We start from the raw sequence: 115343 nt of genomic DNA on the forward strand, positions 1-115343 counted from the left end.
GACCAGACCGGACGCGCCCGCAACCACGCCCAGCGTATAGGTCACCGCTCCCGCATCGGCCACGCCGTCATGATTCGCATCCAGTGGGCCGTCCGCGCCGAACACAGGCGTGAACGCGCCCGCAAAGCTCGCCGTCGCGTTGGTCGCCAGCACCGTCTCGTCGACCGTCAGCGTCGGTGCCTCTTCGCTCACCGAGATGCTCGGACCATCGTCCAGGAAGGTTACCTGCTTGCCGAGGTCGATGCTTGCGTTGGCCGAGTCGCCGTCATTGTCGGTGATCGTTGCCGTCAGCGTCACCACGCCGTCGGCGAGGCTGATGCCTTCGTTTGTGTCCGGATTGGTGCCGTCGGCTTCCTGCACCGAGCGGTTATCCGTGAATGTCACATTGCCGTCGCTGTCGACCTCCAGCGTGAACACCAGCAGGTTGCTCGACGCGGTATGGCCTTCCACCGTCGTGCCGCTCATCGTCAGCACGACATCTTCACCGGTCTGCGCGTCCACCAGGCCGGTCGACTTGGAGGTATCGATTGACAGGGCGTAGCTGATCGGATGCTGCGGATCTGGCACACCGTCCGCGCCGGTCTCCGCCAGGAAAATGCTGCTGAACGACGCGCTCGCCGTGTTGTTGCCATTGTGGATCGAGCCGTCGACGCCGTTGGTCGCAGCCGTCAGGTTGCTCTCGTCGACGATCAAGTTCGGAAGCGATCGTTCTTCGCCTTCCAGGACGACCTGGATGGACGGACCGTCATCCAGGAACGTTACCCGCGGGCCGAGGTCGATGCTCGCGGTTGCCGTGTCACCGTCATTGTCGGTGATCGTTCCCGTCAGCGTCACCGCGCCGCTGGCAAGGCTGATGCCTTCGTTGCCGTCCGGATTCGTGCCGTCGGCTTCCTTCACCGCGCGGTCGTCCGTGAACGTCACCACGCCATTGCTGTCGACCGACAGCGTGAACACCAGCAGATCGCTCGCCGCGGTGTGGCCCTCCACGGTCGTGCCGTTCATCACCAGCACGACAGCTTCGCTGGTCTGCGCGTCCACCAGGCCGCTCGTCCCGGAGGGATCGATCGACAGCGCAAAGCTGATCGGGTGCTGCGGATCCGGCACACCGTCCGCGCCGGTCACCGACTGGAAAAAGCCGCCGAACGACGCGCTCGCCGTGTTGTTGCCATTGTGAATCGAGCCGTCGATGCCGTTGGTCGCAGTCGTCAGGTTGCTCTCGTCGACGACCAAGTTCGGAAGCGCTCGCTCCTCACCCTCCAGGACGACCTGAATCGACGGACCATCGTCCTGCAATGTCAGATGCGGGCCAACATCAACGCTCGCGCTCGTGCTCTGATTGTTGTTGTCCGTCACCGTGGCCGTCAAGGAGATAAGGCCGGCGGGCACATGCGTGCCCTCGCTAATGTCGCCGTCCTCGCCCGTGCCTTCGTGCACCGAGCGCAGATCCGTCAGCGTCAGCTTGCCGGTGGCATCGACGGACACCGTGAAATCCTGCGGCCCATTGACCGCTGCAGCCGCATCCTTGCCTTCGCGGCCGACCACGACTCCGTTCTCCAGGAACAGAAACACGTGATTTCCGGTCTGGGAATCGATCAGTCCGGTATCCACACCCGGCGCACTGATCGACAGGCCAAAGGTCAGCGACTGCTGGCCGCCCGGCACATTGAGCGTGACGGGCAGAAGGCCCGAAACCGTCGTATTCGCCAGGTTAGGCGTGGAGCCGTCGATGACGTTGGTTCCCGCGGTCAGGAAGCTCTCGTCCACCACCAGTTCGGGCAGCGTGCCCAGCGCAATCGTCGGAGCCGGCGGAGTTGGCGTCTGCGGGATAAAGCCGGTGGGAAAATTAACCTGGAACCCCGGCAGATCCTCCTGGGGAGCCAAATCGTTGGTGGGCACGAGCGGCAGAGGATCGACCGTAAACGGGCTGAAGTTCGCACCGCTCGCCTGCGCGTTGTTCTGCCCCAACGAATCTCCGGCTGCGGGGAGAACGGCCGAAGCCGCGGAGGGGTCATTGATGATCGGGAAGGCGCTGGCGAATTCGGCAACGGTCAAGTCACGACCCGGCGCGACCTCGATGGTCAGATTGCCGAGTTGATCGTGCCGGGAGTCGAAGAACGGCTCGACCGTTACGGTAGAGTGATTGTCGAAAAGAATGATCAGCTTTTCGCCGATATGGACGAGCGTGATCTTCTCATTCGCAATTGCCGAAAAATCGACCTGGACTTTTTGATCATAGCCCAGGTTCAAAACCACAGCCTGATCGGCGAAGGGCTTGGTCAGTTTGAAGATGCGCGGCGGCGAGGCGTTGTTTGAATTTCCGGCGCCGGTAGCCTGGGCAACCTGAAACTGCGCATTCATGAAATCTCTCCGCCAAAAGGTCGTGAAGTGAAAAATTGAAGGCAAATTTACTTCGAAGTGTGTCTTTAAAGCTATTGTTAACCCCCTCGGGGGTCAAGAAAACTATTTGGTTAATCAATACTTTCGATCAGTATGTGGTAAAGAAACCGCGCGGCCGCGATATGTCGCAAAACGGGCCAGATGCCCGCCGTTTTCGCGCATGTCGCTCCAGGCCTGGAGGGCGGCAGCTGGAGCAAAAGATGAGGAAATTACTCGTAACCGCCTTGCTGGCCGGATCTTTCGGATTGCAGGCCGCCGCTGCTCAGAACCAGCCGGTACCGGATGCCCGGACGGTCGAACGCACGGTCAAGGCATTGCCAAACAAGGACACGCAGATCGGGCTTTACATTAACGTCAGACCCGATTGCAGCTCCGGCCCCCTGCCAACCATTCGATTGGCAACCTCCCCCGTGTCGGGAAAGGTCGTCGTGAAGCCCGGCAAGGTAAAGGCAACCAACTACAAGGCCTGCCTGGCGCTGGAAGTGCCGGCTTACGTGGCCTTCTACAAGTCCCCTCCGGACTTCGTAGGCGACGATACGCTGACCATTGAGGTCAAATATCCTGGCGGGCGGATCGAGCTGCAAAAAATTACAATCAATGTCGCCGGGCCGGGCGGTCAGAAGATCTAGCGGCGCGCCGGCGTCACGCGGCCGTCGTTGACCGCGCTGATATCTAGTCCACCCGCGTCACCTCGCACTCGTTGCGCGAGTTCTGTCCCACCACGCCGATATTGACGTTTCTGAACTGGGAGCTCGCATGCGAGGGAACAGGCTGGTTGGCCCATACCAGAACTTTCGTGGCGTGCTCTCGATCGTCATCCATCCAGCAAGTCAGCTCGACGGCGTCGATTGTCTTGTCGGTGCCGTTGGACAGCACAAAACTGGCAATGCCGTAATTGTCAGCCCGCCGTGTTGTCTGGAATGAGTCGATCTTGACGAGTTCCCCGAGGCTCGAGCGCGCGGCGGGCGGCTGAGTGTCTTGCGCCACCGCTGCGCCGGTCAAGGTGCACAGGCCCGCAAAGCAGATAATTCCGGTCAACGGACTCATAACGCGCCTCATGCCCCGACGCGTCGATCTTTCCCCGTCTCCGGGCTTGGCGCAAGTGCCTGCCGCGATTGCGGCACAGAAACTCCGCGGCCGCCTTCGGGCGGCGCAGCGTCAATGGGAGAGCGTCCTCGAGGCCTGCTCCGAGCCTGCACCACAATCGCCGATCCGATGCGCCACGACCAGCTCGACCCTGGGCGCCTGCCCCTCACTGAGCTCATTCTGCTCGGTGTAGGATTCGTCACTATGAACGGTAATGACCGTGCTGACGGGACCCATGAAGTCGCAACGATTGGCAAACGTGTATTGATTGTTCTTCTTTTCGGGTCTCGCAGAGACGCAGCTTCCGACGGAGGGGGACGAGAACGTCGCTTTCATTGCGACGGTGGGATCGACGCAGGCCGTCAGCTCCCGCTCGAGCAAGCGGTGCTTTGCCTTGCGATGAGCGACCATATCGAGCGTACGAACGAAGTGCCAAAGCCCCTTGCGAAAGGTCGGCCCCTCGAATTCATCGGCCTTCGCCATGGTCGTGATCGAAGTCATCAGAAGCGCCAGGGCGGCACAACGAACGAAAGAAGTCGCAAGGATTGAACGCCAGCCTGTGGTCATTGTCTGTATACCCGCTCGCTTGCTCCCGATAGGGGTAGCCGCACAGTCCAAATCATCGCCCACAGGTTCAGGCACTGTCGTAAAGTAAACATTAACAGTGCCGGGCGCCCCGTTAACTTACGGAAACCCGATTTACCTGACCGGCTGCGATTCGAATCGCGCGTCACCACCCCCGTTCCCCACGCGACGTCTTGTCACGGCGCCCGACGGACGGTCAATCACGTGCCGCTACGGATGATCAATGAACGGACTTAAAGAGCATCTGCGCAGCATTAATTTTGCTGCCCGCGGCATTTCGGTAACAGTAGATCCACGCTTTCCGGCAGTCGTAAAACGTGTGGCGGTATTTAAATAAAGCCGGGGCAATGCCCGAACCGGACGAGCTTGATCGACCTGACCAAGCTCGAGAGCGACGGGACGCGGAGGTCGTTTCAATCAATTCGTCGCCTGTAACCGGCCCCGGCGCCGTCACTACAGGCAACTTCGACGCGCCGACCGAGGTTTACTTCGCGCGAAAGCATCCGCGCTCTCGACTGCCGTCATCCTCCGCATCAGACTTCCGCGCGCGGGCCGTCTGCCCTTCTTGCCGTTCCGCGCGTGTTTCCAGCCTGCCATCAAAAGAGGCCGTCGCTGATTGACCTTTGATGCCAATTTTGCTCTTTTAGTCGAATATTTCTCGCTTTGGGGGCTGCGATGCAGAGCCGATTCAACGGATTTCTTTGGGGAGCGATTTTTCTGGCCCTCGCAAGCGGTGCAAGCGAAGCCGGCGCGGCCGATCTAGGTTTGATGACGTCAGGACCCGCGGCGGTCGGAAACTGCAGCGATCTGGTATTTGTCTGCGAGAATGGCAGACAATATCCCCTTTGCCCGATCGCGGTCTCGGTTGCTGGCGAGGTCGTCACGGCGTCTCTGCAGACCGGGCGGCATGGTGGTGCCCACGTGCGGATGGTTCCAATGGGCGTAGGTTATCGGTACGCCGGACGGGGCATCTGGCTCGACGGTTTCCGCGAAAATGCCCTGTTAAATTTCGGCAAGCACAGCCAAATCGCCTGCACCCTCGCCCACTAAGGCGAGGCGCGTTACGGCGAGTTGATTAGTTACCCCTTGGTGCGCAGCACAACTGCCTGCGAGCGAGGGTACATATAGGCCTTGGGCTGGATATAGACCGGGCAGTAATTATTCCATTGATATTGCTGCCAATTCCACTTCAAGCATCCAGCTTCGATCTGCGGATCGGAACGGAAATCCAGACGGTAGGGCTCGTCTCCAATGGGATAGGAACCGCTGTAAGCGGCGCTTGAAACGAACATAACCGTAAGTGAAATGGCGGTCGCGGCCAGTATTTTTGGCATATTGCCCTCGATCTTCATGCGCTAATGCGCAACAGTGCCAAAGCGGGAGTTTCCAATCAAGGCCATAATGGGCGAATAATTGAGCGCCGTCCGCTTGTTTGCTCATTTCGTCTGTCGTGGCGGCCTGCCTAATCATCGTGGTGGCCGTGCAAACCGATCTCGCCATCCTTACTGCGCTTGCCAATCGTCCGAATGGACGGATTGCGTTTGCCGAACTCGATCGGCAACTCAAAGCGCATGACGAAAACGGCGAAATCGAAGATCGAATCGAACAGCGGGTTTCCGCCGGTATCAAGCTGATAGAGGCCGGCCTCGCCGTCGTGGATGGCGACAGCTTGCAGATCACCGAGGCCGGCCGCTCGGTCACTGAGGCCCTCCCTGATCGCTCTCTACCCCGGACGAATTCGCTCGAGAGCATCGATGATCTGATCGGCGCTGAAGTACGTTCGAGGATTTTCAATCTTGAACTTCGCGAGGAAACCGAAGGCCTCGCGGGATGCCAAAGCGCGGACGCTCCTTGGACGGCCGGGGCCGACGACACATCGAGGCATTTGACCAAGCCAGGCCCCGTTGACATGGATGCGAGCACTGCGGCTCCTCAACCGGTGACCCCGCCAGCCTCAGCGCCTCCACCATCGACAACGGCCCAGCGCCTCATCTCCCGTGAGGCAGATCGGGCGCGAGACAGTGGGGCCACGAAAGCCCCGAGATTTGATGCAGTTGCGCGGCAATTCCGCCGCCTGGCCGCGCTATGGCGGCGGCACCTTGAGGAGGATCTACCGAACGCGCGCAGGGTCGGCCAGGGCGCAAGCATCAATGGAATCGTTGTCGCGCTCATCAGCTTATTGGTGATCGTCATCTGCGCCGGCGCCGCGATCGCCTTGACGCAGATCAGGTCTCTGCAGACGGAAATCTCCTCCCTTCAGCGAGAACTATCGCCGTTGAAGGAGAGGCTTTCCCGCTTCGATCAGGCAGAAAAAGCGAAGCAGGCAGAGGAAAAAGCGCGCGAAGAACGGAGCAAACGGACAGCTGACAATCCGCCGCAGCCAGCGCCTCTCACTCTGTCACGCGAAGAGATCCAGCTTATTCGCGACTATATCAAACCCGCACCTGGCACCGGCTCCTCCCCAGCCCCTCTGGTCGGCGATCCGATCGCCGGAGCGACCATACCCTTCCCTTCACCGGTAACAGAAAAGGTGCCGAAACTGCTCGGCGCGAGATTCGCGATCCGCAACGGCGCCATCCTCGTCGTCAGAAGGGACAGCCGTCAGATCGACGCTGTTCTTGGATCGAATTGATCGTCCGATCCGTCAGAGCGCATGCGTAAGAAAACGGCCTTCGGTCGCACCGGAATAGGTCTGCTCCCCTTACTGAAAAAGGTCGAGAGCGGCGAGCAGAGCATCGGCGCCAAAATCCCCCGACATCAGGTCAACGAGCAACCCTGTGCCAAGAGCGAGGGCAATCAACTTAACTGCAATCATGTCCGCCTCTCCTGTAAATCGTCCATGGATAGCAGCCTACCTCCAGCCTGTTTCCGCAGTGTTTCGGCGCCTCGAAAAATGGTTTTGGCATACCAGGCGCGCGCTGCTCTGCGCTACCGTCAGCACTGAAGAACGGGTAGGTTTATGTTCGTCTACTCCTGTTTCCGACATCTGATTTGAGATGAGGAACACGATGCGAGGCACTTCAAAAATCCTGACGGCTGCCGCGCTTCTTGGGATCGGCGCCCTCATGACATCCGGATCGGCCCTCGCTGGCGGACCTCGGAACGGCACGGGCGGTCTCCCCGACGTCGAAAACGCGTGGGGGTTTGGATACGGCCAGGGCCCTTCCTTTAACGGGCAAAATGGTCCGGTCGCGGACCACAGCTACGTCTTTAATTACGAGTATCCTGTCTTTGTTGGCCACGACGTGCGAGCGATCGCTGTCGACCTCACCGGTTCAGGCTTTCGGCACCGGCGGGTCGTGGGGCCGGGAATTGTCTATTACCGCGGCCAGCATCCCCGCCCGTACCGCATCAACCAATATTGGTGACAGATCGACGAATCTCGCGTTCTCGACCTCGCGCGACCGGACCGCCTCCCGGGCCGCGTACTCGATCGCGTTTACTGAGCGGAGCGACGAAGGCAAAGAACCGCACGTCGCCCCTCCCCCGTTTACGCGTCCCCGTCGGGTTCATACCGGGATGTTTTCGATTTAGGCACGCGCTTGCCGACGAAACCCCTGATCGCATCGAAAGCCTCGAGCAAAGGCGGCGTTAGCGAAAAGAATACGCCGAGCCCGATTGCGATAATGACATGTCGCAGCGAGATGCTCTCGTCCCGCGCGTCGGTCGGCCCGGAAGTCAACCCGGCGACGAGAGGCATGGCACCGTTCGGTTTGCCGACAACATTCGGCTTCGTTGGCTTGCGCGGGGGGATCATCACCACGACGAAGAGAACATTAATCAGCAGCCAAACGCCGAGAATGATCAAAAACGTTCTCATTGCCAAAATCCAGAAGACAAGAACTATTAAAATAATCCGCCTTCAGAGGCTAAAGCGTGCCGAGGCCTTGATCACAGTTGTCCAGCCTATTCCTTGATGCAAGCCTAAATCTTGGTCGGCCAAGATTAAACCTGCCGATAAACCCGTTAAACCTTCCGTTACGAACGCCGTCACGGCCATCGCTTTTCGGCACGGGCGCTATGCCTGCTCGGGTTCACGAAGCGACATGCCGCCCGTCGATGTCAGCGTGATCGCGCCGATCGCTAATCCAGGAATTCAACGCCGACACGATTTTCGCTGGACCAGACGAGCCGACAATCGCGAATGACGCGATCCTTCGCCATCATCAGCTTGAAACGAGGTCTGACATAGACCTTGTCTGCCAGCTCGACGGCGGCACCGTGATCGGAGAGGCTGACGACGCGGCACCGCATGCTCGACCCGTCGCCAGTGATGTATGCGACCTCGTCGACTACCGCGCGCTGCTGTCTACGACGCTCCTCCACGGATAGTTCACCCTTTGCTCAAGTTCTTGCCGCGCAGAAAGTGAACGCCAATGTTGTCACCATTGATCCAAGCCAACTCGCAGCGGCGGAAGGCGGCTCCGGTCGTCGAAAGGAGCAAGAAAAACTCCTTCAGCGCAAGCCCTTCGATCGAGCCCTCGATCTTGAGCTTGGCTCCGGCTTCAGCCACGTCGGTCATCTGACATTGACGGCTCCAAGTTCCGTCGATAGCCACCATGTGCACGTCGATGCCTCGCGAGAACTCGATACGTGCCGTTCCACGTTTTTCGGGTGGCAATGAATCAGACATACCAGGTCGAAACCTGCGTTTGAAAGAAGGCGCCGCTCGCCGGCTGCTTGCCGCCGCACGAGAAGCGCTTGGGAAATTGAATAGCCCTCGTCTCGGCGGAAGCAACGCGGCGTTAAAATTGCGCGTCTCCTCGATAGTGAGAGAGAAGAATTCAGAAAAGGCTAATGAGCGTGTCGGATTTCGGCAAATCCGCGCCCGGCCTGCCCATGAAGCCAAGAACAGGCACAGATCTGAGCTGTGCACAACATTTCACCCTTCACGGCTCGGGCCAGACGTCAATTTACGCATTAATCCGTAACAAAAACAGCATAAACTCATTTAATCTGGGATTTTGCATCGACCCTCCCGGGGCTGGCGCAGCGCCGCTCGCGATCATTTTGAGGCGAGCGGCGTTGTTGTTCGGTAGTCCTGCGGATTTCCGGCCGGGTTCCATAGTGCTACGGTTCCATCGCGAGCGACGGCATCCCTGCCAGCCCCGGGAAGAACGGCGCCGCAAAACGACCTTGGCCCGCCTCCACTGCTCTTTTTTTGCCGGAGGCGGGCTTTCTTTCCCGACAAACTGAAAGGGGCCGCTCGAAGAGCGGCCCCTTGCCGGTTGAAATTTGGGTCCGTGATGAAATGCCAGCCCCGGCATCGACACCCTAGCGGTACTGAGGTGGCAAGTGGATTCCGTTTAATTACGGTGAACCATACTGCCGCATTTTAGCCTGCCCTCCCGCGCCAACCGCGGACAGATGCCGCGGAAAGCGGTGACTTCCGCGGGGCCGCGGATGCCGGATCCGCATGCATCGTGAGCCACAACGGCCGGTCACGCCAAAAGGACTTGCAGGCGAATTAATCGAGCCCGTGAGCGATGCTGGAGCCTCCGCGCAACCACCGGACCAGAGCTCCGATTTCCTGATGGACGGCGCGGAAATAGAACAGATGGGTGATTGCGAAGGACAGCATGCAAGTGCCGAGAATGGTCGCCATCACGAACACGCCGCCCGACGGGACCGCGATCGTTCCCAGCGATGCCTGTCTGAGGGTTGGCGTACCAACCTGCCAGGATGCAACCAGAAACACGGCGTAGGCAGCGCTGAGATGCGTTGCGATCGTGAAGAGCGGCCGGGACTTGGTCGCAAGCCCAAGGCAGGCGAGCAAGAAGATGGGAAGCGCAAGTCCGAACAGCTGGAATCCGTCAACGTGAACGAAATAGCTCAAATAGGCATCGCTGCGCTGGAAGATGCCGAACAGCTTGAGATTGACGTACCAGAGAATTTCAGAGCTCGGCGCGTATTCAAGCGCGCGCGCAGCCAACTCGGCGCTCAGCGTCGCGGCAAAAAGTGCCAACGGCCCGAGAATCTGCAATTTAAAAAGCCGGTTCATGTGACAAGCCATACGTTAAAAACGTTGAGCTTGCCTTAACGGTTCCCCTTGGGCCGCTGCTGCCGCCGTAGACCGGATAGTGGCTAAAATCGCGGCTGATCGCTCAGGGCTGGTTGTTCGGCGGTCTTTCGATGAACCTGCGGCTGCCGTTCAGCAATTCGAGGTTGTTGGCGATGACCGGATTGCCCGGGTCCATCGAATAGGCCTTCATGAACTTCTTGCGCGCGGCGCTGAGATTGCCGCGCAGCATCAGCGAATAGCCCTGGTCGTTGAGGATCTGGACCGTCTCGCCGCCGAGCCTGATGGCCTCGGCATAAGCCTGGTCGGCAAGATCGAAGCGGCGCAGCCGGTCATAGCTCGCGGCAAGCCCGGTCCAGGCCGTCAGGTCCTTGGGCGCCTTCTCGACGCCGTCCTTGAAATAGCGCTGGGCAAGGCCGTAATTGCCGCGGTTGAAATGCTCCAGCCCCAGCCGCACGGGCTCGTCGGACGGATAGTATTTGACGTCGGTCGGCTCCTGCACGGGGTCGACGCCCGGCGGATCCCCGGGAGCGACGATTGCGGCCTCCCTCACGGTGTAGTCGCACGCCGCAAGGCCTGTCCCCAACAAGCAACAGGTCAGCATTAGAATGACACGGCGCATCAATCCTCGTCCCCCGCCGGCTTCCGGCAGATTCATCGAAACATCAAAATCCGGGCGCGGCCCCCGGCGCCAAGCAAAATTCCCGCAAAACAACCCCATGCACAGTAGGATCGACCTTGAAAACATTGGCCTTTTTTATTTGCTCCCAACCGGCACCGAGATGCCAGACGACGCACCGGCGCCCAGGCCCTGCACGTCGATTGTCTGGGTCGGTGCAGTCCTTACGCCCATTTGTTTCGTCGCGTCGCCAACGTCAGGAAGCTGATCCACCGGCTGTTTCGTGTTGCCATAGCGTGTGACGGCGGCGCCGACACGGCGCGCATCGGTGGCGATCCTGGTGTCCCCGACATAGCGCGGCCATGGCGTGATGGTGTGGGTGACCGCATTGACCTGCTTGGCATCGCCGGCACTCATGGTGATGGTGTCGGAGCGCTGGACGTAGCGATCCATCTCGTCATGACCGGCGAGGCCGTAACATCCCCCCAGCAGCAAGGGCGCGAGCAGGGCCAGATACCTCGCGGTCATCTTTCGCGTCCTCTAGTTGAGAGTCTTGATGGCCGGCTCGCTTGCAGCGGCGGCCGGCGGCGGAATCGGGGCGGTGAGCTGCGGCGCGATGATGTGGCCGTAGGGACCCTTCACCTCGCCGCCGGAATTGACGTAATCGTCGTAGCGCTTGCGGACTTCCATCTGGCCGTTGAGGAAGAAATCGACGTCATTGGGCGGCAGGCGGGAGTCGAGCGGCGACGCCAGTTGCTGGCCGGGGGCCGCCGGCGCAACCAGGCGCGGCGTCACGATGATGACGAGATCGGTCTCCTCCTGCTGGTAAGAGGCGGAGCGAAACAGCGTGCCGAGCACCGGCACCGAGCCGATCCAGGGCAACTGCGAGACGTCCTCGCGGTTGCGGGTTTGGAGCAGCCCGGCGATGGCAAAGCTCTGGCCGTCGCGCAATTCAACGGTGGTTCGCGCGTCGCGGCGGGTCAGCGCTGGAATGCGTGTCCCTTGAATCACCACCGCATTGGCGAAATCAAGCTCGCTGACGGACGGCTCGACCCGAAGATTGATCACGCCGCGCGAGAGAACGGTCGGCACGAATGCCAGTTCGACGCCGAACTTCTTGTAGTCGATGGTAATGGTGGGGAAACCGTTTGTGGTGGTGTTCGGAATTGGCACCGGAAATTCGCCGCCGGCGAGGAAGCGTGCCGCATCGCCCGACAACGCCATCAGATTGGGTTCGGCCAGACGACGTAATACCCCTTTGGTTTCCAGCGCCGTCACCAAGCTGTCGATCGACATGCCGTTGTTGAGCCTCAGCACACTCGTGAGCAATGCGCCGTACGGGACAGCTCCGCTCGCCAGCGTGGCTGCCGTGCCAAGCAGAGGAAGCGTGCTCGGAGGGGCCCCATTTCCGATGGGCGTGCGTCCGGCAGCGGTGACGTCTCCGAGACCGGTTTGTCCGATATTCGTGCCGTTTGCATTGGCGGCATAGAGATTGACGCCGAGGTCACGCCCGGCCTTCCTGAAAACCTCGAGGAAGCGGACTTCCAGCATCACCTGCTGCGGCGCCGCGACGGTCATCGCGTTGACCACCTTGGCCTTGTCGGACATCGAGGTCGTCGCGATCGACATCGCGCGTTCGGCGGCGACCGCGTCCGTTGCCGTGCCGCTAAGCACCACCTGCCCCTCGGTCGCGGACACACGAATGCCACCGCCGCCCGAGGTCGAACGAATGTTCTGCTGCAGGTTGCCGGTGTCGACCGCGACCTCGACATCGAGGATCCCGATCTGCTTCATCGCACCGTCGAGCAGGATGACGTTGGTGGTGCCGGTGTGCTTGCCCTGGATGTAGATCAGGTGATCGCTGAGCGACTTCACGTCGATGATCTCGGGCGAGCCCGCGACAATGGTGGCAAAGGCCGTGTCGACCCTGAAGGTCCGCGACTTGTTGACGATCACCTTGACCCGCTGGACGTCGCTCATCTCGCTGACGAAGACGCCGCCGGACGAGACCCGTCGATCCGCGGCCCCGGCGCGATCAGCCGGATTGAACAACGCAATCCCACACAGAGCCGTCAGCCCCAGGGCGGATAGCCTCGCTCCGGCCCTGCCCGACACGCGACCGCAAACCATTGCAATACCCCTTTGCCGCATTCTGCGGCGATCCCCACAACGTACGTGCCCGGCGCCCTGTTACTCTCCCTCGCCTGCCTCAACGTACAGTTTACTATCAGCAACACTACAAATCGTTACCAGTATTTCCCGCCGGGCTCATGAGCTGTGCACAAGCCAGCCTGGCTCCGTGCAAGCAGACCACGACTCCCGCGGGCCGCGAAATGCGACACCGCGATCATCATCAGTCAGGGGTCTCGTTGGCAAGGAGAGACAGTTGCCGCACTGCCGCAAAAGGAGAGAAAACTCCCCGATGTTGCCAGGGAGCACCACTTTTTCCCGCCTGTTTTCAGACAAGTGGGTTCCATCGATTTTCGGAAAATCTAAAAAAAAATGAGAGCTACCGCGTTACCGCTGCCGATCACGGCCTAAAATGGAACCGCGATGGACGCGCTCGGCGCATCCAGGGACGTGCCCCAGATCGGCATCAGCATTTTGAAACCCGGTTCAGACGCCGTGACTGTAACCGCACTGCCTCCCGTAGTGGCGTTCAATGTCGGCGTGAGACCGCCTGAATACAGGAACGGGGCAACGTTCTTCTTGGCCGTATCCGATGGCAGCGGGTCGCCACTGCATGTGGGAGCTTTTTTTGCAATCACGGCATCCGTATAGCAGGTGCTGCCCGAGTCCCCGACCGTGGTGGCCCGAGCACCGGCATTCGCGAGCGCCCGCAACGACTGCGTGGTGATCGCATAACGTCCGAGATCGAAAATGGTGAACACCAGCGTGAAAAATGCCACGGCAACGAGGCAAAATTCAAACGCCGCGACTCCACGCTGGTCAAGCTTTCTCATCATTGCACCAAACGAACAATCTGGCTTTGAATCGTCACGCTTGCCGGGCATCCTGAATTGTCAAAGTTGGAGTTGCCCGACAACGTGACGCCTTTTGCTATCACCTCGACGCAGGTGTAACTTTGGGTGCTACCCTGGTATACAACGTCGGCATTCGGCGCATACGCGATGCCATTGAAGTAGCTCGAGGAATTCCCTGATATCGTCACCGATTTGTTATTGGTAGTTATTTCCGGATCATAGATGAGCAATTTACTCATCAGGTTGAGAACCGACGTCGACGCCAAAGCGGCCGGCACTTGCGTAGAAGATACGGTGGAAAGTGCCGTAATCTGGATCTGTGGATTACCGGTGACGGTCAGGGTCGCTCCGGGCAGCAGTATCAAAGTGGCTGTTCCCGTTATGGTACTGCTCTGGATCGTGAGCTTGCCACTAAAGAAATAGACGCCGTTCAGCGGATAGTTGCCATTGCCGGTGGGACCGCCGTTATTCTTGAAAGTAAAGGCGTCGTTGACGCACTTCGTGGTGGGCCCATACGCAGTCGGCGCGGGGTTGCCCGCACTTGGGCACTTACCGGTGAAGCTGGCGAGGGTCAGGGTTGACATCGGCGCGTCCAATCCGCTCAGCGGATTGGGCACCGGCGGTGCAAAGGTGATTGCTTTGCTGCATTGCCCGCCGCCGTTGTCTTTACAGTCCCCCTGTCCCGAGATTGATCCGGCTTTGCTGACGTCGAGCCCATTACCTGTGAAGTTGAGGGAGTTGGGCTGCGTACTGTTCGACGACAGGCCGCACTTTTGCGCCTGTACGGTTGTGCTCCCCTGGAAGGCGAGCGGGTCCTTGAGACTGAGGACGCACGGGTGCGCCAGGATCTTGACTTGGGCGGTGGCTGTTGCGCCTATCGTCACAGAGGACAGTCCTAGCAGGTGTGCCAAGTATGCCGGCTGTGTCTGGGAGACAGTGGCCTTAACCGCATCCGTTCCCTGAAGGGCGATCGTGACGCTCTGGGTGACGTTACTCGCAAGGGTGACACACCGTCTACCGGGGTATGCGGTACCGTCGCCGGTGTTGCAGAAGGCACTCTGTGACGCAAACTGCTTGCCGCGATAGTCCATCGATTGCGCGTCGGCAGTACACGCTGCCGGAGAAAGGGAGCAAGCCAACCACAAGCCACCCGAATAGGCTGCCGCATCGGCGGCATTCTGCGCGTGCTGCTTGGTGACGTACCACGATCCCGCCTCGGCTCCGAGTGCGACGACTCCGATCAGCGGCACCAGGGCCACAACGGTTGCGAATGCCACTGAACCACGACGGCTACGAAGCAGGTTACGCATGGGACATCCTATTGAAACCGCTCAGAGTACGACAGCGTGAAGGTGCAAGAAGGGCTGCACAGCACCGACGTCAACACCAGCGGCGCCAGGGTAACAGTGGTCTGGTAGGAATAGTATTTGGGCGACTGCGTGTTGGTTGCGGAGCAGGCGCTGCCACCGTCGCCGCAAACAAGCTTGAAATTGGAAATGGGATGCTTGGAATCAACCTTGGCGAGTGCGCTTGACGTCCAGCTTGAACTATTCGCGAGATCCGTCGGCGGCGAGTACTGAATGGATTGCCCGAAGCCGCGCAACGCCCCCCACGCCGATATGAACTGGACGCCGGCAATGGCAACGTCGGCAAGCGGCAGCAGCAAGCCGAACATCAGCAAAATCGTGACGACCGGCATTTCGAGCGCGACGGCGCCGCGCCGATCCGCCAGGAAGAAATCCTTCCGGTTCCTGAAACTGCCGCGACAAATGCGAGCCGTGCTCATGGTTCTTATTCGTCCTAAATCTGCTTGAACGCGCGAATGAGATGCAGAAACGGGCTTCCACCCAGAATGACGAACATGGCCGGAAGCAGAAACAGCACCATCGGGATCGTCAGCTTGGCGCCGAGCTTGTGCGCTCTTTCCTCCAGCTTGGTGAGACGTTCCTGCCGCAGGTCCGCGGCGATCGTGCGCAGTGCCTGGCTCAGCGGCGAGCCGTATTGCAGGCTCTGGCTGACCATGGTGCCGAAGCGGCGAAGTCCATCCGAGCTGGACGCCAGTTTCTCGAAGGCCTCGGCGCGGTTCGGCAGTATCCGGAGATCGTCGAGCAGGCCGTACAGGACCTGGGCCATGGCCGGATTGGTCTCCTTCATTTCTTCCGCCACCCGCAGCAACCCGCTCTCCAGGCCCATGCCCGATTCGCTGCAAACGACCAGCAGATCAATCGTATCAGGCGTGCCCAGGCGAATGGCAGCATTGAAGCGCCGCTTGAGAATCGACAGAACCAATCGCGGCCCCATGATTCCGATCACGACGCCGGCAAGCGTGAAAAACAGCACATCGGCGAACGGTCTCTCGGAAAGCTGCGCAAGAAGGAAGGCAGCAGCCGGCAGCACGAACATGCTGACGACCTTGACACCGATCCAGATCGGCAAGGTCCGGTAGTGATTGAAACCCGCCGCCTGCACGACCGCACGCAGATGGTCGAGATCTTCTTCGGCGTAAAATCGCTTATAGCGCGTGCCGATCGATGAAAACCAGCCGATCATATCCCTGGAGCGGGTCGAGCGATCGGGGATGCCCAGCACGGCATTCGACACCCGCACGTTCAATGCGCGAACGTGTATTTCGCGGATGATCAACAGGAAGGTCGCAGTCGCGGCCGCGATGGCGAGCGCGACCAGTCCGAAACCCGCGGTCATAGTGCTGTCTCCCTTCGGATCAACCAGCGGATCACGAAGTGCCCGGTGACCACCGAGCCGATCGCGTAAGCCAGCAGCTTTTGTCCGACCGGATCATGAAACAGCATATCGATCGATTGCGGATTCAGCAGGTACAGCAACCCGCCTATGACGACGGGCGCAAGCGACAACGCGCGCGAGGAAAAGATCACCTCTCCCGCCAGAGCCTTGGCGCGTGCGGCCAGCGCAACGCGCTGTCTCACGGTCTCTCCCAGGGTCTGCAGGGTCTCGGCCAGACTGCCGCCCGACTTCAACTGGACGGCAAGCGTCACCGAAAACATCGCGTATTCCGGCACCCGCGTTCGCCGGTAGATGGCTTCCACGGCTTCCTCCGGAGGCCTTCCCATACTGATCTCGCTGCAGACGATCGCAAATTGCCCGGCGGTCGGTTGCGGCATCTCGCGCGCAATTGTGCGAAACGCCTCGTTCACGGGAAGGCCGGCTCGAACGGTGCTGGTCACCAGCTGGACCGTATCGGGGAGCTGCCGAAAGAGCTGATCGGCGAAACGATGCTGCTGCCATCCAAACAGCCCTCGCATCACCAGCATCGCCACGAATGCGGCCGCAATGGAGACGTAGAGGACGGGAAAGCCCAGCATGCCGTTGGCATAGAAGATGCCCGTTGCCGCGAAGGCAGCGGCAAGCAGCACATAGACCGGGCGCAGGGCGTAGGGGATCCCGGGCCTGTAATTGGCCAGGCGGTACAGAGACAGCGAGCGGGATCTGGTCACGGCGCGACGCACGGAGGGCAGGCTGGCCTCGGATGAGGGGCGCAGAGCGGTCGTCATCTGACGATCCATGCGCCTTTCTCGCGAGTCCAGCCACAACGACACGGCGATTGCGCACAACAGGAGGGCCAGAACGCCGACGATGACGGACTGCGGTATCATATCTGCCTCATGGCCTCGGCCCAGGCTTTCTCAAGCCCGAAATAGACGAGACGGCTCTTGAACTTCGGGACCGCGTGGGCGGACTTGTAGCTGCCTATTATCCGGCCGTGAGCATCCTCCTCCTTGTACTCGAAGACGGCGATGTCGTTGGTGGTGATCACGTCCCCTTCCAGGCCCATCACCTCGCTGACCTGGACGATGCGACGCTGTCCATCCCGCATGCGCTCGACCTGCACGATGAGATCCAGCGCGGCGACGATCTGCGACCGGATCGCCCGCGACGGCAGATTGACCTGCCCCATCTGCACCATGTTCTCGATACGGGTCAGGGCGTCGCGGGTGCTGTTGGCATGCACCGTGGAGATCGATCCGTCATGGCCGGTGTTCATCGCCTGCAGCATGTCGAAGGCTTCGGCTCCGCGCACCTCGCCGACCACGATCCGGTCGGGGCGCATGCGCAGGGCATTCCACAACAGGTCGCGCTGCGTCACCTGTCCGGTCCCTTCGAGGCTGGGGGGCCGGGTCTCCAGGCTGATCACGTGCGGCTGCTGCAGCTGCAGCTCCGCAGCATCCTCGATGGTGACGACGCGTTCGCTGTGATCGATGAACTGGCTCATGGCGTTCAGCAGCGTCGTCTTGCCGGAGCCGGTGCCGCCGGAGACCAGGACATTGAGCCGGGACCTCCCGGCGATCTCCAGCAATTGTCCGATGGCGGGGGTCATCGAGCCGTTCTCGATCATTCCGGCCATGCCCAGGCGGCGACTTGGAAACTTGCGGATGGAAATGCAGGGGCTGTGGATCGCGAGCGGAGGGAAAATGATATTGACCCGGCTGCCGTCCGGCAGGCGGCAATCCACCATCGGGCTGGATTCGTCGACGCGCCGGCCGACCTGGGCGGCGATCTTCTGCGCCACCGATGCGATATGATCGTTGTCGCGGAACCGTACCGCGATCCGCTCGAGCTTGCCGCTTCGCTCGACATAGACGTTGGCCGGGCCGTTGACCATGATGTCGCTGATCGACTGGTCCAGCAGAAGCGGCCGAAGCGGGCCATAGCCCGTCATGTCGTCCGCAATTTCCTCCGCGAGCCGAAGCTGCTCGCGACCCGAGAGCTCGAGCCTGTCGCGGTTGGCGATCCCGTGGATGATCTCCTCGATCTGCTGCCGGAGAACATCGCGCGGAACAACAGCGGCTGCCGATGGATCGATCTGCTCGATGACACTTTCGCGCAGCGAAGCCGGCATCACGAGATGGGGTATCGAGGGCTCGTCGCGCCTTGGCGCGGGGCGTGGCATCGAGGATGGCATCGACGCAGGCAAGCTTGCAGCCGACGCAGACACGCCTGCCGCCGGTGTGGGCGGGCCCGGTATCAATGAAGGTGAATCCGGCGTCGATCCAGGCGAGCGAGCCGGCGTGTCGTCTTCGCGCCTGCCAAATTTCTTGTTCATAGCCTGAGCAGCCTCCTCAACCGTCCCTTCCGCTCGGCGCCGACGCCGGTGATCTCCCGGACGATCGGGGCGAGGTGACGTCGCAATCCCTTGACGTGCCTGAGAGCCGGGATGCCGAGATTGACTGCCTGGGTCATGCCCTTCCCGAGATCGGGAATCACCATGTCCGGTTCCGAGCCGAGGGCCTTGACAATGGTTGCCCTGGGAAGGCCGCCGGCACGATTGGCACGGTTGAGCAGCGTGAAGACCCGATCCTTGCCGGCGATGTTGTTGACGGCGGAACGCAGTGCATGGGTATTGCGAAGTCCGGTCACCTCGGCTTCCAGCAGCACCAGCACGTGACGCGACAGATTGATCACCGGATGCATGGAGGGCGGAAACGGGACAGGCATATCGACCACGACGTAGTTGAAGCGCTGGCGCAGCAGACCCAGCACATGCCGCACCCCCTCTTCCGTGATGTCGAGTTGCGCATCCAGCTCCTCGTCGGCGGAAATCAGGAAAACCCGCTCATTGACCTCGATCGCCGCGCGCTCGAGGAACAATGTGTCCGCGCGCATCGGGTTTTCGAGGGCAATCCGCAGCCCAGGCCCGGGCCGCACACCCAGCATGACCGCGGTTTCGCCGCCCTGCAGATGAAGGTCGAGCAGCGCAACCTTGGCCTTGGTGGTTTCCGCCACCTGCAGCGCGAGATTGATGGCAATGCTCGTCGCGCCGGCGCCGCCCTGCGCGCCGCAAATCGAGATCACGTGGCCGCCACGGTCGGTGTTGGCATGCGCGGCCTCGCCAAGCAGCTTCGGCCGCAACTGGTCGAGCACCATGTCCCGCGTCAGCGGTGTGGGCAGGTACTCGGTCAGGCCGAGCTCCATCAGCTGGCGATAGAAGGTGATCTCCCTGTTCTCGCCGATCAGCGCCACCCGGACATCGGGAGGGCAGACCCCGGCCAGCGTCTCCAGTTCGGCAAAGGGATCGTCGATCCCGCTGATATCCGTCACCAGCGCGAACAGGTCGGTGTCGGTTTCGAGCATCCGTATCGCATTGCGGATCGTGCCGTGCCTGATCAAGACATTGCTGCCTTCGAGGCCCTTGGCGAGCGCCGCAGCACTGATCTCGTCATTGACGAAACAGACGATGCGATTGCGCGAGACGACGGATGTCGTTTCTTCGGGCGGAGTGACCACGGCGACGTTCATCAATGTTTCTCCGGCAGCTTGTAACCCATCGCCGTCGTCGTCTCGCGCGCGGATTCCGACGACGGACCATCGCAGCTCACGGCGACATCGCTGTCGTCCACGTCCTGCCTCCTGACCGTATATTGCTTGACCTCGCCGCCCGAATGAACGACGACCGCCGTTCGTTGGCTGGCAAGCGCATTCTGGCGAGCCAGTTCGGGCGACACATCGCAGCTCGACATGACGCCGGCGTCGCCCTTGTCCCACTCGTCAACCGCCGCGCGGACGGCGAGGAAGAGCGTTCCGAGCTGCTTTGCGACCGTGATCTTCTTGACCTGCTCCTGGGCCAGTTCCAGCGAGACGGTCTGCGCCATCTTGCCGAGCGCGGCGCCGACGGGTCGCCCGCCCTGCACGATCTCCTGGTCGATGGCGATGACGCGCACGTTGCGCAGGATGGTTTCGCTCAGGGCGCGCCGGGCGGGATCCGCCTTCTCGAACACCTGGGTCAGGACGACATCGACATGATCGCCCGGCCTGATCAGGCCCGAGACGCCGGATTCCTCGTCAACCTTGATGCTGATGGCGCGGCTGTCCGGCGCCAGCACGCTGGCGAGGAAACCCCGATCCCGCGGGCGCAGGATGTCCTGCAACGTAACCGGACTGCCGGCTTCGACGAACCTGCGAACCAGCGAACCGGGAAGCCCGATCTTGGTATCGGGCGTTTCGAGGATGGCACCTGCCGGAACACGCTCCGGCGGGGCCGAGCGAATGGTGAAATCCTCGTCGCGGGCCAGGGTCCCTCTGGGCAACGCACGTGCCGCCACGAAATACCCGACGGTCGCAGGCGCCGCCGGGCCCTTCTCGGCGATCTCCACCGGGAGCTGCCTCGGCAGGTTCATGTTGTAGGCGATGAGCCCGAGCGCCGTCGTTGCAAGCAATAACACCAGAATGATCGAAAGGCGCAAACCAGACGACATGTCAAAATCCTCGACTGAAAATGGTCCAGATACCACCGCACGCTATGGCGACGCCGTAAGGCAGCGGGGCCTGTCGCAAGTGACGCCAACGCTCGACCGCGTAGACGCGGCGCACCAGCGACGATCCGGCGGGCGCCAACCGGGGATAAGGCAGGTTGCGCATCATCAGATGCACCATGGCAAGACCGCCGCCGGCCAGAGCGGTGACGGTCATCAACTGGACGAGGCCCGTCAGTGGAAGACCGACCGCCAGGGCCACCAGCAACTTGACGTCGCCGCCGCCCATCCATCGCCGCGTGTAGACGACCAGCAGGAGCAAAAACAGGATCCCCGCCGACAGCAGCGACTGGGCAATCTGCATCGGGCTCGCCAATTGACCGGCGATGCCGAGCAGCGCCAGCGCCAGGCAAATTTCATTTCTGATCAATCGTGTCGCCACATCGAGCGTTGCGACATAAAGCAACAACAGGATTTCCAGAATCGAGGCGATGGAAACAATCCAATTCATAAAACGCGGCCTCAAACTCATTAAATGCGGTCGTAAAGGCGGTCGTCAAAAAAGTGGTCGCAACGTAAATGCTGCCTTGATGCGGCATTGGCCGAACCGCCCGCATCAACCTCCGACAGCCGGTAGTTGACACGAGGCCGATCACGTTCACCGCGGACGTCGGTGGGTCCCTGCTGCGACCGGCAGAGCACCGGTGCTCAAATCAACCCGATCGCGGCGACGACAGAAAACCGTGGTGTCGCGTTTTCGGCGCCCTTCCGAGCTTGCGCAAGCAACTCTGCTGCGTTGGCGATCTGAGCCGGCCGTTCTGGCCCAATTATATGATTTTCAGAAAACGAACCTGTCAGATATCCAGCGCATCAAATGAATGCGGAAGAAAGTGGGAGGGGGCGCGGTTCGGCGCCCCCCCGCCAGCGTCAGACGGTGATGGCGCTGATAGCGGCGGTGATCTTGCCGATCGCGCCGGACAGGGCCGTGAAGATCGTGCCGGTCGCGCCGGGACCGAACGCAGCAACCACGGCACCGACGATGCAGGCGGCGACGATCACGTATTCGAACGACACCACGCCGCGCTTGTCGGCGCGGAGCTGCTTCAGGGCTTCCGAGGTCTTGATGTAATGCTTCAACATGGGACAATCCTTTTACTGAGATAAAACTTGGAAAACCGCCGGCAAAGACAGACCCCCTGCCAACAAAAAAATTGTAGTATGTCTCTAAATGGTTGTCACCCGCTAATCGTTTTTTAACCTTACTTTGGCAGGCCACAACGCCCGGATGAGTCGGAATAGTTAAGGTTCCGCGACCGCAGCCTGACAAGCAGGCAAAAGCTGCCTGTAAACCAGCCGAACGGGTCAGCAGTTCATCAAGCGCGCAGCGGGGAACGGCGGGATTAAATTCAGGCCCCGTGGGAATACGGGCAATTAAATTCTGATAAATCCAGAATTTATGCCAGCGTGGCCATGAAAGCGCGCGGCAGCTTGTTCGGCGGGTTGCCGGTGCCGCACGCCTTAAATCCTGTTTAATGCGTCAGCTCGAACTTCCGCATCTCGGTCATTCGGGCCAGGCAGTAGTCGCGGTACAGGTCGTTGAAAATTGCCCACATGTCGCATCCCCATCATCTGGAACAGCGGTGATGCTGGCCCGCCGAGGTTTCGGCCTCACGTCGGCAGATCCGGAAAATGGTTTCAGGACGGCTTCGCCGGCGGGTTTACGTCAGCATGACTGCCGTTTACGGCCGGCCTGAGTTATTTATGGCCGACCCGAGAGATCGGCGAGATCGTCACCCCTCGTAAAGTTCGGGCGCGCGATCGCCTCGATTAAAGCTTCAATGTCCAGGCGCTTTTCCGGATGTCCGAAGCGCGGGCCGGCTGTCCGCGGCGGCAACCGCATTGCCGTGTGCCTGGCGCCCTGCTTTGCGATTGTATTTGCACGCGCATCCAATTAGCGTGCTGACATTGCACGTTCATCCTGAATTCCTTTGATCAGCGGGATAGAGCATATGCGCATTTTTCTTTTCGGCGCGATCAGTGCCGCGATCTTCGCCGGCACCATCGGCATGGCGAACGCTCAATCCGCGCCGCGGGAGGTGATCGGGGCGGACACCATCGAGATGCGCAACGGGCAGACGCGGACCTTTACGTTCGAGCAGCCCGTGACCAGGTTCTCCGTGTCGGCCGAAGGCATTGCGGAGATCAGGCCGGAGACCGACCGCACCTTCACCATCCGGGCGCTCAGCGCCGGCCAGGTCCTGATGACCGCCTATGCACAGGACGGTCATGTGGTCCACCGCTCCTACATCGCCGTCGCGGACGCCGGTCGCCTGGTGAGGGTCTATGGCTTCGACATGAAGTTGACGAAGGACTATGTCGGCTTCTACTGCACCGATGTCGGTTGCGGTCGCGCCGATCCGGACATCGGGCCGAAGCCTTACTCGACGGTGATATCGGAGACGCAAGGCAAGGGCGATGGCAACAGCGCCACCACGACGCGGGAGGTTCGCTGAAGCAAGCTGGACGCGCCCGGAATGCTAGTCGTCCTGGTCCTGGTGGCAGATCAGACGGCGGGGATGCTCCACCCCGACCTCGGACACGAGGTAGGACGGCGCGCGGGGTTGCCGGAAGACGCGCTCCGCCAGATCGCCATGGCAGCTCTTGATCTTGGTGACGTAGTCGCACCACTCGCCGGCTCGCGGCGGCCGCAGCGCGGGGTCCTGATCGGGGCACGGCCTTTCGTCCACCATGTAGGCGGATTCCGCGCGGGCGGCGCCGGCGGCAGAGCAAAGGAAAACAAGACTAACCGCCAGACAGAATCGCATTGCCGCCCCCATGGCTAAAGGCCCAGCATTTCTCAACCTCCCGGAGAGCGCAAGGGCCGGCGGTCATTCCCACCGGGTGCGGATCGCGCTCTAGGACGCGCCGAGCTTCGTCCAGATTGCATAGACCGCCACGAAGACCGACAGCGCCCCCAGAAGCCAGGCCGTCCCGCCCGTCTGGCGGTCTGCAAATTCAACGTTGGGGTCGCTCTCGCGGCCGAACGGGACCTCCGGTGCGGGCTTTCGTGGGCGCCGAACGCGTCCGACGGCGCGCCTCAGCAGGCGACGAACGAGCGTTTCCCTGTCGGCTATGCCGCCGCTGTCGAAATCGGCCGGCATCGCTATTCGCTGGTCTCGGCCGGCCTGCGGCGAGGCCTTCGCGGCATCACGGCCATGAGCCGCGCCAGCCGGCTCACTCGCCGCACGCTCTCGGCAAAGCGGGCGGCGGGCCTGCGGTGCCTAATGTTGAATACGAGCTTTCGAAGCCGACTAAGCACGATGTCCCCCGCAATCATGTCGGCCGCATGAGGCCGCTCCAACAGGCAAAACGTGAACACAATTGGCGACGCGTGTCCTGGCAATCCAGCAACTAGCGCGGCAAGCGTGACGATCTGAGATAGCGCGTCAGGACAGGCGCGGCGTGCGCATTGGCGAGAACCCTGACGCTGACGGCCTGCCGCTTGCCGGAGCGCTGATCGGGCGCCATGTTGTAGCTCACCCGGGCACCGGCCTCGGGAACGAGGCCGGGGGAACATGACTTGAGATGAAAGAAGATGTCGGTGCCGCCGCAATCCGGCCTGATGAAGCCGAATGCCCTGTCGCCGTGATATGTCTTGATCGTACCTTCCAGCATCTTGCAACCTTTCAGTTCAATAGACGCGTGGCTCCGGGAATTGCTGCGGACGGACTATCCGGATTTCCTCATGCGCTCGATCCTCGTGTCAGCCGACGCCGGGAAACCGGACGCGACATTTGAGCCCGGCAGGAATCGCGTAGTTCGGATTCGGCAGCTCGAGACGAACGCCGATCGTTCCGCTCGCCGCGTCGAACACCTGATCGACGACCGTCACGCGTGCGGCGTACCGGCCTCCTACCGGCTCCTCGGGATAAACCTCCGCCGACGCACCCACACGAATCTTTCCGAATTGGCTGAGCGGAACATAGACCTCAACCAACAGCGGATCGATTTGCGAAACCGTCAGGAGATGGGCCTGGTCGAACGCATACTCGCCCGGGCCGAGTTTGCGTTCGACCACCACGCCGTCGATGGGGCTCCGGATGGTTCGCAGCTTCAGGACTTCGTTGGCGCGAGCCACCTCCAGCCCCGCAAGGGCAAGATTGACCTTCGCTTCCTCGACATCCTGCTCGGCCACCCGCGCACTCGTCTCCGCCTCATCGGCGACCGCGGCCGAGACCGAGTCGTTCTTGCGCAACAACTTGGATCGCTCGTCCTTCCGCCGCTGAAACTCGAGTTTGGCCATGCTTGAGCGAACCGTTGCCTCGTTTTCGGCACGGGTCTTCGCCAGCGACACCGCCGCCTGCTCGACCCCCGACTCAAGCCGCGCGACAACCTCGCCCCTCTTTATGATGTCGCCACGGTCGACCAGCATCTCGCTCAACAGGCCCGGCACCGACGTTCCGAGCTTGAGGACCATTTTCGGCTGAATCAGGCAATCGAATTGCCCCTCCGGCTTTCTCTCCTGCGCATTGGCGCACCCTGCTCCCGCGGCGACCGAGACGGCCAGAATGGCGAGCACCCAGCGCCAGACACCCGATACGTCCGGACGCCCCGCGTCGTCGCTGTCTCGAGCTTGTTTCATTCTCCCCTCCCCGAAAACGCAAGCACCCGGTCGAGCCGGCGATCCAGCTTTACATTCTGGACGCGCACGTAGCCATGTCGTCGCTCCGCCTGGAATTGAGCCAGCCAGCGCAACGACTGGTAGATTCGCAGCGGAACAGGCATGCCGCTGCCGACGAGACGTGCGATCATGCGCGTCATCGATCCTGCATGGATCATGAACACGTCGTCCTGAAGTGAAACGATGGCCTCGCAGCTGCCGGGATCGCCCTGCCGTGCGCAGCGGCCGAACAGCTGGCGATCGACCCTCCGAGAATCGTGGTACTCGGTCAGGATTACGTGCAGGCCGCCTCGCGCGGCAACGCCTGGGTCAAGCCGGATATCGGTGCCGCGTCCCGCCATGTTCGTCGCGACCGTCACTCGCGCGGGCTCGCCGGCCTTCGCGACCACCTCCGCCTCATCCTGGTCCTGCTTCGCATTCAAAAGCGCGTGCGTGATGCCACGTGCATTCAAGGCGGCGCTGATCTCTTCGGACGCCCCTACCGAGCGCGTGCCGATCAACACCGCCCTGCCCTCGGCCACAGCCAGCCGCTCCACCCTGTCGGCAATCATCCGCAGCTTTTCAGCCGGAGTTGTGCATACCAGTGGACGGGCAACGCGGCGTTGCGAGGGCCGGTTCAGCGGGATGCGAACGACGTCAAGTCCGTACACGGACTTGATCTCCCGCGCGACCTCACGGGCGGTACCCGTCATTCCCGAAAGGCGAATGTAGCGACGAAACAGGCGTTGATAGGTGATGCGGGCGAGCGTCTCGCGTCGCTCTGTCAACTCGCAATCTTCCTTGATCTCGATGAGCTGATGCAGGCCGCGCTCCCAGGAGCGGTCGGGCATCACGCGTCCCGTCGACTCGTCCACGATCTGCACCTTGCCGTCGATGACGACATAGTGCTGATCGCGGTTGAACAGCAGCATCGCGGAGAGGGCCTGGGTCAAGAGCTCCTCGCGAGCACGATGCGAACTCCAGACGCCTTGCAGCCCCTCGGCGAGTCTGCCAATCTCCCGGCGACCTTCTTTGGTCAACGCCAGACTTCGCTCTGCGAGATCGATCTCATAGTGCTCTCCTGCAACAAGGCAGCTCGCGAACTGAAGGGCCTGATCGCATTGCAATCTTTCCTCGGCTGCCCCCGTCGACGACGACAGGATCAGCGGCGTGCGCGCTTCATCGATGAAAATGCTATCGGCTTCATCGACGATGCCGAAATAGAGCCCGCGCAGCACGAGATCCTCGTCACGCTGCAGGCTGCCGCGCAACCGTTCGAGCGAGAGGTGCAGACTGCTGCTTCGGTGCGCCAAAGCCACACGGTCGCGCAAGTAGTCGAATGCAAGCTCCTTGTTGGTGCAATATGTGACCGAGCACGCATAGGCTCGACGCCGCTCGGCTTTCGGCATGCCCTGCACCACCGCCCCGACACTCAGGCCCAGGAACTCATAAAGCGTCCTCATCTCGGCCGCGTCACGTTCGGCAAGATAGTCGTTGACGGTAATCAGATGAACGGGATAGCCGGCAAGCGCTACGGTGGCCGCAGGCAGCGTCGCGGCAATGGTCTTGCCTTCCCCGGTGGCCATCTCCACCAATCTGCCCTTCAGCAGCCCGAATCCCGCAATCAGCTGGACGTCATAGTGCCGCTGACCGATGGTCCGCGACCCCGCCTCCCGCACCAGCGCAAAGCATCGGCCGACGAGCGGCGGCGTAAAGCCCGAGTTTCGCAGTTTCGCACGGATAATGGGCACCTGCAGACGCAATTCTTCGTCGCTCATGATCCGCAGAGCGCTCTCATGTGCGGCGGCGTGCTCGACGATAGGCGTCAAGGCCCGAACGGGATCCCGCAGCCCTCTGAACGCGCGTTGGATCAGATCCTTCGCCAGGTATTCGGCCACCCGATCGTGCACTGCCGGCTCGCGATCCGCGCGCTCCGGATAGGGACGGCCAACCGCCAGTTCGCGATGATCTAGTTCCATAACGCTTTTAGACATGGAAGTTCGTCAACAATAGCAGTCTGACGCTGCGATACCATTGGACCGCAAGTGGCTCCATCCGATGCTCGAACCGAACGAAGACGTGCTGGCCGAAATGATCCACCGCCTCCAGGCCTGGGAGCTCGATGTCGAATTGAAAGGTCCGCTGCAGCGTCTTGGGTCCCTTCGCATCGCGCGGATCAACCGCGAAATCTCCACCACCCTCCACGCCAAGCGCCGCGCTGGGCAAGTATTCGCCACCAGCAGGCACCGCCCGCAATACACGTCCCTCCAAAATCAGGCGCGGCTGGTCCACCGGACGAACCTGGATGCGATCGGTCGTAAGGCGCACCCTATCAACCGCCTCCTGCGGCACGACAACACGCGCCAGCGGCGTCGCGTTTCCAACAACGTAACCCAGGAGCTCGCCCCGACGGTAATAGCGCCCGGGCATGTCGACCATTTGAGGCACCACGAACACGCCATCGCTGCGGGCACGAGCGATGAGGTCGGAAGCGCGCTCCCGAGCCAGCTTCAGATTGGCGCGCTCGAGCTGAAGTCTATCGCGAACAAGCTGCGCCTTGGCGCGATCCGATACAAATTGCGCAGCATACTCGGCCTGCAGCTCCTCCACTTTGGCCTCGTTCCTGCGCAATTGCGCAACGAGCGTCGGCTCGCGGCTCTCAATAAGCGGATCTCCCTGCGCGACTTGCGTTCCCGGCGTAACCAGAAGTTCATGGACGAAGCCATTCGAAGCGGCACGTACCATTGCTTCTTCAGGCAGCCATAGCACTCCTTCCACGTTGGAATGGTAGGGCATCGGCACGGCGAGCAGCAAGACAGCCGAGCCGAGCACGAGACCTGCCGCGATCGCGATAGAACGGGCGCGATGCTTGTGCAGGCGGGGATTTTCGACGAGATGCCGCACCGCCTTGACGACCGGCAGAATCGCCATCGCCCCCACCGCCCAGACGGCGAGAATAACGCCAATGAAGAAGAACTGTCCCGCGATGAACAACGCGATCATGATCGTTACCATGATGCGGTAGACGGTCGAAGCAAAACCGTAGAAGAAGAACCACGCCCGCTCCATGCCCGAAGCCTCAGGACGCTCCAGATCGGAGACGCCGAGCAGGTATCGCTCGATCAGATAACCCCAGTAGCGCGTCGACCGCGCCGCCAGATTTGGAATTTCGATGAGATCCACAAGGATGTAATAGGCGTCGTAGCGAAGCAGCGGATTGCCGTTGAACAGAAGCGTAGACACGCTCGCGATCAACATGACATTGAACAGGATCGCTCGCACCAAACCCGGCTCGACCAGAAGCCACATATAAAACGCGATCGCCGCGACAAAGAGTTCGACGCCCATCCCGGCGGCACCGACAAGAGCGCGTCGGTACTTGGACCTGAAAACCGTGGCGGCCGACGCATCGACGTAGGGAACCGGCAGCAAGACCAGCAGGATGATGCCGAGATCGTGGACCTCTCCACCTCCGGCTTTGGTGGCGGAGGCATGTCCGAGCTCGTGCAACGCCTTGATCGCCGGAAAGACCAGATAGATAATGAACAAATTGTCGATCGCCAATACGCGGTCGCTGAAATTGTGGCTGAGCTCCGGCCAATGCGGCCAGACCAGGATGAAGGCGGGAAGTACGATTGCGAGCCAGGCGATGGCCCCCCAGCCGCTCCAGACAAACCGTACAAGACCCGCCCACCGATTGAGCATCCGATCCGGATCGAACAGCGGGATGCGGATCGCCATCGGATTGCCATAAGAACGCAAATGGCGCGCCTTTTGCTCGCGCTCGCTGCGCGCAAAAAGCTCGGCGACGTCCGGGGTAACATCGCTCTCCAGCAGGTCAGCGGCATGCAGTTGACCGAGCAGTTGGATTAGCTCGTCCTGGCTGGGCGCCTCTTCACCCAGGTGCCTGTTCGCGAGTTCCCACAACTGTTCGACGGAATGTGCTCCGTCCATCAGCGAGACAATCAGCCGAGCCGAAGGGCTGAAGCGATGCACCCGCGACGAAGCGGGGTCCTGCAAGAGGTACCAGACCTCGCCACGATAGATGTGCCGATGCAATCGCGCGTGCGAGCGCAACTTTGGCTTTCGCGCTGCGACACGATACCACCAACTGCTGAGCAACGGCGCGTTCACCACAACCTCGCAATCAGAACAGCCATCTCCAGATCGACAGGCGGACCCAGTCCACGAAATTGTGCGTCCAGATCCAGATCAGCTTGCGTTCGCCGACATCGATCTTTCCAACGCCTTCCATACCTGGTCGCACGCGTTCGGATGCATTTTGGAGCCGCGCCTCCACCCGGAAGTAGTTGCGGCCCTCCTGGGCTGTCGACACCGGCGTCATTTGCTCGACCGAGAAGTCCATCCGCCGGTGCGGGATACCCGACAAGGTGAGTTCGCCCTGTTGACCAAGCTTCACGTAGGAAATGTCTCGCTCCTCGACCTGCAGGATAACGCGATAGCTGTCCAACGGCGCGACTGTGAAGAGCATCTTGCCCAATTCTACCGGCGTCCCGAGGAGTTGTTGCAGGTCGCCCGCGACGACGACGCCGTCGAAGGGAGCAAGCAGCGTGGCGCGAGAAAGCTTGTCAGTGACCAGCGACAGCATGGCGTCGACCTGCTCGATCTGCGCCTTGAGGATCGTCATGGTCGCACGCTCCTGTGCAGCCAGCGCCTGCCGATACTTGCGGTCGAGCTGCTCGCGCTCGGACGACAACCGCGTCTGTTCGAGCTTGAGGTCCCGGTCATCGAGCTTGCATAATACCTGCCCGGCACGCACGGTGTCGCCTGCGCGAACGAAGCTTTGTGCGATATATCCGTCGAACGGTGCCGCGGCGATCCGCTGCACCGCTCCTTCGATCACCGTCTTTGCCGCGACACGATACGTGCCCGCCGCGACACTGAAGAACAGGATGACGCCGACCAGCACAAGCGCGATGAGCTTCGCGCCGGGATGACGCGGTCCGAACAAGAGCTCCAGGCCACGGTACGACGAGGTCGCGGCATGCCTCAGGACGCCGCGTTCCGTCTCACGCTTGAGCTTCAATATCGGACCAAGCAGCGCGCCAACCGTCTTGCACAGCTCGATGGTTTCGGTGTCGAACGGCTCGCCCGCGGCCCGTTCCAGGGTCAACACGCCGGTTGCATGACCGCCGTCTGCGAGCGGCACCGAGCAGACCGCAATATCCCTGTACTCGCGCGCGAGATCGGCATGCGCGAGTGCCGCGCTCTCCACGTCGTCGCGCGGCGGAAACACGAGCGCGACGTCCAGGTCCAGCACCTCGTCCATGGCGTTGCCGATGCGCCGACCAAGATCCATCTTGGGGTCGAAGGTTGCAGTATGCGAGATCGCCTTGACTTCGACGCTGCCCGAGCGCTCGAGTCCCACGCTCACCCGATCGCACGCCAGGCGTCCAGCAAGTTCGTTGGCGACCGCTAGCGCCGCCGCGGAGAAATGGCGCTCCTGCATGGCGGTCGCCACGATATCCATGGCAAGGCCCATTCGCGCGAGCCGTGCGTCGCGTTCCTCCAGCGCGCCTTTGCGGAACTGGTCGATCAGCCAAGCGCTCGCCCAATGCAGCAGCCGCAAAGCCCGCTGTAGTGCAGCTTCCGGGCCGGGCCCGATATCGAGCACGACGACCCCGTGCAGGGTGCCGGATACTTCTATCGGATAGCCGATAAAGGCGTGGTGCTCACGCAACGCGCCATGCCCCTCCGAGGGCAGCACGATTCCGCGGCGCTCGGTCAGAGCCCGTTCGGCGGCCGGGCTGAGATATTGCATGTCCAGACCAGGGTGAGGCCACACCGCCGCCGGAACATAGGAGCCATCCTTGTCGGGCCCCAGCAACAACAGGCCTCCGCCAACCCGCTCAACCTGCATGCAAAGGATCGCGAGCCAGCTCGCGCAGAACTCCGCACTGTCCTTGGCTGCCGAGAATTTCGCCCAGGCTATCGATTCGGCGCGCGCTGCGTCCTCGGTGAAGGAATAGATCGGGGACGCAGTGGTCATGGCTACTCATCGCTCTCGGGACTATGCCCGCGATGCCGCAATGGCGGACGGCATCGCGGCGCGGGCGACGGAGGCGCCGGTGAGGCGTTGCAATCACACGGGGACACGGCGTGACCCGTTCTCTAGGCGGATGCTCTCGCCCCATTCAGGCGATCGCCTGTTTCCGCCCCTGCGGCATCGTCAGGCCCAATCGCCGGCTCAGTCGCTCCCTTCACGACCGCGAGGCGCGACGGAAGGGCCTGGAAGTTGCGCATCGACTGGAGGTGAAGATAGAGCAGCTCGAGCTCGTCGGTCTTGGCCAGCTCGGCAAGCTTTTCACCGGGCAGAGCCTTCAGTTTCTCCCGATTCACCGCCATGAACCCCGCGAGCGAAAGCTTTTCGCCAGAGGCGAGTTCGACCTGTGCCTGCATCGGCTCGAGCAGATCGAGCTCGCGCACCTTGCGGCAGAAGGCCTGGGTGCGATTGAACTGGGTCTGATATTCCTGCAGGAAGGTCAGGATGTTCTGGACATACTGGGTCGGCTTGTTGTCGTCATCGAACAACTTTTGTCCCCGACCGTCACGGTTAAATCCCGAATAGTCCTCGTCGATGCAGAGGACGAACCTTTCACCGTCGGAGCTGGTCGAGAACACGAACGGATAACGACGCAGGAAAGCGGGGACATACTTGGCGTCCCACTTGGAATCCTGCGAAAGGAACAGGTTCTCGCTGTCGCGCACGCCGAGGATAACGGCCGGCATGACGTTGTCCTTGGTGCCGGCAAACACAATGGCATATTCGGATGAGGCAGCGGGAAACTCGACAGCCATCAACGGCACCGAATTGGTCTTGCTGCTGAAGCCATAATTTCTCGCGATCTCGACTGCGCAACCCCGGTGACGCGCGGCGGACAACGGAATAACAGTTTCATAAATCAACAATTGCGCCGTCATTACTAAGCTCCTTCCCTTGCAATTTCGGGCTCAGGCATGGCCCGCATCATTAATCGACGATGGGCGTACGCGGAGATTTGCGTTCGGATTCCACTGGGCCTTGTTCTGCCCCACATGGTTCAGGAAGTCGTCGAGCCACTCCTGCGAACCATTTGAAGGTCCGGAGGCGAGATTCTCCACGGCATCAAGACTGTTATGCCAGTTTATGCTGGTTGCTTCCTTCGCGCTATTGATAATCCGCGAGGAGTGATGCTCCGGCGAAGATACTTCGTCTTGCGAGACTGCAGCGCTGCTCGGGGTACCACCCGTCAGGCTTGCCGACAGCGAGACGAAGGATTTGCCGGGATCCTCGGTTGCACCACGGAACTCCGCGATCTGGGATCTGGCGTTCGGGCTCAGGAGGATGTTCGAGATCAGCGTAATGCCGCTGGGCTCGTCCGCCTTGGCCACCGCCTGCACCGGCGGCGCGACCGTGAACGTCGACGCCGCAGTCGCAACCGGGATCAGCGTCATTTGCGGCGCCGTTGCCTGAACGACAGCTGCGCTCTGCAGCAGTGCCGCGGAAGCCGGCCCTGGATGCCCGGCGGGCTCCGGCAGCCGTCGCTCACCGGCGCGCAAGGTCATGCCGGCCACGTCGTCGCCGAGGTCTTCGGGCAATCCCATGGCATTGCCCATCTCGTGGACGACGGTCGTGAGGAGGTCCATGCGTCTGGCGGCCGGGCTCGACGATGCAGCTTCGGATACCTCGCCGGACAGCCTGATCGTGAACTCCCTGCTGTCGCCGGGCGTCGGGTCGATGAACCACCCCCAACCGGCGGCGTCGGGATCGAGAACGATCGTAGAGCCGGTCGTGGCGCCCAGCATCTGATCCGGCAGGTCGGCCATCAGGACCGTGACCTGATCGAGGATCGACAGGCGCGGGTCGGTCGGCCCGAGGGCAGCGGTCCACGCCTGCCTGGCGGTAGCGACAATCGCCGCCAGCTGGTCGGCCGTCACGACGGCGAGATCGGTCGCCGGAGGCGCCGCCAGTGCGGCGACCTGCGGCGTACCTCCGCCGGCATAGGCGATATCGTCACCGCGGATCAGCACGTTGTCGAAGGACGCGTTGCCGTTGCGCGCGTACAGTCCGAGGCTGCCGTCGTGCACCAGGATATTGTAGTTGAAGCTCAGGACGCTCTTGCCGTTGAGCACCACGTTGACGTTGTTCACGACGCCCTCGGACAGGGCAACGAGCAGATTGTAGTCGCTGCCGGCTGAGATGGTCGTGCTGGCGACGGCATCGACGTACCAAGTGCCGTTGCTGCGATGGCCCAGCACCACCTGGTTGGTTCCCGCGATGATGCCGGCATAGAGGAAGGCGTTGGTCGACGTGTAAGCGAAGGTGAGCCCCGCCGATGTGCCGGCCTTCGCAGCGTTCACCGTCGCCGAATATTCGACATAAGACAGCGGCGCCACCGCCAGCGACCGCGTGGTGAAGGCAGCGTTGTTCGATGGCGGAACCGCGGTATAGCGGCCATTCGTTCCACTGGTGGTGGTCCATGTCCCGGTCTGGGCGGCGAAGTTATTTGCGACGCCGTCCGAGAAGTCCTCCAGTACATTATAGGTGAAGCTGATCGGCAATCTCTGGACCGTGTACGACGTATAGGCAGCGATCGAGTTGTTCGTGCCAACGCCGACCATTCCTGTGTTCAGCGGAGCGTTGAACGTATACGACACCTTCAGCGCGCTCGCGGCCTTGCCTCCGTTTGCGCTCGTCACCGCGAGGCTTGCGGTGGTTCCGTTGACCGTGAGCAGCAGGGTGTTCTGCGAGTTCAAACCCAGTCCAGGCTTGCCCGCCGAAAGCGTTGCAAGGTCCGTCCAACCGCTGTCTGAACGTTGGCCGATCTTGATGGTGTTGTTGGTGACGTCGATACCCGCGTACTTGAAGTTTGTCGTTCCCTGGTAGTCGAAAATGATGAAGCCGTTCTGCAGGATGCCGCCACTCGAAACCTTCATCGTCGACTGGATTTCGAAGAAGTTGCCAGGCAGCCAGGCATCGAGGTCGAACAGGCTGATGTTGTCGCCGCTCACCTTCACGGTAGCGTTCTGGTAGGCACTGTTGGCCACGGACCAGCTGCCGCTATCGGCGAACATGCCGGTCACGGTATTGGGCGCGTAACTCGCGCTGCGCAGCACATCGCGCTGCGTGCCCGGCGTGTTACCAGCCTGCGGGTCAGTCGGTGCGCCGGTCTGGGCGTGCCAGGCCGCATCCTGTTGCAGCACCAGACCGAGCTCGCCGGCCGGCTCGCCGTTGCGGCTGGGGATCGGGTCGTTCGCCTTGGTCGGCGCCGGCGGCAGCGCACCATTGTTCAGGTCGGAGTAGCGCGTGGCGTCGACGCCGTCGCTCAGCGACTCCGCATACAGGAAGTGATGCAGGAACGGCTGCATGGTACGACTGACCGTCGCCATGCCGAACTCCGAGAACGGCACGAGATAGCTGTTGTACTCGCCGACCCAGTCGATGAGCCGATCGCCGCCCGTGTTGGCGATCAGAACGTCCTTGCCGGCACCGCCGTAGGCCCGATCCTCGTAGGTCGGCGCGGTCTCCGGGACGTTGTTCAACCCATTCGCGGTCGTCAGGTCGTCGTCCGCATTGAGCAGGTCGTTGCCCCAGCCGCCATAGGTGTGGTCGCGGCCCGTGCCACCGACGATCCAGTCGTTGCCGTTGTCACCGAAGATATCGTCGTTGCCGTCGTCGCGGACCGGCCCGTACGTCACGGACTGGTTCTGGTTGCCCGGCGTCGTACCGCCCGGCCGCAGGACACCCTCGGTCTGGTCGAAGTTCAGGAACCACTCGAGGCCGGACCCCGTGCTGCTGGCGGTCCCATCCGCTTTGAGGAGAATCTTCCGCATCGGATTGTTCTCATCGTACAGCGCGAACTCGCCCGTACGGTTCGCGATGTGCGGATGGGTGAACTTGCCGTCCGGATCCGTCGGATTGAAGCGCAGCGCGTCGCCGGGGTTGTACGGATGGTAGTAATCGGTCTCGGCGATGCCGTTCAGATCGAGGAAGCTGTCCTGCGTCTGCGTGTAGGAGAGCTTCAGCGCCTCGGCTCCCGACACCGAATCGTCGCCGGAGCCGCCGTGGATCCAGTCGCTGCCCAGGCCGCCAAAGATGATGTCGTCGTTGTGCCGATGCGTCTTTCCATCGCTTGCGGCCGCGTTGTTCTTGGTGCCGGCGACCGAGAACTCGTCGGCGGTCCCGTTGAAGGTCGGATCGGAGCTGAACGGCGTCAGATCGACGGTCTTCTTCAGGGCACCGCTCACATTGATAGTGTCGGTCTGCATGTTGCCCGGCGTGAAGATGTACTCGTTCAGCGCGTTGCCGTTGCTGTACTTCGGATCGGCGTCGCTGGAAAGCAGCGGCGCGATGCCGAATAGCGGTTCGCCCACGCTGACCAGATAGGTCGCATTAGCCGAATCGGCGCTCAGGCTGTTGCGGCTGGTGAAGATGCGGCCGTCGTCGCCGATGATCCCGTCCGAACCGGTACCACCGGAGATCCAGTCGTTACCATAGCCGCCGATCAGATCGTCGTCCTGGCCTTCGCCGTACAGCCAGTCGTCACCCTTGCCGGCATAGATGAAGTCATCGCCGGATTCGCCATGCAGCTCATCGGCTGCACCGATATCGGATGGCTGGTGCACGGGGTCGAAATCGACGCCGCCCGGCGTATAGTCGAGCAACCGGTCGACCCGCGGGATGATGCGCACGAAACCGACCGCGCTGTTGTAATTGTCGTAGTTGAACGACAGGAAGCCATTCAGCGTCTGGACCGGGTTGCCCGCCTGCGTGACCGTGCCGGCGATGACCAGCGCGCCGACCGGTGGCGCAACCTGGCCCTTGATGCCAACCAGGCGGATGACGTCGCCGTTGTCGCCGACGATCGAATCGGAGTCGTTGGCATGACCATTCGGCGTCGTTGCAATCAACGAGTTGCCGTCGATCGTCGCGTCGCCGATCGCGTTGCGCGCGATGGCGCGGCCGGAACCACCGAGGATCAGGTCAGAGCCGTCGGGCCGCTTGGCCGGCGAATTGAGATTGAACAGATCGGAACTGCCGCCGATCAGGTCATCCTGGTTCTGGTTGCCGAACAGGATATCGTTGCCGCCGCCGCCTTCGATGTAATCCTGGCCGTCGCCTGCTCCATCGAATGACGGACGCAGGAACAGGGCATTGTTGGCGTCACGGAACGGATTGCCGGCGATGTTTCCAGCGACGTTGAGGACGCCGACCCGCCCGCCGATCGCGGTGGAGTAGCCGGCGGTGCCGTCACCATTGTCGATCAGCGTGTGGGATACGTACTCGATCGAGCCGTCGCCCTGCGTCACGTCGTTACCCATCTCGCCGAAGATCATGTCGTCAGCCGCGCCGCCGGCGATGTAGTCGTTGCCGTACGAGCCCGCGGGAGCCAGAACGGTGTCGTTCCCGTGGTCGAACAGGGTGATCAGGTAGTCACCCCAGCTGCCATGGCCGCGCGGATCGGCTTGCGGCAGACCATTGGCGTAATCCAGGCCGGCAGCCAACGCGTCGGTGCTGAGGCCGGTGCTGTAGATCTGCGTACCTGAAAGCGTCTCGAACCGCCCGTTGCGGAAGTCGCCAAGATGTGTCGTCCGGTTGAGCGCGACGTTGTCGCCGAACACGAGGTCGCGGCCGTTCTCGCCGTCGATCGAGTCGTTGCCCATCCCGCCGATCAGGATGTCTTCGCCGCCGTTGCCGAAGATCGTATCGTTGCCGCCGTACTGCCGCGACTGGCTGACGATGGTGCGGGACAATAGCGTCGTCTCGATGCGCTGCGGCGTGAGCAAGACCGGCTTGGTGGTATCGCGCCAGCCGGAGGTGGCCTGGCCGATGTCGCCCAAGTCACCGAAGATCACGTCGTCATAGTCGCCGAATGCATCGGTTGCCGTCGATCCCGGCGCGTCGCCGTAGATCAAGTCATTGCCGCCGTCGGTAACGTTGTCGAGCACCGTGGTGCCGCTGTTGCCCGCCGTCTGGGCCACGTTGAGCACGCGCGTGATGACGTCGACGTTGAAGCCGGAGTCGCCGTAGATGTGGTCGACGCCGCGCTGGCCGATGATCGTGTCGTTGCCCGACCCGCCGGCGAGATGATCGCCGGCCTGGCTGCCGATGATCGTATCGTCACCCTTGCCGCCATAAGCCGTGATACCGACTGTCGGCAATTGCCCGGCCGGAACGTCGCCGAACAGGTTGTGTGCGTCGATCACGTCGTTGCCGGCGTACCTGTACTCGTTGGCCAGCGGGAACACGTAGAAATCGGCGTTCTGACCAAGCCTGTTGCGTTCGACGATGGTGCGCGTGAGCGTGGGCGTCGAATTGCCGTTGTTGGTCAGCGTCAGGAAGGCGGGCTTCAGGTCGAACATGAACAGCGTATCGACCTTGGTGCCCTGCCCGGAGATGATCGCCTGCTCCGGACCTTCTTCGACAACGCTGTTCAACGGATCCAGCGTCAGCACATTCGCCGTCACGCCGACGACCTTGAATACCTGCTTGTTACCGGGACCGGGATTCGCCGGCGAGAACGGCGAGTTGGTGTCGTCGGGCGTGCCGTACACGGCAATGTTCTTGCCGGCCGTAAAGCCATCGGCGATCCAGCTGCCGCCGTCATTCCGGGTGATAGTGTCGCCGCCAGCGTGCTTCGCGAACGTTACGCTATACTGCGAACCCGCAACCGCAACCGCGCCGACGTCAGCGGCGATACGCGCGCCTTCGGTAATCGTCGGCGCTCCCGGATCGGCCAGTGTCGTCGGAATGACGCTGTTCTTGACCTCCAGGGTCAATGTATTCGCAGTGACGTCCACGAGCGTGAAGTTGACATTGTTGTAGGTGGTCAGCGACACCGAGATCGTCTGGCCCTTTGCGAAGCCTTCAGTCAGCCAGCTGCCGCCGTCAAGCCGCGTAATGGTGTCGCCGCTATTGGCGCGGGCAAACGCGACCTGGTAGGACCCGCCGATGGCGATCAGGCCTTCCGGCACGAAGCCTGGGTCGAACACGCCCTGCCCGGGCTGCAGCTTGATCGTGCCGCTGTTCCACTCCTTGATCGTGTGGTTGCCATTCGCGAATGTCGTGAAGGCGGGCGTCAGATCGCTCAGGATCAGGGTGTTATAGACCAGCGGGTGGGCTGGGTCGGTCCTGGTGAGTGTCTTCACATTGCCAATCGGCGTGCCGTCGATCGTAATGAGGCCGTCGACCAGGAAGCGGGTCAGATCGGTGCTGCCGTTCCAATCGCCGGTCGTGCGCTTGATGACGCCGAACGTACCTTCCAGGGTCGTAAACGTCGAGAATTCGAGACCCAAGCCGGCGATCTCGGGGTTGGCCTGGCCCAGGGACGGCGTCCCCATGACGAATTGCACGTTGTCCATATGCGGCTGCGGCTTGTTGCTGAACTTGCCGAGCGAGGAGGCCTTGTCGGCCTTGCCGTTGTACCAGATACCATCCTGCGTCGTGTCGCCGTAGACGACCAGCGGCGCATCGACGTTGACCGTCATCGGGGCCGCAAAGATGGGCAGCCCGACGGCGCCCTTGACGAGCAGCGTGTCGCCGGCAACGCCGCCGGAGCTCTGGTCGAAGCCTGTCACCAGGAAATTGCCACTGATACCGATCGTCACGGGCTCGGTGCCGGCCGTAGGCACGACCGTGTTGACTGCCGTCAGGGTGAGGGTCGAGTCCGTCACGCTCCTGATCGTGAAGTTGCCGTTGTTGGTCAGATTGCCGTTGGTGCTGGTCGTACCCGAGAGCACGATCGTCTCGCCGGCCATGAAGCCGTCCGATATCCAGCTTCCGCTGCTGCGCGTGATCGTGTCACCGTTGGCATTGCGCGCAAATGCGACGCCGCCATACGTCCACTCACCGGTAATGGTGATCTGCTGGCCGACCGCAAACGCGCTGTCGCCTACATGGTCCGAAGCCCAACCGTGACCATCCGACCGGGTGATGCGGTTGGTCGTTCCTTGCGGATCGCCGGCGAGAGCCGCCGCGACGGTGTTGGTGCCGTTGATGTATTCAGTCGTGCCGTTGACATTGATCGCATCACCACCGATGCGGATGACCGCCACCTTCTGGATCGCAGGCAGCGCTGTCAAATCGCCGCCCGTGAGCTTCAGCTTCGTGCTGGTGGGATCGTCGGTCACGAACCACACGCCCGGCTGTCCGTCGATGGCGATCGCCTGGCCCTTGGCGAAGCCGTCGGCAATCCAGCTGCCGCTGCTGCGCGTCAGAGACTTCGCCGCGACAGTGAACGGACCGGACACCACGTTACGGCTGGTCACGGCCACGGTGCCGAGAAGACCAGTCGCGGGGGTCAGCGTCGTGCTGCCAAGAAGCAATGCACTGCCGTAGCCGGTGCCGGACGGCGTGCTGGCGTTGTCGAACCCAAGGACCGTGGCATTTCCGACACTGCCGTTGGACAGCGAGAACGACACTTGCTGCCCGGCCGCGAAGCCGAGATTGTCCCAAGACAGTCCGTCGCGACGGATGATGCGATCCGCCTGAACGTCGAAGGCGCTGGTCACCTGCAGCCAGTCGGTCACGGAAATCGTGCCGGTGGCATTGGTCCGAACCGTCAGTGCGGGGGCCCCATTGGCGCCGAGCAGAACCAGGATGCTGCCGGGCTTGAGGTCCTGATCGAGGATCGCAGTAATCGTGTAGGAACCGGTGACGGAGCCGCCAACCGTGTCGACGCTCAGCATGACCTGCTGGCCAACCGCGAAGCCGGCATCCACCCACGAGCGACCGTCCGTGCGCTCGAGCGTGCCGATCTTGCCGCCCAGGCTCGGCGTGATGTTGAAGGCGTTGCTGGGCGCAATGCCGGCCGTCATCTGGATCGGCGCGTTGCCGCCGCCATGCACGGTGGTGAGACCGCCGTGTTCGGAGACCAGCCCGATCGTGCCATCGGCGTTGTGATCCGGGCCCGGAATCAGCGTGCTGTTGATGTCCAGCCGGTCGTTGCCCGAGCCGAGGAAGATGTTCACCGACTCGATCGTCGAATGGCTTGCGTCGGTGCTGAATTGATGCGTGACCGGATCGACGACGATAGATCCGTAGCTGATGCCGCCGGGATACTTGACAGACTCGCCGAACGGCGCCGGTGCCCCCGCCAGCAACTTGCTGAAGTCGAGCGTCCCGCCCATCTCGAAGCCCGACAGGGCCGTCGAGGTCAGCGTGCCCGTATCGTTGGCGACTGTACCGTCGTTGTAGATGTTGAGGACGTCGATCGATTGCGTTTCCGGGGGCTGCGGCGGGATGTTGAAGAGCGGCCCATTGGCCTCGCCCGGCAACAGCACGGCCTGCACCAGCGAGCGGTCGGCCGCAGTGGTGCCGCCTTCAACCGCCAGCGGGCCGCGAATGCCATCGAGCCGGTGCGCAACCTTCGGGAAGGCGCGGAAGTTCTCGTGACCCGGCTGGATGTCGAACCACGGGTCTGCGATCAGCTGAACCGTGACCTGCTGATACCAATTGCCGGTGTCGGGATAGCTCGCATCGGGCTTGGGCGGGCTGGGCGGCGTATAGGTCACGCGCGCGGCCATCTGGATGACCGTGACCGGAACGTTGTTTCCGTTGCCGCCGAGCGATCCGCTGTAGAGGCCCGATGCCGGGTGGTCGGTCAGCACCAGCATATCGAGTTTGTCCGGCGTGGTGCCGGTGATGAGATCGATCTTCTCGATCTTGTCGCCGCCGATGCCCTTGATCTTGATCAGTTCGCCCTCGAAGAAGCCGCTGTCGAGCCAGCTTGTGCCGTCCTTGCGGACAAGCACGTCCAGCATCTTTCTGATGCTGACGTTCTGGTACGACGGGCCCGCGCCCGGGATGCCGCTGAGGGTCAGTTGCGAGTCGCTCACCCCGGTCACTGTAAATGCCGTCCCCAGGGGGCTCTGGTCCGCCTGGAGAATGGTTATCACCTGCCCAATGGCAAAGTTGTCGTTCTTGAAGCTGCCGACATCGTTGCGGGTGATGACGTTGCCCGACACGCTGATATTGCCGGTGAAGAGCTGGAACGGAACATTCGTGACGCTGTAGTCGACGTTTCCAGTGTAGCGACCGCGTTCGACGACCATATCGACCGCCACGGTCTTGTTGTCGTCGGTATTGTACGTGCCAAAGGCTGTCGGCAGCACAGCGCCGCCGGCATCCGATAGACGGATGGTGCTCGCGGTGACGGCGTCATTTGCCGAATCGATCGTATAGAAGCCGCTCGGCGAATTGATATCGCCGTTATCAAGTCCGACGATGCCGGTGCCTTCGATCCGGATGCGCTGGCCGGGCAGGAAGCCGTCGCCGATGAAGCTGCCAGTCTCGGAACCGCTGGCGCGCGTGATGATGACCGTGTGCGCATCGACGCTGGTCACCGTGATGTTGCCGGTGAAGAGCTGCACGGGCTGGAGTCCACCCGTTTCCTGCAGACTGACCCGTCCGCCCGTCACCAGGTCGGTCTGTCCATCCGTTACCACATCGACGTTGACGTCGGACTTCGGCGGGCTCTGCAGGCGCATCGTATAACTATCGCCCGGCCCCGGCCCGTCCGAGGTCGTGCCAGCAGTGACAAGCGTCCGGCCGGCGCTCTCCAGCAGGAACACACCGGCTGTCTCGTCGTCCAACACCTTGGCGTAGATCGGCGTATCGCTGCTGAACGCCGCGTTCCTGTATGCCGTGTTCGTTGTCGATGCGAGACCGTCCAGGTTGACCGTATTCAGGAACACGCCGCCCGTGAAGGTCGGGATGGTGTTCAACAGAGTCTTCAAGGTCAGCGTCGTCTCGGTTGCCGCGGTAATGAGATATGCGCCGGCGTTCGGACCACCGGAAATGGTGATCTTGTGGCCAACCGAGTAACCATCGGTCAGCCAATCGGCGCCGAGATCCGCCGCATCCAGACGGCTGACCGTGTTCCCCGCGAAGGTGAGGTTCAAAGACTGGTCGACATAGATCGAGTGCACGATCGTCGTGTTGTGCGGATCCTCGACCTGGCCATCGTTCACGGCGGAGGCTGTGATGATGACGGGGCTGTTCCAGTTGCCCGAACTGAACGTGAGGTAATAGACGCCCGAACGGACGCCGAACTGGTCCAGGCCCACTCCGAACCGCCCGTCGGACGAGCTCAGCGTCATCCGGCTGTCCTGCGGCTTCAGCGCAATGGTGACCGAGCCGCCGACCGGCTGGTTCTCGAGCTCGACGGCATAGAGGTCGGTGACCTGGGTGGTTGCGTCGCCCTCGAGCACGATCGTGTTGTTATCGCTCGGGTGGTTGAGATACTTCGCCGGATAAAGCGCCAGATTCGTCGTCGTCGGATCCAACTGCGTGATCAAGATGCCGGGCTGGTCGTTGTCGTGAATCGTTACTTCGACATTGCGCACGATCGCATGGTCGAAGGAGGCATCGTCGCTGAGGACGCTGTGGCTCGTCACCACCGTCCGCACGCCTTCCGGCCGGTTGTCATCAACCGCCATCAGGTGGACCAGATGCTCGTGTGCCTTGTCCCAGTTGGTGTCGTCGAACACCAGGACAATGGACCGCGCCGGGACGTGAATGAGTGTTCCGTTCAGGTAGATCTCGCGGTCGTAGTTCGCTGCCGCAATCGATCCGACGTTCGAATCGTCCTCCGCCAACAGCATGCTGTCGCCGGGCGGCAGGCCATTTGCGTCGAGAGGAGCCAGGCCATTGCCGAGCTCGTCCAGGATATCGCCCGAGTGGAGCAGCCCGTCCTTCACATGCTCTTCCTCGGGCGGCATCGCCGCCGACACGGTGACGTACACGTGTGTGCCGTGGACCGGCGCGTGTTGCAGGTAGACGCCGTAGACGTCTTGCGTGCCGCTCTCGCTGATGTCGGTGAAACCACGGCTGGCATCGCCAAGCACTTCCTCGTCGATGATCACCTGCCCCTGGTTGGGCCGGGCAACACTGAGGTCAATGCCGTCGGCGACCAGACCGTCATAGGTCGAGTCGTCCGACGTTGCGCGGTTGTTCACCATTCCGCTGGTGCCTTCGATGTCGCGCGACACCACCGGCCCGGTGACGTCACCCGCGACGTTCATCGTGTCGTTGCCGAGGCCGCCGATGACCCGTGTCGCCACACCCGGCTGCGTGCTCAGCACATCGATGATGTCATCACCCTCGAGCGCATCGACTTCGAGAACCTCGATGTTCTGGTAGGTAACAGTCAGACCGGCACCGAAGATGCCCTTTTCGGTAACGACGATGTGGTCGGCAAATTCAGTGCCGAGGATCACCAGCTTGTCGAAGCCGTTGCCGCCGTCGACCGAGACCGGCGCGTTGATGTTGTACTCGACCTGGTTGGCACCGGCGCCCGTCCGGATGGCCGTCTCGGCCGCCGTCGAGAAGCCCCTGGTGAGCTTGGGCTTCGCGATCTCCTGGACCGGATCGACCCAGACGATGTCGCCCGTGACTGGGTTGGTTTCGGCCAATGCAAAGGCCCGGACCGTGAAAAGATCGTTGCCGTCGTCGCCCTCAAGGCGCAGCGGCGACTGATTGCTGTAGACGGTGAATGTGTCATCCCCCGTGCCGCCCTCGGCCACCAGCGGCGAGGTCGCACCCGCAGAGAGCCAGCCGCGCGTCGTGGCGACCGTTCCATAGATGCTTTGCGGCGTGAGCGAATTGACCAGTTGCGGGAACTGATCGTAAGGCGTCACGACCGAGCCGCCGAGCGTGTTGCCGAGCGGCGCGGGCGAATGGATGCTGCCGTCGCGCTGATAGCCGTAGATCTGTCCGACCTGGAACGAGTCGTTGTCAGCCCCGCCATCGAGCGTCGTAATCGCGGCATTGTCATCCACGGCGAAGTAGTCATTGCCGCCCTGCCCGAACACCATCAAGCGACCGTTGATCGAGCTGTCATAATTGATGCGCTGAACGCTTTGCGACCGAATGTTCGGACCATTGTTCGGATCCGAGACTTGCGCCTGGCCGAGGTTGCTCACATGCAACAGCGCCACGAACGCCGAGTCGTCGGCATAGAGCACTGGCCGGTTCGCAGTCTCCTGGGCGATCCCGGTCGTACGGCGCAGCAGGAACACGTCGTCGAAGCCCTTGTTGGCCCCGCGATAGTCGGCGCTCGTATCATTGGCCGCGTTGTCGTCGCGGCCATACACGGACAGGCTGTCGACCCCGTCGGCGGCAGCACCGGTATCGAGCACGTTGACCACGTAATTGCGGACGTCGCCGTGCGTTCCGGTGGAGTTGATCACATAGGTATCGGAGGCCGATTGGCCGTCGAGCGTCAGCGTGTCGCCCGTTTCGACGCCGGTCTGCGTCTCCTGGGTGATGATCATCGACTGCAGCTGGTTGACGATGAAGAAGTCTTCGCTGTCGCCTCCCGGAGCCACCTTGTTGTTCTTGACCTTCGTGGTGACCGTCTCGGCCCTCACGAAATTCACCGCGGACAGCGTCAGAACTGTCGCCGTCACGTTCAGAACCGTAAAGCTGCGGTTGTTCGGATCGTCCGCCAGCCCGGTGTCGACCGTGACGATGTCGCCGATCGCGAAGCCGGCCCATGTCCCGGCCGCCGCACTAATCGTGTCGCCGCCGGCATTTTGCGCAAATGTCATCGATGCGGTGACATTGATGATCTGCGTTGGCGTGTTGCTGCCGAAGGCACGGGTCTTGCCGCCGGAATAATCCGACATCTTCCCGGCATTGCCGACGCCGAAATTCGTCGTAAAGCCGCCGTCGGGAATGACTTGGACGTTTCCACCACCCGGGATTGACGAGGTGGCGGTGCCGCTCTCGCCGCCAAGGAACGTTTCGTCGAAGTAGATCTGGTCGGTGTCGGCGTTGCCGAAGATGCGGGTCAGGTAACCACTTGCAGTCGGGCCGTGCGCGATGACGCCATGCAGGTGCATGACGGTGCCGTAGTTGAGATCGCCGAAATCGAGATTGGCACCGCTCGTCCGGGCGAAGTCGCCGTAGATGTCGACGTTATTGCTGGCCAGGATCTGCGAGTTGATATCCGTCGTAATGTTGTCGGCAATCCGGAGAAGGATCGAGCCGTTGGCTGCGTTGACGAGGCCATGAGCAACCTGCTCGGTCGCGCCCTCGAGGAAGAGTACCGGCCCTGACGCCAGCAGATTGAAGTCTTCGCCCTGCTGGGCGCTCTCGCGGACCGTAAAGCGGACATTGCCGACACCCGCGGTCCCGAGCGACTGCAGCAGCACGACCTGCGCATCGCGCGCGAAGAAGCTGCCCGTGGTCGGCAGGGTCTCGGTCAGATAGATACTGCCGGTAGCCCGCGCCCCGATCGTGCCGTAAGCGTAGGCCTGCGAATCGATTTCCAGGTCGTTATTTCCGTTGGCCTGCGGGTCGGTGATGTCGCCACCCGTGGTCTCGCCAATGTTGCCGCCGTTGGCGAACAGGTTGATCGTGTTCCCGATCACGTTCGCTGAATCATCGCCGCCGACGCCGCCACTGCGGTCCACGAGCGAGCCCGCAACCGACGTGAGTGCGACGTCACCCTTGGTCTGGATGATATCGATCTTCATGTCCCCAGCGGTTTCCGTCAGGAACACGCCATAAGTCCCGGCACCAGCCGGGTCGAACGGCGGTGACAAGTAACTGAACGGCGCCGTATCGGAGGCGATGTCGGTCGCATTGATCACGCCGAGCACGAGGCCGTCGGAATCGACGTTGACCTCGAGGAAATTGCCCGGCGTTCCGATGCCGCCACGGCCGGACTTGTCGTCGGTGTCGCCGATCAGATTATTGCCGGCCGTCATAGTGATGTTGTTTGCCGCGGTGACGTCCGCGGTAGCCAGGATCGGAGAGATGCCGTCATCGAGCGCGTCGATGATCGCCGCCGGCGAGTTCAGCGTCACATTCGCCAAAGTCGAGCGAATCTCGCCAACCCGCAGGTCGCCGGTCTTTTCGGCGATGGTGATATCGCCGTTCGTCAGCACATCGATATGGTGAACATCACCCGGATCGGCGGCCGCACCGCCAACGATCTCGGTGATGCCGTAGACGTTGATGATGTACGGGCTGGCCGAGTTCGCATCCGCCGCCGCGACGATGATGTTCCGCTCCGACGTGATGCCGGCGCGGTAGAGAGCTCCCACACCGTTGAGTGCTCGGATGTCGTAGGTGCTGTCGATATGCGTGGCCCCCGCACCTGCGTTCGCGAACAGGCCCATGTTGAGATCGCCACCGTCGGTGCCATCCGGCGTGTCGAAGAAGGTGTGGTGCAGCTCGCCCGGGAAGCCCGGTCCGCCTGGATAGATGACGTCGACACCGCCGATCTTCCCGGCCGGGGTGCCCGTGTAGGTCACGACGCTGACGTCGGTCTCCTGAACGCTGCCCCTGAGCAGAAGGTCCGCATTGCCCGACGTGTTCACCGCATCGACGATGACATTGTACGTCACGTCTGGATTGGACACGTCCTGTCGCACGTGGTTGGCCGTGTCGCGCAAGCGCGCCTTGACGTCGAGATAGGCGTTCCCCGCAGCGCTCGGAGTGCCGTCGGCAACGACGGTAAATCGCTGAGCCGGCGTGAGCGTATGCGAATTGGTCAGCGCGCCGACCGACGTGATGTCGACGACGGCGCCAGGCCCGTCCTTGAGGACCTGGGCGAGCTGCAGGCTCAGACCATCATCCGACACGATGGCGTAATAGTACTGGCCGCTGACCAGCCCACCGAGCGGGGTCGCCGACTCGTACTTCACCAGTTCTCCCGTAAAGAATTGGTGCTGGCCGAGCGTGATCGAGTTGTCGGCGACGCTGACGCGTGCGCTCAGGAACGCGGTTGGTGCCGGCACGGTCCCGCTGTCGACGACGTCGACATTGATGCGGTTCGCGGAGGTTCCGATATTCCCGTTGTGTGCCTCGAGGTCAAGGATATTGGTCCGGATCAGCGAGCCGGGGTCGCTGTCATTCACGCGATTGTTGGTCGAGAGAATGTCACCGTCAGCAACGGTCACTCGCGTCGTACCGATCGGATTTTCTATCACGCCGTTCAGCGTGATGCTCGGCGGGTCGTCATTGGTATTTTCGATATCGATGAAGGTGGGTGCCACGTCGCGCTTGATGTTGAAATCCAACGTCCGCGATTTCGTGTTCGAGACGTCGACGATCGGATCAACCGTGGTGTTGACCACCTTGATGCCGTTGACGATCAAGTTCTTCTTTGAATTGTTGATGATCTCGACCTTGCTGAAGGTATCGCGGAAGGTCCAGGTGCCGGGGCCGGCGCTGTTCAGGATTGCGCTGTTGTCAACGTTGCCCGTAGCCAGATAGGCCTGACCGGGATCATCGTTGACGATGTTGTCGACCGTGATGTTGTTGCTGCCGTCATAGGCCGGGTCGTCGATATTCTGAGACGCGATGTTCAGCAGATGAAGGTTGACGATCTTGGAGATATTGCCGTTTTCGTCGATCTCCAGCTGCGGCGACTTCCCGGACAGGATCAGCACGTTGGCGCTGAAGTCGATGACAGGTTCGACGTGCCTCTGATTGTCGGGAGAGTCGGACCCGTCGACTGCCAGCGAACGCAGGCTCGTATCGTTGGGTGTGTTGACGTGAATGTCGCCGTTTTCGGCGCTGACGAACAAGGCCAGGTGATTGTACTGGCCGCCGCCGACATCCTTGTCCTCCAGGGCCGGATCGTTCGACGGATCGCGCGGTCCAGCCGTGATCAGCGAGGCGGCCTCCGTCAGAATCTTCGAATTGAGCGTCGTGTGATTGACGGAATCCGCCGAGACGTAGCCGAACAGGCCGGTTGCCCGCGCGAAGGAATCCGCAGTGGTACTGATAACGTCAGGCGGGACAGTGCCGGGGGCGTAGCGCGTGACGAGATCGACGCCTTCGTAGCCGGTAATCGCACCATGATCCTTGAGCGTGACGTCCGCATTCTGGCTCGAATGGACCGTTGCATCGGCCGTTCCGATCGCGACAAGTCCGCCGCCCTCGCCGTCCGCCCGCGCATAGACGTCCAGCTGCGTGATCTTCGCCGCCACGGATACGGTACGCCCCGCAAGCGACGAGGCCACGTCGATGAGCGCCGTGGTATTGCCATTGTTCGTCACATCCGCATCGGCATTTCCGTCGCCGCCGATCCCGACGCCGGTCGCATCTGCGCTCGTATGCTGGAAGGACCGCGACTCCGCCTTCACCACCGCGTTGTTGCCGGCCAGGACGTCGGCACCGCCCTTGATGGATACGGTGGTGTTGTATCCGATGGTGGAGTCCACGCTGGAGACCGCTACGCCGACCAGCCCGCCCGTGATGGTGCGACCGCTGTTATCGGAATTGTTCTGGTCAAATGCAGACAGAATGAAGTTGCGCCCGGCGACCAAATGGCTGCCGGCATCCACATAGGCGTCGCTGGTGACGTTTTGCGTGCTCTTGGACGGGGCGATGCCGATACCGATCAATCCACCGCCCGCGTTCGTGCTGGCAGCGGTCGATGAGGTCGTCGACGAGCTGGTGATTGTGATGTCGTGACCGGCCCGCATCAGGTCAGAATGGACATAGCTTCTGACGGTCGGATCATTGTTGATGGTGGCATTGTTGAACTGGACGCTGACAGCTCCACCGCCGGAGCTGTTCGACTTCGCCGACGAGGTCCCATCGCCAGAAGGCGGCGAAGTCACGTTCAGAGGAACGCCGCCCGGCCCGGTCAATTTCTGACCGCCGCCGATATCGCCGGTCGACGTAATATCGAGTCTCAGGAACTGCGCACCTGCACCGGTGCCAAGGTCGATCGCTTCGTGGCCGATTTGATGATTGTTCGTTGCCAGCGGCTGCGCCGCCAGCGTCAATGCCGGCCCGCCCTGGGTGAGCGACAGTCCAAACGTAGTGGCGTCGTTTAATCCGTCCTTGATGACGAACAACGTCTTGCCGTCGAGGCTTACGCCATCTCCGGTCATCGGCAAGTCGTTGACCTTGATCAGGCTCTGGATCGTGCTGTTGCCAATCGTCTTGGTGAACGCGCCGTTGGTGACCTGATTTGACACGGTGAGCTTGAGCGTCGTTCCGCTGACCCCGCCCGCGGCAATCGTATAAGTGCCGTTGTTGTCGCCCGCCCCCCTGATCGTGATCTGCTGGCCTGCCAGGAATCCGTGGTCAGCCCAATTGTACCCAGCCGCCGTAATGGTATCCCCGCCGGCATTCTTGGCGAACGTGAGACCGAGGGTCGGATCGCCCGCAATTGCGATCTTGCTGCTGTTCACCGTCGTCGAGACGTTGGAGACGGCAGCAACGGTGTTGAACTCCGTCAGCGTCAGGGTGTTCGCGCTGACACCGTTGGCGGCGATATGATAGGTGTGAGAATTATTACCCCCGCCGCCGATAATCGTGATCGTCTGCCCGCCCTGGAACCCACGATCGAACCAGTTTTGCCCGGCGCCCGGCGCGGTATGGAATGTGATCGTGTCGCCGCCGCCATGCTGCGCGAAGTCGAGATTGGCAGTCGCGGTCGCGCCGAGCTGGATCGTATCGGTCCCGGTGCCACCGGGATTCAGTATGAGATAGGTCTGGCCGTTCTGCAGTCCCTCGATGACCTTCGCCGGTCCGTTTAAGGCCGTCGCGCTGTACCTGACGGAATTGTTGAGGCCGAAGTGCGGGTCGGCGACGACACCCGTCGACGGATCGACGAACTGTATGTTGTCCTTGCTCGTGTCGGCAGTGAGCGTGGCAACGTTGTTGATGTCGCCGAGCAATGGGTCGTGGTAGCTCGTCAGGCTGCCGTCGACATCGACCTGCCGGGTATTGAACGTGAGCGACGGCGGCGCGTGATAGGTGACGGCCTCGCCATTCGTGAAGCTGTTTGCCAACGAAATCTCGTTGCCAGTGATCGTGGGCGTGAACGTGGTGAGATGCAGCCCGCCGCTCGGATCGTAGTCAAGTAGCTTGATGCGGTTCGCATCGAGCGCCAGCACCCAATAGGTGCTGCCATCAGCCAATCCGTCGACGGACGTGGACGGATGGTCGGGATCCGTACCCTTGGTGTAGATGACCTTCTCGCCGGTCTTCAGGTTGTGCGGCGCATCGAACGTGATGATGTCCGTGGCGGGATCGATCGACGTCGCGCCGTTGAAGATGGCGCCGAGGGAAACATGGTCCTGGTCATCAACGATGACATTGTATTCACGGTACTCCTTGTCGTTCGGTGCCGGCAGCCCTGTGCCAACGGTACCCTGCAGGCCACCGACGGCTGCCTGGTTGTTGTTGTCGTAGGCAACGACGTCACCGTCGCTCAGGCCGTGGTTCGTGACCGTCAGCGAGTTGGATCCGTCATCACTGTGGGTGATGAGGTAATCCGGCACTTGACCGAAATTCGGCTCCGCAAGAGCGGTAACAGCGATATTTCCGAGTGGACCGGCTTCGGTCTTCGCCGACTGGATATAGGCCGTCACCGCAGGAACCACCGAGGTGTCCGACTGGGAGCCGCCAATCACGATACCGCCCACCGCGACACCCTTGGTCACGGCGTCGCCCTCCGGATGCTCGGTTGCGGAGACCGTGATGTTGGAACTCGCACTGATGACGCCGGTGGTATCGATATAGGCCTGCACGACCGGCTTGATCGTCGCGTTCGAGTAGTTGAAGCCGGCCGCGAAAAGACCGCCGGTGACGGACTGCGACTTCGCACTGGCGACATCGCTCGACTCGGCCGTGACGTCGAGCGTCGAGGCGCCCGCGGTCTCCGACGGCCCCTTCACTTCGCCGTCGAGATGAGCCTTGATCTTTCCTTCCGTATGCGCACCGGAGATCGTGATGCCGATACCGGCCACGCCGCCGGCAATACCCGCGGCGTCCGCCACGGCATTGCTGTTGCCATCCGCGGTCAGCTTGACGATTCCAGTGTTGTCGATGTCCATGCCGGAACCGACGGACGCCGTGATGGTCGGGCTATCCGTGGCGTCCGCGACGGCGCCTGATATTCCAATGCCGCCCAAGGCCGCAGTGAAGGAGGTCGCAGTTGCGCCGTAGCCATCCGGCCGCGTGACCTGGGCTTGAATGGTCAGGTTCTTCCCGACGAAGGTGCCGTCGTTGCCATTGCCGAGCGTGGCCGTCACGGTCGGCTCCAGGTCCGCGATCGCGAATGCCGCACCGCCGGCGAACGCGCCCGTAGCGTCGCCTTCGGCCGTCGCGTCGACATTGCCCTTGAAGGTGGCCGAAATCAGCGATTCACCCGTGACCTTGATGTCGGCGCTGCCGACGATCGCGCTGACATTCGGCTTAACGGTCATGAAGCCGAAGTTGATAGTGGCGCCAGCTGCGACGCCGCCCGCAACGCCGAGAGTGTGGACGGTGCCGATGACTTCGGAATCAGCCGACACGGTGAGATTACCGACGGTTTCCGACTGACCGATCTGGACGTCATCGCCGATCGAAGACGAGGTTGAACCATTCACGGTTCCCTGGGTGAAGCTGGCGCCCACACCGACCGCGCCAACCGAGATACCACCCACGTTGAGGACGAGATTCTGCTTGCTGTAGGACGTTACGGATACGGCGTCCGCCTTGACGATCGTGGAGCCGTCGCCGATCGAGGCGCTGCTCGTGCTGTCATCGTTGACGATTGAAACCGCTGCACCAATGCCGACGAGTCCACCCGAGAAGGCGAAAGCCGTTATCGGCAGATTTTCGTCCAGGTGGGAACGCACAGTGATGGCGCCGTCGGCCGAGAGCGTGCCGCCGGCCGATGCCGTGACGTTCGAGTGGACATTGCGAACGCTGACACCCGCACCGGCACCAACGACGCCAACGGCCACGCTGCCTGTTACCGTCGTCAAATGCAGTTCTTCCGTCGCCTGCACGTCAATGGCGCCGCCGGCGGTGACCGAGGTGCTGCCGCCCTCAATGATCGCGGACGTACCGCTGGGAGGCGGAGTTGTGAGCTTGGCCTGGGCCTTGTCGCTGAGCTTGCTGGACGTGATATTGCTTTGGGCGCTGTCGGTGGCGGTGCTGATGCGGCTCCCGGACTTACCCTGCTGGTTCACGTGACTGTTGTCCATGGTGTCCGAACCCATGGACGTGCTCTTGTCCGCGTTGTCCTGGGCATCCTGGTCCGCGGTGATCGTCTTGTCGCCAGCGTCCACCGTGCCGTCGTTGTTGGTGTCTTGCTGCTTCTCCAGAACATTCCGGCTCGTATCGGTCGCGCCGGCGTTGCTCCCATCGTCGATCCGGCTGTCCTTGTTCCGGCTGTCCTGGTTTTGGTAGGTCGAGTTCAGCGAGGAACCGATGTTCCACACCGAGACCGCGCCGGCGGCTCCCACGAATCCACCGGCCGCGCTGATGACCACGGAGTCAATGGACTTGTAGGCAACAGCGTTGACCTGGACGTCATGCAAAGCATGAACGTCGGCGCCCGAGGCGATGCTGGCGCTGGTGTCGTTGTTCAGGACACCGACGTCGATCGAGCCTGCCGCACCGACAAATCCGCCGGCCGCCGCAACGACGACCGCTTGCACCGTCGCCTTGTCGCTGGCGTCGACGAAGACGTCCTGCCGGAGGTCGGCGGGGTCGGACAAACCATCATAATTCTTATTGATGAAGCCATTCCCGATCCGGGCGTCGGTCTCCGCTTCGATGACGGTTACGGCCACCGTCACCGACACTCCGACGAAGCCGCCGGATCCGGCGATCGCCAGTTGGAATACGTCTTCGGTGGAACGCGCATCAAGAAGCACGCCGTGGGCTTCCACCGTGTTGAAATCGTGCAGGCCGTCGAGGTCACCGGACCGAATGTCGAATTCGCCGGTGCCGCCGCCAAGGGCCGTGACATCCGCGCCATCGGCGATGAAGGCTTCGGTGTCCTTCGAGATCACCATGACGCCGACACCCGCGCCGACGCCCACAAAGCCGGCGCCCAGGCCACCGCTGATGACGGTGACCTTGGTGTCGTCGTTGGCCCGCAGGACGACGTCGCCGCCGGCCCGCACCTTGCCTGCAACGGAAGCCGTCGTCTCGCCATTCAGCGACAGAACGTTCACGCCAGCCCCGACGCCGACGAATCCGCCCCCAAGGCCGACGCCGACCAGCAGCACTTTCTCGCTGGCATCCGCTATGACGTGCACATCGTCCTTCGCGGTGACGTCGGCCGCACCGATCCATGCCTTCGTTTTATTGTCGGTAACGGTGACATCGACGGCGGGAGAAACACCAACGGTTCCAACGGAGACGGCGGCGGCGGCGGCGGTATGACGGAAATCGTTGGCCGCCACAACGGTCACGGACTGACCGCCGGCCGGATCGACCGTGTCCTTGTTGATTTTCGCACCATCGGAAATAAAGGCGTTCGTGGTCGCGTTGATGACGTTCACCGAAACCGCGATGCCGATCGCAGCGGTCCCCGAGGCCGATACGCCGATCGAGTAGCTTTCGATGTCGTCGTTGTTCGTCGCGGCAACGATCACGCCGCCGGTAGCCTGTTTTGCGACGCTCAGATGGACATTCCGGCCCAAATCGTCGTCGCTGACCGCAACATTGCTGCCGTCGGTATTCTTGACGCTGGAGCCGCCATCGCCGCTGCCGATGGGGGTCGGCGGATTGATTTCGCCAGAATTCTTGAGATCGCTCTCGCTTGCGCCCGCGGAGTTCTTGGCTTCGATGCCAGGCGCGTTCGAATCATACTGAACGATCGTCTTGGTCAGGGTTCCCGTGAGCCCTTTGTTCGAGGTAAGGACGATGTGATCGTCGAACACGCTGTCGATCGTGAAGTCGCCGTTATTTCCGCCAGCACCCGAAATATTGATCGTCTGGCCCGCTGTAAAATGATCATGGGCCGCGAAGCTAACGCCGTCGCTACGCGTGATCGTATCGTGCGTGCCGTCATTACCGAAGGTGACGCTGATCTCGCCGGAATTGACGCTGTCGTATTTGGACTGTGCCGATGCGTTGGAAGCGTTGAGATCGAACCCGCCCGTCGGCGCATCCAGGAGGCTGTGGCCCTCGCCCGTCACTCTTGCGCCAGCCCCGATGAAGGCTTCCGTGGTCTTGTTGGAAACCGTCACGCCGGCTGCGGCCGTGATTGCGGCGGTGCCGGAGAAGGACGCAGCGCCGATCACCTTGTCGAGCTCGGACGTGTCGTTTGCCCACACGCGAACGGTGCCACGTGCATAGACATTGCCCTCACCTGCCGAGAGAGTGGCTTCGGTGGGATCGTCGCCGATGAAGGCGCGGGTATGATTGGTAATCACGTGCACGCTGACGTCCGCCGTCACCGCGACCGAGCCGGAAAGCGTCAGGCCTGCGGCCACCGAGGTGATATCTTCCGACACCAGCGCCGTCACATCGATGTCGCCATCGGCGGTCGCGGTGACGCCCGAATCGATATAGGCCGTTGTCGTCTTGTCCATCTTGGTCACGTCGACGCCAACGCCGACGCCGACCGATCCCGACATCGCAAGCGAACCGGCCACCGTGATGATGGTGGTATCATCGCTGGCGTGGACCCAAATGTCCGGCGTGCTGGCGCCCGGTGAGGTGGCGTCGATCACGGCGCCGCGGCCGATGCGCGCGGTGGTGGTCTCGTCCAGAACGTTGATCGTTGCCGCGCCCGAAACGGCAACGCTGCTGCCGCCGCTGCCGGCAGCCGTGATGCCGATCAGATCCTCGCTGGACAATGCGCTGATGCGCAAGCCATCGCCGCCGTGCGCGTGCACTACGACGTGGTTGCCGGCATAGGCCTCGACGACGTCGGTGTGAACCAGCGTTTCGTCGCCCGCACCTACGCCGACGCTGTTGCCGCCGCCGATCGCGGCCGCGATGATTTTGAGCGTGGCTGCGCCATGGGCCGAAATGGTGACGTTTCCGCCGGCGGTGACGATGGTGTTACCGTCCAGCGTGTCGTCCGCGATATATGCGCGCGTGCCGGTATTGACGATATGGATCCCGAACGTCGCCCCGATGCCGACTGATCCCGCGCCGATTCCCGCATTCGCCGCAACCGATATGATGTCTTCCGTCGATTCGGCGGTGATGGAGACATCGCCCGAAACGTTCACATCAGCGCCGACGCCGATATAGGCTCGCGTGTCCTTCGTGATAAACGAGAAATCAAGGCCCGCGCCGACGCCGACGCCATCGAGCGACACTGCGACGCTGCCGGCGATCGAAGTCCAATGATAGGTATCCGTCGCGCTTACGACGAGAGACCCCGCCGAGGCTCCGCTCCCGCTCTTTCCTGTAACCGAGCTGCCGTTTTCGACGCTTGCTTGCGTGGTGGTGGTGATCACTCCGATCGATACCGATCCCGCAACGGCAGCGCTGCCACCGCCGCCGGCAGCAGAGATGGCCGCCGCACCGAGACTGATGCCGGGGTCGTCGATCTGCTTGTTGACGCTGTCGGGAAGATCGATGACACCGATCATATTGATCGTATGGGTCGCCGAGACGCTCACCGCCCCGTCCGCATGGACGATCGCACCACTGGCATCGCCATCGGGCGTGCCGATGCTGGCGATCGTGTTCGAACCGCCAGCGCCGGTACCGATGATATCAAGCGCAATGGCGCCACCCACCACGTCGCCGCCGGTCGAGAATGCAACGGTAGCGGCGATCGCCTGCAGCCCCATGTTGTGCTCGGCGGTCACGGTCACGCCGCCGGTGGACTCCAGATCCGATCCGTCAAGCGCTTCCGCCCTGGTATCGACATCGATCACGTTCAGCGCGAATACGCCGGCGATCGACGGGTCGTTCGACTTGTTGCCGCTGGCTGCAAAGGCCGTCGCGACAAAATCGTTACGTTCGGCGTTCGTGGTGACCGCCTCGATAGTGATGCCATTGCCCGTGATGACGGAGCCTGTATCCACCGTTGCAGTATTGGCGAGAGACACGAAGTTGAGCGCCACCCCGGCCGAAACGCTGGTACCCGAACTGTCGCTGAGATTGACGGACAGACCATCGGCCTGGGCCTTGCTGTCGACGCTCGCGCGCGCCGCGATCGTCACCGCCCCGGCACCAGTCAGGTCGGCTCCGTTGGTGACGGTCGCGGCATTCGTCAATTTCACGATATTGATCGCAACGGCAGCCGCGACGCCGACACCGCCGCCCCCGGAACCGGACTCGGAACTCGCGGAAGAATTGCCGCTGTTGGTGTTGCCGCTGGCGGACTCCATGGACCGGTTGCCGCCGTTGTTCTGCGTATTCGAGTTGTTATTGGTGCTGCTGTTGGCTTGAGAATCCGCATCGTCGCCGGAGGAATCCCCACCGCCCGCGCTGGCATGCGCTTCCAGCGAATCGACGATGGTCAGATCCGCGATGAGCGAGACGGCACCGCCCGTTGAATGAAGACTGCGGGCCACATGCGCCTTGTTGTCATCGGTGACGTAATTTACACCGACCGAGGCGCCGACCGCGGCGTCGTCGCCTTCGGCCTTCGAGCTCACCTTGGTCTCGATGATGTTCGAGTGCGTTGCGGTAACGCTGTCGAGGCCTGCTGTGTTCAACGTGGCGCCGGTACCGATCTCAGCGGTCGTGTCCGCGTCGGAGATGGCCACCGCGATCGCCGCGCCGACGCCCGTGCTTCCCTTGGCACCATTGCTCGCCTCGGTCGAGGTGCGATGCCGGCCGGTGGCGGCGACATCGAGGCTATCGGCGGTTCCGCCGCTGATGTCGGCGCCATCGGTGATCTGGGCCGTGGTGTCGTTGAAGTTCATATTGAGCGCGAAGGATGCGCCTACGCCGACGCTGCCGCCGACGGCGCCATCACCCGCGGGGTCCGCCTTGGCCGTATTGTCGGAAGTCGATTGCGCGTGCACGATCACGGCGCCAACTGACGTGCCGCCGTCCAGGCCATCGGCGAGCACGACGTCACCCGTAACTTCCGCCAGGGTCACAACGGCGGCACGATTGATCGCCGCGGACCCTGCAACGCCGACGTCGTCGCTACCGGCGCCCGAGACCGAGCTCGCGTATATGCTATGCGTGGCTTCGGTCAGCGTGTCGTCGTGCGTGGCGTCGTCGTCGGACGTCAGCTTGATCGCCTTGCCGGCCAGGGCGTCGTCGCGCGAAGCGGCAAGCTGGACACGGGTGTCATCCAGCGCGATGACGTAATAGGTATGCCCGTCCGTCAGCCCACCGATCGGACTGCCGGCGCCCTTGTGATAAACGACTTCATCACCCGTCCTCAGCCCGTGCGCGTCGTTGGTCTGGATGACGCGCATGTTATTCGGGTCAGGGTCGAATCGAACCTTGCTGCTATCCAGGGGGTTCTCGATTTCGCCGACCAGCGGCACGTTGATATACGTGCCGAAGCTATGATCACTGCCCGCGCCAGGTCCGGTCAGATCGACGAGCCCCGTTGCACCACCCAGCTTCGCGTCAGCTTCATTGTCGTACAGCTTTATCTTGCCGCCGCCTGCGTCGAATACGAAATACTCCTTGCCGTCGACCAGGCCGCCGACCACGGTACCACCACTTCCCTTGTGATACTTGACCTTCTGGCCTGTGGTCAGGCCGTGGCCGGTTCCGAGGAAGATCGTATCGTCGGAATCGTCGACGATCTTGATCGTCCCCGTCTGGAGATCGATGGCGCGATCGAGCATCAGGGCCTCGACCACCAACCCGTCGGCGGCCGTCACTGTGCCTGCGACCCGCGCCGTGTTCTTGGCATCGACGGAGTTGACCGATACGGCGGCGCCGACTGCGGCCGAGCCGCCCTCGGCCGCCCTGCCGTCCGCCTCGGCAGAGCCGTTGATATTGCTTCCGGACCTGACCGTCAGCGCGCCGCCGGACGAAATCGTCACGCCGGCCGGGAGTTCGGATCGAGCTTCGCTATCCACGATGTTGATGGCGATCGCCGCCGCGACCGCGATGCTGTCGCCGCCGCTATCGCTGCTGGACGACGTCTTGGCCTCCGCCTTCTTGTCGGTGCCGGAACCTGTCGCACCGCTCTTGCTGGCACGATCGTTGGCGGCGCCGCGCTTGCTGTCGCCCTTGGCCTGCGCATCCTCGCCGTCATCGGAAGCGCCGCTGGCGCTCGCCTTGGCGAAGGTGCTCGTCCTTCCAATCGAACCGGAAATGAATGCTGCTGAGCCCGCGGCCGCGATATCCCGCAGCGTGGTCGCGATCACGGTGTCCTTCTCATAGGCAAACGCAAGTGACGCGCCTACCGCCGCGCTGCTGCCGGCCGCCTCGCCGTCCGCCAGCGTCGTGACTGAACCAATGTGCAAGGCGGTCGCCGATAGAGCGCCCGATAGGGTGAGTTGGGTACCCGTGCCAATACGCGCTTCGGTGTCGTAGGTCGCAACCGAGACCGCCGCGATCGGCGTTACGGCCGTGCCACCGGTGGCGCCGCCCTTGGCGTCCGTTTCCATCACATGCTTGGATTCCGCATCCAAGGTCAGATTATTGGCATTGTCCAGCGTCGCGCCGTCCGCCAGCAGGGCATTCGTATCATTATCGGCAATGTTGATCGCCACCGAAGCCCCGACGCCGGTTGCGTCACCGCTGCCGTCGACCGTCGCCTTCGCCGAGGCCGTGCTCGTTGTGCTCGATTCCGCAATGAGAATGACATTGGCGCCGTTGACCTGCACCGCGCCATCAACCTTGGCGTAAACGTTGAGCACCGCGACGTTGAGGGCCAGCGAGCCGGCTACGCCGAGACTGCTCCCTCCCCCGGCGCCGGAAGTCGCATCCGCCTCGACCTTGCTATCCGGTATCAGGGCGGTGACGTTAACATCCGTGCCATCGACGTTGGCCGTTCCGGCGAGCATTGCCGTTACCGTCGGCGTCACGACATTGATGGCGACGGCAGCACCCACCGCTGTCGCTCCCGAATCGGTTTTGCTCGAGCCGTCCGCAGTGGTGACGACATCGACCTTGCCGCTGGCGGTGAGATCAAGGTTCCCTGCCGAAGCCGCGACCGACCCGCCCGTGATACTGGCCGTGGTGTCCCCGGTAAGGACCGACACGGCAACTGCGGCCGCAAACGTCACGCTACCTTCGTCTGTACTCGCCTGATCGCTTGTATCTCCGTCGTCGTTGGGATCAGCGAGACGCTTCTCGGATTCGTTGTCGTCGCCCGCACTCTCCGTAGCGCCCCCCGCGGTCGCCCGGGCCAGCGTTGTGGCAGTACGGTCGCTGGTGGCGGAGATCGCGATGCTCGCCGCTTCGATGGTGCCGTTCGTGACACTTGCCGCGGTGTCGCCGGTGAACAAAGTAAAGGCAACCGTGGCCCCCGCATCGCCCAACGACCCATCAGCGGTTGTGGTCACGTTTATGGTGTTCGTCGCTTTCAACTCCACCGTTCCGACCGCGTCAATGTTGCCGCCGGAGACCGTCAAAGACGGGTCGCTGTGCAGTATGGTGGTGGCGATTGCCGCGTCGGAATCGGAGCTGGAGGAGCCGTTCGGGACGATGGTATTGCTCACCGTGATATCCGACTTTGCCTCCGCGGTCAGATTTCCCGTGAGGTTGATGTCGGCGGTATCGCCAATCTTGATCTCGGGCGTGTTGAACACGGTGACAACGACTGCCGCTACGGTGGCTCCAGGATCGCTGGCGGTCGCAGTGATGTCGGTGTGAATCTTGGCCTCGAGATTGGCATCCTTTGCCGTAATGGATGCTGTTCCCTTCACGTCGACGAGCGCGCCCGATATGCTGAGCACGGCGGTGCCGGAGAGGCTGCCACTGAAGTACGTGTCGCCATTCTCGACGAAGGTGGCGTCGGAGTGGGCCAGCAGCGCCACGGTACCGCCCGTCGCGGTGAGGCTCGAACTATCAAGCGTGACTTCGCTTTTCGCGTCGGCCAACAATCCCTGGAACAATCCCCCCGTGCTTTTGGCATCGGCCTTCAAAGTGATGTTGGTCGCGTTAATGGCCGAGTCATGATCGATCGTGATCTTCGAGTCCGAGACGAGTTCAAACGAGCCCCCTGCATCCGTGATCTGCAGGCCGCTTGCGTCGTTTACGATATCGGACGAGCTGTGGAGCGAAAAATCATGACCGGTAAATGTGCCGCCATTGCCGGTCATCACAACCTGGTCGTTGGCAAGCGGGATCGGAAGCGTAACGCCAATCAGCGAACCCAGGTCGATGTCCTTGCCGCCGGCAAAATCGATGTTGATCTTGTTGCCGGTAAACTTCGTGTTGAGCACGGAAAGGCTGTCGGTGTCGATCGTGACCTTGTCGCCGACGAAATCGATCAGGCTGAGTTTGTCATTGAACACGCCGAGATCGTCGCGCTTGATATTGACGGTCAGATCGTCGGCTGTCGTGATCTGCTTCGAAGCGGCAATCCCCGTGTCACCGGTCCCATCCAACCCGGTCCCATGGAGGTTCCAAAACACGTCGCCACTGCCGTTAGCCTCGGCCTTGAGCACAAAGGTCGTTGACGTCAGAGTTGCAACGTAATTGCTGATGTCACTTGCATTGGTGATGCCGCCCGGGATGCTGCCAGGAGCGCCATAAGTCAAATCGGCCGAGAGCAGCAGGCGCGGCTCTATCGCTTCCAGCGTGAAGTTCTGCCGCCGCGGCTTTGCGGCCGGCTTTGCCGCGCCGCCCCAGCGCCGCCGTTTACTGTCGCGCCCCGGGAGGATCTCGCGAATGACCTTGTCGAGAAGGGTTTCAAACGCGGAGCGTTTGTGAGCTTCCTTGTTCCAGCGCCGGGCTATACCCATCGTGGTGCTCCATCAAAAAATGGACCGAAACGGCTTGCCGCATTGACGAACGCAAAGACAGCTCAAGCAAATACGCGCTTGAGATAGGGACGCTAGCAGTGTCTGTCGGGGAGAACTCGACTGTCTGCGCCGGTAACGGCACGCGACAGAAGGGGAGCTGAATGCCAACCCTCTAAGGTGCTAAAGTCTTTGTTCATTGCAGCGCCTCCTTCGAACGACGAGTTGGCGGCGTAAATAAATTTTATGGTACCTTAAATCGACCTTAACTGCGAAATTATGACACGGCCGCAGACCGCCCACAAGCGTTTTGGCCCCTTCAGCGATCATCGGTTATTTGCGAGATCGGCTCCTATGAGTTTACTCCGCGGTCAGCGGGAGTGCGCTGCCCGCGCGTTGAAAATACGGCTCTTTTCCACTCAGTAATCGTGTGTTCTCAACAGCATGGACTCGTTCTAGCCGTGTTTAAAATCGTGAGCATCCGCGATTTAAAACGCGTTACTATTCGCAGCGGCACGATATCAATAGTTGTAAAACATGGCCGATACCACGAAACGAGTGCGTGCGTTATTTAGTGGCATTGTCGAATTGCCGCCTATTTTGCGATTGCTCGATCTCAAGCCCGGAACGGCGTTTGAAGCCCAATCGCGCAGCGAGACTACTGTGCCGAAGATCGCCCTGTCGCGAGCGGCGTCACCACCTCGTCATCGAAGATGGTTGCGTGTCTGTGCTTGGGCATACGGCAACCTGAAAGTGGGCCTCCCCAAACGCGGTATCCCCATCAGCATGGCCGGGACCGCCGCCAGAAGCGCGAGGCGCAAGAGAGGAACCCGCTATGATTGCATCCGCATTAGCGGCGCTGGTCTCGACACCCACGCAAGAGTTACGCGGTGCGGCCGCCCATGGTTCAACCCGCGCCGCTCGAGCGCCCGGTAGGATCGCGCAGTTCATCCCGAGGCTTGGGCAACGGTTGCTCGTCGATACGGGGTATTACGCCGACCCTATTCCGCGCTAGTTTCGCGATCTCCGGTCGAAGAGATCTGGACATGGAAACCTTTTGCCTCGATGGCGCGGATCAGTTTTTCGAGGCTCATCTGATCGATCCGCATCAAGGGACTGTCGGACGGGCCCTGATCCTGCTCACTCACGAGGTGGACACCGTTTTCAAGAAACTCAGAGCTGACGTTGAGCACCTTTGCCACAGCCTTTATCGTAGCGGGCTTCGGAACCCTGCCCCGCTTCTCCCAGTGCCAGATGGCGGGTGGCGTCACGTCGATCCGTCTGGCCAGCTCTGTGATGGTCATCGACCGATCTTCTCGCAGCTGTTTCAAGCGCGAACCAAAGCTGGCAACCAATTTGTTCTTGATTTTAGGCACGGGTAAATTCCATTTTTATGTGTAGGGGTCAGCGTTGGCGACCAGAAGTAGGCAAGATTAGGATTTTTATTCGATTCCCGTCAATAATCGACCCGGAAACCGGCGCAGCCCAGTGCAGCCCCTCACAGATTAGCCAACCAGCCGGACGAGCATGCAAGGCTCAAGCCAGCGACGTACACAACCAATATCGCTCAACGAAACGCGTTCCTAATTCCAGGGATCAACGTCGGTTCGACAGGGTAGTTAGCGATTAACGGGCCCCGCCGGATCTAACGGCAGCAGCCGGGCCGGTGCGGACCGCCGTAATGCATTGCCCGGACCAAGTAAACAGGCGAGGCAGCCTCGCCCGGCTCTATTGCGATTGATCGATGATCGCGAGAATGGCACCATGCGGGTGGGACAAGCAGGGTAAGAGCATGACCGGACGGGACTTTTCTCCCCTGCCGCTCTCGCCCCGGCAGCGGGGTTTGGGTTGAACAGTTTTTCGCGCTTTCTGCTCCGGTCGGGCGCCCGGCTGTTGCTGACCGGGGTATCGTCAGTGTTACTGACAGCTCCATGCCTCGCTCAGACTCCGGGGGACCGGCCAGCCGCCGAGCAGCGTTCTGACGCCCCCACCACCAGGCGCGTCGAGCGTCATCAGCCTATGATCGACATCCTTGCCCTCATGTCCGGCAAGTGCACCACCCTCAAGATCGCGGGTCGTGACTACGGCTGCAAGGCTGTTGCCTACGCACACAGTGAAGCCGGACGCGTCAGTTTCGCGGTAGCTCTCGAGGATTCAACGGACGACGCCCACGTCGTGTCCTTCTCCGGCGAGAACGGAAAGCGCTTCGACGACAACTCCTACGAGCTTCCGATCGACCGGATGCTTCTGAATTCCAAGGACCGGCCGAAAATCCATGGCCTCCCTGTGCCTTCGGAAGAGGTATCGACCGGTGTTTGCCGCCAGTTCGGCAACTTCGCCGCGCGGCGGGTCTCCAGCGTCAACTGCACCGCAACAGACTCTCGAGGACGGAATTATGAGCTGCAGTTCGTCTCGGACGGCTCGCCCGTCGGCGTCCGGCGCGTGAGGCAATCAAGCAAATCGATTGATGACCCTTTCAAATGAACCTTGCGGCGATGCGGAAAAGCATGATTTCGCGATCACGCCTTGCGCCGGGATCGTGGCAACGCCACACAACCTCCAGGCGACCTCAATAGCAATTCGGAGAATTACCCCCGAGCCCGGCGCACGCGTTCGAATTGGATCCCCGCCATTGCACGACGGCTATCGGGCTTTTCCCCTGCCCGTCCGACGGCGCTGCTTTCAGCCTCTCCGCTTCCTCCGAGACGATGGCCATGTGGGCCTTTGCAATCTGGTCATTTCGTTCAAGCAGCGAGACCTTGCCAGCCTGGACTTGAACGGCCAGCGCCTTGCGCAAGGCGTTTTCACGGTCGAGCAGTTCCGGAAACCGCAAGCCCGGCCGGACCGAAAGCTCCGTTGCTTTCACGATGCATTCGGCGCGCGGCACGGCCTGCGCAATCTGATCGGGAAAAGCGTTGCGGCAATCTGCAAGCGCCTCCGTCAGGTTGATTGACGCGTCTTCGCTTTCAGTTTCGAGCGCCTGTCGGGTTCCCCCGCAGCCTGCAAGCACATTCAAAAGAAGAGTAACGACCACATACTGCATCAGCAGAGCAATGCTGCCGGAGCCATTACCGCTCGGTGCATTGTTCATTGCCTCACAGCTGTCGGAGCACATGCGTTGAACAAGGCCGACGGCCTCTACTTCTGACGGAACGAGTGATTAAACGACATAATTAGCGGCCCGACCAGATATTCAAATGCGGTGCGCTGCACAGTCGGGATCATAACGGTCGCAGGCATGCCCGGATAAAGTCTTATGTTCGGCATGCTCGCAAGCTCATCCTGATCGATACGTACGAAGGCCGTATAATACGGGTTGTTGGTCTTGGGATCGGTCAGACGATCTGCCGAGATCTGAACGACGTCGCCGTGAATGATCGGCACGATGCGTTGCTTGTAGGCCGTAAGATGAACCTCGGCGCGCGCGTTTGGATGCACGTCGCTGATGTCCTCGACCGCCACCTGCGCCTCGATCGTCAACCCATCCAGTTCCGGGACGATGTCCAGGATCTTGTCGCCACGTTGAATGACGCCGCCGACGGAAAAGACGTTAAGTCCGACCACCTGCCCACTATAGGGAGCGCGGATCTCCATGCGGCCAAGAACCGCCTTTGCGTTCACGGCCTTTGGTATGACCTCCAAAATCTTTGCCTGTGTGTCGCGCAGGTCCTTTGTCACGTCGGTCATACGATCGTTGTCGAGCTGCGCCGTTTGCTGTTCTTGCTCGGCGATCGCCTGACGCGCCTTGGCCATGTTGGCGTTTGCATCTGCGATCTGACCTTCCAGGCCATAGGCGGAGCGCTCCAGTTGCATAATACGCGGGCGTGCAATCAGTCCACGTTCAACCAGAGGCGCGATATCTTTCGCCTCGCTGTGGACGGAGTTTATCTGATCCGTAAATGCCTTGACTTGCGCCCCGGCGCCGACGATCTGCGATCCGAGCTGATTGATTTTCTCCCGGATGACGCTGCGCTGCCCATCCAGGGCCGCCCGGCGGCTTTCGAACTGGCTGACCTGTCCGCTCCATACACTCTTGAGATAGGGGTCATCGGAGTGCGCCTTCAGATCTGACGGCATCTTGAGCTCGGAGCCATGGTCGAGTTCCGTCAGTAGACGAACCTCCGTCGCGCGGAGCACAACCCATTGCTGGGTCAGAACCTCGTATTCCGCGCGCGCCTGGGTCTCGTCCAGCACGATCAGGACATCGCCAGCGCGGACCTTGTCGCCCTCCCTGACACGCAATTCCTTGACTATACCGCCGTCGAGGTGCTGTACGCTCTTGCGATTGCCATCCACCTTGACAACTGCGTTCGCCACCACCGCACCGTTGAGCGGAGCCGTGACAGCCCATGCGCCGATTCCGCCAAAGAAGATTGCGATGATAACCCAGCCTGCGAGCGCGATGTTTTTGATGGAGTCGCTTGGCGGTCCGCCGGCGCGACCCGTCCGGCCGCGGACAGCTGCAAGACTCCTGGGCGTCTGTTCTAGAATGGCCATGCCTCGTGCCTAACCGCTGGAGCTTTGCACCGCGTGCACAGGCACGGGGCGAGTCAGGCGTGACATGATCTCTGCACGTGGCCCGAACATTTCGGCGACGCCCTCTCTGAGGACGAGGATCTTGTCCACGACGCCGATCGTCGCCGGACGATGCGAGACGATGACGACGGTCGTTCCGCGCTTTTTCAATTGCACAACGCAATCTGCAAGCGCGACGTCCCCTTCGGCGTCGAGGTTCGAACTGGGCTCATCGAGCACGACAAGGCTGGGACTGCCATAGACAGCGCGGGCCAGACCAATTCGCTGGCGGAAGCCGCCGGACAGAATGGCGCCGCCTTCTCCCACCTGGGTGTCATAACCGTTCGGAAGCCTCAGGATCATTTCATGTACGCCCGCGAGTTGCGCGGCGAGGATGACCTCCCTGTCGCTGCCTTCCTCGAAGCGTCCGATGTTCGCGGCGATCGTATCGGAAAACAGCTCGATATCCTGTGGCAGGTAGCCGACATGGTCTCCGATCGCCCGCTTGACCCAGGTGGAGACATCGGCGCCGTCCAGTCGCACGGCGCCGGCCGAAGGCATGGCGACGCCGACAAGGTGACGTGACAAGGTCGATTTTCCCGCTCCGGACGGCCCGATGACCCCGAGGACCTCTCCCGCTTCGATCGCAAAGGTGACGCCGCGCAAGATCGGCTTAGAGCCGCCGGGAGGGACAAAGGTGAGCGCCTCGACCGAAAGGCGTCCCTTCGGCTTCGGCAGTGTCAGACCGGTATCTGGAATGGGATGAGCCGCAAGCAGTTCGCGAATGCGCAAATACGCACCGCGCGCTGATACGAGGCCACGCCAGGAGCCGACGATCTGCTCGACCGGCTGTAGTGCACGACCGAGCAGAATACTGGCGGCAAACATCGAACCAACCGTCGCCATCCGCTCGATGACGAGATAGGCTCCCAGGCCGAGGATCAGCGATTGCATGGCGAGCCGTAGAAAACGGATCAGGCTCTGGATCACGGCGGCACGGTCGCTTGCTGCGACTTGACGCTCGAGCATCCGGTCGCGATCGCGGCTCCAGCGGCGTAACAGGCCTCCGGTCATGCCCATGGCGCGCACCACTTCCGTGTTGCGCAGGCTCATTTCGGTGAAGCCGTAGCTGCGTGCGGCCGCTTCGTTCGATTCCGTGAGCGGCAACTTCACCAGCCACTCACTGAGCAGCGCCATCAGCACCAGGATGACCGAACATGCCAGGGAAAACGCCCCCAGAAAAGGATGCAGCGCGAAGATCACCGCGATGTAGATGGGAGCCCACGGCAGATCGAAGACGGCGTGGATGCCCGTCCCGGTCACGAATTGACGGAATGTATCGAAATCGCGGAGCGCCTGGCTGCGGGCGCCGTTCGCGCCGGCCGACCGATCGATGATTGCCGTCATCACCCGCGAGGCGATCTTCTGGTCAAGGCGTATGCTGGCGCGGGTCAGGACCCGTGCACGAACCGCGTCCAGCCCGGCAAGCGCAAGGAACGCAAGGAGCAACGCTATCGTCAGCATCAACAACGTGATCTCGCTCGCACTCGAGATCACACGGTCATAAACCTGCAGCATGTAGAGCGGGCCGGCGAGATACAGCAGGTTAATCGCAAGGCTGAAGATGCCCGCCGTAAGGAAGTAACCCTGGCATGTCTGCAGCAAGCGCCGGAGTTCGTCCGGCCTTTTGAAAGGCGCACTCACACGATCCGGCGGATTTCCGCCCCTCTAATCAAAACTTATGCCGGCGCGACAACGCCCGGCCGAATTAACGACTTCTGGCAACAGCTACAATTCTTGCCTAATGCAAGACAATGTTTAGCACAGCTGTCACGCCCCGCGAAATCAATCCTCGCTGAAAGTTAAAGTCGCCCGTAGAGTTACGGCCTGCCGCTCATTTACGGTATTTAGCTCGACTGAGGCGCACTTAAATTCGCTCCCGGTCACATTAAAGCGGCAAGCGCTCGCGCAAGCCAAGCGGGCGCCCAAACGGCGGACATGGAGCAAACGGCGGACATGGGTTGGCATTCTCGCGGCGCACCATGCCCGAGATTGCCCCTAAACCCCGTCTCGGAAGAAAGGGTGCAGGGAAGGCCGGGTGCCGGCCGGCACCCGCGACCGCGCGTGCGCAGAAAGGAGGCCGGGGCGGGTTACAGGTGAAGCCGACGTCTCGGGCTCCGTCAGACGATTTTAGCGGCTTCCTTCGCGCGCTCCCCCGGGGAGACTGCGGCATGCCCGGGCGGCACCTCGGACCTCGCAGCCCACGCGCTCGATTGCCGGGATCATCGGATCGGTGCCCGCTCCACTTATCATCGGGTGTGGGGAAACGACGCTCCGTCAGAAGCGAAATCAAGTCAAATCCAGCACAGTTTTACCGCACAAAGGCGACGATCGTAACGGGCATAAATTCGATTTATGCGCCCTTAAAGAAATTGCGAAACTTGGACGACGGCGGTCAGCGCTCCGGAACCGATGATCCCAGTTTAACAGCTGAATTTACCCACCTTTAATTTGCTCCGTCGTCCGCTCTCCGCACCAACGCGCGACATGACGCGCGTTTTCTTCCGTCGCACATGCAAGGAGACTCAATGGCGAAGCGGGGCGTGAATGATCAGTACGGGAATTTCTCTGAAGCGAATGCAAATGCTCTGGAATGGGAATTCGTCGGACTGAACATCGCCTCGGCAAACGTCGGATCGATGGACACACCGGCGGCCCACGCAGGGGACCGCGGCGTCGAAATAGAGATTTCGACTTCAGACGCAGGCGCACCGGAGAGCTTCGCCGGGAAAAAGGGTGGCGGCACCACCGGCGGCGGAACGACGAATGGTGGCACCGCCGGCACCGGAACGACGGGCGGAAGCGGCACAACAGGCACCGGCACGACCGCCGGCCAGGGCACCACGACGACCAGCTTTGCGGCGGTAACGATGATGTCGCCGACCCTGAACCCACCCACCGGCAACAGCGCGCTGCCAAGCGACACATATTTCTACAAGGAATGGAATCTGACCAGCAGCACCGGCGGCATCAATGTCGCCAAGGCCTGGCAGAACTATACGGGTCTGGGCGTCAAGGTCGGCGTCATCGACGACGGCATCGACTACAACAACACCGATCTTAATCCGCACTATCTCTTCGCTCTGGACTACGACGCGACCAATGGCGGGAGCGATGCCTACGGCACGTCTACCGACAATCATGGAACGACAGTTGCCGGCGTGATCGGAGCCGCGCGCGACGGCAGCGGCACTGTCGGCGTGGCTTACAATGCCGGGATCGCCGGCTTCCGTATCAGCTACGGCACCGGCGGCGGCCCGGGCCAGATTACCGATGCCCTCAATCACACGCTCTCGAGCGGTATGGATGTCGTCAACGCGAGTTGGGGTTATTCGACCGCCTACTCGGACAATTTCTTCTCCTCTGCGTTCGCCTCGTCCAAGACGGCCATCCTCAACGTGGTCATGTACGGTCGCGGGGGTCTCGGCACCAGCGTCGTCTTCGCAGCCGGCAACGGCCGGGGATCGGGCGACAACGTCAACTATCACAACTACCAGAATGACCCCTATGTCATCGTGGTTGCCGGCGTCGATCCCACCGGACACGTCGCGACCTTCAGCACGCCGGGCGCGGCGCTTCTTGTTTCCGCCCCGGGCGGCGCGTACACCGATGACCGGGTCGGCAGCGCCGGCTACAACACCACTGGCGACTACATCTCGATCTCCGGCACGTCCTATTCGGCGCCGGCCGTCTCCGGCGTCATCGCCCTGATGCTGCAAGCCAATCCCAACCTGGGATTTCGCGACATTCAGGACATCCTGGCCTATTCCTCCAAAGAGACCGACCCGACCAACGCCAGCTGGCACGTCAACGGTGCCCACGACTGGAACGGCGGCGGCCTGCACTACAGCGAGGACTACGGTTTCGGGCTGGTCGACGCGACGGCGGCAGTTCGGCTCGCGGAAAGCTGGCGCTATCAGAAGACCTACGCCGACATGTCGACGGAATCGGCAACTCACGGCGACAACGCCGCGATTCCGGATGGCACCGGAAGCGTGAGCAGCCAGATCACCTTTGCCTCGTCGCTCGAGGTCGAGAAGATGGTGATCGATCTCAACATCACGCATGCGAGCCCCAGCGACCTCACGGTCACCCTGACCGGGCCCGACGGCATGAGCGCTAAACTCGTCTCGCATCCCACGGGCGGCACCGGCGGCGGGATCGTGTTCGAGACCACCGCGAACAGCTTCTGGGGCGACGATGCCAAGGGCACCTGGACCCTGACGGTCACCGACAGCGTATCCGGCAACAGCGGCACGCTGAACAGCTGGACGCTGACGGCACTGGGCGATGCACCGACCACCCCGACCACCTATGTCTACACCGACGAATTCGCGACCATGGCCGGAAGCAACCGTGTCGTGCTCACGGACTCCAGCGGCACCGCACAGATCAACACCGCGGCCGTGACCACCGGCTCCTATCTGGATCTCAATCCGGGAGCGACCGATACGATCGCAGGCAAGACGCTTCAGATCGCCTCCACCTCCATCATCAAGAACGTGTGGGCCGGCGTCGGCAACGACACGATCATCGCCAACGATTTCGGCGACACGATTCAGGCCGGCCTCGGCAACAACACGATCGTCACCGGCAAGGGGGCCGACATCCTCTACGCCGCGCAAGCCACCGGCAGCAGCGACAATTTCATATTCAATGCCCTCTCGAGCACGACCGACACCATCCTGAACTGGGTGTCGGGAAACAACAGCATCAACGTGGGGCAGCTGCTCAGCTCGATCGGTTATGCCGGCAGCAATCCCTTGAGCGACGGATGGTTGAGCTTCATCTCGGATGCAAAGGGCGGCACCAACGTCGTGCTCGACGCACACAACGGCGCGGCGCCGCAGGCGATCGTGGATGTCGTCGGCATCGCGCCGAGCCTGCTTCACGAGAGCACGATATCGTGGAGCTTGATCGTGTAACGAAGATAAAGGCCCGCGACGAACTCGCCGCGGGGCCTCCGTTGGACTCCGGCAACCCGTCACGCCTAGGCGTGATTGGCAATTCCCGCAATCGGGTGCAGGCCGATCAGGTTCTGGTCTTCCAGAATGCCCCAGAACGCGTCCGTCGTGTTCGCGTGAACGTCGTAGACGGTGCCGCCCAGGCTGTCCTGCCAGCCAATCAGGCTGCCATCGGTCGAGATCACGAAGCCTCCAGTCGACCCGTCCAGTCCGTGGTTGTAGGCGGCGAGAGCGTTCTTCAGCCCCTCGCCGTCCGCATACACGGTGGTGATCACATCGTTCAAGGAATTGCTGTCCGTGTTGGCGGCGATGTAATCTGATTTGTAGGAGAAGCCGGTCGAAGCAAGCTTCGACCACGAAGCGTCGCTTGAGGACATGGCCGTGCTCTTGAACGTGATCGCATTGCCGCTCAAGGTATAATCCACTCCGGCCGCATCGTTGATGATGGCCTGAACTGCGGGCGAACCCAGATCATTTCCGGCCGAGAAATTGATCTTGCTGTCGCCGTTGCTAAAGGGCCCCAACCCCTTCATCCACGCCACGGCCTCTTCGATCAGGCCGGTGGGCGATGCATCAAAGCCTGATGCAAGGCCGCCGTGCGCCTGATCGTAGATGTAGTCATTGTACTCGTTGAGCTGCGCCGCGACCGCCTGACTTGCCAGTATGATGCGGGCATCGCCAGAGACGGAGCTGTTGGCAAGTATCTGTGCGGAGGCGAGATCGAAGAACAGGTGATCTGACGATCCGTCACCGCCGACACAACCGTCATGGTTCAGGTCGCCCATCAGAAGCCCGGAGTCGCCACCTCCGTTATTTGCACCCTTAACGAGGCCAAGACTGCTCGCGGGGCCGCTCGTCGTAAGCGTGCTGAGATCGTTCAAGCCGATCTTTGTATCGTGGTCCCAATCGTACTTCGGAGTGACGTTGATCTCCGCGCCGGAGCCTTTTTCGTTGCCGGACGACGCATCCCACAACGTAAGATGTGTCGACCAATAGCCTTTGGTCAAGCCGGCCAAGGTCACACCGATCGGCGTATAGCTGCTGGTATCGGTTGCGGTGGGCGTCGTCGAATCCCCGCAATCGTCTGAGACCGCATCGGTCGTGGCGGTGCCGATGTTGGTGTAGGCAGTCGACCCCGCGATTCCGGTAGCCGTGAATTGCCAGGTCTCGCCGACATCGAGCACGTTGTCATTGTCGAGGTCGCCGATGTTGTGAGTGGTATCCGACCCAAGAAGATCCGAGCTGGATCCGAACAACGTGGCCGCTGCAAAATCGTCGGCTGTCGTGCCGGTCGTGCCGTTGTTGTCGGAAACTCCGACACCGGTCAGCCCAACGTTGCCGTCGTTTGTGACCGCGTAGGTCCAGGTGATCGCCTGCCCGACCAGGACGGTAGCGGAATCGGCACCGTTCGTCTTCTTGTCCAACGTGATGTGTGGATCGAGCCCGAAGTAGATGGCGGAATCGCTTTCATCCAGATTTGCGGTATTGCCGGCGCTGTCCGTGAAACTATCGGTGGCGTTAGCCGTGTTCGTGTTGGGTCCGCCAGCAAGCCATGCGGCTGTCACCGTGTAGGTCCAGGTCTCGCCCACCTCCAGTATCCCGTCGGCGGAGATCGACTCCGTCGGGCTACCCAACGTCAGCTTGGTGTCAGTCACTGTCGGCCCTGCCAGATCGACGTTACCGTTGTTGGTAACGACAATCTGGTACTCAACCATACCATCGCCGTCCTTGAGCAGGTTAACGACGCTGTCGGCCGACAGCACGCTATTGTCGTCCGCGCATATGATGTTCTTGTCGATCGTGATCGACGGCGCCGCGCCGAAGTAGTTGGCGTCGTCGGAGCCGGAAGCGGTTGCCTGATTTTCGCACGCGTCAGTGTAGGTTGCCGATACTGTCGCCGTGTTGGTCTGCTGCCCCTCGGCCCAGGCAGCCGTAATGGCATTGCCCCCGATAGTGTCCACGAGTTCGGAGCCACCGCCGCCCGCAACCGTGACAGTCAGATCAATCTGCAGCTCGGCGTCTGTCAGGTGGACGTCCAGCGCAACGTCGCTGCTGTTGGTGATCGTGAATCGATACTGCGGATCATCATGACCCGCGATCAGCGTCGGACCGGTCGGATCGTTCGCGTCGTACCAGGTCGCGCCGCCGTCGACCGACACTTCCTTCTTAACCGTGACCGAATCTTCCGCCACGGTTACGCCAGTATAACCGCTGACATCGAATGCGGTTGGATTCAGATCGGCGGGCGGATTGGCCGGGTCGTAACCCGTCGCGCTCGTTGTGACAGTCGCTATGTTCGAGTAGGTGCCGTGAACCGTCGTCCCTGTCGCAAAGTACTGCCAGGTCTCGGCTTCGTTGACATCCGTGGTGATGAGATTGTCGGCATCCAAGATGCCGTTATGATTCAGGTCACCAACGTTGTACTGCTGGCTGTTGAAAGTCACGCTGACACCGGTCGCCGCAAAATCATCGAGCGCGTTGCCGGGCGTCCCGCTGTCATCCGTGACAACGACGTTGTTCAGGCCCACCGTTCCGGTATTCGTGATTGCATAAGTCCACTTAACGTCTTCACCGGTGAGCAAGGTCTTGCCCGCGACGCTCTGCCCTTCCTCTGGACAGACAGTGTCCTTGGTGATGGAAACGGTCGCATGCGGGGTGGGCGGAGGCTCGACGTTGCCCGACGCCCGGTACGACCACTCCTCGAAAGTGCCGTCGACCCGCTCGCCGCTCACGCCACCGAAGACCGAATACAGGTAGATATAGGAGCTGTTGCTGAGGCCGACGAAGAAGGAGTTCGGGATGAGAAAGCTGTAGTCCGGATGACCATTGCCCGACGAGAGGTCGTTCAGCTTGAGCGAGACATCCCCTCCTGCACCTGCATCCATGTTCCAGATCAGCGTCGCCGCCGCACCAAAGCCGGTATCGGTGCCACCAAGAGCGCCTATCGGGTCATAGCTGGTGAGTGCCGGATTGTTTGAATCATAGAGCTTCAGAACATCCAGCGAGATCAGATTGTTGACGTTCTCGCCCAGATCCAGCCGGAACTCCCTGTAGTCCGTCCCGTCGACGGTGACGATCGCCATCGAGCCCAATTGGACCGAGTGCGTAAAATTGCCGGCAACCTGATCGAACTGAAAATTCTGCGCGCCAGTGCTCGGATTCGTGTCGCCGTCGGTGTTGTAGCCCTGTTCAGTGTGATCGTTGCCGGGATTGTGTATCCGCAAGAACGCCGGGAACTGGCCGGTGCCGGAAGAACCGGTTGAGCCGACCGGAATTTGTTCAATGGTTGCCTGATTGACCAGGGCAGTCGAGCCTACGGTCGAGAGGTCGACCTGGACCTGGTAGGAAATATTTGTCGTCGCGGTGCCGCTGGAATCGGTAAACGCGGTTGTGGCCATCAGACCCGCGGTCTGGTCGATCGCGCTGAGCACGAAGGACTCCCCGGCCGCGTCCAAGCCGACATTCCAGGCCGTCTGAACGACGCCGTTTGCAACGTTGTCAAGATCGCCGGCGCCGCCGTCTGTAATCGTCCACGGCATATTCGTGCCGGACACGGCGTTGCCACCCACGTCGGTAACTTCAAAGGTGACAGCGTCGCCGACGCCAACATTTGCGGTGAAATAAGCGGTCGAGCCCGGTGCGTAGTCGGCCTGGTCGGTGCTGATGGAAATGGCCGCAAGCGTCGGGTCGAAGATCAACTGAGAGTCATCGACAAGAATGTACGTCCCCGTCGCCGGATCGTATTTGAATGTTGCCATGACTTAAACTCTCCAAAAAAACTCGCAAAAAAATTCCAGGGCTTCGCAGGAAGAGGCCAAAATGCCACCTTTGGTTGCACAACAAAAAGGCCGGCTCACGCGCCACGCGTGCCGGCCTACGCAAACCTCCGGGTACAAGAATTAATCAAAACGGCCCCTGCCCTAAACGAGCCAAACAGGGAACTTTAAGCAATTATTTACAATTAATGCAATGTTTATAGAGAGCTTGCCTTCCGACCAAGAAGTCACGCGATCGGGAAAATCTGGCAAAAAGTCGCTTTCCGCAGGTGGATCAATGGCTTCGACCGTACGATGAGGATGTGAACGGTCCCGCTCTCAACTGCCGGCCGGGGACCGCGCAGGCTGTGGTGTCGCGGCCCGCAGTTGCGCCGCCCGGCCAAGCTCCCATGCTCTTTGCAACCGCTCCGGTTGCGTTTCCTGCAGCAGCCGTCCCCAAGCCGCGCTGAAGGCCCTGATCGCCGCATCCCTGTCGCGGGCAGCCCCGCTTGCCCATGCCGGCATGCCCATCGGGATCAGAATGAACCACTCCCACGCGTGATCAGGCCCGCCGGCATCGAGCGCGTGGCGGATCTTGCCGATCTCGCGGCCTTGCGACCAGACCGCATAGTGATCGGCGATCTCGGGCCATTTCGGGCGGACGCTGAGCGTGATGGCGTTATTTATCATCGTAAATTCTTGCAGTAATGGAGTTGGAGATGAGCGAAGCCAACGCTCCGCTGCTTGACGTTCAGTTTTTGGGTCTCGCCTGCTGCGCCAACAACGCCTCGGCGCTCTTGGTGAGCCCTCCGGCCAATTGCTTCGCCGCGTCCGGAGAGAACGCGTATCCGGCCTGCCGGTCCAGCCGGTGATTGAGGATGAACAGCACAAGGCCGCGACCGCCGGAGTCCGCGGAAATCGTGCAGTTCTGGGGGATTTCGAATCTCACCTCGTTTGGCTTGTTCTTGTCAGCTGCGCCAGGTTCGATCCGCGCCGCCGCGTCCGCACCGGGCGCGACTGCTTCGGCAGCGAAGGCCGACCCACCGCCATTCGGCATCGCGGGCTGTACGCCGCCCCGCGCGCGCGTCAGTGCTGCGATCAGATCATCGACACAGTCACTGGCGAATCTCAGCTCCAGCGCACCGGTGTATTTGCCCGTGGTCTGAACCACGAATTCCTTGCTGTCATCTGTCATGGTGGCGGAGCTCACCGCCGCAATCCTGATCGCCATTAGCCCAATGTCCCGAATTATGCGGTCGGGGTTCGTTCGCCCGGACCTTCGCCCAGCAATTCAGTGAGTATACCGCAGATGGCGGCTTGCGATAGCGTGCCCCCGCGACGCCGAAGATCAGGCGCCACCTTGATCTTGAGCGCTCCCGGTTTGCAGCGATGGCAGGAGCGACCTAGGATAAAGCTACGGCACGGTCAATTTGCATTGCACCACGATAAATAGCAGGCCCCGTTTCCCGGATCGTTACTGAGTTACAACCGAGCAAAAGATCAAGATCGACTTCGACGAGCGAGACTTCCTGCTTCCGGCCGCAAAGCCGGTCAGCCAGTTCCCGTTGCTGTCGGATTGCCACGCCATCCTCGTTGACGCCGTGCATCCGTTGATGCGGCGATCTATCCCTGAGCTGATGATTAAGAGCTGGACGCAATCAAGCGCTCGCATTGGTGCTTGATGCTCAGTCGCGACTGTGCGGACGGGCTGAACTACAACTGACTGAAACATTGGAGCGGGTGAAGGGAATCGAACCCTCGTATTCAGCTTGGAAGTCTCGAAAAGCTGTAATGTTTTCAGCGGCCGTTCTGACATTTTCGGCAGTTTTGGCCCATTGAGATCGTTACAGAATTTCTTGCTGTCAGAATGGCGGCAATGCCCCTGTGGCGTATCGACATGCGGTAGGTTTTGGAGGCCTTGTCTGCAATCCACAGACGCACGGCGGGTGTTGGTCGATGCCAAGCGTGCCTCGATCAGGACGGACTTGATCCCCCAATCAATTCATCAATGCAGCCCGGCTAAGGAGGCGGGTCAGCCGCGGGACCGTCCGGACCGGGAGCGTGCCGTGCCTCGGTAGAGCGTGGCTAGACAATCGTCGATCAGCACGTCGACGTCCACTGCCAGGATCTTCAGACGACCGGTCCTGTACATGAGCAGCAGGCCGAACATCCAGGACGCCCCGGCGACTGCCACCTCATTTTTTTTGGATGCGTCGACCAGACCGTCGGCCTCGAGCGCGTCCGCGACCGCAGCATAGACCCGCTTCAGACGGACGTTGAGTTCGCGGTTCAGGTCCTTGCCGACACCTGCGGGCTTGGCACCGCCGTACAGGTAGAACCCGAGATCGTACTCCGCGGGCCTCTCGCGGAAATACTCGAACCAAGCGCGCAAGGCGGCGTCACATTTCCGACCCACCCGGGCTGCTGCGGCCGCCTGCTCGACGGCTTCGGCCATGCTCGTCAGGGATTCACGCAGGATGTCGGCGTAGACCTCCTCCTTGCTTGCGTATTGGGCGTAGATCGCACCGGTCGTGTAGCCCGCCGCTTTGGCGATCTCCCGCACCGATGTTTTGTGCAGGCCGACTTCGACGAAAACGCGTTTGGCGGCCTCGCGGATCAGTTCGCGCTTGAAAGCGCTCACGGCGGCTTTGCGCTGTTCGATTTTCGGATCGGAAGCTTCCGCCATCGATAGTTTTCCGTTTCGCGAGGCCTTGGCGGGCGGCACTCATGCCCGACCTCAGCGCCATTGTCGCCGCTCAAGTGCCGGACCGGGCGGTGCGCAGAGACCTTTGCTATTGAAATATAACAGTGTTACTTAAATGACGTCAAGGAAGCCGCCCCGGCATCACTGGAGCTCGACTTTGTCAGCGAAAGACCCACATCCGCGAGCGAGGACGGCCTGGAGCGCCGAAGATAACGAGCAGGTTTTCGCCCTCCCCTCGTTCTACGCCGAGTTCGCGCCGCGCGACGATCAAGCCGGCTGCGTCGACTCGATCTACATCCTGAAGGACCGGGGACGGCTGACCGAAAGCCGCATGTCGTTCGCTTCCCCGCTCAAGGAGCTCACCTTCGTATTTCGGGAGGACGGTCCAGGCGGCAGAGTAGTTTTCAGCGAGCCCAGCCTCGATCACCGAAGAAAAGGCAGAGCGTTCGTAGGCTGGATCGTGGGCGTCAAGTTCAAGCCGAATTGGTCCGGTTCACCGAGCGTCGACGATCCGGCGATCGTCGCCTGTCGCGATGCGCTCGCGCGCCTCGTCCGGGAGGGTCCATCGTGCTTCGACATCCTCGACACCATGGATCGGACCCTGCTCGCACTTTCGCGGCAACCAAGGCACGGATCGATTGCGGGCGGCGCCCCCCTGGATACGCCGCACGGCCGCGTCAGGGACCTGGCGCACCGCGTAGGCAGATCGGTCCGGACGCTGCAGAGGCGAGTGAGAACATCGACGGGCTGCCCGCCGAAGCGTTTTCTCGCCATGCAGCGGTTCCGCCGATCGGTCTACGAAATCGCGGCGGGAGGCGACGGTCTGTCGGCGATCGCCTCCGATCTCGGATTCTCCGACCAGGCTCATCTGACCAGAGAGTTTCGGCGACACGCCGGCGTCACTCCCGGCGCGTTCCGGCAGGCCTGGTGCAGGCCCCGCGCGCAGGCTGTCCGATTTCTTCAAGACGCCGGCCGATCCACGCGCCTAATGATGGCGGTGTGGCCACTTGAGACCACGACCGAAGCCGGTTGAGCAGGTCCGCCTTTCGCGCTGACCGGTCGTAGGCCTCGACCTCGACACCGTCAGACGCGAGCTCCTTAGAATGATCATCGACGCCTGGATGCAGCACCCGAACGCCGCATGGATCGGGAATCCGAGGTTCGATCGTTGCGGCGCTGAAGACCAGCAAGACGGGCGGACGAGCGCATCGCCAGCCTCCACCTCGGCGTCGACGCCCGTTCGTCATTCCCCGACCGACAACGCGCGTCGCCAGTTCAAGGTGGCCTGATCTTCCGCAACCCGAGACCCCGAACCGAAGGATGACCGATGCCCTGGACCATTGAACGCAAGCACCCCCACGTAGCCGTGGTGACGATGAACACCAACAAGGTCAACGCGCAGAATCCGGCCTTCTTCGCCGAGCTCCACGCGGCGTTCGATCGTCTGGAATCCGAGTTCGCCGATTGCGCCGTCGTGCTGACCGGATCGGGCGCGGTGTTCACGGCGGGCCTCGACTTCGATCATCATTTTCCGATGTTCGCACGCCGGTCGATCAAGGAGATCGATGCCTGGTTTGACGCATACCGCGCGACGAACCTGCGCCTCTTCACGTATCCGAGGCCCACCGTGGCGGCGATCAACGGCCACGCCTACGCCGGCGGGTTCATCACCGCGATCGATTGCGATCACCGGATCGCCAGCGAAGGCCCGCTGCAGTTCGCGTTGAACGAGGTGCCAATTGGAATTCCGATGCCGGCCGTCTACTGCGAGATCATCAAGCATGCCATCGGTCCGCGATCGGCGTTCGAGATGACGCTGTTCGGTCAAATCTACGATCTCGCCGCCGCCAAGCGTCTCGGCGTCGTCCAGCAGACGGTCGCGCCGGAAAAGCTGCTGGAGACAGCCGTCGCCTGGGCGGCGCTGGTGCCGCCAGATTGCCATGCGGCGTACGCCTTCTCGAAGCGTGCGCTTCAGGCGACCACGATGGCCGCCATCGATGCCGCGGCCCGCCTCGACAAGGACCTGCTGTCGCGTGGCATGTCGGATCTCGGAAGCATCCGCGCCCACACGCGACGCTACAAGCAATTGAAGGGCAAGGACGTGACCTGGCCCTTGCCCGCCTAGGCGCCATCCGAAGGAGGACGTGAAGTAGAGGCCATCGAAAAGAACGAAAAACAGGAGGGACTGATGCACGGCGGCCAGGCAACCGACGGTTCGTCGATCACACCGAGCTACGTCAGCGGAGGGTCGATGACGCCCCTCCTGGGCATGACGATCGGCGACTGCTTCGATGCCACGGTCCGCGCCCACCCCGATCGCCTCGCTTTGGTGGTGCGGTCTCAAGGCGTCCGATGGACGTACCGCGAGCTTGCCGCGGTCGTCGATCGCTTCGCGAGCGGCCTGGCTTCGCTCGGTCTCGTCGCGGGCGAACGCGTTGGCATCTGGTCGCCCAACAACGCCGAATGGGTGGTCACGCAGTTCGCCACCGCAAAGCTCGGATTGATCCTCGTCACCATCAACCCCGCCTATCGTCCGCAGGAGTTGGAGTACGCGCTGCGAAAGGTCGGATGCGCGGCGCTAGTCACAGCGACCGCGTTCAAGACGAGCAACTACATCGGCATGCTCCGTCAGATCGCACCGGAGATCGCGACGGGCATTCCGGGACGATTGAACCTTCAGAAACTGCCGGACCTGCGCACGATCATTCAGATCGGCGAGACGACGACTCCAGGCCTGCTTTCATTCGAGGGCGTCTGCCGCCGCGGCTCGACTGCCTCTCCTCCGCGCGTGAAGCTACGTTTCGACGATCCGATCAACATCCAGTTCACCAGTGGCACGACCGGCGCTCCCAAAGGCGCGACGCTGACCCATCACAACATCCTCAACAACGGTTACTTCTGTGGGCAAGCCCTCGGCTTCGGTCCCGATGACAGGCTCTGCATTCCCGTTCCCTTTTATCACTGCTTCGGAATGGTCCTGTCCAACCTGACCTGCATCACGCATGGCGCGGCCATGATCGTCCCGGGCGAAGCCTTCGATCCGCTGGGCGTGCTCGAGGCCGTCCAAGCCGAGCGGTGCACGGCGCTGCACGGCGTCCCGACGATGTTCATCTCGATTCTGGAACACCCCACCTTCTCCAGTTTCGATCTGTCGTCGCTCCGCACCGGCGCCATGGCCGGCGCTCCCTGCCCGGTCGAGGTCATGCGTCGCGTGATCGGCGAGATGGGCATGGGCGAAATCACCATAGCGTACGGCATGACGGAGACGAGCCCGATCAGCTTTCAGAGCGATCGGGGCGATCCCCTGGAACGGCGCGTGTCAACGGTCGGCCGCATCCAGCCGTACGTGGAAGTGAAGGTGATCGACGAAGCCGGCGACATCGTCCCGCGCGGCATGCCGGGCGAACTCTGCACGCGCGGCTATTCGGTCATGCGAGGCTATTGGGACGACCCGGACAAGACCGCGCAGGCGATCGACGCAGCCGGCTGGATGCACACGGGCGATCTCGCCACCATCGACGCCGACGGCTATTGCAACATCACCGGTCGCATCAAGGATCTGGTGATCCGCGCCGGCGAGAACATCTATCCGCGCGAGATCGAGGAATTCCTGTATCAGCACCCGAAGGTGCAGGATGTCCAGGTATTCGGCGTTCCGGACCCAAAGTACGGCGAGGAGGTCTGCGTCTGGATCCGTCTCAAGGACGGGCAGACGTGCGACGAAGAAAGCATCCGATCCTTCTGTCGCGAGGCGATCGCCCACTACAAGATTCCGCGCTTCATCCGCTTCGTGGACGCCTACCCCATGACAGTGAGCGGCAAGGTTCAGAAATTCATCATGCGGGAAGCGATGGTGCGAGAACTCGCGCTGCAGGAAATCCGCACGGCGTGATCGCATCGCCTCAAATAGAAGGGCCCTTCAATGATCAACCTTTACACATGGCCGACCCCGAACGGTCACAAGGTCCAGATCATGCTCGAGGAAATCGGCCTGCCCTACACGGTGCATCCGATCGACATTACTCGCGGCGCGCAGTTCGATCCGGATTATCTGGCGCTCAATCCCAACAACAAGGTGCCGACGATCGTTGACGGCGACGGTCCGGACGGCGCCCCGATCACGGTGTTCGAGACGGGTGCGATCCTCATATATCTCGCGGAGAAGACGGGCCGCTTCATGCCTTCGGACGCGCGCGCGCGATGCGAGGTGATGCAATGGCTCATGTGGCAGATGGGAGGGCTCGGCCCGATGCTCGGCCAGGCACAACATTTCCATCGCTACGCCACCGAGAAGGTGCCGTACGCGATCGAACGGTACACCAACGAGGGCCGACGACTGCTGACCGTGATGGAGCGAAGGCTCGACGGGCGCGACTATCTGGCCGGAGAGTATTCGATCGCCGACATTGCCTGCTTCGCCTGGGTCCGCATCCACAAGATGGCCAACCAGAGCCTCGACGACCTGCCGCGGGTCTCGCGCTGGTATGCGGCCATCCGCGCCCGGCCGGCAGTGGAGCGGGGTATCAAACTGTTGCTGGATCAGTGGGTCGACGTGACGAAGAGCGAGCAAGCGCGGACGAATCTCTTCGGCGGTCCGCAGTACGCGTCGGGCGCCGCCAGATCGCCCGGAACCAACTAGCCATGTCCACAAAAGTCACCCTCTACGTCGATTACCGCAGCCCGTTCTCCTATCTCGTCAAGGAAGAAGCCTACGCGCTCGCACGAGATTTCGATGTGACACTGCTCTGGCAACCCTTCACGATTGACCTTCAGGGAGCTTACGGCGGCGAAGTCGAAGAGAGGACCGACCGAGACTGGCGCAAGGTTCGCTATGCCTACATGGACGCGCGGCGGCTTGCTGCGCGCCGCAATTGGATCATCCGCGGTACAACTAAAATCTTCGACCCTACGCTCGCGCATACGGGAATGCTGCTCGCGTCACAGACCGACGAATCTGTATTCCGTTGCTATCACGATACGCTCTGCGAGCGCTTTTGGCGCAGAGACCTCGACATCGAAGACACGGGAGCGATCAGGAGCCTCCTCATCGAAGCAGGCGCGGAAGGCCGCGCCTTCGACGAGTTGATTTTATCCGGCGAAGGGGTCCGCCGATGCCGGACGATCGCTACGGAAGCCGAAGAGCGGGGTGTCTTCGGTGTCCCGACATTCGTGCTGCAGGAAACCGGCGAGCTTTTCTGGGGCAGCGATCGGGTCTGGCTGCTGCGCGAGCGACTGTCGGGGACCGGCAGTCAGCCGCGTTGTCAGAATGGCTGTCAGAATGAAATCTGAGGGTTCGTGCTAAGCCATTGAAACACTGGAGCGGGTGAAGGGAATCGAACCCTCGTATTCAGCTTGGAAGGCTGCTGCTCTACCATTGAGCTACACCCGCATCTCGCGTTCACCTAACACGGTCGGGCGGCGGTCTCAACCGCCCCGGACCCTTCTTTCCCACCTCGTGGGCGGACTTGTTCCAGGCCCTCGGCCCTGCCCCTTAACGACGGCTGGATTTCGCCCTATATTGGGCGTCCCGAAACCAACGAAAGGAGGTGATCCAGTGTCTCTTACCAAGCGCTGTCACCTCGCTGGGATCGCCCGCTAAGCTCCAGATGGAGGTTGGCATCGGGGCGCTCTCAGCCCTGGACCAGCGAGCAAGAAATCGGGCGCGACGGGGCCTCCCCGCCGCGCCTTTTTCTTTGGAAATTGCCTTGATGGGGAGGTCGGCCCGATGGCGGCCGGTTCAGTTCGCGCGAAGTCGCTCGCGCAGTGCAACGGCGGCGATCAGCGTACCGACGCACCAGGCCAAGGCGGCGCGGTGAGGTTCGCCGCCGAGCAGCACCGTGAAGATGCTGGTCAGCAGGCATGGGACGATTGCCTTGCCGGTCCGGCTCGCGAGCGAGAGCAGGAATGGCAGCGCGGCCATCGAAACTTGCAGGACACTCATTGTCGCGCGTCACTTCGGCCGGAAGGTTCTAGAAGCCACTGACACCCGGTGCACGCGGCTGCTTGCCGCGGCGGCTTTCGACGATCCGCTCGCCGCCGTTCTCGGCCGAGCTGCCGTAGTAGCGATGGTGGCCGGACTGGTCGTGCAGATCCGCTGCGTCGGACTTTCCCGCCCGACGCGCGTCGCAGATGATCTTGATGGTCGACATGGCCGCCTCCGAAGTGTTCTTGGTGGCCATCAGTCGCGCCAGTTTCGGGCGCCGTTCACACCTTTGGGCCGCAATCGGGTTTCCGGAAGGTTTCGTCGCCGGGCCCGGGACGCAATATTTTCCGCAGCCCATTGTCGGCCGCGACGGTGGTGATACGTCCTTTGGACGCGCGCAGCAAAAATCAACGAGGTGACGATGCTTTACGCCATCCTGGCCTATCACGTGGAAGACGAGATCCTGTCCTGGACGCCCGAGACGGACGCCGCGGTCGTGGCCAAGGTCATCGAGGTTCAGGCTCCCTTGCGGGCAAGCGGACATTTGGGGCCGGCCGCCCGCCTGGATGAGACCCGAAAGGCCCGCACCTTGCGCGGCCCCGGCGCAGGCATGGTGCTGGACGGCCCGTTTGCCGAGACCAAGGAGCAGCTTCTGGGCTTCCACCTCGTCGAATACGATACGGATGAAGAGGCGCTCGCCGCGGCGCGGACGCTGCGCCAGGTCAATCCGACTGCGGTCTACGAAATCCGACCGGTCAAGCTTTACGTGCCGGCCGACGGGTTCGGTGCGACGACATCGAAGGAATGACCGTCTGGCCTACGAGTCCGCTCCGGTCGGCGCCGCGTAGAAGCGCTGGATCAGGAGCCCGCCGAAGGCGATGAACCACACGAAGGGTGCGATGTGCGGGGCAAACGCCGCCGCGATCGTGCCCGGGATGAACACCAGCAGCGGAAACAGCGATGCCATGAGTTCCTGGCGCCAGCTCCCCAGGATCACCCACCACAGCCAGGCGTTGAGGCCGGCGATCGCGGTCAGGTTCAGGCCGTAGAGCACGGCGACCGAGCTGCTCATGGCGTAGTTGGTGTAGAGGCCGTTGGTCACAGGCAGCAGCACGATCGACAGCAGGAAAAACAGATTGAGCATCACCGCACCGCGGCTGCCCACCGGCTGGCGCGCCAGCCGCCGGTGATGGCTGATCCAGAACACGCCGGCGATGATGAAGCTGAGCGCAAAGCCCGCGAGCTTGCCCGAATAGACCCGGGCAAGATCGTTCCAGTCGGGCGCGCCGGTGAACACAGCCGCCTTCGGCAGGTCGTAGGCGAGCAGCGTCATGGCAACGCCAAAGATGGTGTTGCTGAGCGACTCCAGCCGCCGCATCTCGAACTGCTCGGGCCGGGGGTCGGTCATGCCGGGTGTGCGCTTTTCGGGCTGGAACTTCGGGCCGTCTTGTCCCTAGGTCTTAACACCGGTTCGGTCCAGCCGCATTGCGATTCGCACCGCGATAGCCGACTCTCACCCTTTCACCCGGGGCGATTCGTGGCGACATATCTGGAGACGCTCAATGCGGAGCAGCGCCGCGCCGTGGAGCATGGCGTGGCCGATGGTGCGACCGTGGGCGCGCCCCTGCTCGTCATCGCCGGCGCCGGCTCCGGCAAGACCAACACGCTGGCCCACCGCGTCGCGCATCTGATCGTCGCGGGTGCCGACCCGCGCCGCATCCTGCTGATGACGTTCTCGCGCCGCGCCGCCGCCGAGATGGCCGGCCGGGTCGAGCGCATCGCCCGGAAGGTGCTAGGGGAGAACAATGCCGCGATCATGCGCGACGCCTTGAGCTGGGCCGGCACCTTCCACGGCATCGGCGCGCGGCTGCTGCGCGAATATGCCGAGCGGATCGGCGTCGATACCGCCTTCACCATCCACGACCGCGAGGATTCCGCCGACCTGATGAATCTGGTCCGGCACGAGCGCGGCCTGTCGAAGACAGAGAGCCGCTTCCCCGCCAAGGGCACCTGCCTGTCGATCTACTCGCGCTGCGTCAATGCCGAGATGGAGATCGAGAAGGTGCTGGGGGTGCACTATCCCTGGTGCGCCGGCTGGGCCGCCGAGCTGAAGGGCCTGTTCGCGGCCTATGTCGAGGCCAAGCAGGCCCAGCACGTGCTCGATTACGACGACCTGCTGCTCTACTGGTCGCAGATGATGAGCGATGCGCTGATTGCCGATGAGATCGGCGGCCGCTTCGATCACGTGCTGGTCGACGAATATCAGGACACCAACCGCCTGCAGTCCTCGATCCTGCTGGCGCTGAAGCCTGACGGGCGCGGCCTTACCGTGGTCGGCGACGACGCGCAATCGATCTACTCGTTCCGCGCCGCCACCGTGCGCAACATCCTGGATTTTCCGCAAAGCTTCTCGCCCCGCGCGGAAATGATCACGCTCGACCGCAACTACCGCTCGACGCAACCCGTGCTGGCGGCGGCCAACGGCGTCATTGGGCTGGCGCGCGAGCGCTTCACAAAAAACCTCTGGACCGACCGCACCTCGTCGCACAAGCCGCAGCTCGTCACCGTGCACGACGAGGCCGACCAGGCGCGCTACATCGTCGAGGAGGTGCTGGCCAACCGCGAGCAGGGCGCGCTGCTCAAGCACCAGGCGGTGCTGTTCCGGACGTCCTCGCATTCGGGCCCGCTGGAGATCGAGCTGACCCGCCGCAACATCCCGTTCGTGAAATTCGGCGGCCTGAAATTCCTCGACGCCGCCCACGTCAAGGACGTGCTGGCGCTGTTGCGCTTCGCCGAGAATCCCCGCGACCGCGTCGCCGGTTTCCGCATCCTGCATCTGTTGCCGGGCATCGGGCCTGCGACCGCGCAGCGCGTGCTCGACCAGATGGCGGAGAGCACCGATCCGCTCGCTGCGCTCGGCCAGCTCCCGGTGCCGCCGCGCACGGGCGCGGACTGGACCGACTTCGTGCGCACGGTCGAAAATCTGCGCTATTCGGAATGGCCGGTCGATCTCGAACGCGTGCGGCTCTGGTACGGGCCCCATCTCGACCGCATCCACGAGGATTCCGAGACGCGCCGCGCCGACCTGATGCAGCTCGAGCAGATCGCCAGCGGCTATGCCTCGCGCGAGAAATTTTTGACCGAGCTCACGCTCGACCCGCCCGATGCAACCAGCGACAAGTCCGGGCCTCCCTTGCGCGACGAAGACTATCTGATCCTCTCGACCATCCACTCCGCCAAAGGCCAGGAGTGGAAGTCGGTGTTCGTGCTCAACGTCGTCGACGGCTGCATGCCGTCCGATCTCGGCGCCGGCACTTCCGCCGAGCTCGAAGAGGAGCGCCGCCTGCTCTATGTCGCGATGACGCGCGCCAAGGACGACCTGCACCTCGTCGTGCCGCAGCGCTTCTTCACTCACGGCCAGGCCGCCAAGGGCGACCGCCACGTCTACGCCTCGCGCACCCGCTTCATCCCGGAATCCCTGGTCCATCTGTTCGAGCGCACTGCCTGGCCGAAGGCCGCAGCGGGCGCGGGCCGCACCGCGGCGCAAGGACCGAAGATCGACATCGGCGCGCGGATGCGGGGGATGTGGCGGTAGCGCCGGGGCTAGGCGTTCAGCCTGTCGAACTGGACCTTGCCTGCCTTCATCACCAGCGGAATGCGCTCGCCCTGGCCGAGCAGGCAGGCCACATCGCGCAGCGGATTACCGTCGACCACGAGCAGGTCCGCAATGGCTTCCGGCGCGATGCGGCCAAGCTTGCCCTCCATGCCGAGCACCTCGGCACCGATCAATGTCGCGCTGGCGATGACGGCGCGCGGCCCGAGAATCTCGGCGCGAATGCGGAATTCGTCGCTCTGGAGCCGCTGGGAAGGTCCAAGCAGGTCGCTGCCAAATCCCATTTTGACACCGGCATCGCGGTAGATCGCGAGCGAACGCAGGCCGGCGTCGCGGACATCGGCGATCTTGGCCACGCTCTCCGGCGGCAGGCCATATTGGGCGCCCTCGTTGGCCAGCGCCTCGTAGGTGACGAGCGTCGGCACCACATAGGCGCCCTTCTCTGCCATCAGGCGCGCAGTCGGTTCATCGACCAGATTGCCGTGCTCGATGGTGCGCACGCCGCAGCGAACCGCGCGTTCGATGGCGGCAGCGGTGTAGGCATGGGCCAGCACATAGGTCTGGCGTCCGCGTGCCTCTTCGACGATGGCGCGAATTTCGTCCTCGGAGTAGCCGAAGGCGCCGACCGGGTCGGTCGGCGAAGCGACGCCGCCGGAGGCCATGATCTTGATCTGGTCGGCCCCCATCTGGAGCTCTTCCCGCGCCGCCCTGCGCACGCCATCGACACCGTCGGCGACGCGCGCCAGGGCGCCGACGCGCACGCAGCACGGACATGGTGCATCGCTCGCCAGATAATCCGACCGCGCCCGCATGTCACCGTGGCCGCCGGTCTGACTGAGCGCACGGCCGGAGACGAACAGCCGCGGGCCGTCGGTCAGGCCGGTCTCGATCGCCTGCTTCAGCGCATGGCCGGCGCCGCCGGCATCGCGGACCGTGGTGAAACCACGCCGCAGCATGCCGCGCAGCAGCAGCGTCGAGCGCAGCGTCACCAGCACGTTCGGCATGTGCACCTGCTGCGCCAGGTTGAGCTCGACCGCCACCGCATGCACATGCAGGTCGATCAGGCCGGGCATCAGCGTCTTGCCCTTCAGATCGATGGTGCGATCGGCGGTGACCTGGAGCGGCCGGTCCGAGATCTCCTTGATCGAATTGTCCTCGACCAGCACGTGATATCCCTCCAGCAGGTCCGGCTGAAGCGGATCGAGCAGAGCGGCGTTCTTGAAGAGGGTACTGGGCATGGTCGTTTCCTGTCTGGTCAGGACCTGTCGGTCGTCAGCAACGCGGGCAGCGCGAGCTGGGCGAATGGGAGACACGCGGCGACGTCGTCCTCGCCGTACCAGCCCGCCTCGTGGAGCAGGTTGAGCGAGCCGAGCGTACGCCCGCGCCAGCGCACGGGCATGTTGAGCACGCTCTCGCAGCCGAGCGTGGCGATCAGCTCGTGGTCGGAGAACACCATGCGCAGATCGTCCTGGGTGCGGCCGATATAGGCCTCGCCGCGCTCGAGCACGGCCTCGGTCCACGGGCCCGGCACGAGGCGCTTGCGTCCGCCGGTCGGATACGGGCCCGGGAGATTGGAATAGACCCGCGCCGCATCACCGCTGTCACCGTCATAGGTCAGGATCGTGAACAGCTTGTGCCCGATCGCCGACTTCACGGCCTGGTCCAGCGCCGCGAACAGCGCACCTGGTTGATCCGCCCTGCCCTGCGCCGCCGCGACGGCACAGAGCAACGGATCGGCCTGGCGTTTCACCTGCGTCATGCAACCTCACCCGCCGCAATCTCCTCCAGCGAACGGCCGCGCGTGCGAACGCCCATGAGCACGACGGTCACCGCCCCGAGCAGCAGCACGGTGGTGGTGACGCCGAACACGCCGGCGAAGCCGAAATTGGGATAGAGATAGCCGACCAAGATCGGCGAGACGATCGCCCCGATCCGGCCGATCGCGGAAGCGAGCCCGGCACCGGTGGTCCTGACCGGCGTCGGAAACACCTCCGCGGTATAGGCATAGACGCCCGCATAGGTGCCGTTCATGAACAGGGACAGGAAGATTCCCGCCAGCATGATGTGCTGGTCGCTCTGCGCAAAGGCGAGCCCGAGCGCGCTGGCGCCGCCGAGCACCATGTAGGACGCGATCGTCGCTTGCCGGCCGATGCGCTCGTTGAAATACGCGGCGCTGAAATAGCCGGGAATCTGAGCGCAATAGATCGCGATCGAATAGGCGAAGCTCTTGGTGATGCTCATTCCGTTCTGGACCAGCAGGCCGGGTATCCAGACGAAGAAGGAATAATAGCTGAAGGTGATCGTCAGCCACATGATCCAGGTCATGATGGTGATGCGCGCCTGCCGGCCTGCGAGGAGCGCGGCGAAATTGGCGAGCAACGTTCCGGTCGCACCCTGCGGCACGACGGCTTCGACCACCGGCTGCGGCAGGACATAGCCCTGGCGTGCAAAGCCCGCCTCGATCCCGTCCAGCAAGGCTTCGGCTTCCTTCTCCCTGCCCCGGCTTTCCAGCCAGCGCGGCGATTCCGGCAGCGCCCTGCGCCACCACAACAGCATGATGACCGGCACCGCGGTGATGACCAGCACGATGCGCCAGCCGTTCTCATAAGCGGGAACGATGAAATAGCCGAGCAAGGCCGCCGCGACGAAACCGAAGGAGAAGAAGCCCGCCAGGGCACCGGTGAAACTGCCGCGGTAGCGCCGCGCCACGAACTCGGCAAGATACGGCGCGATGATCGCGCTCTCCGCGCCGGTGCCCATGCCTGCGACGACGCGGGCGGCGAAGAAGGACGGCCATGCATCGACCATGGCGCTCGCGATGGACGCCGCGCAATAGAGCGCAAGTGCAGACATCATCACCGCGCGGCGGCCGATCAGGTCGCCCAGCGTCCCCGCCAGCAACGCGCCGAACAGGAAACCGATATAGGTGCTGCTGCCGAGCACGCCGATCTGCACGCTCGACAGATTCCACGCCGTGCGCAGCACCGGCAGGATGAAGGCCAGCACCGCCGCGTCCATCGCGTCGAACATGTAGCCGAGCCCGCCCATCAGCAGCAGATGCTTGTGGAAGCGTGCGAACGGAAGGCGCTCGATGCGCGCCGATATCATCGACATGAAAGTCCCCTCAGTCTGGCGGCCCGGCGCACCGCGTGTTCCTTGGGAACCATAGACAAGGTGACATTATCGTCATAATTTATAATCATGATCTAATATATCACCATGGTGAATGTTCATGTCGTTCCGCGCGCTCGACCTCAACCTCCTGAAAGTCTTCGAGGCGCTGATGACCGAGGGCAGCGTCACGCGCGCGGCTAGTGCGCTGACGATGACGCAGCCCGCGGTCAGCAATGCGCTGGCGCGGCTGCGCGACGCGCTCGGCGATCCCCTGTTCGTGAGATCCGGTACCGGAATCCGTCCCACCCAGCGTGCCGTGGTGCTGTGGGGGCCGATCGGCGAGGCACTGGAAAGCGTGCGTGGCGCACTCGACGAGCAGGTGTTCGATCCCGGCCGCGCGCAGACCGAGTTCAGCCTGTCGATGTCGGACTACGTCTCCTCGCTCGTGATGCCGGATCTCCTCAGCCATCTCGGCAAGGTCGCGCCGAAGGCGCGGGTCCATACCGTCCCCAACACCATCCTGGAGATCGCCGACCAGCTCGAGGACAACAGGGTTGACTGCGTCATGAGCGTCTATGTCAACGAGGCGCAGCAGCCGGCGGCCATTCGCTCGCGCTCGCTGTGGACCGTGGACTATGCCTGCTTCATGCGGCGTGGCCATCCGTTCGCGGGCATGAAGCGGCTCAGCACGCGCGCTTTCCTCAACGCGGGACACGTCGATGTCAGCCTCGCGGGCAAGACCTTGCCGTCCTACGACCTCTTCCTCGCCTCGCGCGGGCTGTCGCGCAACCTGGTCGCGACCGTCAATCACTACAGCGCCGCCTACGAGGTCGTGCGCCAGTCCGACCTCATCGCCGTGCTGCCGAGCGACCTGCGCTCGCAATCAAGGCATGCGCCGTTGCTGCATGCCATGTCGCTTCCGCTCAAGGCGCCGCCGCGCATCGTCAGCCTGTTCTGGCACCAGCGCAACGACACCGTGCCGGCGCAGCGCTGGCTGCGCGAAACGCTGGTCGAGATGTTCGCCAGATCCGATTGAGCCCGCCGGTGCGGTGAAAAACCGGAAACCATGCCTTTCCCGGAGCAGCATTGTCGAAACGGCCGTCGCGCCCTAGCTGCACAGCAAACAGTTTCCTCCCACAGGACGGACGCCGCTTGCGCCCGACAGAGACCTCATCAATGACCGCACCGCTTCAATTCGGACTGGATACTTTTGGCGACGTCACCAGGGACGCCTCCGGCGCCATGCTTGCCCACGCGCAGGTGATCCGCAACGTGGTCGACGAGGCGGTGCTGGCCGACGAGATCGGCCTCGACTTCATCGGCCTCGGCGAGCACCACCGCGCCGACTTCGCGATCTCCTCGCCGGAGACCGTGCTGGCCGCTATCGCGTCGCGCACCGGGCGCATCCGTCTCGGCTCGGCCGTGACGGTGCTGAGCTCGGACGATCCGATCCGCGTGTTCCAGCGCTTTGCCACGCTCGACGCGCTCTCGAACGGGCGCTCCGAGGTGATCCTCGGCCGCGGCTCGTTCACCGAATCCTTTCCGCTCTTCGGCTTCGACCTGCGTTCTTACGAGGCGCTGTTCGAGGAGAAGCTCGATCTTTTCGCAGCCCTGTTGTCGCAGCAGCCGGTGACCTGGGAGGGCAAGCTGCGTCCACCGCTGCGAGATCAGCTGGTCTATCCCCCGGTCGAGAACGGCACGCTGAAGACCTGGATCGGCGTCGGCGGCAGTCCGCAATCGGTGGTGCGCGCCGCGCATTACGATCTGCCCTTGATGCTCGCGATCATCGGCGGCGATCCCGCGCGCTTCGCCCCCTACGTCGATCTCTACCACCGCGCGTTCAAGGAGTTCGGCCGGCCCGCACAGCCGATCGGCGTGCATTCGCCCGGCTACGTCGCCGACACCGACGAACAGGCGCGCGAAGAGCTATGGCCCGACTACAAGGCGATGCGCGACCGCATCGGCAAGGAACGCGGCTGGCCGCCGATGGGCCGCGACGAGTTCATCAGCGAGGCCGAGCACGGCTCGCTTTATGTCGGCTCGCCGGAAGCGGTCGCGCGCAAGATCGCGAAGACGGCAAAGGCGCTTGGCGTCTCGCGCTTCCAGTTGAAGTATTCGGCGGGCCCGCTACCGCACGAGAAGCTGATGAAGAGCATCGAGCTTTATGGGCGGAAGGTGGTGCCGATGGTGCGGGAGATGATGGGGTGACCGGGCCTGGCGTGTTTTGATTCACGTCAAGCCGTTTAGCCGCGTTTCCCGGCTAGAAGGAAGCTCCCGCACAGATCACGCGAGAGTTCAGGTAATGCCATCTCTTCCAAGGAAGCCCAGGCAAGGTCGCCCCAGGAAAGCGCAAGCAAAGCCCGTCAGGCGCAAGACGGCGGCGCGCGCGCAAGCACTCAAGCTCAGTCCCGTCGAAAGATCGCTGGTGGAGCAATCGTCCGCGGGCGCGCTCGAGACAGAACTGGCGGCGCTGGACAACGTCCTCAATGGTTTCCCCGCGTTACCGCCCGACAGCGACCCCGTCCAGGCCATGCTCACAGGCGCCGCGCCGGATGACGCCAGGCGTCTTCAGGCACTTCTGGTCGGCAAGGAAAGCAAACGTGCGAAGCGGCAGACCAGCGACGAACTCGCCGAGGACTGGCGGTTGGGCGGCTACCCCTACAAATCCCGTATGTTTCGCCGCGACTATGAGGAGCAGAAGTTCGTTCTCCAGACCGAGCTACTGAAGCTGCAGAACTGGATGAAGGAGACCCGACAGCGACTGGTCCTGCTGTTCGAGGGCCGCGACGCCGCCGGCAAGGGCGGCGCCATCAAGCGCTTCATGGAGCATCTCAATCCCCGTGGAGCCCGTGTCGTGGCCTTGGAGAAGCCGAGCGACGTCGAGCGCGGCCAATGGTATTTCCAGCGCTACGTGCAGCATCTGCCGACGGCAGGCGAGATCGTGCTGTTCGACCGGAGCTGGTACAATCGTGCCGGCGTCGAGCGCGTCATGAACTTCTGCTCGCCCGCAGAGTACGATGAATTCCTGCGCCAGGTTCCGGAATTCGAACGCAACCTCGCACGCAGCGGCCTGCATCTCATCAAGTTCTGGTTCTCGGTCAGCCGCGAGGAACAGCGGCGGCGCTTCAAGGAGCGTGAAGGTCATCCGCTGAAACAGTGGAAGCTGTCACCGATCGACCTCGCCTCGCTCGACAAATGGGACGACTACACGCGGGCAAAGGAAGGAATGTTCTTCCACACCGACACCGCGGACTGCCCCTGGATCGTGATCAAATCCGACGACAAGAAACGCGCACGGCTGAACGCGATGCGCTACGTGTTGCACGCCATGCCGTACGCCGGCAAAGACACCAAACGCATCGGTATGGTCGATGATCTCCTGGTCGGGCGCGCGAACGTGATCCACGAACGCGAAGAGCACACAAGATAGGACGAGAACGCGATCAGGCCGACTGCGCCTGTTAGCTGCGTTCAAACCGCTCGGTACATGTCTTGCGCTGACATTCTGCTCGCTTGCCCAGCCGTAGCTCGCGAAGCGAGCGAAGGCTGGTGGGGGAGGCAGGACTCGAACCTGCGAAGCCATGAGGCGGCTGATTTACAGTCAGCTCCCTTTGCCACTCGGGACACTCCCCCGCTCGACGGCAGCACAATCGGCCGGACCTTGCCGGCGGACCGAAGACGGCCATGGAACGTGAAGGCCGCGACAGCCCGGATGGGGGCGCGACCGGGCGCGGTTATCGGCGAAGCCGTGGGGTAAAGTCAACCGAGGCGAACGGTTAAAATCGCCCTCGAAGCCACCCAAATTGCCATATTCGGGGACCCATGACACAAGCAAGCCCATGAAGGATCGAAAATTCATCCCCAGGGGGCCCCGTGGAGGGGCTAAGCCCTTCAACAGACCGGATAAATCGGCCGGCCGGCCGGCTTGGCGCAATCGCGATTCGGACACCGACGGGCCTGTCATCCTCTATGGCTGGCACACGGTCACCATGGCGCTCGCCAATCCCGCGCGACAGATCCGCAAGCTGACCCTGACCGAGAACGCCGCAAGGCGCCTTGCGGACGAAAACATCGAAACCCGCGTCACGCCCGAAATCGTCCGGCCTCAGGAGATCGACCGGCTGCTCTCGCCCGACGCCGTGCACCAGGGCCTGCTTGCCGAGGCAGATGCTCTGCCCTCGCCCGACATCGAGGACTTGGAGCAGGACGGCATGGTGCTGGTGCTCGACCAGATCACCGACCCGCACAATGTCGGCGCGATCCTGCGCTCCGCCGCAGCGTTCGCGGTGAAGGCGATCGTCACCACCGCGCGCCACAGCCCGGAGGCGACCGGCGTGCTGGCCAAGGCCGCCTCAGGCGCGCTGGAGCTGGTGCCCATGGTGACGGTGCAGAACCTCGCCCGCGCGCTCACCGAGCTGAACGGGCGCGGCTTCCAGACCGTTGGCCTCGATAGCGAAGGCAGCGCGGACCTCTCCGAGGTCGTCCTGCGCGAGCCACTCGCGCTGGTGCTCGGCGCGGAAGGCAAGGGCTTGCGGCAATTGACCCGCGAGACCTGCAGCGTCGTCGCACGGCTCGACATGCCCGGCGAGATCAAGAGCCTCAACGTCTCGAATGCCGCCGTGCTCTCGCTCTATGTCGGCGCGAGCCGCCTCGGGTTGATGAAGCGGTAGGGCTTTTTCGAGCGAAGTGGATACCGGTTCGCGCAAGGAAAACACGTCAAAGCAAGAATCTCAAACAAAACGCCCGTCCGCATCGCGCGGACGGGCGTTTCGTCATTCAAGCGATCAAGCGATCAGTAGTAGCGGCGCAGCACGCGGTGGCCGCCGTAATACGGCGCATGGCGAGGAGCGTAGCCATAGCGCGGACCGTAGCCGTAGTGCGTGCGCGGCAGATAGCCGGCGCGCGGGCCGTAGCCATAGCGATACGGACGATAGTACGGCCGACGATAGGGATAGGCACCCGGCGTTGCGACCGCGGCGGCGCGATAGCCATAGCCGTTTCCATAGCCATAGCCGTGGCCGTAGCCGTAATTGGCCGGCGCGACGACCGCGTCTTCACGATAGGTCGGATACGGCGCGAAGGCGCCCGGGCCGGTGTAGGTCGGGCCCTGGTTGACGTAATAATACTGCGTGGTCGGCTCGGCGAGACGCTCATAGGCGCCATAGCCGTAGCCGGCCCCATAGCCGCCGCAACCGGTGTTGCAGCCGGAATAGACCGGGACAATCGGCTGGCACGGATTGAAGCCGCAGGCCGCGGCGGGCGCGGTGGCGACGAACATCACGGCAGCCGCCGCGACCAGTCCCGAAATCATCTGACGCATTACTCTCTCCTGTTGATTTCCGTTTGTTGGATTTTGTCGTTTCTTAACCCGGCGGCTTGCCGGGCATCTCTGCACGCGGCCGCGGCCGAGGACGCCGCGGATGGTCGTTGATCTCGGGCGCGAGGATCACCGGCGGCGGATCGACCGGCACATCCATCTGCGGCGGCAGCGGCGCGGATGACGCGCCCCAGCTCTGGTGATAGCTCTCGGCGGGCTTGGGCAATTTGCGCTTCGCGGGCGGCTCGACCTCGAGCCGGCCATAGCCGGGCCGAAGGCCCATGGTCGGATAATAATGGCCGACGTCCGTGGGCTGCCGCTCCTCGATATAGCGCCCGCCATAGATCGTCGGCTGCACCTGAACGTTCTTCCCCAGGCCCCAAGTCCCCTCGATCACGGCATAGGACGCGTCGATGTTGTTGATGATGATGGGCACACCCGGGCGGCCGGGAACGACGATATCGAAGCCGCCGCCGGCAAACGCCGTCGCTGGCAGTCCGATCACAAAGGCAGCAAGCGCCAGAGCGCGCATGAGAGGATCCCGGTTATCCGGCGACAACCTACCCGACCGCGACGCAGAGAGGGTTAAGGCCTGCTCACCAAATGCCGGTAAGCCTAATGCGCAAGGATCGCACGCCGCTCAAATGCTGCAAAGCGAACTAGCGAAGCATTAACACCGCCGGACTCTCTCGCCGGAACAATGCCGCGTGCTCACATCCGTTTGACCATCCAGCAGTGGAAATCAGCGGGTTTCACCGGAACGTCCGCGGCCCCCGGTATTTAGCCCCCGTCAACAAAACGGGAGCCAGACAACATGAACATCAAACTTCTCGGAGCCACGGCGATTGCGGCGACCATGCTGGCAGGCGCTGCCATGGCGCAGACGGTGACCACCAATCCCGGCCGCTGCGTGGCGCAATCTCCCAACGCCAATTGCCAGAACGCCGGGCCGGGAAATCCGTATGCCGATAGCGGCTATCGCCATCGCCGGGTGTCCTATCGCCAGACCAATGGTGACTGGGATAACGACTGGAACAGGAGCCGCACCGGCTTCTGGCCGACCGACGTCGCAGCCGGCGTGGCCGGCGCCGCAATCGGAACGGCGGGCGCGATCGCAACCGCTCCATTCCGCGGCTGGGACAACAGCTACGCCTATGACAATTCGTGGGATAATCGCGGCTGGGACAATCGGGGGTGGGACAATCGCACCTACGCCCAGCGCAACGGCTTCGTCTGCACGCCCGGCACCTGGTTCAAGGGCGCAGACGGCCGCCGACACATCTGCCAGTAAGGCGATTTGAACCGAGCGCAACAGATCAGGCGGCCCTCGGGGCCGCCTGATTCTTGTCTATGAGAAGGACCGCGGGTTCTGGCACTTTCCAATCAAGTCTGGTATTGCGGCGCGCACGGGCGGACAGCCCCCGGCGGACGCCGGTCCCTGCCCGCTCCTCCAAGCCTCGCCGGCTTAGCTCAGCGGTAGAGCAGCGGTTTTGTAAACCGAAGGTCGGGGGTTCAATCCCCTCAGCCGGCACCAGCTTTGACCCGCAACGCTCATTCCGATGTCTTCGGCGCGCTGCTTTGCTGGAGATGCAGAGCGCCGGTGATCTCCACCCAGACATGTTTCGACTGTTCGAAAACCGATCGCATGGGAGCCGGATAGTTCGGAGCCGCGATCGCGCCGACCGCAACGCCGATCATCGCTGGCAGATTATCGGCCTTCCAATAGACTGTTGAACCACAGTCGGGACAAAAATAGTTGCGAACCTTGCCGCCGCTTGCGGCTGTACGGACGTATTCCTTCGGCGTTCCCGAGATCGTGACGGCCTCCATCGGATAGAAGGCGCCGACACCGAACGGCGCACCTGTTCGTCGCTGGCAGTCAATGCAATGGCAGGCAACGACGAGGCTTGATGGCCCCGGAAGCGACAGCGCAAGAGCGCCGCAATTGCATCGGGCGTCGATCATCGAAACTCCTTCCTCGTTCGTTGGCCGACGGGTGCTTCAGCCCGGATGGAGCGGAGCGCAAATCCGGGACGGTGTTCGCCCTCACTCCTTCCCCACCTCGAACGCCAGCAGCACATTGCCGGCAACACCGCTCCACTGGCCGTAGCCGGAATTGGTGTAGAGCATGCCGCCAGCGATGATCGGCCCGGGGCCGTCGATCGCGCCGCCGTGAGCGGGGACGCCGTTCACAGCCGTATAGTCTCGCGCGGTATCGAACTCCCACAGCAGCTTGCCGTCGGCAGTGGCGTAGGCGCGCAGGAAGCCGCTGACGCCGCCGGAGAACACGACACCGGGGATCAGGCTTACCGCCGCCGACAGCGCGGGGCTGCATTGGAGACGATCGCCGCAGGCGACGGGAGACACTTCCATCGCAATTTTCCCGCTGGCGAGATCGACGCCGAACAGGCCGCCACCTTGTGTAGAATCCAGTTGCCGCGTGCCGTCGCGCAGGAAACGCACGTCGGAGTTCGCGACATAGATGCGGTCCTGGTCGGCGGCCGAGCCCCATTCGCTGCCGCCGAGCGCACCGCCCTTCCCGATCCGCGTCTGCCACAGGATCTTGCCGCCATCGTCAGGGTCGAGCGCATGCACGACACCGGACTTCTGCGCGATGGCAAGAACTCGCCTGTCGTCGCGCAAGGTCACGAGGATCGGCGACTGGCCGAAATCGTGATCGGGCCCGTGATCCTCAGGACAATTGGTCTTGTCCGCGGCATAGCACGCCACGATGAAGGCGTCCTTCGGGGTCGCCTGCTGCTTCCAGAGCAGCTTTCCGGTCGCAAGCTCGAACGCGAGGATCGCATCGGCGGTTGCGGCCGGCGGATTCGAGTAGGAATTGCTGGTCGCGACGTAGACGGCGTTGCGCTTCGGATCGATCGTCGGTGCCGACCATACCGCGGCGCCGGACGGGCCGAACAGCTGCGTGCCTCTGGTATTCTTGCCGGTCGGATGCGGCACCTCGGGGATCGTGTAGGCCTGCCACACCAGCTTGCCGGTCACGGCCTCCAGCGCCACCACGCTGCCGCGGAAGGTGCAGCATTCGTAACTGGCTTGCGAGCCGGCGGCCTCCTCGAGCGAGGACACCGGCACGTAGAGCACGCCGGAGTGCAGCGTCGGCGCGCCGGTGATGCGCGCGGCCGGATGCTCCTCGACCTTCGTCTTCCAGATCAGCGCGCCGGTCAGCGCGTTCACGGCATAGGCATTGGCGCGCAAATCGCCGAAGAAGATCGCGAACTGATCGGTGCCGGGAACCGGCGCGAAGCTGATCGCGGCGCGCACCGCGGCATCGGTCGCCAACGTCCACAGCGTGCAGCCGCTTCGCGCGTCAAGCGCGTGCACCTTGCGGTCAGTGCCGCCGATGAACAGCAGGCCGCCGACGATGGTCGGCGGCGCAAAGGACACCGAGGCGCCGGGAAAGGCGTAAGCCCATTTCAGCCGCAGACGCGGCACCTCTTCCGCGGTCAACCCGGCCATGTCGGACGGCTGGAAGCGGCTGTTGGCAGCATCGACGCCCCATCCGTTCCAGCGTGGACCATCGAGCGGTTGCGGAAAGAAGCTGACCTGCTGCGTGCAGCGTCCTGCCGCGTCGGCTGCGACGCCGCCGGTCGCGGCCTTGCCGGTCACGAAGGCAGCAATCGCGCGGCGTTCCTCGTCGCTGCGCTCCTTCACCATCGCCGCCATGCCGCCGGAGGTCAGTGTCCCCAGCACGTGATCGAACGACATCGCCTGCATGGCACTGCGGGTCGGCACACGGCTTTGGGCATCACCGCCATCGTGACATTGGGCGCAATGGCTTGCGTAGAGCGCGCCGCCGTCCTGCTGCGCCAGTGCCGGCGCGCAGCACCAGATCAGCATGGCCACGACCACAACACTCGGTCTCATGGTGTGCTCCGGAATCGTCACGGCAACGCGAGACGGCTTGATGCAATCCAAAGTGTAGCGCAGCGGCGATCGCCGAAGCAACGGAGGCTCCGCCTGCGTCCGTCACATCCCCGTGGCAATGCGGACGCGATCGGGCAATTCATCGAGCCGCCAAAGCCCGAGGCTCTTGTCGCGCCAACCGCCGCCGCCCTCCTCGCACCCCTCATTGATCAGTTCGCGCGGCACCGGCCAGTTGAACGGCGCCGTCTCCATGTTCAAGGCACGCCAGTCGCCGTCCTCGCAATCGCGATTGCCGGTCCATTCGGGAAACGTCGTGACCAGCAGGAAGCGCGCGCCGCTCGCACGAAAATTCGTGATGGCGCGGGCAATGTTGTCGAAGCTCAGATGAACCAGGCAGTCACGGCACAGGATCAAATCGGCAGTCGGCAGCTCATCACGCGTGATGTCGGCGACGCGGAAGCGGCCGGCCAGTTCGCCCCGCGCCGTGCGCTCGCGATTGGCCTCGATCAGCGACGGCACGATGTCGATGCCGGTGTAGTCGAGATCGAGCTTCAGGCGGCCGATCCAGCCCGCATCGCCGCAGGGCGCATCGAGCAGCGAGCGCGCGCCGAGCCGTTGCAGCAGTGCGGGAAGCGCCTCGCCGATCGCGGCGGTCGCGCAGTCCTCCGAGCCGAGGCCCGACACAGAAGTGGCCGCGCCCCACAGGTTTGTCCGCTCGATCCGCTCGAACCGCGCGGCGAGATCGAGGCCCGCGAAATTGTCGCGGTCGGCGACGAACCGCTCATGGGCAAGCACGGGTGGACGATTGGCGGTCATTGGACAGGACGCGAGTCGAAATTCCGGCGCAGCCGCACTATACAGGCAAAGCGAGCTGTCCGAAATCGTCCGAAGCGAACTCGCTCAAATCACCCGTCTCGTCCGGACCACATGCGCCCCACCACAACAAAAGAAAAGGCCAGGATCGCCGCTGGCGCGGCGACGGCCATCATCATGACGGCCGTGCTGCTCGTCATCGCGCTTGCATTTCTGCTGGCGCGGTAGCTATTGCCGGCGCAACGGATGGCCGCCGCCGCGCAGACTACGCGGCGCGCACCGTGCGGAGGAATTTTCCAACTTCGTCCTTCAGCCGGTTGCTGTCGGTCGCCAGCATCTTGGCGGTGGAAAGCACCTGCGAGGAGGCCGAGCCGGTCTCGGCCGCGCCGCGCTGCACGTCGGTGATGTTGGTGGAGACCTGCTGGGTGCCGTGCGCGGCCTGCTGCACGTTGCGCGAGATCTCCTGGGTCGCAGCGCCCTGCTCCTCGACGGCCGCGGCGATGGTCGAGGACACCTCCGAAAGCCGCTCGATGGTCGCGGAGATGTCGCGGATCGCGTTGACGGATTCCTGGGTTGCGGTCTGGATGCCGGAAATCTGCTGGCTGATCTCGCCGGTCGCCTTCGCGGTCTGCTCGGCCAGCGTCTTCACCTCGGAGGCGACGACCGCAAAACCGCGGCCGGCCTCGCCGGCACGTGCCGCCTCGATCGTGGCATTGAGCGCCAGAAGGTTGGTCTGGCCGGCAATGGTGTTGATCAGCTCGACGACGTCGCCGATGCGCGTCGCCGCGACCGAGAGCTCGCTGACGCGCTCCGTCGTCGTGCGGGCCTGGGTGACGGCTTCGCCCGCCATCCGCGCGGATTCCTGCACCTGCCGGCTGATCTCGTTGACGGAGGAGGACAGCTCTTCCGTGGCGGTCGCAACCGACTGCACGTTGCCGGTGGCTTCACCCGAGGCGAGCGCGACGACCGAGGTCAGATCCTGCGCGCGCTGCGCCGTGGTGGCCAGTGTCGAGGACGATGCCTCGAGCTCGGTGGACGCCGAGCCCACCGTCTCGATGATCTCGCCGACCGCGCGCTCAAAGCCGTCGGCAAGGTCGACCATGTCGCGCTTGCGCTGCTCGGCGGCCTGTTTCTCAACTTCGACCTGCGCGGCCTTGAGGCGCTCGACCTCGAGTCCGTTGGTCTTGAAGATTTCGACCGTCCTGGCCATGTCGCCGATCTCGTCGCCGCGGCCCTTCTCGGGCACCTCGGTCTTGAGATCGTTGCGGGCGAGCCCCTCCATGGCAAGCTTGAGCCGGGCGATCGGCTGCGACATCGCCTTGAGGCCGATGAACAGTGCAATCGCGATGCCGACGATCAGGCCACCGGCGCTGACGCCCATCACGGTCGAGGTCGCGGATTTGGCGTCGCGCTCGATAGCTTCCTTGCGCTTGGCGACCGCTTTGGCGGTCTCGCCCGTAAACTTGACGATGCGCGCCAAGGCCGCGTCGATCAACGGATCGCACTCCTTGTGCGCCCGGGCGGCGGCCTTTGCGTTCTCTTCCGGGTTGCTCGCTTGCGAGCCGGCCTGGAGCACCGGGTCGCAACCGCTGAACACACCCTTGAGCTGGTCGCCGATGCCCTTGATGTCGCTTGCGCGTGCCGGATCGTCCTGCTCCGCTGCGGCCAGGAATTGACTGATCTCGTCACGATTCTGGGCCGCGGTCTTGAGGCGGTTGGCGTTGCCCGCCTCCGTCGCCTCGGTGAAGACCGCATAGAGCGCGGCATGATAGGTCTCGGCACGGCGCTGGGCCCGCGTCAGGTTGAGCGCCGAGGATTGCAAGGCGGAGAGTTCGGCGAAGCCGTCGACGGTCGCGGAGAGTTGGCGCGTACCGAATGCGGCGACGGCGACGAGCGCGCATCCCATCACGGCCACGATCAGCGCGACCTTCCACACGATCTTCAGATTGTTCAAAAAGCTCATCACAGCCGTTCCGCCGACGCATAATCCCAGCAACGGGCATTGGAACCAGCGGACGTTAAGATTTGATGCCAAATGCCCCGGGTAGTCTTACGGAAAACTAACCAATTGGAGTTTTGGCGTAAGCTTTGCGTCAGCTTCAGCCTGTTTTCAGGGCGCAATCAGGCATCGGCGGCCGGAACCGGTCGCCGGCGTCGGCCGTTGTCGGCCCATGCTTATCAGGGAAGAAAACCGAAACATGTTTCTGCTGGCGACGGTGACGCTGTGCTGCGGCGCCTTGGCCGGCGCAGTTGCGCTGTTCGAACCGGCACCCGGGCCCGCTCCGGCAAGGCAGATGGCTGAGAGGGCGGCGACCGACGTGACCGCTCCGACGCCGGTTCGGGTGGTCGGGGCGCCGTTCGAGCCCAACCTCAATCCGCGAGAGCGGTAGCGCTCACCTCGGCGAGACTTCCGCGGCCTCATCGGGACGGCGTTGGGCGCGCGCCAATTCCTCCGCGAACGCGATCACCTCCGCCCGTTTGTCGGGCGACAGCAACAGGAACGCGCGGACGAGCCTCAGGCCCATCGCTTCGTCCGAATGGTCCGCTTTGGCATCCATCCCCCACTGTCGGGCGGGCGGGAAAAATATGCAATCCCCACCGGACATCTTCTTGATTTGGCCGGCCGGCTTTGCTGGAATAGCCACAGCAAAGGTGCACCAATGAAGTGGATCAGGGAACGCGACGAGCTGATCGCGCAGACGATGGCTTTCGTCCAATCGGTAACCGGCAAAAAGGATGACCTCCATCCGCTGGGGATCCCGACGGCTGCACCCGCCGCGCCGGTGGAGATCGTCTCCGCCAGGTCCGTCGATGCCAAGTCCGTCGATACGAAGTCCGTCGACGAGTCCGAGCGGCCCGCTCCGCCGCCGCAGCCCTCGCTTCTCCCACCGCCGCGCGCGGGCTACGACTTCCGAACCGAGATGCAGGCCCGCATCGCCAATTTCCGCAAGCATCAGGAACGGTTCGAGCGCGAGCGCGAGGAATATTGCGCGGCCACCCTGACCAAGCTGCGCGCCGCCATCCTAGATGTCTCGCCCGGCCCGCCGGCCGAAAAGTAGAGCCGGACCGCCCGCCAGGGCCTACAGCCAGGACCACACCAGCCAGAGATTGGCCGCGCAGGCACCTAACAGCGCCAGCGTCAACGGCAGGAGCATGTGCCCGCAGGAGGTTTTCAGGTCGCTCGTCATGGCCGAAAACATCCGCTGATTCCGCCAAATGAGTCCCGGGGATTCTTTTTTTCGGGATTCAGGAGTCGTTAAGGACTCATAACCCACGCACTCCTGATCACGGCCGCGTGATCGGTCCGCCGGCCGGAACCCCAAGCCCTTTGAAGTCGTTAAGGGGCTTTCCGGGAGCGGGAAGAATGCCCTACGCCCTGTTCTGCAACGACGCCCAGATCAGCAAGGCCTATCCAAGCGAGTCCGACGTCTGGAAGATCGCGCAACGGAGCGGTCTGGTCGTGGACGTCATCGCCGACGACGACCGCGCCGGGCCACGCCGGGTGCTCGACAATGATTATGAGATCAAGCCCTGCCGCGCCGCGCAGGGCGAGGACCCCGCCAAGAACAAGGCCGAGGCCGATCGCCAGTCCCGGATGGAGCTTGAGCTGAATTCGTAGGATCCGGCCCGAAGCCGGAAGTCAAAGCCGACGGGGGCTCAGGGCGTCGCGGTCGCCAGCGAGGCCTGCTCGCCCGCCAGGGCCACGCAGGCCTTCCGCCGGTGCAGCCCACGGATCGCGCCGGTGACCTTCAGCACCTTCCCGGAGGGACAAGAGGCGTCCTTGACGAAGGCCACCTCATAGGGTGCCAGCATCAGAGGCTCGATTTTGAGGATTGTTTGGGCAGAACACGGCAGAGAGACAAAGCACAAGACCACCACTGCCGACACCAAGATACGCATGTCCGTCGTCCCACCAGCCCGGTTCTCATATAACGCGTTCCGGAGCGCGAGTTCCGTAAGCGGCAAAAATTATTTTTGCTTTACCCAAGCTCCATGACGCGCGTGAGAAAGCGCGCGCCGGAACGTTTGCTTGCAAATGACGCGCCAGATGGTTCACGCAATGCAAACAGACGGCTGGCAAACCGGGCGGCAAGCCAACGGCCGGTGTGAGCCGGCCTTTGGCAGATCGTGGTCGCTGGCGACGCGTCAGTAGCGCGATGCTGCCGGACCGCCCCAGCCGAAGCGGTAGTTCACACCGACCTTGACGGTATGTTCGTCCTCCCGGCCGCGAACGCCGATGACATCGGGCGGACCGGAGGTGGAGGTGAAGGTCGTGCTGCCAAAGTTGTAGTACTGGTATTCGGCCTTGGCCGACCAGCTCGGCGCAAACATGTACTCGAGGCCGGCGCCAACGGTATACCCGTCCTTGCTGTTGCCCGTGGTGGTGAATGTCTGCGGCACGCCCGCGACGTTGACGCCCAGGCTGTTGTTGCGCCAGGCGTAACCGCCCTTGGCGTAGACCAGCGCCGGTCCCCAGGTGTAGCCGATGCGGCCGGTCACCGAACCGATCTGATCGGTGTTGGACGTTACCTGCGTACCCAGCGGGAACGTGACGCCGTTGTTGTTGGTCGGCAGCCAGGAATACTGGGCCTCGATGCCCACCACCCAATTGGGCGCGAACTGATAGTCGAAGCCGCCCTGGACACCCCCCAGGAAGCGCGCGTCGCTCGACTGGAAGGTGCCGTCGCCGGCGAAGGCGCCGCCGACATGGCCGCCGATGTAGAAACCGGTCCAGTTGTAGATCACCTGAGGCGGCGTATAGGCCGGAGCCTTGGTGTAGGTGCGCGGCTGCATGTCGGCCGCTGCGGCCGGCGCCGCCAGCACAAGCAGGGCAGCTGCACCCAGCAAAATCGTTTTCATCATCATCCCCGTTCTTTCAATTACGACACTCAGGAAACAACGTGGCGTGAATTGGGTTGCTTCGCGGCGATGCCGGAACGTTGATCGTTCGTGACTGTGACGGAGCGGCAACAACGCGATTTTGTTCCATCACGTGGCCTTGTGCCGACTCATTTTGTCGTCCGCCCAAAACCTGCCGTAACAATTTGTCGCAAGGTCAAATCACCCCGTTCAAGGCTCGCCGAAATGTGATCCACGGCGCCGGCGGCCTCTGTCCTACCACCAGGCGATGAAGGCGGGCTTTGCGCTACCGCGTCATCTTTTCCAGTTCCGGAAAGGGTGCGTAAACCGCGCCCGCGCACTGCTCGCTCGTGCGATCGGCGACGCGGTCCGCCCGGCCGTTGACGAAGATGACCGCGCGCTCCCGCATGGCCTTGTAGGTGCCGTCAGTCTCGCGTGGCGTGAAGTGCAGGCAGCTGACGTAGAACTGCCGGCCGCCAACCTCGCGCAGCACCGGTTCGGCCATGCCGGCGTCCCGCACGCCGACGGGATTGTTCAGATAGCTGCGCATCAGGGCCAGCGTATCGCTGCGGAAATTGTCGGGGAACGGCTGTGGCCCGCCGGCCTGCGTCCCCTCCATCAGGGTTGGACGGTCCCCGTCGCTGCCGAAACATGCCGCGAGCGCCAACGGCAATACCAGGATCAATGCCAAGCTCACCGCACGTTTAGCCAATCGCCCCACCGGTCGCGCTCTCCGCTCAATCAGACTCGGAAGACGTTCTAGCCCCAAGGTTGCGGGAAGGGAATTCGCTCCTGCCGGCAGGGCTCGCGCACAACGCACCGGCCCGCCGCCGACGTCCGCTTTCGCACGGGCGCCGAGACGACGGGTCGGACCTGAATCCACACACGGCGGCGGGCAATGGGATGCCGCCGCGCGGGATCAGGCGTTAGCTGCGCTTCTCGACGGTCGCCGGCTTGGTCACGTCCGGCTGCGCCTTCGGCGACTTCTTGGCCGACAGATGCTTGTGGTGATGACGGTGCGCGCGCACGGTCTTGTGCTCGTCGGGCGTGACCGCGGCATTGGCGTTCATCGCCTTCGACTTGGTATCCACCTTGGCGTCAGCCTTGACGCCGGCGTCGGGTTTCGCGGCGGTGGTCGACATCTTGGCCTGGCTCTGGTCCGCCTTGATCACCGGCGCGGTCGTGGTGGTCTTGCCGGCCTCGGCGGCGAAGGCCGGAGCTGCGATCACGGAAACTGCGAGCAAGGCTGCGGAAATGGTCTTCAACATGGTTCGTCTCCTCTTGGAAGGATCTTGAGGCGGGCGCCCTCTCGCCTACCCTTCGATCGTAGGTCGGAGCCTAGAGGGCACGCACTGAACCCAATCTGAAGCCCGCAGCAGGCTTCCGTTCATCTGGATGACAAGTTTGTCATCCGCCCGCAGGGCGAATAGGCCGGGATGCCGGGAATGTTTTTGCCCGACGGGTGTTCCGGTCTTTGGGCAATCGTGTAGGATCGCCACGTTCCATACGGGAGAACTTAGATGCGCAAACTCTCAATGCTTCTTGTGCCGGGACTTGTCGCCGTGTCGTTGGCAGCGGCGCCGGTGCTGACCAGCGCTTATGCCGCGGGCAGCGACGAGCCCTCTTCGCCACCGAAATCCGATACCTCGACCAAGAAGGGCAAGAAGAAGAGCTCCTCCATCAGCGATCCCAAATTCCTCGCGGCCTATCGCACCGCCTACACCACGATCTACGACAGCCACGACTACACCGGCGCGATCAACCAGTTGAAGTCGCTCAAGCGTGACGACGTCGCCGACGTCGCCAATTTGATCGGCTACTCCTATCGCAAGCTCGGCGACTACCAGTCGTCGAAGGTCTATTACGAGCTGGCGCTGAAGGACGATCCGAACCACGTCCGCACCTGGCAGTATTACGGCCTCTGGCAGCTCGAGCAGGGCAACCGCGAACAGGCGCAATATCATCTGAACAAGATCGCCTCGCTCGCCGGCGCCGACAGCTCCGAGTATCGTTCGCTCGCCGCCGCGCTCGACAAGCCGACCGGTGCGACCCTCGTCTACTAGACGTCACATCTTCGAACGAAGCGAACGGGCACAACCTCGGGGTTGTGCCCGTTCTGCTTTCTCGGCTAGCCTCTCGCATCAATCTTCTCGCAAATTGGTGCGCAATGGACCCGTGGCTGCGATCCGCGATCGACTACATCGGCTCCTGGATCGAATTCCAGTTAACGACAATCCAGCAGCCGGGCGTCATCGTTGCATTCGCCCATCGCGGCGAGGTCGTCGCCGAGCATGCGTTCGGCCTCGCCAATCTCGACACCGGCGAGAAGCTCACCCCGCGCCACCGCTTCCGCATCGCTTCGCACTCCAAGAGCTTCACCGCCGCCGGAATCATGAAGCTGCGCGAGCAGCGCAAGCTCAGGCTCGACGACACGATCGGCCAATATGTCGGCGGCCTGCATCCTCGCGTCGCCGAGACGACGATGGCACAGGTGCTCTCGCACAGCGCGGGACTGACGCGTGACGGCGCCGATTCCGGCCAGTTCATCGACAGCCGTCCCTATCTCGACGCCAAGGAGCTGCTCGCAGAGCTGAAGCAACCCACCGCGATCGAGCCCGGTACGCGCTTCAAATACTCCAATCACGGTTTTGGCCTGATCGGCCTCGTGATTGAAGCGGTGACGAAAGAGCCCTACCCGGTCTGGATCAGACGCGAGATCATCGAGCCCGCAGGGCTTCGCGAGACCGAGCCGGACGCTCCGCTGCCCAAAGGCGCGGCTTTCGCGCGCGGCCACACGCGAAAAGTGCCGCTGGGAGAGCGATGCGTCATCCCCGGCGACAATCCCGCGCATGCCATGGCGTCAGCCGCGGGCTTCGTCGCCACCGCCGGCGACACGGCCCGCTTCTTCGCGCAGCTCGCCCCCAATGCGAAAAAGAGCGTGCTGTCGGTCGCGAGCCGCCGCGAGATGACGCGAAACCATTGGCGCATCCCGCAAACCTTCGAAGGCTATTACGGCCTTGGCGTCAACGCCGGCAAGACCGAGGGCTGGGATTGGTTCGGCCATGGCGGCGGCTTTCAGGGTTACATCTCCCGGACCTGCTCCATCCCGTCTTGCGAGCTCGCGATCAGCATCCTCAGCAACTCCATCGACGGCGCGGCGCCGTTCTGGATGGATGGCGCGATGCAGATCCTGCGCGTCTTCCAGAGCCGCGGCGCACCCGCCCGGCGCGTGCGCGACTGGACCGGACGCTGGTGGACGATCTGGGGCGCGAGCGACCTCGTGCCGATCGGCAACCGCGTGCTGGTCGCCAATCCCCAGTTCAACAATCCGTTCATGGATGCCGCCGAGATCGAGGTCACCGGCCGCGACACCGGCACGCTCGCCTGGGCCGCCGGCTACTCCAGCCACGGCGAGCCGGTGCGCCGCGTGCGCGACCAGCGCGGCAAGGTCAGCGACATCTGGATCGCCGGCGCCAATGTGAAGCCGGCCAAAGTCGTCGCGCGCGAGATCGCGCGGAGATATCCGCCGCGCAAGCGTCGGCCTACTCCCTGATCAGCGCCTCGACCTCGCTCCGGAACTCCTGCCGCGAACCGTCGCGCGAATAGAACATGTGGCCGCCGGGATAGACGACGAACTTGACCCGCTGGGTCGCGAAGGCCGGCAACTGGTCGAGCACGCGCTTCGATCCGAAATACGGCGTGGCAAGATCGAACAGACCGTGCGCGACCAGCACGTTCAGCTTCGCATCCGTCGCGAGGATCTGGCGCAGCTCGGAGACCGACTGCGGCGGGTTGATGCCGCGGCCGAAATCCCAGTGGCCTTCGACAGCGCCGTTCAGGACCTCGTAGGAGCCGTCCGGCCGCCAGTTGAGCTTGCGCGTCAGCAAATCGACCGCGGCACTCGTCAGCGGCGCCTGGAGCGCATCGCCCGAGGGATCGCCGAACCGCGAGCTGCTCGAATCCGGATAGGGGTCGTAGCCGCGCACCGAGGCGTCGTAGCGTCCAGTCACCTTGCCCTGCTTGCGGTCGAACTCGCGGCGGAATTCACCGACGTCGAAGCGGCCGGCAAGCCTGCGGCTCACCGCCTGGTCGATGCCGGTGAGCCCGGCGACCTTTTCAGCGAGGCGATTGGTGGCCTCCTTGTCGGCTTCGCCCTTGACGAGGTCGGCCAGGAATTCGCCGCGCGCGTAGGCCTCGACGTCGGCGAGATCGGCGCGCTTCACAGGTCCCGTGACCAGTCCTTTGGCTTCACGCGCGACCGCCACATAGCTCGGCAGCGTCGCGACATATTGCAGGAGGCTGGTGCCGGTGAACTCGCGGAAGTCCAGCAGTGGCGACACCAGGATCAATCCCCTGACACCGACGCCGTGCTGGATCTGCAACTGGCGCACCACTTTCGGCCCGCGAATGCCGCCGTAGCTTTCGCCCGCGACGTATTTCGGCGAGGTCAGCCGATCGTGCTTCTCCAGCCAGCGGCGGATCACCAGCGCGATCGAATTGACGTCGCCGTCGACGGAGTAGAACGATTTTCGCGCGTCTTCGCCGCTCGCGACGAAGCGGCTGTAACCGGTGCTGACGGGATCGATGAAGACGAGATCGGTGAAGTCGAGCCAGGTCTCCGCGTTCGGCTTCACCTCGGGCGAGGCCGACGGCGACAGAGCCTCGCCATCGAGCGGCAGCCGCCACGGACCCGCAGCGCCGAACTGGAGCCATGCCGAGGAGGCGCCAGGCCCGCCGTTGAACAGGAACGTCACCGGACGCGTCGCGCGGTCGGCGCCGTCGAGCTCATAGGACGTATAGGCGATGTCGGCGAGCGGCTCACCCTTGCCGTCAAACACGCGGATAGAGCCGGCAGTCGCAGCAAAGCTGAGGGTGCGGCCGGGCAGTTCGAGCGTCTGCTTCGTGGTCGAATCCGGGGGGAGACGATGCAGCTCGGCGGCCGACGATGAAGTCGGTGCCGCGTTTTGCGCGCCGCCGCCACGACCGCCCTTCTGTCCGGCTGAGGCGGCCGCCTCGGCGCGCGGCTGCGGCGGATCGTCCGCGTGCGCAAATCCCGCGAGGGCGAAAGCCAATACCGCCAGCACCAGGGTGGCGCGGCGGAGCATGCTCGTGACCATGTTCGTTCTCCCTGCCCGGCTGAGAGAACCGGTGCGGATCGCAAGGCTAGCGCAGAATTGCGACTGTTTGGGGGATCGCCGGTGCTGCGGCGCCCAGAGAGGCTCATCGGGCACAAATCGGCCCGGTTCTGCTCTTGAATCGGGATAGGCAGTCGCCCGTTTGCCTTGACCGGCGGTCATCCTCGACAATCGAGGCCCAGGTCGTATAGACGAGCGCGGCGGAACTTTCTCCAGCCAGCGGCCCTGCCCGGAAGCCATGACAAAGCCAGCGCGATACGACCGGATCGCCTTCGTCGCCAGCCCGAGCAGCGAGGCCCAAGCCGCCTTCGGCCAGCTCACCAGGGACTTCGGCAATTGCGACCCGAAGCAAGCCGACGTCGTCGTCGCGCTTGGCGGCGACGGGCTCATGCTCCAGACGCTGCACCAGAACATGCACTCGGGAAAGCCGATCTACGGCATGCACCGCGGCACCGTCGGCTTCCTGATGAACGAGTACTCGACGGTCGACCTTCGGGCCCGGCTCGAGGCGGCGCAGGAATCCGAAATCCACCCGCTCCTGATGCGCGCGACCGACGTCAACGACCGCGTCCATTTGCATCACGCCATCAACGAGGTCGCCCTGTTCCGGCAGACCTACCAGGCCGCGCGCCTGCGTATCCTGATCGACGAGCGCGAGCGCATGTCCGAGCTGATCGCCGACGGCATCATGGTGGCGACGCCGGCCGGCTCGACCGCCTACAATCTGTCGGCCCAGGGCCCGATCCTGCCGATCAACGCCGCTCTCCTGGCGCTGACACCGATCAGCGCCTTCCGGCCGCGCCGCTGGCGCGGCGCGCTGCTGCCGAACACCGCCTATGTCGTCATCGAGGTGCTGGAGGGCGACAAGCGGCCCGTGGCGGCGGTCGCCGACCACGACGAGGTGCGCGACGTCCGTCGCGTCGAGGTGCTGTCCGACAAGACCATCTCGATGCGCATGCTGTTCGACCCCGGTCACAGCCTGGAAGAGCGCATTCTGCGCGAGCAGTTCGGTTCCTGAGCGCCTGGCCAGGCGGCCAATCGCAACCCTTCATTAACTCCCGGCGAGATATGGTTAACGAAACTTGACCGCTTCGGCCCGGGCTCAATGTTCCGCATCGATTTCAACAAGCTGCGCTTCCTCGTCTGTGACGACAATCCGCACATGCGCCGCATCCTGCGGACGCTGCTGCATTCCTTCGGCGCGCGCGAAGTCTACGAGGCCGAGGACGGCGCGACCGCACTGGAAATGTACAGCCATTACGTGCCCGACATCGTCATCACCGACTGGGCGATGCCGATCTTCGACGGGCTCGAGCTCGCGCAGATGATCCGGCAGCCGGAATCCAAGGGCAATCCCTACGCGCCGATCATCATGCTGACCGGCCATTCCGAGAAGCGCCGCGTCACGGTAGCGCGCGATGCCGGCGTCACCGAATTCCTGGCCAAGCCGATTTCGGCCAAGGGACTCTACCAGCGCATCCTCAACGTGGTCGCCAGTCCCCGCCCCTTCATCAAGACCAAGACCTATTTCGGCCCGGATCGGCGCCGCAACACCAACTCCGCCTATATGGGCCCCGAGCGCCGCGTCGGCGAAAAGCACGAGGTGCTGCAGCAGCCCTCGCTGCTCGACAAGGCCCGCTCCTCCATCTAGCGCAACGTCTCTCACGATCGAGGCCGACATCATGGCGAAGAACAGCGCAAGGGACATCGAGGTCACGGCCTTCGCCACGCATCAGGTCATCACGCAGCCCAACCCGCTGCGCAAGGTCATGCGCCGAGTCGAAGAGAAGGACATGGACGATCCGGTCGGCCGCGCCGAGCAGGCGCTCGCGGGCCTCTCCAGCGAGTTCAATGACTGGATGGCGACCGAGGTCGCCCGGCTGTCGGCCGCTTACGTCGCCGTCCGGCACGACGGCTTCAGCAAGGACAGGCGCGACGAGCTGTTTCGCGCCGCGCACGACATCAAGGGCGATGCCGCGACCTTCGGCTACCCGGCGGCGGCGGGAATTGCCGAGAGCCTGTGCCGCGTCATCGAGCACGCCCCCGACCTCGAGAAGGTGCCGGCCGAGCTGTTCACGCACCACATCAACGCCATCCTCGCCATCGTGCACGAGAACACCAAGCTCGACAGCATCAGCGTCTCCGCCGAGCTCAGCCGTCGCCTGCGCAAGGTCGCCGACGACTATCTCGCCCACGTCAATCGCGACCGCCCCGAGCATCTCGAGGCGATCCTGGCGCCGAGCATCGTGCCCGCGGCATAAGGGCCCGACTTTCTCCTCGCGTCGTTACTAGCGTAGCGAAGCAATCCGGACTGTCCCCACCGAGGGATTCTGCATTGCTTCGCTGCGCTCGCAATGACGGAGTTTGTATCTTCCGGCCTGCCCCATCGCAGACTTTGTATTATGCCGCGATCAGATCGCCGTATACCGGGTCGATCGCCTCGTACGCGGCGAGCTCGTCGCAGAACAGCCTCGCCTCGTCGCGCGCGGATTCGGTGGCGAAGCGGCGCAGCAGGACCATCAGCGGTTCGGTCGCGCCGTGGTCGGTCTCGCAATGGGTGAGCACGCGCTCGACCATGCGGCGGCGCAGCCGCGCCGCGCCGTCGTCGGTATCGACAAAACCTTGCTCGTGGCAGGCATCGAGCGCGACCTGGAACGCCGCAAACGTCGCCTCGGGAAGGCCGGCGCGTCGGAGCAGCGCGTGCAGGCTGCTGCCGCCCCGATCGTGCAGCAGCGCGGACACGCGCGCCAGCGGCAGGTCGGCGAGTTCGGCCAGGGCCGCGTCGAACAGGTCGAGATTGCTCGACAGCAGCGCGCGCAGGATAAGCCCCGCGGTGAGCTGGCCGGTGATGCGCAGGTGGCGCACCAGACCCTGCATGTCCTCGCCGCGCGAGCGCGCCGCGATGTTCATGGTGGAGCGGTCACGCGCCTCGATCGCGATGCGCTCGGCTCGATCCGCGCTCAGCCAGTTCCGCGCCACGACGAACTGCGCCAGTGTCTCGGAGAGTTTTGCCACCAGCGCGGCGCGCGTGGCAGACGGCAGATCCTCCAGCACCAGCATCGCCTCGCGGATCGCGGCAAGATGGCCGTGACGCTCGACGATACGGTCCCATGAGAACGGCGCGAGCTCGGCGTGGGGATTTTCGATCAGCTCGAGCGCAGCCGCCGCGCAGCCGACTTCGGCGATGGCGGCGCAGACGGAAACCGGTAGCGCGATGCGGCGCGCGACCGCGCATTGCACCTCGTCGTTGCCGGTCGCGACGATATCGACGAGATCGGCGTCGATCAGCAGCGGAGAATGTTCGAGCACGGGCAGCGCGACGGTCGGCTGGTCCGCCGACAGCGCCCGCACGATCGATGCCGGCGCGTCGGTGCTGCGCGCGAACGCCTCGGCCATCGCCTGCCGCACCAGCGGCGAGGGATCGTCGAGCAGCATCAGCAGCGCGCCTTCGGCGGCGATGCGGTCGTCTGTGGAAAGATCCGAGATCAGCCAGGCCCGGGCCAACGCCCGTGTTGCCTCGGCCCGCTCGCCGGCGGGCGCCGTCCTGATCCAATTGATGAACTGCCGAACAATCATGGGGCTTCCGGCTTACGCAACCCAACGAAAACGGTGACGGCTTGTCACCCGCAACACAAAATAAACCACGACGCTTAACAAAGCGTTCACCATAACTGGCTGGTTTTATTGACGTTTTGTTAAGGGAACAAAAGCGCTTTCACTGGCCCGGCTCGGTCCCGCGGTGCCTGCGAGACGAGAGCATGGACTAGCTTGAGAACGTCCCGCTGCGATCGCTGAAGAGGTCGAGCGGCTGCGGCGGCCGCACATCCGGCGTCGCTGATGCGGCCGCGGTGAGCGAGGCATTGTTGCCCCACAATGTCTGCACGGTCGTCGAGACCGGCTGCGTGGCATCGCCGGGCTGATAGATCGAGCGAAACGCCGGCGTGCTCGGCGCATTGTCCGCGACCGTCGTCGACGACACCGCGCTGACGGGCGTCACGGCGCGCGTGTTCGGAAAGGTCTGGAGATAGGCGGCATTGTCGATCACCGGCGCTGCAGGCTGCACGCCGTTGGCACTTGCGACCTGCGTGGTCGACGGAGCGCCGCCGTACATGGCCATCGCGCTTCGGGTGGTCTTCGAATTTGCCGCACTGGCGTAGCGCGCGTCCAGCACCGAATAGACCTCGGACACGCTGCGCGCGCGGCCGTCCTTGGCGTAGAAGATCGAGCGATTGGCGGATGCAGCGTTGGGAAACAACCGCGCGCCGACCGCTTGCGGATTGTCCTCGGCATTGGCGATCAATTTCGCCGCGCCTCCGACGCCCATGAAATGCGCCATGTAGAGTTCGCTGTCGCTCGGCCTGCGGCCGAGCAGCCCGGTGAGCTTGAAGCTGTTCGACTGCGTCAGCGCTGCCGCCATGCTGGAGGCCGCTTCCGGATCGTCGCGCAGCTTCATGATCGACCGCTTCATGGCGGGATCATCGACGGTGTAGCCACCCGACGAGGTCCTGGAGATGGCGTCGGAATAATTGCCGTAGCCGAGCTGGGTGCCAGCCTCCTTCACCGTGCCGAGCCAGGTCTGGTCGATGAACTGGTAGAGCCCGTGCGCCGACGAGGTAGTGGCTCCCGCCGCGGCATCGAAATCCGATTCCATCTTGGCGGTGGTCAGCATGTACTGGAAGCTGACGCCGGTGATGTTCGAGGCCTGCTTGATCGCACCGGCGACGCGGGCCCGCGACGGATCGAGAACCGCCGTCTGAGAGGCACTGGAATTGTCGACCGACATGATGAAGTGCCCGCCCCGCGCGGCGTTGAGAGCGCCGGCAATTCGGCGCCTGTCGTCTCACCGTGGGACAGGTATGGTTAATGCGGGGTTAACTCGGCTCTCGCCCCCGTTCCGGGCGCTCGAAGCACGAACCCGGATGACGGCAGGGCTATTTCTTGTAGACCACGTCCGGATCGAACAGCCTGCCCGCATCGACAAAGACAAGCCTGGCACCGCCGCCATCAGCCTCGACCTTGCGATAGAAGCATGACCGGCGCCCGGTATGACATGCCGCGCCGATCTGCTCGACCCGTAGCCAGACTGCATCCTGGTCGCAATCGGTGCGGATCTCGACCACGCGCTGGGTCTGACCCGAGGTCTCACCTTTTCGCCACAAGGCATTGCGCGAACGGCTGAAGTACCAAGCTTCGCCGGTCGCAATCGTCTTGCGCAGCGCCTCATCATTCATGTGGGCAACCATCAGCACGTCGCCGGTAGCGACGTCGGTCGCAACGACCGTCACGAGGCCGCTTGCGTCGAACCGCGGCAGGAAGGAAAGCCCTTCCTCGGTCTCATGGGAGTGAGCGGACACAGTAACCTCGCCAATTTATTCGCGAGGTCAGCGCTGCAGGCCTCGCACGAGGGACAGGAAGCGGGCCTGCTCCGCCGGATTGTCGCGGAACATTCCGGTGAATCGGCTGGTGAAGGTGGAGGCGCCATGCTTGGCGACGCCGCGCACCGACATGCAGGTATGCTCGGCTTCGATCAGCACGGCAACGCCGCGGGGCTTC

87 protein-coding genes and 3 tRNA genes (1 of these 90 running past the window's edge) are annotated in these 115343 nt (G+C 62.8%); 29 read left to right on the forward strand and 61 right to left on the reverse strand.

Annotated features, from left to right (window positions below):
* Positions 1-2358, reverse strand: a 2358-nt coding sequence (locus OC450_RS28835) for a DUF5801 repeats-in-toxin domain-containing protein (RefSeq protein WP_262049121.1), incomplete at its 3' end; no start/stop codon positions are given.
* Between the two features lie 239 nt (positions 2359-2597).
* Here OC450_RS28835 and OC450_RS28840 point away from each other — a divergent pair.
* Complete coding sequence (locus tag OC450_RS28840; RefSeq protein WP_249129558.1) at positions 2598-3026, forward strand: hypothetical protein; 429 nt, start codon at positions 2598-2600, stop codon at positions 3024-3026.
* A gap of 43 nt (positions 3027-3069) precedes the next feature.
* On the opposite strand, the gene OC450_RS28845 is transcribed toward OC450_RS28840, so the two are convergent.
* Together OC450_RS28845 and OC450_RS28850 are read right to left on the reverse strand one after the other, a co-directional pair.
* Positions 3070-3444, reverse strand: a complete 375-nt coding sequence (locus OC450_RS28845) for a hypothetical protein (RefSeq protein ID WP_211386931.1) — start codon at positions 3442-3444, stop codon at positions 3070-3072.
* Positions 3445-3555: 111 nt separating this feature from the next.
* Positions 3556-4050, reverse strand: a complete 495-nt coding sequence (locus OC450_RS28850) for a hypothetical protein (protein WP_249129618.1) — start codon at positions 4048-4050, stop codon at positions 3556-3558.
* Between the two features lie 693 nt (positions 4051-4743).
* Between OC450_RS28850 and OC450_RS28855 the strand changes: the two genes are divergently transcribed.
* Positions 4744-5118, forward strand: a complete 375-nt coding sequence (locus OC450_RS28855; RefSeq protein WP_256808838.1) for a hypothetical protein — start codon at positions 4744-4746, stop codon at positions 5116-5118.
* Between the two features lie 29 nt (positions 5119-5147).
* Here OC450_RS28855 and OC450_RS28860 read toward each other — a convergent pair whose 3' ends face one another.
* A complete protein-coding gene (locus OC450_RS28860) occupies positions 5148-5420 on the reverse strand; it encodes a hypothetical protein (RefSeq protein ID WP_211386930.1) in 273 nt (90 codons plus the stop codon).
* Between the two features lie 128 nt (positions 5421-5548).
* Here OC450_RS28860 and OC450_RS28865 point away from each other — a divergent pair, with 128 nt between their 5' ends.
* Both OC450_RS28865 and OC450_RS28870 read left to right on the forward strand, forming a co-directional pair.
* Positions 5549-6700, forward strand: a complete 1152-nt coding sequence (locus OC450_RS28865; RefSeq protein WP_249129614.1) for a hypothetical protein — start codon at positions 5549-5551, stop codon at positions 6698-6700.
* A 364-nt stretch (positions 6701-7064) separates the two neighbouring features.
* A complete protein-coding gene (locus tag OC450_RS28870; protein ID WP_262049122.1) occupies positions 7065-7436 on the forward strand; it encodes a hypothetical protein in 372 nt (123 codons plus the stop codon).
* Between the two features lie 122 nt (positions 7437-7558).
* Here the strand turns inward: OC450_RS28870 and OC450_RS28875 are convergent, their stop codons facing one another.
* From OC450_RS28875 to OC450_RS28955, 17 genes are all read right to left on the reverse strand, one after another.
* Positions 7559-7888, reverse strand: coding sequence for a hypothetical protein (locus tag OC450_RS28875; RefSeq protein ID WP_262049123.1), 330 nt, complete (start codon positions 7886-7888; stop codon positions 7559-7561).
* Between the two features lie 263 nt (positions 7889-8151).
* A complete protein-coding gene (locus tag OC450_RS28880; RefSeq protein WP_211386927.1) occupies positions 8152-8394 on the reverse strand; it encodes a PilZ domain-containing protein in 243 nt (80 codons plus the stop codon).
* A gap of 7 nt (positions 8395-8401) precedes the next feature.
* Positions 8402-8701 (reverse strand): PilZ domain-containing protein, encoded by a 300-nt coding sequence (locus tag OC450_RS28885; RefSeq protein ID WP_211386926.1) that lies wholly within the window; start codon positions 8699-8701, stop codon positions 8402-8404.
* A gap of 834 nt (positions 8702-9535) precedes the next feature.
* Positions 9536-10069, reverse strand: a complete 534-nt coding sequence (locus tag OC450_RS28890) for a hypothetical protein (protein WP_256808832.1) — start codon at positions 10067-10069, stop codon at positions 9536-9538.
* A 103-nt stretch (positions 10070-10172) separates the two neighbouring features.
* The gene (locus tag OC450_RS28895; RefSeq protein WP_211386924.1) at positions 10173-10709 is read right to left on the reverse strand and encodes a tetratricopeptide repeat protein; all 537 of its coding nucleotides are present in this window, start codon (positions 10707-10709) and stop codon (positions 10173-10175) included.
* A 135-nt stretch (positions 10710-10844) separates the two neighbouring features.
* A complete protein-coding gene (locus OC450_RS28900) occupies positions 10845-11234 on the reverse strand; it encodes a hypothetical protein (RefSeq protein ID WP_262049124.1) in 390 nt (129 codons plus the stop codon).
* A gap of 12 nt (positions 11235-11246) precedes the next feature.
* Positions 11247-12836 (reverse strand): type II and III secretion system protein family protein, encoded by a 1590-nt coding sequence (locus OC450_RS28905; protein WP_262049125.1) that lies wholly within the window; start codon positions 12834-12836, stop codon positions 11247-11249.
* A gap of 407 nt (positions 12837-13243) precedes the next feature.
* Positions 13244-13669: a TadE/TadG family type IV pilus assembly protein gene (locus OC450_RS28910; protein ID WP_262049126.1), complete on the reverse strand. Its 426-nt coding sequence runs from the start codon at positions 13667-13669 to the stop codon at positions 13244-13246.
* A complete protein-coding gene (locus tag OC450_RS28915; protein ID WP_262049127.1) occupies positions 13669-15000 on the reverse strand; it encodes a pilus assembly protein TadG-related protein in 1332 nt (443 codons plus the stop codon). The genes OC450_RS28910 and OC450_RS28915 overlap by 1 nt, the downstream gene beginning before the upstream one ends.
* Positions 15001-15008: 8 nt before the next feature.
* A complete protein-coding gene (locus tag OC450_RS28920) occupies positions 15009-15476 on the reverse strand; it encodes a hypothetical protein (protein WP_262049128.1) in 468 nt (155 codons plus the stop codon).
* A gap of 14 nt (positions 15477-15490) precedes the next feature.
* Positions 15491-16333 carry a type II secretion system F family protein gene (locus OC450_RS28925; protein ID WP_262049129.1) on the reverse strand — a complete coding sequence of 281 codons (843 nt, stop codon included), beginning with the start codon at positions 16331-16333 and terminating at the stop codon, positions 15491-15493.
* Positions 16334-16389: 56 nt separating this feature from the next.
* Positions 16390-17322, reverse strand: a complete 933-nt coding sequence (locus OC450_RS28930) for a type II secretion system F family protein (protein WP_262049130.1) — start codon at positions 17320-17322, stop codon at positions 16390-16392.
* Complete coding sequence (locus OC450_RS28935; RefSeq protein WP_262049131.1) at positions 17319-18617, reverse strand: CpaF family protein; 1299 nt, start codon at positions 18615-18617, stop codon at positions 17319-17321. The genes OC450_RS28930 and OC450_RS28935 overlap by 4 nt, the downstream gene beginning before the upstream one ends.
* Before the next feature lie 149 nt (positions 18618-18766).
* A complete protein-coding gene (locus OC450_RS28940; RefSeq protein ID WP_262049132.1) occupies positions 18767-19798 on the reverse strand; it encodes a CpaE family protein in 1032 nt (343 codons plus the stop codon).
* A 164-nt stretch (positions 19799-19962) separates the two neighbouring features.
* Positions 19963-20919 carry a Flp pilus assembly protein CpaB gene (gene cpaB / locus OC450_RS28945; protein ID WP_262049133.1) on the reverse strand — a complete coding sequence of 319 codons (957 nt, stop codon included), beginning with the start codon at positions 20917-20919 and terminating at the stop codon, positions 19963-19965.
* Position 20920: 1 nt separating this feature from the next.
* Positions 20921-21427 (reverse strand): prepilin peptidase, encoded by a 507-nt coding sequence (locus tag OC450_RS28950; protein ID WP_262049134.1) that lies wholly within the window; start codon positions 21425-21427, stop codon positions 20921-20923.
* A 416-nt stretch (positions 21428-21843) separates the two neighbouring features.
* The gene (locus OC450_RS28955) at positions 21844-22056 is read right to left on the reverse strand and encodes a hypothetical protein (RefSeq protein ID WP_262049135.1); all 213 of its coding nucleotides are present in this window, start codon (positions 22054-22056) and stop codon (positions 21844-21846) included.
* 869 nt (positions 22057-22925) lie between these two features.
* On the opposite strand from OC450_RS28955, the gene OC450_RS28960 reads away from it, so the two are divergent.
* Positions 22926-23429, forward strand: coding sequence for a pilus assembly protein N-terminal domain-containing protein (locus OC450_RS28960; RefSeq protein WP_262049136.1), 504 nt, complete (start codon positions 22926-22928; stop codon positions 23427-23429).
* 24 nt (positions 23430-23453) lie between these two features.
* Here the strand turns inward: OC450_RS28960 and OC450_RS28965 are convergent, their stop codons facing one another.
* The 10 genes from OC450_RS28965 to OC450_RS29015 all read right to left on the reverse strand — a co-directional run bounded on the left by OC450_RS28965 (position 23454) and on the right by OC450_RS29015 (position 62508).
* Complete coding sequence (locus OC450_RS28965; protein WP_211386909.1) at positions 23454-23666, reverse strand: hypothetical protein; 213 nt, start codon at positions 23664-23666, stop codon at positions 23454-23456.
* A 165-nt stretch (positions 23667-23831) separates the two neighbouring features.
* Positions 23832-24077 (reverse strand): hypothetical protein, encoded by a 246-nt coding sequence (locus tag OC450_RS28970; RefSeq protein ID WP_211386908.1) that lies wholly within the window; start codon positions 24075-24077, stop codon positions 23832-23834.
* Positions 24078-24327: 250 nt separating this feature from the next.
* Positions 24328-24591: a cold-shock protein gene (locus OC450_RS28975; RefSeq protein WP_262049137.1), complete on the reverse strand. Its 264-nt coding sequence runs from the start codon at positions 24589-24591 to the stop codon at positions 24328-24330.
* 88 nt (positions 24592-24679) lie between these two features.
* Entirely contained in the window at positions 24680-25558 is an 879-nt protein-coding gene (locus OC450_RS28980; protein WP_262049138.1) for an efflux RND transporter periplasmic adaptor subunit, read from the reverse strand.
* Positions 25555-27570: a preprotein translocase subunit SecA gene (locus tag OC450_RS28985; RefSeq protein WP_211386905.1), complete on the reverse strand. Its 2016-nt coding sequence runs from the start codon at positions 27568-27570 to the stop codon at positions 25555-25557. Before OC450_RS28985 ends, OC450_RS28980 begins: the two co-directional genes overlap by 4 nt.
* Positions 27563-29710, reverse strand: coding sequence for a peptidase M50 (locus tag OC450_RS28990; RefSeq protein WP_211386904.1), 2148 nt, complete (start codon positions 29708-29710; stop codon positions 27563-27565). Before OC450_RS28990 ends, OC450_RS28985 begins: the two co-directional genes overlap by 8 nt.
* Before the next feature lie 13 nt (positions 29711-29723).
* On the reverse strand, positions 29724-31586 hold the full coding sequence (locus OC450_RS28995) for an efflux RND transporter periplasmic adaptor subunit (protein WP_211386903.1): 1863 nt from the start codon (positions 31584-31586) through the stop codon (positions 29724-29726).
* A 122-nt stretch (positions 31587-31708) separates the two neighbouring features.
* Positions 31709-32518, reverse strand: coding sequence for a SapC family protein (locus tag OC450_RS29000; protein ID WP_211386902.1), 810 nt, complete (start codon positions 32516-32518; stop codon positions 31709-31711).
* Positions 32519-32548: 30 nt separating this feature from the next.
* On the reverse strand, positions 32549-61135 hold the full coding sequence (locus OC450_RS29010) for an LEPR-XLL domain-containing protein (protein WP_315986402.1): 28587 nt from the start codon (positions 61133-61135) through the stop codon (positions 32549-32551).
* A gap of 998 nt (positions 61136-62133) precedes the next feature.
* The gene (locus tag OC450_RS29015) at positions 62134-62508 is read right to left on the reverse strand and encodes a helix-turn-helix domain-containing protein (RefSeq protein WP_256808806.1); all 375 of its coding nucleotides are present in this window, start codon (positions 62506-62508) and stop codon (positions 62134-62136) included.
* A 514-nt stretch (positions 62509-63022) separates the two neighbouring features.
* Here OC450_RS29015 and OC450_RS29020 point away from each other — a divergent pair.
* On the forward strand, positions 63023-63616 hold the full coding sequence (locus OC450_RS29020; protein ID WP_372703283.1) for a hypothetical protein: 594 nt from the start codon (positions 63023-63025) through the stop codon (positions 63614-63616).
* Positions 63617-63701: 85 nt separating this feature from the next.
* Here the strand turns inward: OC450_RS29020 and OC450_RS29025 are convergent, their stop codons facing one another.
* Genes OC450_RS29025 through OC450_RS29035 form a run of 3 tightly spaced genes read right to left on the reverse strand, consistent with a single transcriptional unit; the run spans position 63702 to position 67312 of the window.
* The gene (locus OC450_RS29025; RefSeq protein WP_256808805.1) at positions 63702-64223 is read right to left on the reverse strand and encodes a hypothetical protein; all 522 of its coding nucleotides are present in this window, start codon (positions 64221-64223) and stop codon (positions 63702-63704) included.
* A 47-nt stretch (positions 64224-64270) separates the two neighbouring features.
* Positions 64271-65629 (reverse strand): HlyD family type I secretion periplasmic adaptor subunit, encoded by a 1359-nt coding sequence (locus OC450_RS29030; protein WP_256808804.1) that lies wholly within the window; start codon positions 65627-65629, stop codon positions 64271-64273.
* 9 nt (positions 65630-65638) lie between these two features.
* Positions 65639-67312 (reverse strand): type I secretion system permease/ATPase, encoded by a 1674-nt coding sequence (locus OC450_RS29035; RefSeq protein WP_249129609.1) that lies wholly within the window; start codon positions 67310-67312, stop codon positions 65639-65641.
* Positions 67313-68235: 923 nt separating this feature from the next.
* On the opposite strand from OC450_RS29035, the gene OC450_RS29040 reads away from it, so the two are divergent.
* Positions 68236-70632, forward strand: a complete 2397-nt coding sequence (locus OC450_RS29040) for a S8 family serine peptidase (protein ID WP_262049139.1) — start codon at positions 68236-68238, stop codon at positions 70630-70632.
* A 65-nt stretch (positions 70633-70697) separates the two neighbouring features.
* Here the strand turns inward: OC450_RS29040 and OC450_RS29045 are convergent, their stop codons facing one another.
* From OC450_RS29045 to OC450_RS29060, 4 genes are all read right to left on the reverse strand, one after another.
* Entirely contained in the window at positions 70698-74429 is a 3732-nt protein-coding gene (locus OC450_RS29045; protein ID WP_262049140.1) for a beta strand repeat-containing protein, read from the reverse strand.
* Between the two features lie 336 nt (positions 74430-74765).
* Entirely contained in the window at positions 74766-75116 is a 351-nt protein-coding gene (locus OC450_RS29050; RefSeq protein WP_256808799.1) for a hypothetical protein, read from the reverse strand.
* Between the two features lie 61 nt (positions 75117-75177).
* On the reverse strand, positions 75178-75657 hold the full coding sequence (locus OC450_RS29055) for a hypothetical protein (protein ID WP_256808798.1): 480 nt from the start codon (positions 75655-75657) through the stop codon (positions 75178-75180).
* 801 nt (positions 75658-76458) lie between these two features.
* On the reverse strand, positions 76459-77112 hold the full coding sequence (locus tag OC450_RS29060) for a TetR/AcrR family transcriptional regulator (RefSeq protein WP_162307596.1): 654 nt from the start codon (positions 77110-77112) through the stop codon (positions 76459-76461).
* A gap of 175 nt (positions 77113-77287) precedes the next feature.
* Here OC450_RS29060 and OC450_RS29065 point away from each other — a divergent pair, with 175 nt between their 5' ends.
* From OC450_RS29065 to OC450_RS29090, 6 genes are all read left to right on the forward strand, one after another.
* Complete coding sequence (locus OC450_RS29065) at positions 77288-78163, forward strand: helix-turn-helix domain-containing protein (protein ID WP_166468952.1); 876 nt, start codon at positions 77288-77290, stop codon at positions 78161-78163.
* Between the two features lie 70 nt (positions 78164-78233).
* Positions 78234-78419: a hypothetical protein gene (locus tag OC450_RS29070; protein ID WP_166468951.1), complete on the forward strand. Its 186-nt coding sequence runs from the start codon at positions 78234-78236 to the stop codon at positions 78417-78419.
* 38 nt (positions 78420-78457) lie between these two features.
* A complete protein-coding gene (locus tag OC450_RS29075) occupies positions 78458-79255 on the forward strand; it encodes an enoyl-CoA hydratase/isomerase family protein (protein WP_262049141.1) in 798 nt (265 codons plus the stop codon).
* Between the two features lie 63 nt (positions 79256-79318).
* The gene (locus OC450_RS29080) at positions 79319-81022 is read left to right on the forward strand and encodes an AMP-binding protein (protein WP_262049142.1); all 1704 of its coding nucleotides are present in this window, start codon (positions 79319-79321) and stop codon (positions 81020-81022) included.
* A 30-nt stretch (positions 81023-81052) separates the two neighbouring features.
* Complete coding sequence (locus tag OC450_RS29085; RefSeq protein WP_166468948.1) at positions 81053-81769, forward strand: glutathione S-transferase family protein; 717 nt, start codon at positions 81053-81055, stop codon at positions 81767-81769.
* A gap of 2 nt (positions 81770-81771) precedes the next feature.
* Complete coding sequence (locus tag OC450_RS29090) at positions 81772-82419, forward strand: DsbA family protein (RefSeq protein WP_262049143.1); 648 nt, start codon at positions 81772-81774, stop codon at positions 82417-82419.
* A 26-nt stretch (positions 82420-82445) separates the two neighbouring features.
* Here the strand turns inward: OC450_RS29090 and OC450_RS29095 are convergent.
* The 3 genes from OC450_RS29095 to OC450_RS29105 form a co-directional block, all read right to left on the reverse strand.
* A tRNA-Gly gene (locus OC450_RS29095) sits at positions 82446-82519 on the reverse strand.
* 348 nt (positions 82520-82867) lie between these two features.
* Positions 82868-83071 carry a hypothetical protein gene (locus OC450_RS29100; protein ID WP_211386889.1) on the reverse strand — a complete coding sequence of 68 codons (204 nt, stop codon included), beginning with the start codon at positions 83069-83071 and terminating at the stop codon, positions 82868-82870.
* A gap of 28 nt (positions 83072-83099) precedes the next feature.
* Complete coding sequence (locus tag OC450_RS29105) at positions 83100-83309, reverse strand: hypothetical protein (RefSeq protein ID WP_249129608.1); 210 nt, start codon at positions 83307-83309, stop codon at positions 83100-83102.
* Positions 83310-83474: 165 nt separating this feature from the next.
* Between OC450_RS29105 and OC450_RS29110 the strand changes: the two genes are divergently transcribed.
* Positions 83475-83861, forward strand: coding sequence for a YciI family protein (locus tag OC450_RS29110; protein ID WP_211386888.1), 387 nt, complete (start codon positions 83475-83477; stop codon positions 83859-83861).
* A 9-nt stretch (positions 83862-83870) separates the two neighbouring features.
* Here the strand turns inward: OC450_RS29110 and OC450_RS29115 are convergent, their stop codons facing one another.
* A complete protein-coding gene (locus tag OC450_RS29115; protein WP_211386887.1) occupies positions 83871-84461 on the reverse strand; it encodes a TMEM175 family protein in 591 nt (196 codons plus the stop codon).
* A 129-nt stretch (positions 84462-84590) separates the two neighbouring features.
* On the opposite strand from OC450_RS29115, the gene OC450_RS29120 reads away from it, so the two are divergent.
* Positions 84591-86648 (forward strand): ATP-dependent helicase, encoded by a 2058-nt coding sequence (locus OC450_RS29120; protein ID WP_256807761.1) that lies wholly within the window; start codon positions 84591-84593, stop codon positions 86646-86648.
* An 8-nt stretch (positions 86649-86656) separates the two neighbouring features.
* On the opposite strand, the gene OC450_RS29125 is transcribed toward OC450_RS29120, so the two are convergent.
* From OC450_RS29125 to OC450_RS29135, 3 genes are read right to left on the reverse strand one after another with little or no spacing between them, the layout of a single operon-like run.
* Positions 86657-87904, reverse strand: a complete 1248-nt coding sequence (locus OC450_RS29125; RefSeq protein WP_256807762.1) for a metal-dependent hydrolase family protein — start codon at positions 87902-87904, stop codon at positions 86657-86659.
* 17 nt (positions 87905-87921) lie between these two features.
* Positions 87922-88425, reverse strand: a complete 504-nt coding sequence (locus tag OC450_RS29130; protein WP_256807763.1) for a GAF domain-containing protein — start codon at positions 88423-88425, stop codon at positions 87922-87924.
* Positions 88422-89780 (reverse strand): MFS transporter, encoded by a 1359-nt coding sequence (locus tag OC450_RS29135; protein WP_262049144.1) that lies wholly within the window; start codon positions 89778-89780, stop codon positions 88422-88424. Before OC450_RS29135 ends, OC450_RS29130 begins: the two co-directional genes overlap by 4 nt.
* A gap of 112 nt (positions 89781-89892) precedes the next feature.
* Here OC450_RS29135 and OC450_RS29140 point away from each other — a divergent pair, with 112 nt between their 5' ends.
* The 3 genes from OC450_RS29140 to ppk2 all read left to right on the forward strand — a co-directional run bounded on the left by OC450_RS29140 (position 89893) and on the right by ppk2 (position 93210).
* Positions 89893-90816, forward strand: coding sequence for a LysR family transcriptional regulator (locus tag OC450_RS29140; RefSeq protein WP_315986404.1), 924 nt, complete (start codon positions 89893-89895; stop codon positions 90814-90816).
* A gap of 140 nt (positions 90817-90956) precedes the next feature.
* The gene (locus OC450_RS29145) at positions 90957-91988 is read left to right on the forward strand and encodes an LLM class flavin-dependent oxidoreductase (protein WP_262049146.1); all 1032 of its coding nucleotides are present in this window, start codon (positions 90957-90959) and stop codon (positions 91986-91988) included.
* Between the two features lie 94 nt (positions 91989-92082).
* The gene (ppk2, locus tag OC450_RS29150; protein ID WP_211386880.1) at positions 92083-93210 is read left to right on the forward strand and encodes a polyphosphate kinase 2; all 1128 of its coding nucleotides are present in this window, start codon (positions 92083-92085) and stop codon (positions 93208-93210) included.
* Positions 93211-93327: 117 nt separating this feature from the next.
* On the opposite strand, the gene OC450_RS29155 is transcribed toward ppk2, so the two are convergent.
* Positions 93328-93413 (reverse strand) — tRNA-Tyr (locus OC450_RS29155).
* Between the two features lie 206 nt (positions 93414-93619).
* Here OC450_RS29155 and rlmB point away from each other — a divergent pair.
* A complete protein-coding gene (gene rlmB, locus OC450_RS29160) occupies positions 93620-94450 on the forward strand; it encodes a 23S rRNA (guanosine(2251)-2'-O)-methyltransferase RlmB (RefSeq protein ID WP_262049147.1) in 831 nt (276 codons plus the stop codon).
* A gap of 122 nt (positions 94451-94572) precedes the next feature.
* On the opposite strand, the gene OC450_RS29165 is transcribed toward rlmB, so the two are convergent.
* Together OC450_RS29165 and OC450_RS29170 are read right to left on the reverse strand one after the other, a co-directional pair.
* On the reverse strand, positions 94573-95100 hold the full coding sequence (locus OC450_RS29165; protein ID WP_262049148.1) for a hypothetical protein: 528 nt from the start codon (positions 95098-95100) through the stop codon (positions 94573-94575).
* A gap of 43 nt (positions 95101-95143) precedes the next feature.
* Positions 95144-95629 (reverse strand): hypothetical protein, encoded by a 486-nt coding sequence (locus OC450_RS29170; protein ID WP_211386877.1) that lies wholly within the window; start codon positions 95627-95629, stop codon positions 95144-95146.
* A gap of 282 nt (positions 95630-95911) precedes the next feature.
* On the opposite strand from OC450_RS29170, the gene OC450_RS29175 reads away from it, so the two are divergent.
* Entirely contained in the window at positions 95912-96388 is a 477-nt protein-coding gene (locus OC450_RS29175; RefSeq protein WP_262049149.1) for a hypothetical protein, read from the forward strand.
* 168 nt (positions 96389-96556) lie between these two features.
* Positions 96557-96631, forward strand: a tRNA-Thr gene (locus OC450_RS29180).
* 17 nt (positions 96632-96648) lie between these two features.
* On the opposite strand, the gene OC450_RS29185 is transcribed toward OC450_RS29180, so the two are convergent.
* The 4 genes from OC450_RS29185 to OC450_RS29200 all read right to left on the reverse strand — a co-directional run bounded on the left by OC450_RS29185 (position 96649) and on the right by OC450_RS29200 (position 101758).
* Positions 96649-97062: a GFA family protein gene (locus tag OC450_RS29185; RefSeq protein WP_211386875.1), complete on the reverse strand. Its 414-nt coding sequence runs from the start codon at positions 97060-97062 to the stop codon at positions 96649-96651.
* 81 nt (positions 97063-97143) lie between these two features.
* Positions 97144-98982 (reverse strand): PQQ-binding-like beta-propeller repeat protein, encoded by a 1839-nt coding sequence (locus OC450_RS29190; RefSeq protein ID WP_211386874.1) that lies wholly within the window; start codon positions 98980-98982, stop codon positions 97144-97146.
* A 102-nt stretch (positions 98983-99084) separates the two neighbouring features.
* The gene (locus OC450_RS29195) at positions 99085-99798 is read right to left on the reverse strand and encodes a class I SAM-dependent methyltransferase (protein ID WP_211386873.1); all 714 of its coding nucleotides are present in this window, start codon (positions 99796-99798) and stop codon (positions 99085-99087) included.
* 262 nt (positions 99799-100060) lie between these two features.
* A complete protein-coding gene (locus OC450_RS29200) occupies positions 100061-101758 on the reverse strand; it encodes a methyl-accepting chemotaxis protein (protein ID WP_262049150.1) in 1698 nt (565 codons plus the stop codon).
* Between the two features lie 235 nt (positions 101759-101993).
* Here OC450_RS29200 and OC450_RS29205 point away from each other — a divergent pair, with 235 nt between their 5' ends.
* From OC450_RS29205 to OC450_RS29215, 3 genes are all read left to right on the forward strand, one after another.
* The gene (locus OC450_RS29205; RefSeq protein ID WP_262049151.1) at positions 101994-102185 is read left to right on the forward strand and encodes a hypothetical protein; all 192 of its coding nucleotides are present in this window, start codon (positions 101994-101996) and stop codon (positions 102183-102185) included.
* 270 nt (positions 102186-102455) lie between these two features.
* Positions 102456-102854 carry a hypothetical protein gene (locus tag OC450_RS29210; protein WP_262049177.1) on the forward strand — a complete coding sequence of 133 codons (399 nt, stop codon included), beginning with the start codon at positions 102456-102458 and terminating at the stop codon, positions 102852-102854.
* A 305-nt stretch (positions 102855-103159) separates the two neighbouring features.
* Entirely contained in the window at positions 103160-103414 is a 255-nt protein-coding gene (locus tag OC450_RS29215) for a hypothetical protein (RefSeq protein WP_256807808.1), read from the forward strand.
* A 38-nt stretch (positions 103415-103452) separates the two neighbouring features.
* Here the strand turns inward: OC450_RS29215 and OC450_RS34345 are convergent, their stop codons facing one another.
* From OC450_RS34345 to OC450_RS29235, 4 genes are all read right to left on the reverse strand, one after another.
* The gene (locus OC450_RS34345; protein ID WP_211386869.1) at positions 103453-103695 is read right to left on the reverse strand and encodes a DUF6719 family protein; all 243 of its coding nucleotides are present in this window, start codon (positions 103693-103695) and stop codon (positions 103453-103455) included.
* Positions 103696-103941: 246 nt separating this feature from the next.
* The gene (locus tag OC450_RS29225; protein ID WP_211386868.1) at positions 103942-104655 is read right to left on the reverse strand and encodes an outer membrane protein; all 714 of its coding nucleotides are present in this window, start codon (positions 104653-104655) and stop codon (positions 103942-103944) included.
* A gap of 286 nt (positions 104656-104941) precedes the next feature.
* Entirely contained in the window at positions 104942-105337 is a 396-nt protein-coding gene (locus tag OC450_RS29230) for a hypothetical protein (protein ID WP_211386934.1), read from the reverse strand.
* 244 nt (positions 105338-105581) lie between these two features.
* Positions 105582-105923 (reverse strand): His-rich protein BRANT, encoded by a 342-nt coding sequence (locus OC450_RS29235; protein ID WP_211386867.1) that lies wholly within the window; start codon positions 105921-105923, stop codon positions 105582-105584.
* A gap of 252 nt (positions 105924-106175) precedes the next feature.
* On the opposite strand from OC450_RS29235, the gene OC450_RS29240 reads away from it, so the two are divergent.
* Both OC450_RS29240 and OC450_RS29245 read left to right on the forward strand, forming a co-directional pair.
* Positions 106176-106718, forward strand: coding sequence for a tetratricopeptide repeat protein (locus OC450_RS29240; RefSeq protein WP_211386866.1), 543 nt, complete (start codon positions 106176-106178; stop codon positions 106716-106718).
* A gap of 104 nt (positions 106719-106822) precedes the next feature.
* The gene (locus OC450_RS29245) at positions 106823-108208 is read left to right on the forward strand and encodes a serine hydrolase domain-containing protein (protein WP_262049152.1); all 1386 of its coding nucleotides are present in this window, start codon (positions 106823-106825) and stop codon (positions 108206-108208) included.
* Here OC450_RS29245 and OC450_RS29250 read toward each other — a convergent pair.
* Positions 108198-109772 (reverse strand): S10 family peptidase, encoded by a 1575-nt coding sequence (locus OC450_RS29250; protein ID WP_262049153.1) that lies wholly within the window; start codon positions 109770-109772, stop codon positions 108198-108200. The two genes, OC450_RS29245 and OC450_RS29250, sit on opposite strands and share 11 nt — an antisense overlap.
* 256 nt (positions 109773-110028) lie before the next feature.
* On the opposite strand from OC450_RS29250, the gene OC450_RS29255 reads away from it, so the two are divergent.
* From OC450_RS29255 to OC450_RS29265, 3 genes are all read left to right on the forward strand, one after another.
* Positions 110029-110808 carry an NAD kinase gene (locus tag OC450_RS29255; RefSeq protein ID WP_211386863.1) on the forward strand — a complete coding sequence of 260 codons (780 nt, stop codon included), beginning with the start codon at positions 110029-110031 and terminating at the stop codon, positions 110806-110808.
* Positions 110809-110895: 87 nt separating this feature from the next.
* On the forward strand, positions 110896-111441 hold the full coding sequence (locus OC450_RS29260) for a response regulator (RefSeq protein ID WP_008133731.1): 546 nt from the start codon (positions 110896-110898) through the stop codon (positions 111439-111441).
* A 31-nt stretch (positions 111442-111472) separates the two neighbouring features.
* Positions 111473-112051, forward strand: a complete 579-nt coding sequence (locus OC450_RS29265) for an Hpt domain-containing protein (protein WP_262049154.1) — start codon at positions 111473-111475, stop codon at positions 112049-112051.
* Positions 112052-112190: 139 nt separating this feature from the next.
* Here the strand turns inward: OC450_RS29265 and OC450_RS29270 are convergent, their stop codons facing one another.
* The 4 genes from OC450_RS29270 to folE all read right to left on the reverse strand — a co-directional run.
* Positions 112191-113366 carry a DUF2336 domain-containing protein gene (locus OC450_RS29270; protein WP_262049155.1) on the reverse strand — a complete coding sequence of 392 codons (1176 nt, stop codon included), beginning with the start codon at positions 113364-113366 and terminating at the stop codon, positions 112191-112193.
* A 187-nt stretch (positions 113367-113553) separates the two neighbouring features.
* Complete coding sequence (locus tag OC450_RS29275; RefSeq protein ID WP_211386933.1) at positions 113554-114615, reverse strand: lytic transglycosylase domain-containing protein; 1062 nt, start codon at positions 114613-114615, stop codon at positions 113554-113556.
* Positions 114616-114721: 106 nt separating this feature from the next.
* Entirely contained in the window at positions 114722-115144 is a 423-nt protein-coding gene (gene hisI, locus OC450_RS29280) for a phosphoribosyl-AMP cyclohydrolase (RefSeq protein ID WP_211386860.1), read from the reverse strand.
* Positions 115145-115171: 27 nt separating this feature from the next.
* Positions 115172-115343, reverse strand: the final stretch of a protein-coding gene (folE, locus tag OC450_RS29285) for a GTP cyclohydrolase I FolE (protein WP_211386859.1). Its footprint extends 521 nt past the window's final position; only the last 172 of its 693 coding nucleotides appear in the window; the start codon falls outside the window, past its right edge; its stop codon occupies positions 115172-115174.

The sequence above is a fragment of the Bradyrhizobium sp. Bra78 genome (assembly GCF_024519855.1).
In the GTDB taxonomy this organism is placed as follows: domain Bacteria; phylum Pseudomonadota; class Alphaproteobacteria; order Rhizobiales; family Xanthobacteraceae; genus Bradyrhizobium; species Bradyrhizobium japonicum_G.

What these genes read in the sequence shown, in the direction of transcription:
- OC450_RS28840 (WP_249129558.1), top strand. Translation starts at nt 2,598, where the DNA reads ATGAGGAAATTACTCGTAACCGCCTTGCTGGCCGGATCTTTCGGATTG.
- OC450_RS28845 (WP_211386931.1), bottom strand. Translation starts at nt 3,444, where the DNA reads ATGAGTCCGTTGACCGGAATTATCTGCTTTGCGGGCCTGTGCACCTTG.
- OC450_RS28850 (WP_249129618.1), bottom strand. Translation starts at nt 4,050, where the DNA reads ATGACCACAGGCTGGCGTTCAATCCTTGCGACTTCTTTCGTTCGTTGT.
- OC450_RS28855 (WP_256808838.1), top strand. Translation starts at nt 4,744, where the DNA reads ATGCAGAGCCGATTCAACGGATTTCTTTGGGGAGCGATTTTTCTGGCC.
- OC450_RS28860 (WP_211386930.1), bottom strand. Translation starts at nt 5,420, where the DNA reads ATGAAGATCGAGGGCAATATGCCAAAAATACTGGCCGCGACCGCCATT.
- OC450_RS28870 (WP_262049122.1), top strand. Translation starts at nt 7,065, where the DNA reads ATGAGGAACACGATGCGAGGCACTTCAAAAATCCTGACGGCTGCCGCG.
- OC450_RS28875 (WP_262049123.1), bottom strand. Translation starts at nt 7,888, where the DNA reads ATGAGAACGTTTTTGATCATTCTCGGCGTTTGGCTGCTGATTAATGTT.
- OC450_RS28885 (WP_211386926.1), bottom strand. Translation starts at nt 8,701, where the DNA reads ATGTCTGATTCATTGCCACCCGAAAAACGTGGAACGGCACGTATCGAG.
- OC450_RS28890 (WP_256808832.1), bottom strand. Translation starts at nt 10,069, where the DNA reads ATGAACCGGCTTTTTAAATTGCAGATTCTCGGGCCGTTGGCACTTTTT.
- OC450_RS28895 (WP_211386924.1), bottom strand. Translation starts at nt 10,709, where the DNA reads ATGCGCCGTGTCATTCTAATGCTGACCTGTTGCTTGTTGGGGACAGGC.
- OC450_RS28900 (WP_262049124.1), bottom strand. Translation starts at nt 11,234, where the DNA reads ATGACCGCGAGGTATCTGGCCCTGCTCGCGCCCTTGCTGCTGGGGGGA.
- OC450_RS28905 (WP_262049125.1), bottom strand. Translation starts at nt 12,836, where the DNA reads ATGGTTTGCGGTCGCGTGTCGGGCAGGGCCGGAGCGAGGCTATCCGCC.
- OC450_RS28910 (WP_262049126.1), bottom strand. Translation starts at nt 13,669, where the DNA reads ATGAGAAAGCTTGACCAGCGTGGAGTCGCGGCGTTTGAATTTTGCCTC.
- OC450_RS28915 (WP_262049127.1), bottom strand. Translation starts at nt 15,000, where the DNA reads ATGCGTAACCTGCTTCGTAGCCGTCGTGGTTCAGTGGCATTCGCAACC.
- OC450_RS28920 (WP_262049128.1), bottom strand. Translation starts at nt 15,476, where the DNA reads ATGAGCACGGCTCGCATTTGTCGCGGCAGTTTCAGGAACCGGAAGGAT.
- OC450_RS28930 (WP_262049130.1), bottom strand. Translation starts at nt 17,322, where the DNA reads ATGATACCGCAGTCCGTCATCGTCGGCGTTCTGGCCCTCCTGTTGTGC.
- OC450_RS28935 (WP_262049131.1), bottom strand. Translation starts at nt 18,617, where the DNA reads ATGCCACGCCCCGCGCCAAGGCGCGACGAGCCCTCGATACCCCATCTC.
- OC450_RS28940 (WP_262049132.1), bottom strand. Translation starts at nt 19,798, where the DNA reads ATGCTCGAAACCGACACCGACCTGTTCGCGCTGGTGACGGATATCAGC.
- cpaB (WP_262049133.1), bottom strand. Translation starts at nt 20,919, where the DNA reads ATGTCGTCTGGTTTGCGCCTTTCGATCATTCTGGTGTTATTGCTTGCA.
- OC450_RS28950 (WP_262049134.1), bottom strand. Translation starts at nt 21,427, where the DNA reads ATGAATTGGATTGTTTCCATCGCCTCGATTCTGGAAATCCTGTTGTTG.
- OC450_RS28955 (WP_262049135.1), bottom strand. Translation starts at nt 22,056, where the DNA reads ATGTTGAAGCATTACATCAAGACCTCGGAAGCCCTGAAGCAGCTCCGC.
- OC450_RS28960 (WP_262049136.1), top strand. Translation starts at nt 22,926, where the DNA reads ATGCGCATTTTTCTTTTCGGCGCGATCAGTGCCGCGATCTTCGCCGGC.
- OC450_RS28965 (WP_211386909.1), bottom strand. Translation starts at nt 23,666, where the DNA reads ATGGTGGACGAAAGGCCGTGCCCCGATCAGGACCCCGCGCTGCGGCCG.
- OC450_RS28970 (WP_211386908.1), bottom strand. Translation starts at nt 24,077, where the DNA reads ATGCCGGCCGATTTCGACAGCGGCGGCATAGCCGACAGGGAAACGCTC.
- OC450_RS28975 (WP_262049137.1), bottom strand. Translation starts at nt 24,591, where the DNA reads ATGCTGGAAGGTACGATCAAGACATATCACGGCGACAGGGCATTCGGC.
- OC450_RS28980 (WP_262049138.1), bottom strand. Translation starts at nt 25,558, where the DNA reads ATGAAACAAGCTCGAGACAGCGACGACGCGGGGCGTCCGGACGTATCG.
- OC450_RS28985 (WP_211386905.1), bottom strand. Translation starts at nt 27,570, where the DNA reads ATGTCTAAAAGCGTTATGGAACTAGATCATCGCGAACTGGCGGTTGGC.
- OC450_RS28995 (WP_211386903.1), bottom strand. Translation starts at nt 31,586, where the DNA reads ATGACCACTGCGTCCCCGATCTATTCCTTCACCGAGGACGCAGCGCGC.
- OC450_RS29000 (WP_211386902.1), bottom strand. Translation starts at nt 32,518, where the DNA reads ATGACGGCGCAATTGTTGATTTATGAAACTGTTATTCCGTTGTCCGCC.
- OC450_RS29010 (WP_315986402.1), bottom strand. Translation starts at nt 61,135, where the DNA reads ATGGGTATAGCCCGGCGCTGGAACAAGGAAGCTCACAAACGCTCCGCG.
- OC450_RS29025 (WP_256808805.1), bottom strand. Translation starts at nt 64,223, where the DNA reads ATGAACAATGCACCGAGCGGTAATGGCTCCGGCAGCATTGCTCTGCTG.
- OC450_RS29030 (WP_256808804.1), bottom strand. Translation starts at nt 65,629, where the DNA reads ATGGCCATTCTAGAACAGACGCCCAGGAGTCTTGCAGCTGTCCGCGGC.
- OC450_RS29040 (WP_262049139.1), top strand. Translation starts at nt 68,236, where the DNA reads ATGGCGAAGCGGGGCGTGAATGATCAGTACGGGAATTTCTCTGAAGCG.
- OC450_RS29045 (WP_262049140.1), bottom strand. Translation starts at nt 74,429, where the DNA reads ATGGCAACATTCAAATACGATCCGGCGACGGGGACGTACATTCTTGTC.
- OC450_RS29050 (WP_256808799.1), bottom strand. Translation starts at nt 75,116, where the DNA reads ATGATAAATAACGCCATCACGCTCAGCGTCCGCCCGAAATGGCCCGAG.
- OC450_RS29055 (WP_256808798.1), bottom strand. Translation starts at nt 75,657, where the DNA reads ATGGCGATCAGGATTGCGGCGGTGAGCTCCGCCACCATGACAGATGAC.
- OC450_RS29060 (WP_162307596.1), bottom strand. Translation starts at nt 77,112, where the DNA reads ATGGCGGAAGCTTCCGATCCGAAAATCGAACAGCGCAAAGCCGCCGTG.
- OC450_RS29070 (WP_166468951.1), top strand. Translation starts at nt 78,234, where the DNA reads ATGATCATCGACGCCTGGATGCAGCACCCGAACGCCGCATGGATCGGG.
- OC450_RS29075 (WP_262049141.1), top strand. Translation starts at nt 78,458, where the DNA reads ATGCCCTGGACCATTGAACGCAAGCACCCCCACGTAGCCGTGGTGACG.
- OC450_RS29080 (WP_262049142.1), top strand. Translation starts at nt 79,319, where the DNA reads ATGCACGGCGGCCAGGCAACCGACGGTTCGTCGATCACACCGAGCTAC.
- OC450_RS29085 (WP_166468948.1), top strand. Translation starts at nt 81,053, where the DNA reads ATGATCAACCTTTACACATGGCCGACCCCGAACGGTCACAAGGTCCAG.
- OC450_RS29090 (WP_262049143.1), top strand. Translation starts at nt 81,772, where the DNA reads ATGTCCACAAAAGTCACCCTCTACGTCGATTACCGCAGCCCGTTCTCC.
- OC450_RS29100 (WP_211386889.1), bottom strand. Translation starts at nt 83,071, where the DNA reads ATGAGTGTCCTGCAAGTTTCGATGGCCGCGCTGCCATTCCTGCTCTCG.
- OC450_RS29105 (WP_249129608.1), bottom strand. Translation starts at nt 83,309, where the DNA reads ATGGCCACCAAGAACACTTCGGAGGCGGCCATGTCGACCATCAAGATC.
- OC450_RS29110 (WP_211386888.1), top strand. Translation starts at nt 83,475, where the DNA reads ATGCTTTACGCCATCCTGGCCTATCACGTGGAAGACGAGATCCTGTCC.
- OC450_RS29115 (WP_211386887.1), bottom strand. Translation starts at nt 84,461, where the DNA reads ATGACCGACCCCCGGCCCGAGCAGTTCGAGATGCGGCGGCTGGAGTCG.
- OC450_RS29125 (WP_256807762.1), bottom strand. Translation starts at nt 87,904, where the DNA reads ATGCCCAGTACCCTCTTCAAGAACGCCGCTCTGCTCGATCCGCTTCAG.
- OC450_RS29130 (WP_256807763.1), bottom strand. Translation starts at nt 88,425, where the DNA reads ATGACGCAGGTGAAACGCCAGGCCGATCCGTTGCTCTGTGCCGTCGCG.
- OC450_RS29135 (WP_262049144.1), bottom strand. Translation starts at nt 89,780, where the DNA reads ATGTCGATGATATCGGCGCGCATCGAGCGCCTTCCGTTCGCACGCTTC.
- OC450_RS29140 (WP_315986404.1), top strand. Translation starts at nt 89,893, where the DNA reads ATGTTCATGTCGTTCCGCGCGCTCGACCTCAACCTCCTGAAAGTCTTC.
- OC450_RS29145 (WP_262049146.1), top strand. Translation starts at nt 90,957, where the DNA reads ATGACCGCACCGCTTCAATTCGGACTGGATACTTTTGGCGACGTCACC.
- ppk2 (WP_211386880.1), top strand. Translation starts at nt 92,083, where the DNA reads ATGCCATCTCTTCCAAGGAAGCCCAGGCAAGGTCGCCCCAGGAAAGCG.
- rlmB (WP_262049147.1), top strand. Translation starts at nt 93,620, where the DNA reads ATGAAGGATCGAAAATTCATCCCCAGGGGGCCCCGTGGAGGGGCTAAG.
- OC450_RS29165 (WP_262049148.1), bottom strand. Translation starts at nt 95,100, where the DNA reads ATGCGTCAGATGATTTCGGGACTGGTCGCGGCGGCTGCCGTGATGTTC.
- OC450_RS29170 (WP_211386877.1), bottom strand. Translation starts at nt 95,629, where the DNA reads ATGCGCGCTCTGGCGCTTGCTGCCTTTGTGATCGGACTGCCAGCGACG.
- OC450_RS29175 (WP_262049149.1), top strand. Translation starts at nt 95,912, where the DNA reads ATGAACATCAAACTTCTCGGAGCCACGGCGATTGCGGCGACCATGCTG.
- OC450_RS29185 (WP_211386875.1), bottom strand. Translation starts at nt 97,062, where the DNA reads ATGATCGACGCCCGATGCAATTGCGGCGCTCTTGCGCTGTCGCTTCCG.
- OC450_RS29190 (WP_211386874.1), bottom strand. Translation starts at nt 98,982, where the DNA reads ATGAGACCGAGTGTTGTGGTCGTGGCCATGCTGATCTGGTGCTGCGCG.
- OC450_RS29195 (WP_211386873.1), bottom strand. Translation starts at nt 99,798, where the DNA reads ATGACCGCCAATCGTCCACCCGTGCTTGCCCATGAGCGGTTCGTCGCC.
- OC450_RS29200 (WP_262049150.1), bottom strand. Translation starts at nt 101,758, where the DNA reads ATGAGCTTTTTGAACAATCTGAAGATCGTGTGGAAGGTCGCGCTGATC.
- OC450_RS29205 (WP_262049151.1), top strand. Translation starts at nt 101,994, where the DNA reads ATGTTTCTGCTGGCGACGGTGACGCTGTGCTGCGGCGCCTTGGCCGGC.
- OC450_RS29210 (WP_262049177.1), top strand. Translation starts at nt 102,456, where the DNA reads ATGAAGTGGATCAGGGAACGCGACGAGCTGATCGCGCAGACGATGGCT.
- OC450_RS29215 (WP_256807808.1), top strand. Translation starts at nt 103,160, where the DNA reads ATGCCCTACGCCCTGTTCTGCAACGACGCCCAGATCAGCAAGGCCTAT.
- OC450_RS34345 (WP_211386869.1), bottom strand. Translation starts at nt 103,695, where the DNA reads ATGCGTATCTTGGTGTCGGCAGTGGTGGTCTTGTGCTTTGTCTCTCTG.
- OC450_RS29225 (WP_211386868.1), bottom strand. Translation starts at nt 104,655, where the DNA reads ATGAAAACGATTTTGCTGGGTGCAGCTGCCCTGCTTGTGCTGGCGGCG.
- OC450_RS29235 (WP_211386867.1), bottom strand. Translation starts at nt 105,923, where the DNA reads ATGTTGAAGACCATTTCCGCAGCCTTGCTCGCAGTTTCCGTGATCGCA.
- OC450_RS29240 (WP_211386866.1), top strand. Translation starts at nt 106,176, where the DNA reads ATGCGCAAACTCTCAATGCTTCTTGTGCCGGGACTTGTCGCCGTGTCG.
- OC450_RS29245 (WP_262049152.1), top strand. Translation starts at nt 106,823, where the DNA reads ATGGACCCGTGGCTGCGATCCGCGATCGACTACATCGGCTCCTGGATC.
- OC450_RS29250 (WP_262049153.1), bottom strand. Translation starts at nt 109,772, where the DNA reads ATGGTCACGAGCATGCTCCGCCGCGCCACCCTGGTGCTGGCGGTATTG.
- OC450_RS29255 (WP_211386863.1), top strand. Translation starts at nt 110,029, where the DNA reads ATGACAAAGCCAGCGCGATACGACCGGATCGCCTTCGTCGCCAGCCCG.
- OC450_RS29260 (WP_008133731.1), top strand. Translation starts at nt 110,896, where the DNA reads ATGTTCCGCATCGATTTCAACAAGCTGCGCTTCCTCGTCTGTGACGAC.
- OC450_RS29265 (WP_262049154.1), top strand. Translation starts at nt 111,473, where the DNA reads ATGGCGAAGAACAGCGCAAGGGACATCGAGGTCACGGCCTTCGCCACG.
- OC450_RS29270 (WP_262049155.1), bottom strand. Translation starts at nt 113,366, where the DNA reads ATGATTGTTCGGCAGTTCATCAATTGGATCAGGACGGCGCCCGCCGGC.